The following is a 115,343-nucleotide window of genomic DNA, read 5'->3' on the forward strand; positions in this document are numbered from 1 at the left end:
GCGTCGTATCGGAACGCGGCGAGCGCGCCCTGTCCCGCCGCGTCCGCGTCAACCGGCGTTGTGACTTCGGCGCCAACGGCAAATGGTACGCGGCCTCGATCGAAGACGTTTCCGTCCATGGTGCCAGGCTTCACATCTTCAACAAACAGCTGGATGAGATGATCGTCGGCGCCCCCGGCGAAATCCGCTTCCGGCCCTACAGCGGCGCCGAACTGGAAACCCTGCCGCTTATCGTCCGCAACATCGAGCCGTCTGGCGATATCAGCAATGTCGGTTGCCAATACGTGCCGAAAAGTGCCCTCGACCATCGCCTGATCGCCGACCTGATGTTCGCCAATTCCGGCCAGTGGACCGAATTCCAGGCCTCGCGCCGCCGCAACCCCGGCCTGATCCGCGGCACCGTCTGGTTCGTCGGCATGGCGCTTTATCAGACCAGCCGCGGCCTCGTTTATCTTTTCCGCAGCATGCGGCCGGAGCGGGAGGCACAGCAGCAGGCGGCAAAGGTCAATGCCGGATGAAAAGCATCGTCGCCGCCTCGTTACTCCTGCTGAACGCTTCTGCCTTCGCCCAGGCGCAGACCGCACCCTTCGACATGTCCGGCGAACGCCCGCCCGGCGCATCCGTTGCCCCGAGACCGACGCCGCCCGCTCCGCCCCCGTCGACAGCACCGGTGCCCGTCGCGCCTCGTGTGTCCGTAACACCCGCACCGGCGACACCGGCAGCGCCTACGCCCGTTCCTGCGCCGATCACTGTCCAGCCGCAGCCGGCGCCCCAGCCCGGCGCCGCAGCAAAAACCGACTCGCAGCCAAGGCCCCGCGATTTCAGGCATTATCTGGTGCCCTTTTCGAAATTCAGCCTCGGCGGCGAATACGACCACCGCTCATGGTCCGTCTATCTCACCCCCGAGCAGGCGGCGGCCAAGGCGAGTTTCACCTTCGCCTATCAGAATTCGGTCGTCGTCGCGCCCGAGGCCTCGGCGCTGACCGTATATCTCAACAATCGCCCGATCGGCCAGCAGCGCGTCGGCTCGCCGGACGGCCCATCGGCCGTCACGTTCGAGGTTCCCTCCGGCCTGCTGCAGCCGGGCGCCAACCTCGTCACCTTCCAGGCCGACCAGCGCCACCGCACCGATTGCAGCATTCAATCCACTTATGAACTCTGGTCGAACATCGATCCGGCTGGAACCTATCTAAGCTTCGCCGGCAGGAATGCAGCGGAGCTCTCGAGCGCCGACTCAATCCGCGCCATCGGCGTCGACGGCACCGGACGGACGGAGTTCGATATCGTCGTCCCGGCGCTGGAGCAGCCCGGAACCACCCAGCCGCTGCTGCGGCTGGCGCAGGGCCTGTCGGTACTGAGCAGCATGCCGAACCAGAACTTTGCCTTCAACACCGCTTCGCTTCCGGCCGCCGGTCCAGGCAGGCTCGCCGTATTGGTCGGCACGGCCGCGGAGCTGCGGCCGCTTTTTCCCAACTTGCCGTCCGGTGCCGAGAGTGCGCCGCTCGCCGCTTTCTTGACCGACCCGCGCAGCGGCTCGCCGGTGCTTCTCATCAGCGGCCCTTCCTGGCAGGCGGTCTCCTCGGCGATCGATACGATCGTCTCGCCGGTGGACAGGCCCGCCGATGTCCGCCGCGACGTGCTGACCACCGAGCGCTGGAGCGCACCGAACGCGCCGCTGATCTTTTCCGATACCAGCATTCCTTTGTCCCAACTCGGCGTAAAAACCACCGAATTCTCCGGCCGCCGGTTCCGGACCAGCTTCAATGTCGCCGTGCCGGCGGATTTTTATGCCAATGCCTATGGCGAGGCGAAGGTGCTGCTCGACGCCGCCTATACCGATAAGGTTCTGCCGGGCAGCCACATCGATATCTACGTCAACGACAACATCGCCTCCACAGTGCCGCTCACCTCGACGACAGGCGGCATTCTGCGCCATCTGCCGATCCGGGTGACGATGCGCCACTTCAAGCCGGGTCTGAACACCGTGGCGATCGAGGCGATCCTGACCACCAAGGGCGATGCCGCCTGCGCACCGGGCAGCAGCGCCGATGCCAATGCGCGCTTCGCCCTATTCGATACCTCCGAATTGCACATCCCGGATTTTGCCCGCGTCGGTCAGCGTCCGAATCTGGCCGCAATGGCAGGCACGGCCTATCCCTATAGTCGGGCCACCGAGCCGACACCGCTCTTCATCGACCGCACCGACGCCGACACGCTCTCGGCCGCAGCTACCCTGCTCGGCCAGATGGCGATCATGGCAGGCCATCCGATCGCCGTCGAAAGCGTGGCTTCGCCGAATACGATCGGCGATCGCGACGCCATTTTCATCGGCTCGATCTCACAGATGCCGACGACTGTCTTGACGCAGGCCAACGTCTCCACGGCGAGCCAGGCCTCGTGGCGTCCAGTGGTCGATACGCAGCCCGGCGTCGTGGATACCGGTGCTGCATTTGAGGAATGGAATTCCAAGGTTAGCGGGGGCCTGTTGCGCGGACAGATCACCGCCTTCCGCGACTGGCTGGGGCGCAATTTCGACATTTCCCGCAGTTCGCTGCAGTTCATCCCCGGCGCGGAAGAAGTCTTCACGCCGCCAAATCTGGCCACGCTGCTGGTTGCCCAGGGCTCCAGCCCCGCGGGCACCGGCGCATGGACCGTTGTGACGGCGCCTTCGTCGAAGGATCTGCGCGAGGGACTGGAGGTTCTGACTGCGCAGATGAATTGGCCACAGATATCTGGCCACATCACCACCTATTCGAGCAAGACGGCGAAGATCGAGACTGTCCCCGTCACTCGCTTCGATTTCGTGCCGTCCACACCCTGGTCAATCTCCAACTATCGTCTGATCGCCGCCAACTGGCTGTCGACCAACATTCTCTCCTACGCCTTTCTTCTCGTCGCCTTCCTGCTGCTGATCGGCATCACGACATCGCGCATGCTGAAAAATCTGGGCCGGTCGCAATGATGTGGTGGCGCGCGCTCCTCATTGCGGCGACGGCCATGTTCGTCCCCGCAAGCCTGCCCGCCGCGGCGCAGCAGGCGATGGTCAATGCCGATGCGTGGTCCGCCTATAAGGCGAAGTTTCTCGATCCGAGCGGCCGCATCATCGATAACGGCAACGGCAATATCAGCCACAGCGAGGGGCAGGGCTATGGCATGCTGCTCGCCTATCTCTCGGCAAACCCCGCCGATTTCGAGCAGATCTGGTATTTTACCCGCACTGAACTCCTGTTGCGCGACGATGGCCTGGCCGTGTGGAAATGGGATCCGAACGTCAAGCCGCACGTGACCGACACCAACAACGCCACCGACGGCGATATGCTGATCGCCTATGCGCTGGCGCTTGCCGGCACGGCGTGGAACCGCAACGACTACATCCTGGCCGCCTCCCGCATGGCTGAGGCGCTGCTCGCCAAGGCAGTCGCGCTCTCGGCCGGCCAAATGCTGCTGCTGCCGGGGAGTGAAGGTTTTACCGCCGCCGACCGCAAGGACGGCCCCGTCGTCAACCCCTCCTACTGGATCTATGAGGCAATTCCCGTGATGGCCGCACTTGCCCCGTCGGATGCCTGGAAGCAGCTGTCGGATGATGGCGTTGCTTTGTTGAAGACGATGCAGTTCGGTCCGCGCAGGCTTCCTGCCGAATGGGTGAGCCTCAGTGGCCCGCCGCGGCCGGCGGAAGGTTTCGACGCCGAATTCGCCTATAACGCCCTTCGCATTCCGCTCTATCTCGCGCGTGGCGGCGTCGCAGACAAGGCGCTGTTGACCCGCCTGCGAAAGGGCATGTCGCAGGATGGCATCCCAGCCACCATCGATCTGACCACCGGCCGGCCGAAGACCTTGTTGTCCGACCCAGGTTATAGAATTGTTAACGATGTTGTGGCCTGTGTGGTCGACGGGACCAAGCTGCCGGTCTCGGCCCTGCAATTTGCACCCGCACTCTATTATCCGTCCACGCTTCAACTGCTGGGGCTGGCCTATATCGGGGAGAAGCATCCAGAGTGTCTGTGAAGTCTTCTCTCGTGGCGATTTCGGCGGCAGCCGTGGTGGCGACCCTCGTCACCGGGCTGAAGGATCGCGCCACTGTGCAGGAACGGTTCGGCATTCCCGCCGCCAAGCCGTCGCCGGAGCTGATGATGATGGGTCGCATCAAGCCGGTTCCAGCCGGCAATCCCGACTTCAATGTCGAGGCCGTCGCCGACAAGATCGAGGCAATCACCTCTCCGCAGCCGCCCGCAACGGACACGCCTGAGCCGAACGTCGCAAAGGAGCCGCCTGCAGCACCGCAAGCCGAGGGATCTCAGACCGCCGGTCAATCAGCGCCGGTTCCTCCCGCGATCGTCACCGAGCCGCCGGCGCGGCAACAGACGGCAGCGCCGCCACAGCCTGACGTCGATGAAAGCGCGCTTCGCTATTTTGCCAGCCGCGGCGACAAAGTGCGCCTGCAGGCTGAAATCTCCCGCCTGCAGGCGCTCTATCCGAACTGGGTTCCGCCGGCCGATCCGCTCGCTGTGCCGCAAAACGGTGACAAACAGCTAGAAACCATGTGGAAACTCTATTCCGATGGACGTTATGCGGAACTGCGCAAGGCGATCGCCGACCGGCAGGCGGCCGATGCCGGGTGGCGGCCGCCGACCGATCTGCTCGATCGGCTTGATGTCGCCGAGGCCCGCGCCCGTCTCGTCAACGCGTCCGATCTCAAGCAATATGGAACTGTGGTGGATATTGGCGCCGCGACGCCAAGCCTGCTGACCTGCAGCGAGGTCGATGTCCTCTGGCGCGTCGCCGAAGCCTTCGTTCGCACGCAGCGGTCGCAGCGCGGCCAGGATGCCTATGCCTATATACTGAAGAATTGTGGCGATCCGGCCGAACGGCGGGCGACGGTCGAAAAGGCCTCGACGCTGCTTGACTATCAGCCCATGCAGGCGCTGCTGGCGCTGGAGAAGCCCGCAGCCGACGGCGGCAGGGAGTTTGACGCGATCCGCGACAACCTCGCCCGACGCTTCGTGGCCGAGAGCAATGAGGATCCGAAGCTTGCCATCGCGCCGAGTTACGTCGCGCGCCTCGAAAAACTGGCCGAAAGCGAAGGTCTTGCCTCCGATGCGTTGCTGCTCGGCTGGTACCAGCTTCGCCGCAACAACCCTGCCGATGCCGAGAAGTGGTTCCGCGCGGCCCGAGTCAAGGAGGAAACGGCAGTCGCTTCGCAAGGCCTGGCACTGGCGTTGATCGCTCGCAAGTCGCCTCAGGAGGCCGAGGATGTGATGTTCCGCTGGCGCGCCGATTCCGACGACGCGACATCGACCTATCTTGCCGCAACCGCCAATCTGATGGCGCTGCAGCCGCCCGCCGATCTCACCGAAGAGGTGTTGCACCGCATCGCCACCGAGGTCATCGCCCGCAAATATGTGCCGACGGCGCAGCAGTTCGGCTGGTACGCACGCTCTCTCAACCAGTTCCAGACCGCAGCGCGCTGGTTCGAAACCGCGCTTGCCTGGAAACCGGACGACGAACCGTCCGCCTATGGCCTTGCCGTCACCCGAGCGCAACTGAACGACCGCAAGGGCGTGCTCGACCTTCAGCGGGCCTGGGCCGGCCGGTCTGCGCGCATCGCCAATCTCGAAGGCACGCTGGTGTCGAATGACGGCGCGCCGCCGGCAAAGCCGCCGATGGCCCCGCGGCAGCCGGTTCAGCCGGCACAGCCGCCGCGGCCTCCGGCCGCTTCAACGCAGCCGGAGCCGGAAGACTCCGTTCGTGCCGGAAGGCCGGCGATGGAGACAGTGGCGGTCGAGCGCGGTCCGCGCCGGGCGCGGGGATGCTCGACGACAATCGACGCCGGCCAACTCGCACCGTCCGAGGCGCTGTCGCGCGGCTGGTGCCTGATGGAGATCAACCGGCCGATGGAGGCGATCCCTGCCTTTGAGACGGCGTTGCACAGCCCGGTCCGCAAGATCCGCGAAGACGCCGCCTATGGCCAGAGCCTTGCATATCTGCGCGCCGGTCTTTCCAGCAATGCCGCCGTCGCGGCCACCAGGGCGCCGCAAAGCCGCCAGCGCGCTGCCGAACTGCAGGTGGCGATCCTCGCCGATCGTGCATTGGAGGCCTTCGACGCCGGCCGTTATCGCGAAACCCTCATCTATCTCGATCAGCGCGCCCAGCTGCAGCAGGAGCGCATCGATCTGATGGTGCTGCGCGGCTACAGCTATTTCAATCTGAAGATGTACGATGATGCGACGCGCATCTTCGAAGCCGCCGCTGCGACCGGCAATCGCGACGCCGCACGCGGCCTGGCCGATGTTCGCAACGTCACCCATCCCGACGTCAACGACTGACATTGACGCTGCCGCTGCTCTCGGCTACTCGCCTGCCTACTGCCTACTGCCTACTGCCTACTGCCTACTGCCTACTGCCTACCGCCTACTGTCTCGCGCTCGCAAGGAAACACCCGTGTCCGCTCTCCACGACGTCCTCGACAGGTCTTATGATGCCTTCCTCTTCGATATGGACGGAACGCTGCTGAATTCCATTGCCGTCGTCGAGCGTGTCTGGAGCGAATGGGCAAGACGCCATGGCTTCGAGCCGGAGGTCTTCCTGAAGACGATCCACGGTATCCGTGCGTCCGACGTGATCCGCGGGCTCGGCCTGCCGGGGGTCGATCCGGCCCACGAGGCGGATCTGCTGCTTGCCGAGGAGATGGAAGATATCTCCGGTATCGTCGAGATCCCCGATTCCGTCCGCTTCCTGAACGCCATCCCCGACGGCCGATGGGCGATCGTCACGTCGGCGCCGATCGAACTCGCCAGGCGCCGCATGGCCGCCGCCGGTATCCCGATGCCGAAGGTCATTGTCAGCGGTGGAGAGGTCAAATCGGGCAAGCCCAGCCCGGAGGGCTATCTGCTTGGCGCAAGCCGTCTCGGCGTCGATCCGGCGAGATGTCTCGTTTTCGAAGACGCCGTTGCCGGCATCCTGGCCGGTGAGGCGGCTGGCGCTGATGTCACCGTCATCACCGAAACTCACGCCACGCCGTTCGAAACGCCTCATTTCTCGATCACCAACTATCAGGCGTGGCAGCCCCGAGAGACCGCCGAAGGCCGGCTGAAGATCGCCGCGATCTGATTGTCGCTAGCCGAACTGCTTCCTTTTTGTGGGAGGCCGGCTTTTTCCGCTTGCATTGGACGCGCTGAAAAACTAAACGAAGCAAGCCGTTTCGGCAGGTCGGGGCGTAGCGCAGCCCGGTAGCGCACTTGACTGGGGGTCAAGGGGTCGCTGGTTCGAGTCCAGTCGCCCCGACCATTTATCCCCTTGAAATCCCAGTCAGAAATAGCAGATTTGGTTGTGAGCGCCGCGGGTGTGCCGCAAAGGCGAACGGGGGCCGTCAGTGCGGTTTCTGCGCGATTGCGATCATTGATTTCGCCAGGAGCGGAATCCTTCCGACATATTCGAAATCGACGTTTTCGAAACCGGTGTCATTCAGCAGCGTACTGAGCGTTTCCGGCGACCAGAATTTGATATGACCGTGGTCCTTCAGCGGCATGAAATGGTCATCCATCTTTCCGCTCACGGCCAGCGCCAGATTTTTCCAGTAACCGTGAAACGGCGTCGAGACGACGGCGATGCCGCCCGGCTTTACCAGATCGTACATGGTGGCCGTGAAAGCCTTGGGATCGTATACATGCTCCACCACCTCCAGGCTGATCACCGCATCGAAGGTTCCGTAACGGCTGGTAAGATCTTCATATCCGGAGCCGATTTCCAGCGGGAGATCGGGATGGACCGCTCTCGCTTTCGCGATGCCATCTTCCGACGGATCGACGCCGACGACATCGTAGCCTTTCGCCGCAAGGACGGAGGCGGCCCCGCCGGTGCCGCAACCGAGGTCGAAGACCGCTGTTTCGTTTGCTTGCTGGAAACTGTTTTCAAGAACATCGACGACAGTCGGCAAGATATAGGAATGAGCGGTCGCCGGCTTGGCGTGGACATAGGTCGTAGCGTCCAGTTCGATTGACATTTCACCTCCTGAAAAAAAGTTGGCCCGCAAAGACAATGGTACGGCGGAGTTTGACTGGAGTGTGGTGCCGTTGTGGTATTAAGGTGATTAACGCTCAGCCATTCGCGCCGGCGCCGGAGCTGCCCTTCCGACGAGGCGGTCAGCCGCCCTTGTTAACGGCCTCTTCATCACGACGTGATGGATGACGCGCCGGCCGGAGAGTTCCCGAAGCCGATTGACAGGGGGAGGGACGATGATGAAACGATGATATCCAATGTTTTGCATCGCGACAGAACAATATTCCAATTATCTGATCCGGAAATTAACTATTTAAAGTAAACAATCCAGAAAAATGCCTGTCTAAATGGCGATGTGCAAATAAGCATCCGGTTCATCTTAGGAATTCAATTGCGGAATGGTCGAAACCGTTTGGTTTTTGTTAAGGCTATACGAGATTTTGTGGTGAGAAATTTGTATTCGGCTTGAAAATATCTCAAAACGCTTCGCCTTCCCGCAAATAGGTGTAGATTGGAAATACCCTTGTTACCGATAGCCTGGTGCGAACGCATGCCGGACATGAATCAGAATCTGAGTTGCAAGCAGACTCTCGTCGGCGCTTTCCAGGCTCTGTTTGACGAGGCGGTTAAGGCTGGCTGGCCGGAGGGCGACGTCGCCCTTGCGCTTGCCGAATTGGCCGAGGAGCGGGTGGTCGAGCTTACCGCCAAGGTGATCATCGAAGGCTCCATGCACCCGCAGTTCATCGCCATGGGTGGCGGCGGCCGCCGCAGCTGAGATCTGCCATGCAAGGCTGGTTGCGTTCTTCTGCGGAAGGCTGTGTTCGCGTGCAAAGCCGTCACGCCTATGTGAGGAAACCCTGCCAGAGTTGATGGTAAACAGGTCTCGCTTGCGGGATTGCTGAACCTCGATTGCTCAGCGTGAGAACGGTGGCTATGAGCAAGGGACATCTGATCGGTGCGGCCATCCCGCGGATCGGCATGCTGCTCGCTGGAGACAGGTCATATCCGAGCTTCACCGCCTTCTGCGACGGCCTAGCCGCGCTTGCTCATATCGAGGGACAGACCTTCGAGATGGAAGCACGCTTTGCCGCTGGACAACTCGATCAACTGTCCAGCCTCGCAGAGGAACTTGTGGCGCTGCGGGTCGATATCATCGCCGTGATCGGCGCGGTGACGCTCCAAGCCGTGCGCCGCGTCACATCCGATATACCCATTGTCTTCACGGTCGTGCTCGATCCCGTCGTCGCCGGGCTGGTGAGGGATGCGGAGCGGCCGGGCGGAAACGCCACAGGCGTGACCAATTTCGACCCCGAGCAGGCAAGGACACAGATCAGTATCCTCAAGCAGACCGTTCCCAACCTCTCCCGGCTGGCAATAATGGGGGACGCAGGCGTGCCGGACACATTGCCGAACCTTTACACAGCGGAGGCCGAGGCCGCGGGACTGCGCCCCCAGATGGTATTGCTAAGGGGGGCAGAGGACATCGAGGCGGCCTTCGCGGCGTTCAGGAGCGACGGCGCAGAGGCCTTGCTGTCTTTGGAGGTGCCACGCACCAGCACTCATGGCGAGCAGATTGCCGAACGCGCAATGTCTGCCCGGATGCCAACGATGTTCGCACGGGATCTGGCCCACCACGGGCCGCTGCTGGCCTACGGCACAAGTCTCTCAAGGGCGTCGCGGCAGATGGCCGGAATGTGGATCGCATCCTCAAGGGAGCAAAGCCTGGCGACATGCCGATCGAGCGCGTCATGCAGCCTGAGCTGATCGTCAGTCTCAGGGGCGCCGAAAGGATCGGTATTCCCATCCCGCCGGAGGTGCTCGCGGCTGCGGACCGGGTCATTGCATAAGTTCTGCGGGAGAGCAAAACTCCTCCGCTCCGCCTCTTCATTCACACCGATGGTCTCTGACCGCTTTCACAAGAGTAAGCCTGCCGTCCTCGCCGCCGTGACGAAGGAAGCATGTGCGATGCTTGGGCTGCACAGCCCGTCGAGGGCATCCAGGCAATGCTGGAGCGCTACGCGATAGTCGCGCCCTCGGTTGCCGGGCCATCCCTTCAGATATTCGACGGCGTCCCAGGCGGTGGAAACGATGAGGCTACTGGTTGGAGAATGCACTCGGACAGGGGAGGGGAAGCGCCTTTCACTCAACGTTTGCACTCGCTCATTCCTTCTGCAAAACGCGCTCATAATCCGCGGGACAATATTTTGTTCCATAGGAATTTGCGCAGTTGCTAAAGTTCTGACCCTCGCGCATAATTGATTTATTGCCGGTTGCGGAGGGCGTCCGGCGATGCAAGCGTGAAGGCGTTTGCCCTCGGAGGGGAAGTGCGGCGCGATGTTAAGGTCATCAATTCATCCGCATGATTTACCGCTCTTTTCGGAAGATCTCGATCTGCTTTCGCAAGTGCTGGACAAGGTCTGTGTCGAACGCGGACTTGTCAGAACGGCGCCGGAGGCGGAGCGGATCGGTGCGGTCATCATTCAGCTTTACAGGCAGGGCGTGAGAGACGGCGGCAAACTCGCCGACCTCGCCAAGACCTATCTCTGACACTTGGGTTCCGGACAGGGCGACGGTTCTGTTCCGTCAATCGTCATTGGCGGCATTGAGATTTTCCGGCCGGATGCCGTCATCGCTTGACGTGCGTGCCCGCAGACGAATGCCGGGGCCGCCTTCATCTTGGTTGCCGCTCGAAAGGAAGATGATGCCGTGCGCCTCGAGCGTGCTGCGCACGTCGAACAGCGCATGCGGCTCGCCCGCAAAATCGCCTTTTTCCAACGCCGCCACCGTCTCGACCGGCAGGCCGCTTGCGGCAGCGAGCTCTTCGATGCTCATCCCAATCATGGCGCGCGCGCCGCGTATCTGCGTTGCTGTTATCATGGTGCAAAATCTAGCGCATTTGCAGCGCTTCTCAAGTGGCGGCGGTTGATTGCGGTTTGACTTGCCGGGCGCCCCCGATCTTGCGGCCATGAGCCGGCCATCGCTTGTGCTTGGCGCGCCCGCACGGGCATCGTCGCGACTGAAGCTATTCGTTGCCTACTGCCACGGCAGTCTTCAAGCCTCTCGCAATTTTACCCCGAACAGGTCGTCATGCATGCGCTCGACCGCGATCCCCATGCCGCCCATCAGGGCGGCGCGGTTGCCGAAGCGGCTGATCTCGATGCGCGGCGGGTACGGTGTGCATCGCGGCAGGAAGCGCCGGATGGCGTCAACGAGCTCCGGCCTTGCGCCGATGCTGCCGCCGGTAATCACCAGTTCGGGATCGAGGGTTGCGCCGATTGCCGCAATGGCGATCGCCACCAGCCTTGCGGTCTCCTCGATTGCGGCGACAGCGCTCGCTTCGCCTGCGTTGAACGCGGCGAAGAGATCGGCCACGGTGGATGCATTGCGCCCGCCGAAGCCGATGTAGCGGCGAAGCATCGCCACGCTGCCGACGGCGCTTTCAAGAGTGCCAAGCGTAAACCCGCCCGGATCAAAGGCATCGCCACCGATCGGGAGATAGGCGATCTCGCCGGCAGCGCCCCGTGCCCCGCGCAGCAGCGCCCCGTTGGCGATGATGCCCATGCCGATGCCTGTTCCAAGCGCAACGAAAGCAAAATTGTCGATCTCGACGCCGTGTCCGCGCCAGCGCTCCCCTTGCGCGGCGAGATTGACGTCATTTTCGACGATGACCGGCAGACCCATCCTGCTGCTGAAGATCTGCCGCAGGTCCATAGCGTCGACGCCGGGGATGTTTGGCGCGACATTGATATGTCCGGTGGCCGGATCGAGCACACCGGGACTGCCGAGAACGACGAGACGAAGCTTGTCGGCGGTCGTCCCCGCCGCCGATGCGAGCTCAACGATAAGGTCGCTGAATTGATTGACGAGATGCATTCCACCGCGTCGGTCGGTAGCCACCTTGGTTTCGGCAACCACGTTCCCCAGCAGATCGCAGATCGCCGCAGCAATCTTGGTGCCGCCGAGATCGATTGCGACAGCCAGTCCAGCTCTGGCGTTGATTTCGTAGATGACCGCATTCCGACCTGGTCGGCCATCGGTTCGGCCGACGGGTCTCAGCCACCCCTCATCTTCAAGGTCGCGCACGACCTCGGAAATCGTCTGTTTCGACAAGCCGGTCAGTTTGGCGATGTCGGCGCGGGAGATCGAGCCGTTCGCCAACACGGTCCGGATGACGGCGTTGGTCGAAATTTTCCGTGCGATTGGAGTCTGTGCGGCAGGAGATGTCATGGCCATTCGGCTGCTCGTTTCAATTAGTTCGGAGCGCATACCTAATCAGAGGAGATATCGGCTCTCAACTATCACGAAAAACAGGGCCAGGCGCTCAACCCTATCAGCTGACCCGAATTTAGTACATGGAAGTTGGTGATTTGTCTATGTCCTTGACAAATGGGAGGTCGCCTGTAGGCTGGTATCAAACGGGCATTTCAATGCGCGATGAAAATAATCAGGGTCGAGGACAAGTATGGATCATGCATATTGTCTGGGCAGCAGCATGCGCGCCAGGATCGCCCGAAGAGGAACTGGTGCCTGCCGGTTCCGCGATTTTGCTATTTTGCTTTCTGACGGCGCCTCAACCGGACTGTTGGGGATTTTCGCATGTTAAAGCCCTTGGCCGATGGTCAGCTGTCTTGCGAAAAACCAGTTCTACTTCCTGTCATGGCGCCACGTCTTCAGGCCGATATCCGCCCGGATGGATATGCTGATCTTGCCCTGTGGGGCGCAGGCAACCTGGGGCGGGTCAGATTCTCTGCAATCAGGGGGCCCTACGCCTACGGCCCGAACCGGGTTGTCTCGCAACATGGTGGCGTCTTTGTCGCACAGTCGCTGCCGGTGATGTTGATCCGCGGCGTGGGGCTTCTGGGCCTATATCCGGCCCGTCGTTGCGCCTGGTGGCACGAGCCGGATCGGCAAAGCGCACGGGCGAGGGGCTCCAGGAACCATCATCGCCAGACTTTCGAAATGGGCTGGGGGGTGCTCATCGCGGAGGCCGTCGGTTCCGATCTGCGCATTGCCGTCGGCGCCTCAAGGCACGAAGCCGAAAACGCGCTCGACCTCACCAGCGAAGCCATCATCGCGGAAGCGGCTGAATATGTCGCGCGTTGCGATCTGGCACCCGACGCCGACCCGCTGATGCGCAGCATGGTCAGCCAGGGCATCCACGCCGCCCTTTCCAGCATCAGACGCGACGAAAACGGCGCCTTCGCCGGTCTTGCGGCCGGACAGGCCTATAGCGCTCCGGCGCGGACCTATTACCGCGACGGCTATTGGACGATGCAGCCCCTTTTGACGCTGGCGCCGGAGGCGGTGCGCGACGAGATCCGGCTGCTCGCCAAGGGTGTGCAGCCGGATGGCGAAGCCCCGAGCGGTGTGATCTTGACCGGGCCTGCGCAATCGAAGGCCTGGCAGCGCTTTGTCGCGGAAAGCAAGGCCAATCCCAAAATCCACAAAAGGGCAGTCCCGGAATATCACAACCGTCCGCAGGACTGGTGGAGCGACCACTTCGACAGCCCGCTCTTCTTCATTCTGTTCATCGACGACTATGTCGGCGCAACGAGCGACCTGGCCGAGGCGCAGTTGCACTGGCCGATCGTCCGAGCGATCACCGAGCGCTATCTCAGCCTGGCCGGCCCCGACAGCGTTCTGCCGATAAAGCCGCGTAACGACCGGGATTGGGCCGACAACGTCTATCGCGAGGGCCTTGTCTCGTATGATCTCGGACTTTTCGTCGGCGCCATGGATGCGGTGGCGAGGCTTGGCGAGGGGCACGATCCGGCCGTTGCCGAACGTGCGGGCCGGGCCGCAGATCTGGCCCGCCAGGAAATCGAGGCCAAACTCTTTGTCCCGGCAACGGGAGGCTATCTCGACTATGGAACACCGGGCGTATTCGTCGAGGACCATCTGGCTCTCGACAGCCTGACTCTGTCGCGGTTCGGTGCGATTTCGCGGCCGAAGGCTGTTCGCCTGCTGAGAGCGTTTGAAGCCAGACTGGAAACGCGCAACAATCAGGAACAGCCCTATGGCAGCTGGGGTGTCATGTGCGCCTATCCGCCCTTCAAGCGGCCAGGCGATCTGCGATCCAAGACCGCTTTTCCCTACCGCTATCATAATGGCTCGGACTGGCCCTATTGGGATGGCGTCTATGCCGAAGAACGCCTGCGCCACGGACTTGGGGGCGCGCGCTATGCGCTGACACGCTGGTGGGAAACCTGCCTCGACAAGGGCTGGATCGGCGCGGTCGAATATTTCTCGCCGCCCTATGGGCGCGGCTCCCTGCTTCAGGGCTGGAGCGCCATGCCGGCGGCGGTCGTTTTGAAGTATGGGCTTGACGCCGCAAATGCGGAGCCAATCTCATGAGTAGTCTGGCTCCGTCGGTTCTAGCGGGATCCCTCATCGATCCGCATTGCAAAGGCGACGGAGCCATCCCGCTCGAATTCGGAAAAGCCAAGATGGCGGTAGAAGCCTCTGGCGCGTTCGTTGTTTGGATCGACCCCGAGATGCACGGCCCTGACCCCATGATTGCGAAGCGCCTGGAGCTCGGTGTCGATCATCCGTCGTCCCCAGCCGCTTGCCTGAACTCCGGGAAGAATGTTGATGTGAAGATGCGCCGGGTACTGGTCCTGAAGCCAGGGCGTTCCGCTGCGCGGATTTTGGATTCGCTCCAGCACGTCGGCATCGCGCGGTCGGGTGGGCGCCAGTCCGGCGATCTCGTGGCGCACGGACGGCCACCAGTTTGTCGCGAGGTTCCGGTCGAACAGGCTGGTGTCGGGGACGCCTATGACATAGCCGACCGGCCGATCACCGTGAACGAGAACAAAGGCAAAGTCTTTGGCGAACTTGAGATAGGGTACCGACCAGATGTAACCGGGCAGACGCCGGTCGCTGTAAAGGGCGCTGGCATCGTGACCGCCATTGGCGGTCCTCAGGCAGATATCAAAGAAGGCTTCAGTATCCGCTTCAATCGCGGGACGGATGAAGCAACTGGTATCCATCACTTTGCCACCTCCTGCGTGGCGCTTTGTCGTTTGAGGTCACGAGAGGAGCTGATGCACTGACGATTACCTCAGATTCGCCAGCCAGGCAAAGCTCTGGGGGAAGAAAACGCTCGGCCGGTGCCTGGAGCAAGGCCTGAGCGGGGAGTTGAGAATAAACCAAGTGAGGTGGAGCAGATGGAAAGAACCGTGAAATCGATCAGCATACTGCCGGCATACCGATTGAAAGCAGCTGTCGCGCTTGCCGGCGCGGCGCTCCTGAGTTTTGGCCTTTCCGCCGCCCGCGCCGACGATCTGGCGGTGTGGGACGACCAGACCTATGAAGGTCAGAGTGCTGTCATCGAGCAGCTTAACAAGGAGTTCGAAGCGTCCCATTCCGGTGTCACGATCAAGCGTACCGCCCGCACTTTCGATGACATGAAGCTGACGCTGAAGCTTGCGGTCTCGGCCGGCGACGGCCCTGTCGTCACCAAGGTCAATCAGGGCGCCGGCGACATGGGCGCGATGGTCAAGGAAGGCTTGCTGCTGCCGGTCGACGACTACATCAGGAAATATGGTTGGGATAAGCGGCAATCGGATTCGGTGCTTGCCCGAGATCGCTGGGACGGGCCCAAATTCGGGGTCGGCAAGACCTACGGCATTTCGGGCCTCGCCGAGATCGTCGGCCTCTATTACAACAAGAAGATCCTCGACGAGGCTGGCATAGCGCTGCCGAAAACCTTCGAGGAATTTCTGGCCGATCTCGACAAGCTGAAGGAAAAGGGCGTTGCCCCCTTCATGATGGGCTCGGCGAAGCAGCATCTGGCCCTGCACATGATCGGCGCCATCGACCAGGCGCATATCGACGCGAGCAATCGCGCCGAACTCGACGATCTGATCTATGGCCGGGGCGGCACCTGGAACACCAAGGGGAATATCGAATCGGCCAAACTCGTGCAGAAATGGGCGCAGGGCGGTTATTTCTTCCCGGGATTCGAGGGCATCTCCGGTGACGACGCCGTCCAGCTCTTCATATCAGGGCAGGGAGCATTCCTGATCTCCGGCACCTGGTATTTCGGCGACATGCAACATAATCCGGATATCGGCTTCATGGCCATTCCCGCCCCGAAGGGGATTTCCAAGCCGCTCAGCGTCGGCGGCGTCGATCTTGCCTGGGCGATCACCAGCCTTGCCAAGGACAAGGCCAAGCAGGATCTCGCCGGCGACTATATCGACTATATGGTTTCGGAAAAGGCCGCTGAAACCTGGGCCAATGCCGGCTATCTCCCCGCAACGTCGCTGGCGGCCGACGCGAAGCCAAAGCTGACGCCCCTGCTGACGTCAGGCATCGAAATGTGGAAGACCCTTAATGCCAACGATGCGCTCGGCCATTACCCCGATTGGTCGAGCCCGACAATGCTGAAGACAATAGACGACAATACACCGCTTCTCTTGTCCGGCAACATCACGCCTGAGGCCTTCGTTGACGCAATGGACAAGGATTATCAGGCCTATTTGAAGGGTACGAAATAAGACGACGCGCCGGTCACGGCCGCCGCGTTGCGGTCGTGGCTTGCGTCCCGTTCATCACACAGGATCAGTGCAGCAGGCTCAGGCTTGCTGCGCGATGATCATAGCTTTGGCTTCACGGAGTACTGGATGAGACGCTCGAAACTCGACGGTTCCCAGCCTACCAATTTGCTTTATCTGTTGCCCGGATTGCTGCTCTACACGGCCTTTGTCTTTGGGCCGATCATTGCGGCTTTGGGTTTGAGCCTGACAAGCTGGGATGGTGTGAGCATGCCCCGATGGGTGGGCCTGGGCAATTATGTCGACCTCTTTGCAGACGGTCGTTTTTATATTGCCTTGCGCAACAATGCCGAGTTGATGATCTTCTATTGCGTCCTGCCGCTCGTGCTCGGCATCACGCTTGCTGCCTGCGTCTGGAACCTGAAGCAGCGCGAACAGCTCGCCCTCAGAACCTTCCTGTTCCTGCCTTACATCATGCCGACCGCCGTCTTGGGCATCATCTGGGCATGGCTCTACAATCCTGCATTCGGCCCGTTCAATCAGTTCCTCAGGGCGGTGGGATTGGGCATGTTCGCGCTCCCCTGGCTGGGGAATTTCAACTTTGCACTGCCCGCGGTCGGGATTGTCGCGACGTGGTATTTCTTCGGCTTTTGCATGGTCATCTTCCTGACCGGGATTCAACGCATCGACCCGTCCCTTTTCGACGCCGCCAAGGTCGACGGCGCTTCGGCGCGAAAGACGTTTTTCTGGGTAACGCTGCCGCTTCTGATGCCGGAGATCAGGGTCGTGCTGCTGCTGACCGTGATAGCGTCGATCAAAAGCTTCGACCTGATTTTCACCATGACCCGCGGCGGACCTGCGAATGCCACGCTCGTTCCGAATATCTACATGTATCAGTTGGGCTTCGAGCTCAACCGGTTCGGCGCGGCGGCGGCCATCGCCATTGTCGGCGCCTTGCTCACATTCGCGATCAATTATGCAATTCACCGGCTGGTCGGCTCAAGAAGTAAAGGATTGGCTTGATGAGCCGTTCGTCCAACATCCCTGCCGCCACGCTCTCGTTCCGCATTCTTCTCTGGTTTCTGGCTTTCATAACGATCACGCCGTTTCTGCTTCTGTTGCTGACGTCATTCAAGAGCAAGGCCGACGTCCTGCAGGGCGCATTCGCCCTCCCGGCCTACCCACATTTCGAAAATTACCTCGATGCCTGGAATGCCGGACATTTCAACATCTACTTCTGGAATTCGATCATCGTCGTCATACCGGTCGTGGCGGCAAGCGTCTTTCTCGGCCTGCTGACGGGTTTTGCCTTCGCCTTTCTGTCGTTTCCGCTCCGGCGCACGCTGTTCGCGATCCTGACGCTCGGGATGATGGTGCCGGCGGAGGCCTTCATCATCCCGCTCTATTATGAAATGCGCTATCTCGGGTTGATCAATACCTATGCAGCGGTGATCGTGCCGCAGATCGCCATGTCGATCCCGTTCTCGACGATCTTCCTTGCCAGCGCGATGCAGCAATTGCCGGAAGAGATTCTCGAAGCGGCGGTGCTCGACGGTGCCGGCCGCTTCTACATCCTGCGCAAGATCGTCGTTCCGCTGATGGTGCCGGCAATGTCGACACTGGCGCTGTTCCTGTTCATCTGGACCTGGAACGAGTTTTTGATTCCGTTCATTCTGGTCAATGACGACGCCTATCGGACGCTGCCGCTGGGCATGCTGTTCTTCCAGGGGCGTTATACCGTCAACACGCCGGTTCTGACAGCCGGCGCTGTGATTGTCATTTTCCCGCTCATCCTGACCTATCTCGTTTTCCAGCGGCGGTTTATTGCCGGTCTGACGGCAGGTGCGACGAAATAGGTTGCGCCGCTCCTTTTTGCCTGCGGCGGCGCCGGTGGCGCGCTTCCAGCGCCGCGCAGCCCCAGACCGTGCCAAGCAGCAGGTAGACGTGCCGCCAGTGGTCGATGTCGATGACATTGCCGATCGCCGCATGGCCGAGGACGGAGATCCAGGCGACCATCAGGAAGGGTTGCCACGGCCGGTCGAGCAGCAGGTTTCGGAAGCCGATCGCCAGCGTCCAGACGAGCATCCCGACATAGCTGACGAAGCCAATCCAGCCATAGGTGGTGAGCGACTTCAGCCAGATATTGTGCTCGTCTTCGGGAAACATCGTGCCGAACACCAGCGGGCCGATGCCGAGCGGGCGCTCCATCATCATGGTGAAGCCGATCCGGTGACGCTCGAAGCGACCGAGATGCTCGCCGTCATATTGCTGCACCAGCTGGGCACGTGCCGAAAACAGTTCGGCGACCTTTGGAATCTGCAGCGCCACAAGCAGCGACGCGACCAGCATGATGATTGCCGCCAGCGACAGCACCAGGACCCTCAAGCGAAAGGCGCCGCTGCGCTCCTTCAGCAGCATGATGAAGATCAGCAGCAGGACGCCGAGCGCGAAGAGGCCCCAGGCGGCACGGGAAAAGGAAAGGAAGATGCCGAGCGCCAGCACGAGCAGAGCGGCGGCCTTCAGCGGCGATTTCTTCAGGTCCCCGGCCAGGATGCCGTGGATGAGATGGAGCGACGGCGGCACCAGAAAGGGGCCGAAGACGTTCGGATCCTGAAAGGCGCCCTTGGCGCGGTCATAGAGAGTGAAGATTTCCGCGCCGGGAAAGGCGTGGAAATAGCCGAGCACGCCGAGTGCAGACGTGGCAACGGCCGCGAAGGTCCAGGCGTTGAAGATCAGCGGCAGCCGTTTGTGGCTGTCCTCGATGATTGCCGCATAGAAGACCGCGGTCAGCGCCAGGAAGGTCGACACGGCGATATACATCGGCGCCGTCGCCAGATCCTTCATCTGCGTCAGCGACAGTATGCCGCCGATATTGAAGGTGAGCAGCAGGGCAAGCAGCGGGGCGACGCCGCGCGAAATCCTCAGCCCCAGAATGAACCAGAGGCCGATCAGCCCCGCCATCCAGAGTTCGTAGGGTGCCGGCTCGTCGATGACGAAGCCGGAGAGGAAGACGCCGAAGGCGACGAAGGCCGAGCCGATCAGCCGCAGCGCCATCCGCTGCGGCTGGGCGACACGCGGATATGTCGCCTCGACCGCGCTCAATAGGCGTTTTCCGTGTTGAGCAGCCGGATCGGCGTCAGGAACAGGATCTTCAGATCGAACCAGAGCGACCAGTTCTCGATGTAATAGAGGTCGTAGGCCGTGCGGAATTTGATCTTCTCGTCATTGTCGACCTCGCCGCGCCAGCCGTTGATCTGCGCCCAGCCGGTGACCCCGGGCTTGACGCGGTGGCGGGCGAAATAGCCCTCGACGACATCGCCGAAGGCGCGGTCGCGGGCCTGGGCGAGCACCGCGTGCGGACGTGGGCCGACCAGTGACAGCTCGCCTCTCAGCACGTTGAAAAGCTGGGGCAACTCGTCGATCGAAGTCTTGCGGATGATGCGGCCGACACGGGTGACGCGCGGATCGCCCTTGGTCACCGCGGCCTTGCCCGTGGGGTCGGACATGCTGGTGTACATCGAGCGGAACTTGAAGACGTTGATGATTTCGTTGTTGAAGCCATGACGCTTCTGCATGAAGAAGACAGGGCCCTCGGTCGTCGCCTTGATGGCGATCGCTGTCACGAGCATCAGCGGCCACAGCAGGGCAAGCGCGACGAGGGTGAAGAAGATGTCGAAGCCGCGCTTGGCGACGGAATCCCAGTCGCGGATCGGCTTTTTGAAAATGTCGAGCATCGGCACCGAGCCGACATGCGAATAGGCGCGCGGCCGGAAGCGCAGCCGGTTGGCATGCGCCGCGAGACGGATATCGACCGGCAGAATCCAGAGCTTCTTCAGAAGGTCGAAGATGCGAGCCTCGGCCGACAGCGGCAGGGCGATGATCAGCATGTCGATGCGGGTCAGCCGCACGAATTCGACGAGCTCGGCCACGGTGCCGAGCTTCGGATAACCGGCGACCATGATCGGCGAGCGTTTCTCGCCGCGGTCGTCGAAGATACCGCAGATGCGAATGTCGTTGTCTGCCTGTTGTTCGAGAATGCGGATCAGCTCCTTGGCGGGCTCGCCGCCGCCGACGATGACGGCGCGCCGCTCCATGATGCCATTGCGTGCCCAGTTGCGAATGCCGTAAGCAACGAGGAAACGTTCGCCGGCAAGGAAAAGCGCGCCGGCAGCAAACCAAGGAAGATAGGCTTCAGCCATCGTCCATGTGGTGCCGCGCACGAGCGCGAACAGGCCGGTGGTGAGGAGGAGGGCGATCGCCCATGCGGCGAGGATGCGCGGCATCAGCCGCAGCTTCGCCCGAAGTGCCGGGATTGTGTAGGTGTCGGCGAGCTGAAGGCAGACCACGGTCAGGGCGGAGGCGATTGCCGCCATGCCTGCCCGCACTAGCAGGGTTTCGCTGCCGTCGCCGGGTGCGACGAGGTGAACGATCAGGGCAATCGAAAAAAGGGCCAGGAATTCCAGCAACCGCAATTGCCCGATAATGATGGCCGGCGAACGGGTTCCGTCGCGGAACTGTTCGGCGATCTGCCGTGCATAGGCATTGATTTCGGTCGGTTCGGAGGCATGCTCCCGACCTGCATTGCGTCGCGCCTCGATGTCGGAGACCTGCTTGCGCAACGCTTCCACGTCGAAAGGATCGCTTTTTTCCAGCTTGTTCATGGGGTTTTGTCGCTCGTTGTCAGCAAGCGAAGTACCAGAAAGCCCCTAAGAAATATTTACAAGGCTGCCGACATTGTTCGGCCGGCGGCGGGATCGACCAGCTCATGGTACAATTTCAGCACATCACGCGCCATGACGGCGGAGGAAAAGACCGCCTTTACCGCCTCTGGCTTCGGCATTGTTCTGGCGTGCCAGCCGGGCACGCTCAGCGTTTCCGCCATCACGCGCGCGAGATCGTCGGCATTGCCGGGCTCCACCAGCGCCGCGCTGTCGGCGCCGAGCACTTCGGGAATGCCGCCGACGCGGCTGGCGATGATCGTCTTGCCGGCGCCGAGGCCCTCGAGGACGATATAGGGCATGGCTTCGGCGCGCGAGGGAACGACAAGATTCTGCGCCATCGAAAATGCTTCGTGGACGCGCATTGCCGGCAGCATGCCGATGCGTTTGCCGAGGCCGCGTTCGACCATCATCTCGCGGTAACGGTCCCGGTCAGGTCCGTCACCGATCATCAGCGCCGACAGCGGCCGCCCGAGCAGCCGCTCGGTCTTGGCAAAGGCATCGACAAACAGATCGGGACCCTTGAGGTCCCGGAGCATTCCCACATAGATGAAATGGACGGCATCCGAGCGGGTGGGGATCGGTTCGAAATCACGCTCGCTGATGCCGTTGTAGATCAGTCTCGTCTTCGTCCGTGGCTTGCCCACCTTGTGCATGTAGGTGTCGCGCTCATATTCGCAGATGAAGACCAGCGCGTCGGTGAAGTATTCCTGCAGGCGCTCCATCCTGAGGACGAACTGTCCGCTGAGCGAGGAGCGCGAATAATGCAGGCTTCCGCCATGCGCGGTATAGAGGCGGGCTACGCGATACCTGTTCACCCGCAAGGCTGAGCCGGCAAGCCGCGCGAGCACGCCGCCCTTGGCGCCGTGTCCGTGCAGCACATCCGGCCGCAAACTTTTGATTTTCTTGTACGTATCCCACATCGTCGCAATGTCGGACGGGCTGACCGACCGTCGGATCGGCACCCGTGTCAGGCCGAGCGAGAGATAGGGTCGAATGTCGTCGAACAGGCTGTCCTCGTACTCGCCGCCGGTCGAACTGTCGCAGAGGATGCCGATGTCATGGCCGGCCTTGGCGTGTTCCTCGACCAGGTCGCGGACATGGCGGAAGATTCCGCCGACCGGCGACCTGAAGCAGTGGAGGATGCGGAGCGGCTTCTGTTTTCCCATTGCTCAGAAGAGCCGTTCGCGGACGTAGATCGTGTCGCCGGCGATGATCGGCCCCGAAATGTTGATGCGGCCGGTCAGCACCTGTCCGTTGATCTTGCGGGTGACGTCGACCATGCTCTGGTTGGCGCGGCTGCTGAAGCCGCCGGCAACGGCGATGGCATTCTGCACGGTCATGCCGGGAACATAGGCATACTGGCCGGGCTGGCCGACTTCGCCCATGATGAAGATCGAACGGTAGCGGTCGACGTCGATGGTGACGTCGGGATCGCGAAGATAGCCCTGCTGCAGCTTCTGGGCGATCTGCCCTGAGAGTTGCTGCAGGGTTCGGCCGCGGGCAGGGACCTGGCCGATGAGCGGGAAGGCAATATAGCCGGCCTGATCAACCGTATAGGTATTGGTCAGGCTCTGCTGGTCGAAGACGGTAATGCGCAGCCGGTCGCCGCTATCAAGCGCATAGGGCTGAATGGTCGCTTCGTTGAAGGCTTTCGGCGCCGGCTTGTACGTCGTGCAGCTGCCCAATGCAGCCGTCATGGCTGCAAGGCTCAGGGCCAAAAGGAATTTGGGCGGGGCGACAGACATCCGCTGGTGCTCACAGAAAATGAACTTGGTGAGATGGTTATCGATCCGTTAGGGTTAATGCCCGGTAAAAGACGGCCTACAATTTCCGGCGTTCTTTGCTGATCCCCGCTCATTTCTTCGCAAGTTACCATTAACCGTTGAGTTACCACGGTCGTTTACGCTTGAGGCACCTTTGTTGTGGAGTAAGAGCATGTCCGGCGTAGCGCGTGATCAGGATGTGGACATCGACCTCGGTCAGCTGGCTCGTGCCGTCTGGGCGCGCCGGCTCAGGATTTTGACGATCACGCTCGTGGGGGCGGGCCTCGCCTTTGCCGGCGCCAAGATCATCTCGCCGCAATATCGCAGCGAAACGCGCATCCTCATAGAACCTCGCGCGCCGGCCTTCGCAAGCACCCAGCAGGTAAACGACGCAGGCGCCGGTCCGCTGATGGACGAGCTGAACATCGCCAGCCAGGTGCAGCTGTTGCAATCCGCCGATCTCTTGAAAAAAGTGATCAACGACCTGAAACTCTACAATCTGCCGGAATTCGACGATGCCGCCAATGGCTCGGCAATGAGCAGCATCCTGGTGAAGCTGCATCTGAAGAAGAACCCGATGGAGAACCCGCCGGAAGAGCGGGTGATCGACGCTTTCGTCGAGCGGCTGCAGGTCTATCAGGTGCCGGGCTCCCGTGTCATCGGCATCAGCTTCACCTCGAAGGACCCCAAACTCGCCGCCGCCATTCCGAACGCCATGGCGAATGTCTATCTTTCTACCCAGAGCGGCGCCAAGCTCGATTCCAACTCCGAAGCGACGCGTTGGCTGGAGCCGGAAATCGAAAGCCTGCGCCTTAAGGTCAGCGAGGCCGAGAAGAAGGTCGCCGAATACCGCACCAGCCACGGGCTCTTGCAGACGAACGGCACGACCACTTTTCCCGCACAGCAGCTGAACGATATCTCCGCCGAGCTCACCCGGGTGCGCGGCGATAAGGCCAATGCCGAGGCGAGGGCACAGGCGGTGCGCAATGCGCTGTCGTCAGGCGAAGCGTCCGACACGCTGCCTGACATCATGGCCTCGCAGGCGATTCAGCGGTTGAAGGGAACGGAATCGGGCCTGCAGTCGCAAATATCCGATCTGCAGACCAGCCTTCTCAACAGCCATCCCAGGCTGAAGAGCCTGCGAGCCCAGCTTGCCGATATCCGCGCCCAGATCCGCCAGGAGACGCAGAGGATCCTGACGAGCATCGAAAACGAGGCCAAGGTCGCCGATCTCCGGGCAAGCGAGCTCGAGCGGCAGAAGGACACGGTGCAGGCCAACAGCGCCCGCGCCGGCGAGGACGAAGTCGGCCTCAATGCGCTCGAGCGCGAGGCGACCGCCCAGCGCCAGCTGCTCGAAACCTATCTGGTGCGCTACCGCGAGGCCGCCTCGCGCGCCGACAGCAACTCGAGCCCGGCCGACGCCCGTATCGTTTCCAAGGCCATCGAGCCGGTCGACCCCTATTTTCCCAAGGTCGTGCCGATCGTCGTCGTCGCCGCCGCCGCCACTTTGATCCTCAGCGCCATCGTCACCATGTTGGCAGAACTCTTCAGCGGCAGGGCGCTTCGCCCGATCGATGCGTCGCCTGAGACAATCGAGACGGAAACGGCCGCCGAAGAGAAGATTGCCCCGCAGGCAGCTCCCGTCGCAGTCAGAAGGCCCGCCCAGCCGAGCATGCTCGCCGTGGTCGCCGACGAAGACGATGCGATCGACGAGGAGGTGGAGACTGCCGCGGCGGTGCCGCAGGAGGACAATGAATTCTCCGTCGGCTCGGTTGCCGATTACCTCACCGGCAGCCGGGCGCCGTTGGCAATTGCGATATCTCCGACCGGTGACGACGGCTCGGCGGCGACGGTTTTGTTGACCCGAATTCTCGCCGATGCCGGCCGCCGCGTCATCCTGATTGATATGACCGGTTCCGGCCATCCCACGGAACTGATGGCGGAAGACCAGGCCGCCCCCGGTGTCACCGACCTGCTATGCGGCGAGGCCGCCTTCGGCGATACGATCCACAGCGATCGGCTTTCCGATGCCCATCTGATCCCACAGGGCCGCAGCGACGTGCGCCGCGCCATGCGCGGTGTCGATCGGCTGTCGCCGCTGCTCGATGCGCTGACCGCTGCCTACGACCTCGTGGTCGTCGAATGCGGCGCAGCCGATGTCGCCGGCGTTTCGCGCTTGACGCACAGCCGGGATGTCGAGATCATCCTCTCCCTGCCGCAGCTCGAGGAGACTGTTTTCGTCACGCTGATGACAGAGTTCCAGGCTGCGGGCTACGAGCGCGTCGTCCTGATGTCGGACGGCGAAGCGGCAGAGCAGAGGTTCGGCCAGGCGGCCTGACGCATGGCCGCATGCTGCTTTTGCGGCGACCGCATGCGTCGGACAAAGACCGCTCAGCCGATTGTTGCCCGGATCCGCTGGGCGAACCTATAGAGCTTCGGGCGCGCCTTGATATGTGCCTTGCCGCGCGTGACGATTCGATGCGCCGCGCCGGCGGCGACGCCGATCGGCGACACCGGCAGCACCACGTCGTAATGCGCGGTCTCGACCGGCGCCCAGGATCGTTTGTAGGTCTGATCGCCGAGGCCGAAATCGAACAGCGCGACCCCTTTGCCGTGCAGTCCCGAGATGGTCTGCCAATAGAGGAATTCGCCGGGGCTCGTATCCGGCACGAGGTCTTCGTCGATCGCCCCGAATTGGCAGATGACGTGATCGCCCTTGCGCGAGATGCCCGAGATCGCAGCGATCCGATCCTCATTTCCGCCCTTCAGCCGCAGGACATGCATCTGCAGGCCGAAGGACTGCCTTGTATCATGCTGCTTGTCGATGAGGCCGTGCAGGAAGGCCTGTGTTTCCCGATCGGCAAAGACGTCGGGCAAGCCAAGGCTGGCGAAGCGGATGCTCTTCAGACGGAAGAAGGTATCGAGCAGGCGATGCTGCTCTTCCGGTGTTTCGGGGATGACGTATTCGACGCCGCCGGCGGCCTCGAAGCGTCGCGATTGAACGCGGAATTTCTTACGCCGGCTCTTGGCGTTGATCTGTTTCAGCGTCTCCTCGAAAACGGCAAGGAGCGGCAGTTGATAGGCGTGGTTCTGGTTCTGCACCATGGGCAGCCCGGTGAGGGGGGTCTGCCGTCCGCGCCATTCCAACGGAATGTTTTGCAGCAGCAGCAGATCGGCCCGCCCCATCAACGCATGCTGAAGCTGACGAGCGAATTTTTCGGCGTCAATGCTGCCGGCGCTTTCGGCGAAATTCCCGGAGAATAGACCGGTATTGATATTGCTGTGATCGGCAGCGATGAATTTCGCAATGGCAAGACCACGCGACTTGACGATCTCGACCGGCAGAATGAAGGCCGTCTCGCCGGCATAGGTGCCTTTGAGGATCGCCAGCGGCCGTTGAAAGGCGTTGACCCAGGCGCTGCACCAATCGTAGCTCTGATGGAGCGACTGGAGATTGTCGACCTCCAGAGACCGCCAGTCATCTTCCAGCGGCTGCATCGCATCGAAAACGGCGATGTCGATTTTGGCCATGGCAAGTTTCATGCTCATTTGGCGTAGGCGTGAAATCGCCGTGTCGGCCAGCGCCGCGTCGTCTGACGGCTGTTCGTGGACATCGAGCTTTTGGGTCTGCACGGGAACTCTCCGGTCAAAATGCTGAACGGGAAAGTAGGTATGCAGGACGCATATTTGGTTTAACTGCCATTCATCAGCGAGGTTTTCCGCCGATCACGGTTATTCGGCCGTTAATGGCTTACTGCTGCCGCGGTCCGGCCATCCATTTGATGATCACCATCGCCGGCAAGATCCAAAGCAGGCCGGTGAGCAGGAAGTAGAGCAGGTGCCCCCACCAGGGCGCGTTGCCGAGCGTCGCCACCGCGATCGTGTTCGCCACCAGCGCATAGACGAGCACGAGCACGATGATGAGGATCGTGCCGATGAATTTGCGGAGGCGGACGGGCATCGCTTATCTCTTCTATGGGTGGCGCGGACGGCGCGACGGCATGCCGCAAAGGTTCGGGGCTTGTTTTGCATGAGCCGGTGGGGCAAATCAACTGCCGGATAGAAGGAGACATCATGGCCGTCGCGAACCTCACCACGGAACAGGCGATCCTGAGCGAAGTGCGCAAGCAGAACCGCAATCGCCGCGCCTTGCGGCTGTGGCTCGGCTTCGTGCTTCTGGCGCTCTTCTGTCTCGTGCTCGTCGGGGGCGCCACGCGGCTGACCAATTCCGGCCTGTCGATCACCGAATGGAAGCCGATCCATGGCGTTATTCCGCCGCTGTCGGCTGCCGAATGGGACGAGGAATTCCGCCTCTATCAGCGCATTCCCGAATATCAGCAGTTGAACAGCTCCATGACTGTCGACGAGTTCAAGGGCATTTTCTGGTGGGAATGGGCCCACCGGCTGATTGCCCGCGGCATCGGCGTGATCTTCGCGCTGCCGCTCATCTTTTTCTGGCTGACCGGGCGGATCGAAAAGCGCCTGCGCTGGCCGCTCGTCGGCATCCTGGCGCTCGGCGGCCTGCAGGGTTTTATCGGCTGGTGGATGGTGTCCTCGGGTCTTTCCGTCCGCACCGACGTCAGCCAGTACCGGCTTGCGACACATCTCGTCATGGCCTGTCTGATCTTTGCCGGCTGCATGTGGATCATGCGCGGTCTCTCGCCACATTCCAACGATCCGGCGCCGGCGCCCAGTTCGCGCGGCTTTGCCGCCGTCATCGCCGTTTTCGCGCTGTTCCAGATCTATCTCGGTGCGCTGGTGGCCGGGCTCGACGCCGGCTTTTCCTATAATACCTGGCCGCTTATGGACGGCGCCGTCATTCCTTCGGATCTCTTGATCCAGCAGCCCTTCTGGATCAATGCCTTCGAGAACCCGAAGACGGTGCAGTTCATCCACCGCGTCGGCGCCTATACGCTCCTCGCGCTGACACTGATCAACATGGTGATTGCCCTTCGCGCAGCACCCTGGACCACGCATGCCCGCCGCGCCGTCGTGCTTTTCTCGCTGGTGACGCTGCAGGCGGCGATCGGCATTGCCACGCTGCTGATGCAGGTACCGCTTCACTGGGGCCTGTTGCATCAGGCCGGCGCAATGGTGGTCTTCGGCTTCGCCGTCGCCAACTGGCGCGGTTTTTACGGCGAATATCCGCACGCCACGGCAATCGCGGAGCGCGATTGAAGCGCAAGACGGTCAACGCAGCACGCTGTCAAGCAGCGGCATGCCGATGATCGCCGCGGTGGCGATCAGCACATAACAGGCGATGCGGAAGGTCCGTTCCTCGGCAAGGCCGAACAGCTTCGAGCCGCCGTAGAGCCCAACTGCATAACTCGGCAAAATGACGGCGGTCAGGGCAAAGACGGCGGGCACGAACAGTCCGCCGATAGTATAGCTGATGGCGCTGAAGACGGATGAGATCGAGAAATAGAGCACGACATTGGCCCTGACTCGCGTGAAGTCGCTCTTGCCGCCGAGCCAGTAGGCAACGACTGGCGGTCCGCCGAGCTGGGCGGCGCCGCTGAAGAGGCCGGCAATCATGCCGACGCCGCTGCTGAGCGGTGCCGAAGGCGCGCCGTGATAACGCCATCCCGAGACGAGAAGCGCGAGCAGTGAGATGGCGATGATCGTGATGCTCCAGCGCAGGAGCGTCGGGTCCAGCAGTGCCAGCATCGCCGTGCCGGCCGGGACGCCGAGTGCCGCACCCGCGGCCATGACGAAGACCTCGGGCCGGTTGGCGCTACGCCAGGCAGGTGGGATCATCCCGAGCGTGGCAATGCCGTCGATGAAGAGCAGGATCGGCGATACCAGCTTCGGCCCGATGATGGCGCCACCGAGCGGAATGAAGATCAGCGCTGCCCCGAAACCGGAAAAGCCGCGGGCGAGCCCGGCGATGAAGGCAAAGGCCATCAGGGCATAGATGCCATGATCGGGCAGGGCGGAGGCAAACCAAGCCTGCCCGTCGGTGATGAGCGCATCCAGCATCATGACGTCAGGAGGCGAGCATAAGGTCCATGTTCTGCACGGCGGCACCTGATGCGCCCTTGCCGAGATTGTCGAGCAGCGCCACCAGATTGACCTGGGAACCGCCCGGCGTACCGAAGACGAAGAGCTTCATCGTGTCCTTGCCTTCGAGTTCGACGGCGTTGACGCGGGCAAGCGCCTTGCTGTCGGAAAGCGGCACGACGGTGACGATGTCCTGGCCGGCATAATGGGCGGCGAGCGCCGCATGAATGCTTTCCATCGTCGTGCCCTCGGCGAGATCGTCGAGATGCAGCGGCACCTGCACGATCATGCCCTGCGCGAATTTACCGACCGATGGCGAGAAGACCGGGGCGCGGTCGAGCAGGCCGTGCACGGTCATTTCCGGCACGTGCTTGTGGGTGAGGGGAAGACCGTAGAGGAAGTGCGGCGCGGTGATCGCATCCGGATGATCCGGATTTTCCATCTGGGCAATCATCTGCTTGCCGCCACCCGTATAGCCGGAAACCGCATTGACCGTGACCGGGTAGCCATCCGGCAGAATGCCGGCGGCACGCAGCGGCCGGATCAGGCCGATTGCGCCGGTCGGATAGCAGCCGGGGTTGGCGACGAAACGCGCGGCCTTGATCTTGTCGGCCTGCGCGCCGTCCATTTCGGCAAAGCCGTAAGCCCAGCCGGGATTGACACGGAAGGCGGTCGACGTGTCGATGATGCGCACATTGTTGTTGGCCGAGACCATCTGAACCGCTTCCTTCGATGCATCGTCGGGCAGGCAGAGAATGGCAATATCAGCGCTGTTCAGCATGTCCTCGCGCATGGCGGCGTTGCGCCGCTCGGCCTCGGGAATGGACAGAAGCTCGACATCGCGGCGGCCGGCCATGCGCGTGCGGATCTGCAGACCCGTTGTGCCGTGTTCGCCGTCGATGAAGATTTTCGGTGCCATGTTAACCTGCGCTTTCAATGGGTTCAGAAGGTTTCCGGATTCATTTTGGGATAATAGGTCAGCCTTGTGACACCGCGATGGCGCGTCGCTCCGCATGAAGCCCCAGCATATACATCGCCACCGTTGCCCCGGCAATGGCGGTGATATCGGCGTGGTCGTAAGGCGGCGAAACCTCGACGACATCGGCGCCGCGGATATCAAGCTGATGCAGGCGCTGCAGCACCGAAAGTATTTTGGCGCTCGACGGTCCGCCGGCGACCGGCGTGCCGGTTCCGGGCGCAAAGGCCGGATCGAGGCAATCGATATCAAAGGTGAGATAGGCCGGCGCGCCGCGCGTGTGGGAGATGATTGCCGAAGCGATGTCGCCGGCACTCATATCCTCGACCTGATGGCCATAGAGAATATTGATGCCGCAATCCTCCGGCGCATGGGTGCGGATGCCGATCTGGATCGACCGATCGGGGTCGATGATACCTTCCCGGGTGGCCCGCGCGACGAAGGAACCATGGTCGATGCGCCGCTCTTCGTCGAACCAGGTGTCCTGATGCGCGTCGAATTGGACGAGCGCCAGCGGCCCGTGTTTTGTCGCATGGGCTTTCAGCAGAGGCCAGGTGACGTAATGATCGCCGCCGAGCGTCAGCAGAAAAGCGCCGCTGTCGAGGATCACATTCGCCTGGCGCTCGATGGCGCCAGGCGTAGCTTGGTGATTGCCGTAATCGAGCAGGCAATCGCCGTAGTCGATCACCGCCATGTCCGCGAACAATTCGCGGTTGAAGGGATATTGCGCATCATTGTCGAAGATCGCCGAGGCGCGACGGATCGCTTGCGGGCCGAAGCGCGTGCCCGGCCGGTTCGACGTCGCTGCGTCGAAGGGAATGCCCCAGACGGCGACATCGACGCCGGAAAGTTCCTTGGTGAAGCGGCGACGCATGAAAGACAGCGCGCCTGCAAAGGTCGGATCGCTGGCGGCAGAGGTGAGGCTGGTCGCCGTGAACGCGTGATCGATGGTCTTGTTCGCCAAGTCGTGCTCCTCTTTTCGGTCGCAGAACCATAGTCGCGTCGAATACGGACGCTGCATTGCGGGATGTTCGACGCCAGGGCGTCGGGGTGGGCCGCGCGAAGGAATTGGCCGATCCTTTCGCGCAGAAAGGGGTAGGCGAGGTGCCGACAGATTTCAAGCAATCGTTCGGATGACAGCGTCGCCGAGACCCGGCAACAAGGCGCTGTCCTTTTTCTGCACCAAGGATTTTTACAAATCTGTGGTTTATTAGAATCTTTTCTAAAATTCGTACTTGCAGAAAAATTCACATTTCACTACGCAATGCCGGGTTGTTAATTCAGTGATCACAGTCGGTAAAAATACGATATTTTGGGAATAGTTAAGTGATTTACCGACGAGAGATTGACGGCCTGCGGGCGGCCGCGGTGATGCCCGTTATTCTGTTTCATGCGGGCTTCAGTCTCTTCAGCGGCGGCTTCATCGGCGTTGACGTATTCTTCGTGATCAGCGGATTTCTCATCACCTCGATCATCCTTGAGGAAATGCGAAACCGCACCTTTTCGCTGGCAGCATTTTTCGAGCGCCGCGCCCGCCGAATCCTGCCGGCCTTGTTTCTCGTCGTCCTGTGCTGTTTGCCCTTTGCCTGGCTTTGGGTCATGCCGGAGGAGTTTCGCGCCTTCTCCGACAGTCTGATTGCCACCAGCCTCTCCGGCGCCAATTTCCTGTTCTGGTTCAAGAGCGGCTATTTTGCGCCGGAGGCCGGAGAAGTGCCGCTGCTCCACATCTGGAGCTTGGCCGTCGAAGAACAATATTACATGTTCTTTCCGCTGCTCGTCATATTCATGTGGAAGCGCAAGCCGAGCTGGCTCTTTGCGGTCCTGGTTACGATCGCGCTTGCAAGCCTCGCCTACAGCGAGTGGGCATCGCGCGTCTTTCCTTCGGCCAATTTCTATTTCCTGCCCTCGCGGGCCTGGGAGTTTCTGGCCGGGTCGATCGGCAGCGCAATGCAGTTGAAGGGGCAAAAGCGCGGCAGCGATCCGTTGTCGCTGCTTGGATTCGGCATGATCGCCTTCTCCGTCTTCTATTTCGACGAAACCTCGCCAATTCCCTCGACGCTCGCCCTGCTTCCCGTGGTCGGCGCGGTGCTCGTGCTCCTCTATGCCCGACCGGGAACCTGGGTGGCGGCACTGCTTTCGACCCGCGCCCTCACCATGATCGGGCAGATCAGCTACAGCGCCTATCTCTGGCACCAACCGCTTTTCGCCTTTGCGCGGATCCGCAGCATCGATCCGCCTCCTTTGAGTGTGATGGGCGTCCTTACCTGCGTCTCGCTTGTGATTGCCTATGTCTCGTGGCGTTTCGTCGAGCAGCCGTTCCGAAGGCACGAGCGCCGATTGCTGCCGTCCACCCGCAGCCTGGTCGCATCGGTATCCCTGGTGCTTGCGGCCTTTATCGCCTTCGGAATTTACGGCCACGATACGCGCGGCGTTCCATGGCGGCTGCCGGCGCCGATCAAGGAATTCATGGCGAGCAATGATTGGAGCAAGACCTGCCTTCTCGAGGGGGCGTCGGGCTGGGATGCGATGCCGATCAAGGGCTGCGTATTCAACGGCAACCACCCACAGACATACGCCATTTTCGGAGATTCCCTGGCGTCGTCGCTGACCCCTGCGCTGGCCGAGCGTCTGGACAGCATGAATATCGGTCTGCAGCAGATCACGCACAGCTTCTGCGCGCCGGTCGCCGACGTATCGATGGTCTCCCACCAGGCGCGCGACTGCGGCGCCTTCAACGCTGCGGCGATCGACTACCTCATCAGGAGCAGGGTGAAAACGGTCTTTCTCGCGGCCTCCTGGAAGATCTTTTTCGAGCAGTCTCGCTATATGTTCAAGGGCGAAGAAGTCGCGACCTCAGACGTCGGACAGAGGTTGAGGGACGCCTTCGACAGAACCGTCGGCGAGTCGACATCAGCCGGCATCCGCGTCGTCATCATCTATCCTCATCCGCGCGGTGACACGGAGATCGCCGCCAAGGTCGCGAAGCTGATGCACAAGGGCACGCCGGCGCCGACGATCACGATCGCCCAGGATGAGTTTCTCAAGCAATCGGCGCCGTCCTATACCTATCTCGACGACCCCGAAGACACGCATGTCCTGCGCGTCGATCCCGCCAAGATTTTCTGCGGGATGGAGACGGGCCGATGCGATCTGGCGCGGGAGGGCAAGACCTTCATTTTCGACAAGGTGCATTTCACCCCGGCAGGCGCGGAAGCCGTTGCCGACGAAATCATGGTCACTCTCGGGCGAGACCACATGGCGGATACGAATGGTATGGCAGCGCTCTCTTCCGAGTAATGCAACGCATGTCGCCAGCAAGTGTATAGCGGTTCTGGCATGACGACATCCATCAAAACAAAGATGCATATCGCCCGGAAGGCAGTAGCGGTATCCGGGATAGGGACCGTCATTCAACCGAGGACTGAAGCGCGTCGGGATCTTTAGGACGCGGTCCTTCTGCTTTTACTTACGCTGCCGGTGCCGCAACGAGCGTCCCGTGGTTTTGCGCAGCATGCTTTGTGTCCTGAAGCGCACGCAGCGCTGTAGCGGTTCCGACCTTCCATCAAGGGCCAACTGCACAACAAAAAAGGCCGGGTTTCCCCGGCCTTGGTAAATTCCGTCTGTCCGATGCGACTAGCGCTTGGAGAACTGGAAGGAGCGGCGGGCCTTTGCCTTGCCGTACTTCTTGCGTTCGACGACGCGGCTGTCGCGGGTCAGGAAACCGCCCTTCTTCAGCACCGAGCGCAGGCCCGGTTCGAAGTAGGTGAGCGCCTTGGACAGGCCGTGGCGAACGGCACCGGCCTGGCCGGAGAGGCCGCCGCCGGCAACGGTTGCGACGATGTCGAACTGGCCGTCACGGGCAGCCGCGACGATCGGCTGGCGCAGGATCATCTGCAGCACCGGACGGGCGAAATATTCCGCGAATTCCTTGCCGTTTACGATGATCTTGCCGGAGCCCGGCTTGACCCAGACGCGGGCGACGGCGTTCTTGCGCTTGCCGGTCGCGTAGGAGCGGCCGAGCGAATCGACCTTGCGGACGTGGGCCGGAGCAGCAGCTTCGGAAGCCGTGCCGAGATCCTTCAGGGAGGAGAGGTCAGCCATGATCAGGCGCTCCTTACGTTCTTTTTGTTGAGCGCGGCAACGTCGAGGGCGACCGGCTGCTGGGCTTCATGGGGATGGTTGGCGCCGGCGTAGACGCGCAGGTTCTTCATCTGGCGACGGCCGAGCGGGCCGCGCGGAACCATACGCTCGACGGCCTTTTCGAGGACGCGCTCCGGGAAGCGGCCTTCGATGATCTGGCGTGCGGTGCGCTCCTTGATGCCGCCGGCGTAACCGGTGTGCCAGTAGTAAACCTTGTCGGAATACTTCTTGCCGGTGAAAACGACCTTGTCGGCATTGATGACGATGACGTTGTCGCCGTCGTCAACGTGGGGGGTGAATGTTGCCTTGTGCTTGCCGCGCAGGCGCATAGCGATGATGGAAGCGAGACGGCCAACGACCAGCCCTTCGGCGTCGATGATCACCCACTTCTTCTCCACCTCTGCAGGCTTCTGGGAGAAGGTAGCCATAGTGAATACTCTCTTTTGGGACCCTTGCCCGAAGGCTGGAAGGGCGTTTCTTGTTGCTTGGATTGGCAGGCGAAAGACATGCCAAAAAGAAGGCAGCCCGGAAGGCTGCGTTCTGGCGCGGTGTATAAAGGGAATGTGACATCGGGTCAATATCGGCATTCTCGACCACTCGAAAAAAACTGCAATAAAAACAGCAGCTTATTTGCGCGGTATTATTATACCACAAATTTGGCCGGATCGCAGGACGGCATGGTTTGCCTTTTTACCGCTGCAGTGAGTTGGATTTGACTCGACAGGCCAGGATCGCAAGCGTTCCTAATCCTTGAACTCCCGCAAGCATTTCATCATTTCCCGAAGGCCGCGTGTCAGATGTTTGTCCCGGCGCAGAACCATGCCGAGGTGGCGCGTGAGCTTTGGTTTCAGCGAAGATGTCGTCACGAGGCCGGCACGGTCGTGCCTTAGCGCCAGCCCCGGCAGGATCGACCAGCCGAGCCCCACCGCCACCAGTTCCTTGATCGCCTCGACGCTGCCGAACTCCATCGCGGGACGGGTCCTGATTTCGGGGGCGGCCAGCCAAGCGTCGATCGCCCGCCTTGTATTGCCTCCCTCATAGAGCAGCAGCGTCCTGTCACGCATAAAGGCAGCATCCGGCCCGCCTTCGGGCACGAGGCTACCGACGGGAGCGACCGCCAACAACTCTTCCTCGTAGAACGGTTCGATCTCGAAGTTTCGTCCCGATGCCGGCAGAGCGACGACGGCGATGTCGAGACTGTTGGCCTCCAGATCGTGCAGAACATCGTCGGCATTGCCGATATGGAGCGTGATTTCGAGGCCTGGCATGGATTTCCTGGCGGCGGCGATGGCGCGCGGGAGCAGGTGGATCGAGGCGGTGCCGCCGCTGCCGATGCGCACGCGGCCCCTGGCGCCATCCTTGTGCGGCAGCATCGCTTCTTCTGCCGCTGCCGCTTGCTGAAGCAGACGCCTCGCGTGCGAAAGCAGGTCGAGGCCCGCCGCCGTCGGTTGCGCCCGCCGTCCGACACGCTCGATCAGCCGGACACCGAGCCGCCGTTCGAGGCCCTTGACCTGCAGGCTCACGGCCGGTTGCGTCACGCCCTCCTTGTCGGCGGCGGCCGTAAAGCTTCCGAGATCGGCGACATTGACGAAGGTCGCGAGCTGATCGAGATTGAGCGGCATATAAAAGAATTCCTTATGCATATGATAATATCCATAAGCTTCTTTCGCAGCATCTTCCAGGGCATCTCTTTTCCGTTGAGAAAGGACGAACAGATGACCCTGGAATTCGGCGAGATATTAGAGACACCGCGCAAGGCCCTTCGCCTGAAACTTCGCGAGACGGCGCGCCGGGGCCGGCGGCTGCTGGCGGCGATCGGGTATCGGCTTGAAAAGCGACGCAGCCGCCGCAGGCTTTCGGAACTCACAGATGCCGAGCTTCGTGATATCGGTCTCACCCGCGCGCAAGCGGCGGCCGAGACATCGAAATCGTGGTTCTGGTTCTGACCACGCCGCAGCAGCGAGGCCGGATCCTGCTCGAAATTGCCTGTGCCTTGTGGCAGAACAGCGGTGTGGAAATCCTAGCGCAAGGAGCAGCATCATGGCCGAAATCGTATCCTTCCGAAAGGAGGCAGACAGGGCAGAAGGGTTGTTGCTCCGCTCGCTGCGCGACGGCGTGCTGCGGCTTGTGCTTAACGACCCGCCGGCCAACGCACTTTCGATCGCGCTTTTGCAGGCGCTGATGGCCGAACTCGAAAAGGCCGGATCGGACGCGGACGTGCGCGTCGTCGTTATCGCCTCGACCGGCTCTGTCTTTTCCGCCGGCCATGACCTCAAGGAGCTCACCGCCCATCGCGTCGATGAAGACCGGGGCGCTGCGTTCTTCGAGAAGAGTTTCCGGCTCTGCGCCGATCTGATGCTGAAGATCACCCATCTGCCGAAACCCGTCATCGCCGAGATCGACGGGCTTGCAACGGCCGCAGGCTGCCAGCTCGTTGCTTCCTGCGATCTGGCGATCTGCACCGACACGTCGACATTCTGCACTCCGGGCGTCAATATCGGCCTGTTCTGCTCGACGCCGATGGTGGCGGTGACCCGTGCCGCCCATCGTAAGCAGGCGATGGAGATGCTTCTGACCGGCGAAACGATCGACGCTTCGACCGCCAAGGATTTCGGTCTCGTCAACCGCATCGTGCCGAAGCAGTATCTGGCGCAAGTCGTTGCCAAATATGCGGCCGTGATTGCCGGCAAATCGCCATTGACCCTGAAGATCGGCAAGGAGGCCTTCTATCGACAGCTCGAACTGCCGGTGGAAGGGGCCTATGACTATGCTGCCAGGGTGATGGTGGAGAACATGCTGACGCAGGATGCGCAGGAGGGGATCGGCGCCTTTCTCGGCAAACGCAAGCCGGTGTGGAAGGGCGACTGATCACGCCAGCCTCAGAACCAGCACGCCGGCGGCGATGACCACGCCGGCGACGTAACGCCAGGCTCCGGCTTTTTCCTTGAACACGGCGACCGAGATCACCAACGCGAAAACGATCGCGGTTTCCCGCAACGCGGCAATGGTCGCGACGGGAGCCTTAGTCATTGCCCAGAGTGCCAGTCCGTAAGATGCTATCGAACCCGCGCCGCCGATAAGGCCGCGCCACCAGTTGCGGCGAACGTGGCGCAGCACTGCCTGGCTGCCGCGCCGGGACGCCGCCCAGCCAAACAACAGTACGGGCGGCAGCAGCGACATCCACAACGTGTAGGAAACCGCGTTGCCTGAAAGGCGCGCGCCGATGCCGTCGACATACGTGTAGCAGGCGATGACAAAGGCATTGGCAATGGACAGCACAACGGCACGGCCGCTGCCGCGACGCGCCTCCAGAGCGAGCGTCAGGACGCCGGCTGAGATCGTCATGACGCCGGCGAGCGCGGCGCCGGACAGGTTCTCCCTGAGAACGACACCGCTTGTCGCGGCGATCAGCAATGGCGCGCACCCACGCATCAGCGGATAGACCAGGCCGATATCGCCGGCCCGGTAGGCGGCGGCAACCAGCTGGAAATAGACGAACTGGAGGATGGCCGAAGCACCGATAAACGGCCAAGCCGCGTTTTGCGGCAATGGCAGAAATGCCAGAAACGGCAACGCCGATACCGCGCCGCCGGCCGAAATCAACGCTGCATCAAGGGATTTATCGCTTCCCGCTTTGACGATCGCGTTCCATGTCGCATGCAGCAATGCACCGAACAGAACGAGCAGGATGACGTCGAGTGGCAAGGACAGATCCGGGACAGCGGGGAGGACAAGCGCGTCGCCCCGATGGGGCAAAGTTCTGGAAAGACAACTGCGATTTGTACGAAAATGCATTGCCGCGGTCGCGGTGCCTTCCTGTCTGCAATATCACGCTTTCAATATCCAAACAATGGCGGGTATATTCGACAATTTGTACGTGCGCTCGATATGCGTTCAATCCACGCGATCTTCTCAACTATGAGGTGCTTCTAATGGACGCCAGAACGTAGAGTGATCTTGCGGTGAACGAAAGGAGAAAACACTTGAAGGGATTCCGGAGGGGATTATTCTATGTTGCTGAAATACAGATATTATTCTACAACTTTGAAATAGTCTAAAATAAAACTGTTGATTGCATAATTACCGAAAAATCGCAGCGCGGGATTGAGCCGGCCAACATTCGCAAACGCAAAGAGCGCGGGGCGTCTGCCGCAGTCCCGGCGGCAAGAACCTCAGAGCTGGTAATGCGGAATGAACAGCATCCCGTCAAGGTTGTCTATGTTCTGACAGTTCAGAACGGGGCAGCGGGGATCGTCTTTCGAGGGGATGTGCGTCCACTCCGCATAGTCGGTCGCGTCGCAATAGTGGCTGTTGCGGACGTAACGATCATAGAGGGGCAGACCGCGGGGGGACCGATAGCGGAAGATAACGGCGCCCTGATTGTGGATGGCGGCGCGCACGCTGGCACAGCTCATGGTGAGTGGATTGTAGCGCGAGATCGCCAGTGCCGGCGAAGCGGCGAGCAGGAGCATGAGGGCAAGAGCGATTTTTTTCATCGAATCATCCTCAGAAAATATCCAACTGATATATACGGGAAAGGCGCGCAACTGGTTTCACGCCAAAGCAAAAAATCACGCGCGCCGTGGCGAAAGACTTTCACAAGTGGAGAAGCGGACATGAATCACGACAGCTACACGGATGATTTCCTCGCCGGCATTCTGCATTCGGTGAAGACCATCGCCCTGACCGGCGCTTCGCCCAATCCGGCGCGGCCTAGCAACGGCGTCATGGGCTATCTGCTGTCGCGCGGCTATGAGGTCATTCCGGTTAACCCGGGGCAGGCGGGCAAACAGATCCATGGCCGCACCGTCTATGCCCGGCTCGCCGACATTCCCGTGCCGATCGACATGGTCGACGTCTTTCGCGCTGCCGAATATCTCGACGGTGTCGTCGAGGAGGCGCTGGCGCTGAGGCCGTTGCCGAAGATCATCTGGGCGCAGCTCGGCGTCCGCGACGACGCGGCGGCAGCAAAGGCGGAGGCCGCCGGCATCAAGGTGGTGATGAACCGCTGCCCGGCGATCGAATATCCCCGGCTCATTGCCTGATCTCATTGCCCGATCTCGTTGCTTGAGGGGCGGTCTGCAGAGACGGATTTTCCACCGAACGCCCGCGGGTTGAAACTGATCGCGATTAACTTTCGACCTGGAGAGGTTATGATCCCCTCCGTCAGCAACAACTGGAGGACGACATGGCCAAGAATGATCCGGGATTCAACACGTTGGCGATCCATGCCGGCGCCCAGCCCGACCCGACGACCGGCGCGCGGGTAACGCCGATCTACCAGACGACCGCCTACGTCTTCAACGATTCCGATCACGCCGCCGCGCTCTTCGGCCTGCAGGCCTTCGGCAATATCTACACCCGCATCATGAACCCGACGCAGGCCGTGCTCGAGGAGCGGGTGGCGGCGCTCGAGGGTGGCACGGCGGCCCTTGCCGTCGCTTCCGGTCATGCCGCACAGATGATCGTCTTCCACACCATCATGCGGCCCGGCGAGAATTTCATTGCTGCACGCAGGCTCTACGGCGGCTCGATCAACCAGTTCGGCCATGCCTTCGAGAATTTCGGCTGGCAGGTGCGCTGGGCTGATTCCGCCGATCCGGCAAGCTTCGAAAGCCAGATCGACGAGAAGACGCGCGGCATATTCATCGAGAGCCTCGCCAATCCCGGCGGCACCTTCGTCGATATCGCGGCGATCGCCGAGGTCGCGCATCGCCACGGCCTGCCGCTCATCGTCGACAACACGATGGCGACCCCCTATCTCATCCGCCCGATCGAATATGGCGCCGACATCGTCGTGCATTCGCTGACGAAATTCCTCGGCGGCCACGGCAATTCCATGGGCGGCCTCATCGTCGACGGCGGCACATTCGACTGGTCGAAATCCGGCAATTATCCGATGCTGTCGAGCCCGCGGCCGGAATATAACGGCTTGGTCCTGCACGCGACCTTCGGCAATTTCGCCTTTGCCATTGCCGCCCGCGTACTCGGCCTGCGCGACCTCGGACCGGCGATCGCGCCCTTTAACGCCTTCCTGATCCTGACGGGCATCGAAACGCTGCCGCTCAGAATGCAACGCCATTGCGACAATGCGATCGCCGTGGCGAGGTGGCTGAACGCGCACAGCAAGATCGCCTGGGTGAATTATGCCGGCCTCGAAGACGACCCGAACCACGCCCTGCAGCAGCGCTACTCGCCCAAAGGCGCGGGCTCCGTCTTCACCTTCGGCGTCAAGGGCGGTTACGAGGCAGGCAAGACGCTGGTCGAAGGCCTTGAGCTCTTCTCGCATCTTGCCAATATCGGCGACACCCGCTCGCTCGTCATCCACCCTGCCTCGACGACGCACCGGCAGTTGAGCGACGAACAGAAGATTGCCGCCGGCGCTGGCCCCGACGTTGTGCGCCTTTCAATCGGCATCGAGGACGTCAAGGATATCATCGCCGATCTTGAGCAGGCGCTTTCGAAAATCTGAAAACGGAGAGGTCCGCGATGGCGGTGGCGAAGTTCATTACTTTCCAGATCGACGGCATCGCCCCCGAGCTCGGGGCGCCGGAGCCTGGGCGCGTCATCTCCGGAGATCCGCAATTTCGCACCTGGAATCTGGAGGCGGCCGAAGGCGGCCTCTATTCCGGTATCTGGGAGGCTACACCCGGCAAGTGGCGGATCGAATACGAGGAGTGGGAATATTTCGGCATGCTGTCGGGTCATTCGATCGTTACGGAGGACGGTTGTGAGCCGGTTCACCTAAAGGCGGGCGACCGGATGATCTTGAGGCCCGGCTTCAAGGGAACCTGGGAAGTGGTTGAAACGACTCGCAAGGACTATGTGATCAGGGTTTGAGCAGCGACTGCAGATCGGCCGCCCCGATACGGGCCTGTCCCGGTTTGCGGCGATTATGCTGCGTTTCTCCCGAAAGATCCGCTTCTCTATCGCTGACAGAAGGCATTTGATCTTTTCCATTAACGAGACCGAAATCGTCAAGTGCTAGACCTTATCTGCAGCGCGTTGCGGACATGATGTCTCCTGCCGTCACCTTTAGACATGGCCTCGCAATTCATCTTTTCAGGATTGGCATGTCGTCGAATCTTGCGGGTAGGCACGTCCGGACCCAAACGTCTTCCATCGTTGCGACAACCGTTTTCTTCCTTGTCGTTGCGCTCGTCCTGACCGGCTTGATGGCGCATGTCGTCGCCGCCATGACCCGGTCCGCAAACGACATCGATGATGCCAGGGCCCGACGCGCCGCCCAGGCAGCGATTGCCGCCTTTGTGTCTCGCCTCGGCGCCACGACGACCGATAACGCCATTTGGGACGATGCCTACAAGGCCGCCTCGTCCCCCGCCGCTGCGGATTGGGCCTACGAGAATTGGGGGAAGACCAGCGAGGATTATGCGCTCTATGACGGTGCGATCGTGATCGGCCCGGATCGCACTTCGATCGTTTCCGCCTACGCTAAAGGCAAACCATTCGAACCGGGATTATTCTTCGGCGATGGCTTTTATCGGCAAGTCAAGGTGGCCACCGATCCGACGCGCGCGCCTCTGGTGAATTTCATCAAAACCAAAAACGGTATCGCACTGCTCGCATCGCAGGCCATTCAACCTTTCGACAACGTAGCCGAGAATCCGCAGTTCAGTACGCTGAGCTTTTACAAGGAATTTTCCCAGCAGGTCCTGGATACCCTTTCGAACGAACATGATCTCGAAGGCCTGCGCCTTGAGGCTAGGCCCGAGCCGGATCTCCTGAACGCACCGATCACCGATATGAAGGGAGCCGTCATCGGCTATCTCGTCTGGCCCAGCAAGGCGCCGGGAAGCATCGTCTTTCGTCAGGTGACCCCCTATGTCGCAGCCGCTATTGTCATCCTTGCGCTGTTTCTGATCGGCGTCCTGATGGTGGGTGCGTCGGAGACGCGGCGCCTGCGTCAGTTGGCGCAAGCGGCGCTTTACCAGGCCGGCCATGATAGTTTGAGCGGCCTCTGGAACAGACAAGGGCTTCTCAGCCTGCTCGAAGAGCTCGCTGATACCGCCTCTCCGCCGGCTCGACTGTATCTGGTCGATCTTGATGGCTTCAAGGCCGTCAATGATGCCTGGGGCCATGCCGTAGGGGACGAGTTGATCCGGCTGGTTTCGAACGCTCTGATCGCCTGCCATCCCGAGGTCGTCGCTGCGGCTCGGTTGGGCGGCGATGAATTTGCCCTGGTTCATGTGGGCTCTGCCACATTCGAGGATATGGAAAGAGCTATTTTGGCGCTGTTTGCCGAGCCTTTCAAAATCGAGGGACGGACAGTCGAAGTCGGAGCAAGCATCGGCGCTGCCGCGCGCGACGGAGCCATGGATCCCTTGGAGCTGCTGCGCAGAGCGGATATGGCGCTTTATCGCGCCAAGGCAAACGGCAGGGGCCAGGCGATCGAATATGATCCCGAGCTGGACCACGAGCGCCAGCGGGTCGCCGAACTGGAGGCCCTGCTGAAGAGTGCCATCGGCGCCGGTGCGATCGAAGCCGTCTTCCAACCTCTCGTCTCTGCCTCGACCGGCGCGGTCACGGGTCTTGAGGCCCTGGCGCGCTGGCGAACGGCCGCGGGCAATGTCAGTCCGGAGATCTTCATTCCCCTTGCCGAAAGGTGCGGTCTCATTGATGCGCTCGGCGTTCACATGCTGAGAACATCGATCGCGCATGCCAAGACTTGGCCCGATCTGGCATTGTCGGTGAATGTCTCGCCGGTGCAACTGTGCAATCCGGAATTTGCGGCCGAAGTGATCTCGATCCTGCAGGAACTCGATTTCAGCCCGGAGCGCCTGACATTGGAGATCACTGAAGGCGTGCTGATGACGAATCCCGATCAGGCCCGGCGCTCGATCGACCAGCTCAAACGCGTCGGCATCAAGTTCGCGCTCGACGATTTTGGCTGTGGTTACGCCAGCATCGGCGCATTGCGGCAATTCGGCTTCGATCGCATGAAGATCGACCGCTCGCTCGTCTCCGCGCTCGACGACACAAAGGGCGCCGATGTTCTTCGGGCAACCATCTCGCTGGCGACCGCCCTGCAGATCCCGGTTACCGCTGAAGGGATCGAGAATTCCCGCCAGGCGGCGATTCTGCGAGACGCCGGATGCGATCAGCTTCAAGGCTATCTGATGGGAAAACCCATGTCGGCCCGCGACATCGCCGGCAAATTGCAGGAAGAGGCCGCCGCTTAGTAGCGCCGATCACCCGGCTGAAGATGGATGGCGCTGTCGATTGTGAGGCGATGGATTGAGCCGGCACGCGGCACAGATCCTCCAGTCGACGAAGCTTAAGCCTCGATTCACCACTGCAGATCCAGCCGCTCCAGTCCGTGGAAATGGTAGACGTCCTTGACCACGGGCATCTTCGCGAGTCTCAGACCGGCAAGCCGCGCGAACAGGATCGGCAGCACGACGTTGAGCTCCAGCCGCGCCAGCGGCGCGCCGATGCAGAAATGGATGCCGGCGCCGAAGGAGAGGTTGGGTGCCTCGTTGCGGTCGGGACGGAAGGCGAGGGGATCGGTGAATTTCGCCGGATCGAGATTGGCGGCGGCGAGGATGAGGCTGACCTTGTCGCCGCGCTTGAAGGAGACTCCGTCGATTTCGGCCGGTTCCAGCGCCCAACGCTGAAAAATGTGGACGGGCGCGCAGATGCGAAGCGTCTCCTCGACCGCGCGTTCCGTCGTAGCCTCGTCGCGGAAGAGCGTCGCCGGATCAGCGCCGCTGTCGAGGATGGTGCGCACGGAATTGCCGATCTGGTGCACGGTCGCCTCATGGCCAGCGTTGAGCAGCACGATCGTCGTCGAGATCAGCTCTTCCTCGGTGAGATACTGACCCTTGTGCTCGGTATGGATCATGTGGGTGAGCAGGTCGTCGCGCGGCTCGGCGCGGCGCTGGGCGATAACGGTCCTGACGTAATCGGAAAATTCCTTTGCCGCCCGTTCGGCCTCATCCTCCTGCGCGCGCGTGCGGCCGAACATGTACATGCGGACATAGGCATGCGACCAGGCGAGCAACTGCGGCCCCATCTCTTCGGAGATGCCGATCATGCGGGCGATCATCGTCACTGGGATGATATCGGCAAAGGCCGAGAGCAGCTCGACCTCGCGCTTGTCGATGAAGCCGTCGATCAGCCGGTTGGCGATCTCTGCAAGTTCCGGCTTCATCTTCTCGACGTGGCGGGAGACGAAGGCGCGGTTGACGAGCGTGCGCAGCCGCGTGTGCTCCGGCGGTTCGATCTCCAGCAGGGAATAGCGTTCCGAGAGGTCGAAGCTGGCAAGATGTGCCATCGGCTCGGGCAGGCCCAGTTCCTCACGGCTGGCGATATGCAGGATCTGCCGGCCGAAGCGGCGGTCGCGCAGCAGCGCGTTCACATGGTCGTAGCCGGTGAAGAACCACTGCTTCTGCTCGGTCCAGTAGAAGGTCGGGCAATGGGCGTGGAGCGCCGCATAGACGGCATTTGGATTGCCATAGAAATCAGGATTGCGGGCGTCCAGCGACACGTGGCGCCTGGCGCGGTCGACCGAAAGAAAGGGCGGTATCGTCATGCCCGAGGCTTAGCGGATTTGCTGAGCCGCGAAAAGATGCAGATGCGGAGAGCCGGCCCGAAACAAGGCAAACCCGGCCGGGGCGGCGACTTTAAGATCTATGTCTAAGCGCGGGGATTGATTCTATTTTTATGCTGCGGCCAGGACAGGATGATTTTAGCCCGATCGGCCTAAAATCTGATGTCGTCCGAAAACCGCTCACACTTTTCGGCATCATGCTCTAGCCGGCACGCGACAGCGTGCCCATGCGCCGCAGCGCCTCGACCTGATCATCGAGCGTCGGCACGAGTTCGCCGGCAGTGGAACTCGGCGTGGCCGGTGCCGGGGCCGCCGCTTCTGCTTCGCCGAAGGTGACCGTGCAGTTGCGGCCGGCGGCCTTGGCGGCATAGAGCGCCCGGTCGGCGGCCGAAATCAGCTTGTCGACATTGGCGTCGATCGAGGAGGCGAGCGCAATGCCGATGCTGACCGTGACCGGAACGATCGCTTCGCCGGTGGCGACGGGAAGGCGGCAGAATTCGGTGCGGATGGCCTCGGCGATCGCCTCGGCTTCCATCTGGTCCGTGACGGCGGCAAAGGCGGCGAATTCCTCGCCGCCCATGCGGCCGAAGATGTTGCCGGGAATATACTGCCGGGCCATGCGCGCAAACGCGGTGAGCACCGCATCGCCGGCCTGGTGGCCGAAGCGGTCGTTGACGCGCTTGAAATGGTCGAGGTCGAAAAGGATCACCGCGACCTGCCGCTGTTCGCTGTGGGCTCTTTCCTGGATAGGCTCGAAATAGCCAAGCAGGCCGCGGCGGTTGAGCACGCCGGTCAGGGAATCGGTCAGCGTCATTGTACGCAGATGCCGTTCCGAGCGCTCCATGACCAGCCGGCAGGTGAGCGCGAAGGCGATGGTGAGAAGAAAAGCGCTTGCCAAGGCAGACACGCCGCCGAGATTGGTCGCATCGATATCGCTTGGCAGCGTCACCGCCATCGTCAGCGCCGAGCCGAAACACAGGCAGCCCTGCATGACGAACACGCCCATCAGCCTGATGCGGGTGCGCTCACGCCGCATGTCGCCGGCGGCGACCGCCATCGCCAGTGCCGTGGCGCCCGTCGCCGAAGCGAGATTGTAGAGCACGACGCGGTTTGAATAATCGGTGTTGACCCACGGCAGAAACACCCCGGCCAGCCAGATTGCCGGCGGCAGCAGCGCCCACCATTCGATTTTCTTGCGGTCGAGCGCGAGAAAACCCGCTACCCAGGCGCTCTGGCCGAGCAGCGCGATAGCATTGCCGATCTCGACGGACACCAGGCTGGGGACCTGGCCGCGCAGCGCGATCATCGCAAAGCCGATGCCGGTCAGAAGAAAGCCGAGGCCCCAATAGAGGTAGGCTTCGTTCCTGACGTTGTGGCGCCAGGCGACGAACAACACCAGAGCGAGCGTCATGGCCTCCGAACACCAGATGGCGAGACCTGTAGCGATATTGAACACGGCAGCAACCCCTTGCCCGTCGACCTTGTCTGTTGGGCCGCATACTTGCTGAGGAAGCTCGCCACTTCCTTAATGCTGTTGCTTTGCGGCATGATTTCCAGCCGGTATCTGACGGTAGGCTTTCCGTTGGGTAAACGTATGTAAGCGCTGCCGGATGGAGTAAGCTTTCCTTCATCCTGTCATGGAGAAAAGCCGGGGGGATGCCGCCCAGGGCTCGCGGTCATCAGGCATTTACGAGAAACAGGCTGCCGTCGCCGAAGCTCGGCCGCCTTGCCCCGCCTTCTTAACGTTATCCTCATGCGTGTCTTGAAGAGAAGGGCAGGGACACTCTATGTAGGGATATGGCATTTTCTTTGATTCCCGGCGGCCGCCGGCATGACGTTGACAAAGGACGCACATGAGAAACCCAGTTGATACCGCAATGGCCCTCGTGCCGATGGTCGTGGAACAGACCAACCGCGGTGAACGCTCCTACGACATCTATTCCCGCCTGTTGAAGGAACGCATCATCTTCCTGACCGGCGCCGTCGAGGATCACATGGCGACGCTCGTCTGCGCCCAGCTGCTCTTCCTCGAGGCCGAAAACCCGAAGAAGGAAATCGCCCTCTACATCAATTCGCCCGGTGGCGTCGTCACCGCCGGCATGGCGATTTACGATACGATGCAGTTCATCAAGCCGGCGGTTTCGACGCTCTGCATCGGCCAGGCCGCCTCCATGGGCTCGCTCCTGTTGGCCGCCGGCCACAAGGACATGCGCTTCGCCACGCCGAACTCCCGCATCATGGTGCACCAGCCCTCGGGCGGCTTCCAGGGCCAAGCCTCGGATATCGAGCGCCACGCCCGCGACATCCTGAAGATGAAGCGCCGCCTGAACGAAGTCTACGTCAAGCACACCGGCCGCAGCTACGAGGAAGTTGAAAAGACCCTCGATCGTGACCATTTCATGGATGCGGACGAGGCCCAGGGGTGGGGCGTGATCGACAAGGTTCTGACGTCGCGCCTCGAGATGGAAGGCGAGCAGGCCTAGTAATTAATTGGGATGGTGTTTTTGCCGCCACAGTTCTATCTCATTTGTGATCGAACAAGGCTTTCATCTGGCGGCGAAGACGCTAATAGTAACTATTAATGCTATGTTGAATTTTTATGACATAGCATTTGGCATTCGAAGGGGATTCGTTGCCGCCGGAACCTGGACATGGTTGATTGGGACCGGTTCGTAGCCCCTGAAGCCCTTCTCGGCAAAGGCTCCGGAAACGGAGTGCCGCCAGGAGCTGATAGAGTGGACCGCGATTTCGCCTTGAAATGCGGCGTGCTGGAAGGAAAATGATATGAGCAAGGTCAGCGGCAGCAACGGCGGCGACTCCAAGAACACCCTCTATTGTTCGTTCTGCGGAAAGAGCCAGCACGAAGTCCGGAAACTGATTGCCGGACCGACCGTCTTCATCTGCGATGAATGCGTTGAGTTGTGCATGGACATCATCCGCGAGGAAAACAAGTCCTCGATGGTCAAGTCCCGCGACGGCGTTCCGACGCCCCAGGACATCATCAAGGTCCTCGACGAATATGTCATCGGCCAGCGCCAGGCGAAGAAGATCCTGTCGGTCGCCGTTCACAACCATTACAAGCGCCTGGCGCACGCCTCCAAGAACGGCGAAGTCGAGCTGGCGAAGTCGAACATCATGCTGGTCGGACCGACCGGCTGCGGCAAGACCTATCTTGCCCAGACGCTGGCCCGCATCATCGACGTTCCCTTCACCATGGCCGATGCGACGACGCTGACGGAAGCCGGCTATGTCGGCGAGGACGTCGAAAACATCATCCTGAAGCTCCTGCAGGCGGCTGACTACAATGTCGAACGCGCCCAGCGCGGCATCGTCTACATCGACGAAGTCGACAAGATTTCGCGCAAGTCCGACAATCCGTCGATCACCCGCGACGTATCGGGCGAGGGCGTCCAGCAGGCGCTTCTGAAGATCATGGAAGGCACGGTCGCTTCCGTCCCGCCGCAGGGGGGCCGCAAGCACCCGCAGCAGGAATTCCTGCAGGTCGACACGACGAACATCCTGTTCATCTGCGGCGGCGCTTTCGCCGGTCTCGACAAGATCATCTCCGCCCGTGGCGAGAAGACCTCGATCGGCTTCGGCGCGACCGTCAAGGCCCAGGATGACCGCCGCGTCGGCGAAGTCCTGCGCGAACTGGAGCCGGAAGACCTGGTCAAGTTCGGCCTCATTCCGGAATTCATCGGCCGTCTGCCGGTTCTGGCGACGCTCGAGGATCTCGACGAGGATGCGCTGATCCAGATCCTGTCCGAGCCGAAGAACGCGCTGATCAAGCAGTATCAGCGCCTGTTCGAGATGGAAGACGTCGAACTGACCTTCCACGAGGACGCGTTGCGCGAAATCGCCCGGAAGGCGATCGTGCGCAAGACCGGTGCCCGAGGCCTTCGCTCGATCATGGAGAAGATCCTGCTCGACACGATGTTCGAACTGCCGACGCTGGAAGGCGTGCGCGAGGTCGTCATCTCCGAGGAAGTGGTGCGCGGTTCGGCCCGTCCGCTTTACATCTATGCCGATCGCCAGGAAGAAAAAGCCAACGCGTCGGCGTGACCTTGGACTTTCGCACGATTCTTTTGGGGGCTTGCCATTGGCGGGCCCCTTTCTATTTGAAAAACCATGCGAGGCGCTGTTAGTATTTGCCGTGGGGACCGGATATGCCTTTGCCGATGTTGTGCAAGGGTGATGCTTGGCAATGATGCGATGATCTCGTAAGCCTGTTGCCGGCGTTGTATTTTAGCCTGGTCGGAAGTGGTAAGCGCCGGTCCAGCCACGCGCTTCATAGTGTTTGCGTTCCGTTGTAATAAAGCTGTCACATCCGGGGAACGCGGGCGTTAGCGTGGCTTGAAAAGCGTAGTCAGAACCTCCACTTGTAGAGCCAAGTGAGAGCCGGCCGGTCCCAAGCGGCCGTGCAGAGAGCCCGGTAACGGGACGATGGAAAGGACAAAAAAATGACGAAGAAAACGTCTGTAGCGAGCAGCACTGCCTACCCTGTTTTACCTTTGCGCGACATCGTGGTGTTCCCGCATATGATCGTGCCGCTGTTCGTCGGACGGGAAAAATCGATCCGTGCGCTCGAAGAGGTCATGGGCTCGGACAAGCAGATCATGCTGGTGACGCAGATCAACGCCAGCGACGATGATCCGGACCCTTCGGCGATTCACAATGTCGGCACGGTGGCCAACGTGCTGCAGCTCCTGAAGCTGCCCGACGGCACCGTCAAGGTTCTCGTCGAAGGCCGCGCTCGCGCCGAGATCGACACCTACACCAGCCGCGAGGATTTCTACGAGGCACTCGGCCATGTGCTCGAGGAGCCCCATGACGATCCGGTCGAGCTGGAAGCTTTGTCGCGCTCGGTCGTTTCCGAATTCGAGAGCTATGTGAAACTCAACAAGAAGATTTCGCCCGAAGTGGTCGGCGCTGCCAGCCAGATCGACGACTATTCCAAGCTCGCCGATACGGTCGCCTCGCATCTGTCGATCAAGATCACCGAGAAGCAGGAGATGCTGGAAACCACCAGCGTCAAGCAGCGCCTCGAAAAGGCCCTCGGCTTCATGGAAGGCGAGATTTCGGTCCTGCAGGTCGAAAAGCGCATCCGCTCGCGCGTCAAACGTCAGATGGAGAAGACCCAGCGCGAGTACTACCTCAATGAGCAGATGAAGGCGATCCAGAAGGAGCTCGGCGACGGCGAGGAAGGCCGCGACGAGATGAGCGAACTGGAAGAGCGCATCGCCAAGACCAAGCTCTCCAAGGAGGCCCGTGAAAAGGCCGATGCGGAGCTGAAGAAGCTGCGTCAGATGAGCCCGATGTCGGCCGAAGCCACCGTCGTGCGCAATTATCTGGACTGGCTGCTCGGCATTCCCTGGGGCAAGAAGTCGAAGATCAAGGCCGATCTCAACAATGCCGAAAATATCCTCGAAGCCGATCACTTCGGTCTCGACAAGGTCAAGGAGCGCATCGTCGAATATCTGGCCGTGCAGGCCCGTGCCACCAAGATCAAAGGCCCGATCCTCTGCCTCGTCGGCCCTCCGGGCGTCGGCAAGACCTCGCTGGCCCAGTCGATCGCCAAGGCGACCGGCCGTGAGTATGTCCGCATGGCGCTCGGCGGCGTTCGCGACGAAGCCGAAATCCGCGGTCACCGCCGCACCTATATCGGCTCGATGCCCGGCAAGGTCATCCAGTCGATGAAGAAGGCGAAGAAGTCCAACCCGCTCTTCCTGCTCGACGAGATCGACAAGATGGGCATGGACTTCCGCGGCGATCCGTCCTCGGCCCTGCTCGAAGTGCTCGATCCGGCGCAGAACTCGACCTTCATGGACCATTACCTGGAAGTCGAATACGACCTGTCCGACGTGATGTTCATCACGACCGCGAATACGCTGAACATTCCGGCGCCGCTGATGGATCGCATGGAAATCATCCGTATCGCCGGCTACACCGAGGATGAAAAGCGCGAGATCGCCAAGCGGCACCTGCTGCCGAAGGCCATCAAGGAACACGCGTTGCAGCCGGAAGAATTTTCGGTCAGCGACGATGCCCTGATGGCGATCAGCCAGCAGTATACCCGCGAAGCCGGTGTCCGCAGCTTCGAACGCGAATTGATGAAGCTCGCCCGCAAGGCGGTCACCGAGATCATCAAGGGTAAGACGAAGTCCGTTCACGTGACGGCCGCCAACATCGCCGATTACCTGGGCGTCCCGCGCTTCCGCCACGGCGAAGCCGAGGGCGAGGATCAGGTCGGCGTCGTCACCGGTCTGGCCTGGACGGAAGTCGGCGGCGAGCTGCTGACCATCGAAGGCGTGATGATGCCGGGCAAGGGCCGCATGACGGTCACCGGCAATCTGAAGGACGTCATGAAGGAATCGATCTCGGCGGCGGCCTCCTATGTCCGCTCGCGCGCCGTCGATTTCGGCATCGAACCGCCGATGTTCGAAAAGAACGACATCCACGTGCACGTGCCGGAAGGCGCGACGCCGAAGGACGGCCCCTCGGCCGGTGTCGCCATGGCGACCGCCATCGTTTCGATCATGACCGGCATCCCGGTCAACAAACACGTGGCCATGACCGGTGAAATCACCCTTCGCGGCCGTGTGCTGCCGATCGGCGGTCTCAAGGAAAAGCTGCTTGCAGCGCTTCGCGGCGGCATCAAGAAGGTGCTGATTCCGGAAGAAAACGCCAAGGACCTGGCGGAGATTCCTGACAACGTGAAGAACAGCATGGAGATCATTCCGGTCTCCCGGATGGGCGAGGTCATCAAGCACGCGCTGATCCGCCGGCCCGAGCCGATCGAGTGGGATGGCACGGTGGAAACGCCTGTGATCACATCGGTCGAAGGCCTTGATGACACGGGCGCAACCATAGCGCATTGAGTGGCGCTTGCCACATTTATGCCCATTTAGCGCAAAAGACGCAAAAAGGCTGGCGGAAACGCCAGCCTTTTTTGTGAAAACGTCATGGAGACGCTTGCTTTTCCTTGATTTGCAGGGCTTTTGGGTTCCCGGCGGGCCTGATGAAACCTATTCTGCGCCTAGCTTACATTTGAGTCGTTTCATACCATTTAGAAAGGGGTGGAAACATGAACAAGAATGAACTCGTGTCCGCAGTGGCCGAAAAGGCAGGACTGACGAAGTCTGACGCGGCTTCCGCTGTCGACGCGGTTTTCGACGTTGTCCAGGCTGAACTCAAGAACAAGGGCGACATCCGCCTCGCAGGGTTCGGCAGCTTCACCGTTTCTCATCGCGCCGCATCGAAGGGCCGCAACCCGTCCACCGGCGCTGAAGTCGATATTCCGGCTCGCAACGTGCCGAAGTTCACGCCCGGCAAGGGCCTGAAGGACGCCGTCAACGGCTGATTTGAGATTATCCGCCAGCCGTAAACGAGACCGGCTGTGCAGGGTTTTTGAGAGGGGTTCGGCTTTGCCGGGCCCCTTTTCTTATCGCCCCTTGCCGCATACCGAACTTTGTTTTACGAACAGAGCCGTTCTCAGGGCGGGGTGAAACTCCCCACCGGCGGTAAGGGCTGCGGCCCGAGCCCGCGAGCGCCTTCCCAGGTCTTGGCTAGGGAGGGGTCAGCAGATCCGGTGCGATTCCGGAGCCGACGGTATAGTCCGGATGAAAGAGAATGAGCATGGCCGCGTGCGGGCAGGTGACTGCCAGCCTCAGCGTGTCGTCGCCTCATGCGTCCTGATTTATGTTGGTTCCTATTCTGGATAAAAGACATGAATCAGAACTCTCTTGCAGTCTCGCAATCCCGCGCCCTTGCCGGCGCAACCTTCATGGTGCTCGGAGGCGTGGCCTTTTCGCTCCTCAACGTCGTCACCCAGTGGCTGACCATGAAGCTCGCCTTTCCCCCGGCCTCGGCGGCCTTCTGGCAATATGCCTTCGCCTTTATTTTCTCCTTGCCCTTCCTGCGCAAGGCCGGCCTTTCGGCCATGAGCACCAGCTATCCCTGGAGGCATGTCGTGCGCGTGGTCTTTGCCGCCCTCGGCGTCGAGGCATGGGTTTCCGGCCTTGCCGCGGTGCCGATCTGGCAGGCGATTGCGCTGGTCATGACCTCGCCTTTCTTCATCATCCTCGGCGCCCGCCTGTTCCTCGGCGAGCGCGTCGGCACCGCCCGCTGGGCGGCAACCGCCGTCGGCTTTGCCGGAGCGATGATCATCCTGCAGCCATGGTCCGACAGCTTCACCTGGGCAGCCTTGCTGCCGGTACTCTCGGCGCTGCTCTGGGGCGCCTCTTCACTAATCACCAAGAGCTTGACCGGCATTGAGAAGCCGGAGACGATCACCGTCTGGCTGCTGGTGCTGCTGACGCCGATCAACGGCGGGCTGGCGCTTGCCGCTGGCTTTGCCGTGCCGATGGGGGCGACGCTTGCTCTCTTCCTTCTAGCAGGCCTCCTGACGGTTATGGCGCAATATCTGCTGACCCTTGCCTATGCCAGTGCCGACGCTGCCTATGTGCAGCCGTTCGACGATCTGAAGCTGCCGCTCAACGTGCTCGCCGGCTGGCTGTTCTTCGACTATGCGCCTGCGGGTTACCTCTGGCTGGGCGCGGCGCTCATTCTCTCCGCTTCGCTCTTCATCATGAGGAACGAGATGCGCAAGGAGCGGAAACCCGCCTGAAATTGTCTGGTACAAAATGCCGCTTCTGTCATGCCTCTGTCATGCCGGTCCCTCAGAAAATCCATTGTTTCGTATGTTCGACACGCTTGGGGGATTTCATGACAATTTCATCGCGCAAGGCAGTGCTTGCTGCCGTACTTCTCGCATCCGTTGCCTTTCCGGCCGCAGCCGAACAGGTTTTCAACCGAGTCGCTTCCTTTCCGGTCGCGCAGAATCTGCCTGACGACAAGGACAAGCTTTCTGCGACGTCCGCTGAAATCATCACTGCGACTGACGACGGCAAGACGCTGATCTACAGCGACAGCCCGCTCGGCGCGATCGGCTTCATCGATATCACCGAGGCCAAGGCGCCGAAGGCCGGCGGCGCGCTGATGATGGACGGTGAGCCGACGTCGGTCACCTCGAGTGCCGGCAAGGCACTCGTCGCCGTCAACACCTCCGAGAGCAAGGCGAAGCCCGCGGGCCGTCTGGCGATCGTCGACGTGGCGACGAAGAAGATCGAAAACACGTGCGACCTCGGCGGCCAGCCGGATTCGATCGCTCTCAACAAGGACAAGACGCTCGGTGCCATAGCGATCGAGAACGAGCGTGACGAAGAGGTCAATGACGGCAAGATCCCGCAGATGCCGGCCGGTGACCTCGTCGTCTTCCGGGTCAAAAACGGCACGGTCGATTGCGGCACCATCAAGCACGTGGCGCTGACCGGCCTCGCCGGCGTTGCCCCTGAGGATCCGGAGCCGGAATTCGTCGCCTTCAACAGTCAGAACGATATCGCCCTGACGCTGCAGGAGAACAACGAGATCGTCATCATCGACGCCAATACGGCTCAGGTGAAAACGCATTTCTCCGCCGGCAGCGTCGATCTCACCGGCATCGACACCAAGCGGGACGGCGCCCTGAAATTCAGCGGCGAATCCAAGGGCGTGCTGCGCGAGCCCGACGCCGTGAAGTGGCTGGACGACAACCGCCTTATCATCGCCAATGAAGGCGATTACCAGGGCGGCTCGCGCGGCTTCACCATCTTCGACAAGACAGGCAAGCTTCTCTACGAATCCGGCGCATCCTTCGAACGCGCCGTCGCCCATATCGGCCACTATCCGGAAAGCCGTTCGGGATCGAAGGGCGTCGAGCCGGAAGGGCTCGAAGCCGCCAAGTTCGGCGACGACCAGTATTTCTTCCTGCTCGCCGAGCGCGCCTCGGTCGTCGGCGTCTATAAGGATACCGGCGCCGATCCCGAACTCGTGCAGCTGTTGCCGTCCGGCATTTCGCCGGAAGGCGGGATTGCCATCCCTGCGCGCAATCTCTTTGCCACCGCCAACGAACTCGACCTCGGCAAGGACGGCGGCACACGCTCGCATGTGATGATCTACGAGCGTTCGGAAGGCGAGAAAGCCTATCCGAAGATCGTCTCCGCCGACAAGGACGGCAATCCGATCGGCTTCGCAGCCCTTTCCGGTCTCGCTGCCGTTCCCGGGAAACCGGGAATGCTCTACGCCGTCAGCGACAGCTTTCTCGGCTCGCAGCCGACGATCTATACGATCGATGCCAGCAAGAAGCCGGCCGTCATCACCGATGCACTCGTGGTCAAGCGTGACGGCGCCCCGGCCCAGAAACTCGACATCGAAGGCATTGCGGTTGCCGCCGACGGCTCCTTCTGGCTGGCCTCGGAAGGCTACAGCGAGCGTCTCGTCCCGCACGCCCTCTACAACGTCAATGCCAAGGGCGACATCAAGGCTGAGATCGCCCTGCCGAAGGAGCTCGCCGCCAATGAAATCCGCTTCGGTTTCGAAGGTGTCACCATTGTCGGCACCGGTGACGATGCCACGCTCTGGATGGCGGTCCAGCGTGAATGGAACGACGACGAGAAGGGCTTCGTCAAGCTCGTCTCCTACAACCCGAAGAAGAAGGAATGGGGCGCCGTGCGCTACCCGCTCGACAAGACGGAAAGCGGCTGGGTTGGCCTGTCGGAAATCTCGGCTCAGGGCGACAGCGTCTACATCATCGAGCGCGACAACCTCGTCGGCGACGCCGCCAAGCTGAAGAAGCTCTACAAGGTGGCGATCTCGGAATTGAAGCCCGCCAAGCTCGGCGGCGAACTGCCGGTCGTCAAGAAGATCGAAGCCCACGACTTCCTCGGCGAACTCAAGAGCGCGACCAACGGCTATGTGCTCGACAAGCTCGAAGGCTTCACCTTCGACGCCTCCGGCAAGCCCTACGCCGTCACCGACAATGACGGCGTCAGCGATTCCTCCGGCGAGACGCTCTTCTTCCCGGTGGATCTCAGCGCGACGAACTGAGGTGTCATAGAGGGATAGACGGAAGAGGCCGGGCGAAAGCCCGGCCTCTCTTTTTCCGAGGAACCATGGGGTGTCCGCATTCGCGGGAAGGCGAGGGCATCCGACTGAAGAACATTTGGAAAGCAGAGGGCTTCGGCGTGGATGTTCGGGTCAAGCCCTGGGTCAAGCCCGAGTATGACAGAGGGTGGGAGACGCGATTGACAGGAGGCGAGATGCTGGAGCAATTCCAACAGCTTGCGGGTGCAAGTTGGAGTTTGGCATGGACGATACCCCACACTCCGTCATCCTCGGCCGTGAGCTGCCGTGAGCAGAGGATCCATGCTGCGGCCTCTCACGCGTGCGGGGTGCATGCTCGGCTCAAGGCCGCGCATGGAGGAGGAGAGGCCTGAGGCCTTCAGCAAGGGGCGATTCATTGATGCTTGCCGCAGCCTCCACAAAGAAGCAGCTCCAGCCCTACCAGCGCTGATGTACATGCGGCGCGATCAGCCGCGCATAAATCTCGCGCGTTGCCGCCATGACGTCGGCTGCTAGCGGCGCCAGATCGGCCGCCGCCGCGTTGGCTCGCGCCTGTTCGCCATTGCGGGCGCCGGGGATGACGACGGTGACGGCGTCGCTCATCAGAATCCAGCGCAGTGCGAAGGCGGCCATCGCCACGCCCGCGGGCACCAGCCTGCGCACCTCTTCGACCGCCTGCAGGCCGACGTCGAAAGGCACGCCGGCAAAGGTCTCGCCGACATCGAAGGCTTGGCCGTGGCGATTGAAGTTGCGATGGTCGTCGCTGGCAAAATGCGTCTCGCGGGTGATCTTGCCGGAGAGCAGACCGCTGGCCAGCGGCACGCGGGCGATGATCGCCACATTCCTGCGGCGTGCCTCGGCAAAGAACAGGTGGTCGGGGCGCTGGCGGAAGATGTTGTAGATGATCTGGATGCTGACGACGCCGGGATATTCGATCGCCTTCAGCCCGTCTTCGACCTTTTCGACGCTGACGCCGTAACCCTTGATCTTGCCCGCTTTCTGCAGTGCCTCGAGGCTGTCGAAGACCTCGGGCTGATAGAACACCTCGCGCGGCGGGCAGTGCAGCTGCACGAGGTCGAGGCTGTCGACGGAAAGGTTCTTGAGGCTGCGGTCGATAAATCCTTCGAGGTTCGCCTTGGTATAACCTTCGGCGACATGGGGATTGAGTCGCCGGCCTGCCTTGGTGGCGACCATCGGGCGCTCGCCGCCACGCGTCGTCAGCACGTCGGCAATGATTCTTTCCGAGCGGCCGTCGCCATAGACGTCGGCCGTATCGATGAAGGTCATGCCGGCATCGAGCGCGGCATTCAGCGCCGCGCGCCCGTCCGCTTCGCTGATATCGCCCCAGGAGCCGCCGATCTGCCAGGCGCCGAAGCCGACATTGGTGACGGTGAAGGGCATGCGACCGAAAGCATGGTGTTTCATGACGAAATCCTCCAGGTGATGAAAGATATTGGCCTATCAGCCGGGCGGCTATGCGGCAATTGCCGATCCGACCTTGATCGGTCGCCTCGATGAAATATCGTCAGGTTACAAGGCTTCAACGCAATGGATGGAAAGGAAAGATCATGGAGATCACACCCGCCGGCTCTCGCCCATCGATGAAACCGCCGGCCGATTATTTCACCGGCGCCGTCCGCCAGGACCCGCTGATCGAGCCGCCGGCGCCCGCCCGGGTGCGGGCAACCTCCGTCACCTTCGAACCGGGCGCCCGCACGGCCTGGCATACGCATCCGCTCGGCCAGACGCTGCTCGTCACCTCGGGTAAGGGGCTTGCACAGAGCTGGGGTGAGGAAATCCGCGAAATCCGCGCGGGCGACACCGTTTGGTTCGCCCCCGGAGAGAAACATTGGCACGGTGCTTCCCCGGACACGGCGATGACCCATATCGCCATTCATGAAGCATTCGACGGCAAGCATGTCGACTGGATGGAGCATGTCAGTGACGAGCAATATACCGGCAAGGCATGAGCTGATCAGAGCCGCTTCAGGCAATAGGAAAAATGCGCGTGTGATTCGACCGTCAGGAATTCGAATTGCCAGCCGTAATCCTTGCAGAATTTGGTAACCGCCTCGACGACCCCGTAGACGATCGGCTTGACCGTGTTGCCGGTGCAGAAATCATGACCGGCAATACGCCCCGTCCGCTTCACCTTCTTGTCGCAGAGCAGGAGCTCCTGCCAGGTGAGCTCGAAGGAATGGTCGGTATCGATATAGGCCCAGTCGAGAAAATCGTCCGCGAACTCGGCCAGCTTTTCGAGCGACGTGCCCTGCATCAGATGCAGCCGCCCGGCCGCGATCTCGGCCGCGAACTGCGTGTGGATCGAATCGAGGCCGGAGCTGTAGCGGTCCATCGACCAGGGATCGATCAGATAGAGCTGCGCCGGGCGGTTCTTTTCCAGAATCTCCGCCGTATATTCGCCGAAGGCCGCTCCCACTTCGACGCCGATTCCGCCGTTCGGGATCCGGTAGAGCAGCTCGCCGCGATCCGGCAGCAGCCGGGCGTTTTCCATGTGGTGGGCGCTGAGCGGGGTGCGCGGCATGCTGGCCCTGAGCGCCTGCCTTTCTTCACGTGTCTTCATCTCTGATCTCGGGATTGGGGCGGCTAGCGGCCCTGATGCGGTTGAAGGGAAGGTAGGAGCAGCCGGTGTGGATGACAACGGCGTGACAAGAATTTGCTTCTTTCCGACAAAGCGTTAAGTTTCGACTGTGGACTGACGAAAGAGCCCTGGGAGGAGCGATTTCATGAGACGGATGTGGCCTGAAGAGTTCAATGCCATCATTGCTGATGCCGAAGAGGTGATGCTGGAATCGTCCGCCGCGCCCGGCGCCGGCGAAGCGCCGCTGCACAGGAAGGCGCTGAAAGCGCGCATCGCCACGGAAGATTACGAGCGAATCTGGCCGCTGGCCGAGATGCGCTTCCGGCTGGGCGAGGGACAATTCGCCGGCAAGGCCATCACGCTCATCACCACCAACCCGCACTACCATCCCTGGCATCCGAAGGATGGCGGCAGCATCGAATCGGTCTCGGACAGCGGCCGCCACTACAAGACGGATTATCTCGTCGTCCATTTCCTGCTCGATGACGTAAGGGAAACCTCGCCCGCCTGACCGGCTGCCCCCGGTGTTACCAAAGGGGCGACACCGGGGAACGCTGACGCCGAGTTGATCGCGCGACTGATGACAATGGCAGCGAGATCGCTAAGCTCGCCGCAATTATCCTTATGAAATTGGAGGTTCCCGTGACGGGCAATGTGCTGGATATCCCGGTCAAGACTGCGGATGGTCGTGAAACCGCACTCAACGAATACAAGCGCAGGGTGCTCTTGATCGTCAACGTCGCCTCGAAATGCGGGCTCACGCCGCAATATGAGGGACTTGAAAAACTCTACAGCGAAAAGCGCGGACGCGGCTTCGTCGTTGCCGCTTTCCCCGCCAACGACTTCAAGGGCCAGGAGCCCGGCACCGACGCCGAGATCCTCGATTTCTGCACCAGCACCTATGATGTCACCTTCCCGATCTTCTCGAAGATCTCGGTCAAGGGCGAGGCCCAGCACCCGCTTTACCGGCAGCTGACCAAATCCGGCGTGAAGACGACCGGCGACGGCCCGATGCGCGAGCGCCTGAAATCCCATGGCATATCAGCCGGTGACGAGGACGATATTCTCTGGAACTTCGAGAAATTCCTGATCGGCCGCGACGGCAAGGTGGCGGCCCGATTCGCGCCTGACGTGACGCCGGATGATTCGCGGCTGGTTTCGGCGGTGGACAAGGAACTGGCAAGGGGATGAATACCCTCGGGCTGCCAGGCGCATCCGGGCGCTGAACGTCTTCAGATCCCAAGCACGGTCACAAGCGGCGGCGTAAAGTCCTTGAAGCCCAATCTCGGCCAGTCGCACCTCGCGTCAAATTGCGTCTTTGGTTTGTGGCGCTGGCAGTTCGGTTTCGTCCTGAATGCATAGCCAGGCAGGTTGACATAGGTGGGACTTGGCGCGCCAACGGCAATCGCGATGCACAGTGTCAATACGGAGCAGAGAGTTCTCATGACACCCCTCCAGGCGTGAGAAACCGTCAAGCGCGGAGACTTTCCGGGCGGCGAATATTCCCACTTTTGCCGCCCCGCATCCATTCGCCCAATCGGAGGCGGGGCTGCGGCCGGAGTAGTCCATTTTGGTAGAGGTCTCAGAGGCAAGCGCATCAGGATCGGCCGGACGTTGCGCCTTGTTGCACCGAAATTTCTTCCGAATCCGCCTCGAACATGGGCACGAAGGAGCGCCGGGCGTCGGTCTGCGAGCCCGCGATATCACTTAGTTATTGACTTAACGGGAGAAGAAATGGTGGGCGATGAGAGACTCGAACTCCCGACATCCTCGGTGTAAACGAGGCGCTCTACCAACTGAGCTAATCGCCCATCGCTTGCGAAGCCGGATCGGCCTGCCGCGGTGGTGGCCGTGATCTATGCGGATCGCGGCAAAATCGCAAGAGTGTTTGTGAAGATTTTTTGATTTTTTTGGCGGTAGTCCCTCTCTTCGCGGCGCCGATCGGGAGTGGCGGGGGTGTGGATAAAGGGGAATGGAAGGCGGCGGACATGTCGGCTTCGACCGTGTCGTCGGCATCGATCGGGCGTCCGTGCCGCAGCGGCAAACTGAATTGCCGGCTTTTCATTCATGTTGCAGGGTCTTTGCCGCAACAATTCAACGACTGTCATGGTTTTGTCTCCAAACCTGCTTGACACTAAAAGGCGAACCCCGTAGTTAGCCGCTCATCGAAACGGGCAGCCGTTTTGGTGAGGGTGCGAAGGCATCCGGATAGCTTGAAATGAAGTGCGGGTGTAGCTCAGTCGGTTAGAGTGCCGGCCTGTCACGCCGGAGGTCGCGGGTTCGAGCCCCGTCACTCGCGCCATTTCAAAAAGAGGCGTTAAGTCGCCGCTGTCCGGTTCTTCCGTCCATGATGCGCGGGTGTAGCTCAGTCGGTTAGAGTGCCGGCCTGTCACGCCGGAGGTCGCGGGTTCGAGCCCCGTCACTCGCGCCATTTCCTTCCGAAAGCCATGCAGTTTCCAGAGGTCAGGCATGCAGCTTGAATCAGCGTCTGCGGATTTGTCGCGACATCGTTGCATCTGCTTGATAATGTCCGCGCGCGGCGCGTCGAATTGCCTCTGTAAAAGTCTTGCGCCGGGGCTTCGGCTGCGCTAACCACGGCTTGTTGCAACGCACGTTCGCTTGCCGGGCAATTGCCCAAAAGCGCCGCCTGGCGCCTCCGGCAAGCAAGGATGAACATGATGACTGAACTGCTCAGTTCCTATATTCCGATCGCTATCTTCATTGGTATCGCGCTTGTCATCGGCCTGGCGCTGCTCATTGCGCCGTTCGCCGTGGCTTTTAAAGCGCCCGATTCGGAAAAGCTCTCGGCTTACGAATGCGGCTTCAACGCTTTCGACGATGCCCGCATGAAGTTCGACATCCGCTTCTACCTCGTGTCGATCCTCTTCATCATCTTCGACCTCGAAGTCGCCTTCCTCTTCCCCTGGGCCGTTTCCTTCGGCGCCATCGGCTGGTTCGGCTTCTGGTCCATGATGGTCTTCCTCTTGGTGCTGACCATCGGCTTTATCTATGAATGGAAAAAGGGAGCCCTGGAATGGGAGTGACCCCTGTGAGCAATCAGCCGCTCGTCGCCCAGCAGCCGAAGGGGATCATCGATCCGTCGACCGGCAAGCCGATCGGCAGCAATGACGCCTTCTTCGGCGAGATCAACAACGAGCTCGCCGACAAGGGTTTCCTCGTCACCTCGACCGACGAGCTGATCAACTGGGCGCGTACCGGCTCACTTATGTGGATGACCTTCGGCCTTGCCTGCTGCGCCGTCGAAATGATGCAGCTGTCGATGCCGCGTTATGACGTCGAGCGCTTCGGCTTCGCGCCGCGCGCCTCGCCGCGCCAGTCCGACGTGATGATCGTCGCCGGCACGCTGACCAACAAGATGGCGCCCGCTCTGCGCAAGGTCTACGACCAGATGCCCGAGCCGCGCTACGTCATCTCGATGGGGTCCTGCGCCAATGGCGGCGGCTACTATCACTATTCCTATTCCGTGGTGCGCGGCTGCGACCGCGTCGTGCCGATCGATATCTACGTGCCGGGCTGTCCCCCCACGGCGGAAGCGCTGCTCTACGGCGTGCTTCTGCTGCAGAAGAAGATCCGACGCACCGGCACGATCGAACGCTAAGGGTTAAGGACAAGGCATATGAGTGAAGCCCTGACTGAGCTTGCGTCCTACCTTGGCGAAGCGCGCGGCAATCTGATTGCCGCATCGCAGCTGAAGTATGGCGAACTGACGCTGACGGCGACGGGTGAAAACCTGATCCCGCTTCTGACCTTCCTGCGCGACGACGCCAAATGCGGTTTCGTCAACCTGATCGATATTTGCGGTGTCGACTGGCCGCAGCGCGAATTGCGCTTCGATGTCGTCTATCATCTGCTGTCGCCGAAGCAGAACTTGCGTATCCGCGTCAAGGTTGCGACCGATGAGGATGCGCCCATTCCTTCGGCCTGCGCCGTCTATCCGGGCGCCGACTGGTTCGAACGCGAAACTTGGGACATGTACGGCGTGCTCTTCACCGGTCATCCGGACCTGCGCCGCATCCTGACTGATTACGGCTTCGAAGGCCATCCGCTGCGCAAGGACTTCCCGACGACAGGTTTCGTCGAGGTCCGTTACGACGACGCGGCAAAACGTGTCGTGTACGAACCGGTGGAACTCAAGCAGGAATTCCGCAACTTCGATTTCATGTCGCCCTGGGAAGGAACTGAGTATGTTCTGCCGGGTGATGAGAAGGCGAAGCAGTAAGGCGAATAGTGAGTAGCGAATAGCGAATAGTGGAAGGGCGACAGACGATAAAATCCTACAAAGATCTAAAGGTCTGGCAGATGGCAATCGATCTTGCGGTGGATTGCTATCAACTGACCGGAAGATTTCCGAAGGAGGAGATTTATGGTCTTACAGCTCAGATACGCAGGGCGGCAGGTTCGATTGCTGCCAACATCGCTGAAGGACACGGACGTGAGGTCACGGGAAGTTTCATTCAGTTTCTGCGCATCTCCCAGGGTTCGTTGAAAGAATTGGAAACGCATATGCTCATCTCTCATCGCATTGGTCTGATCGATGAGGCTGGGTTCAGGCAGATGACCGAAAAGTGCGACGAAATCGGACGGATGATTCGAGCGCTGATACGGAGTCTCCAGGAGAAATGATGAGACCGAACGAAACTACTCGCTATTCGCCATTCGCTATTCGCTTAATCGACAGCGCGTTTGGCATGGAGCACGCAGCATGACCGAACATAACGTCCGCAACTTCAACATCAATTTCGGACCGCAGCATCCGGCGGCGCACGGCGTTCTTCGTCTTGTCCTGGAGCTTGACGGCGAAATTGTGGAGCGGGTCGATCCGCATATCGGACTGCTGCACCGCGGCACCGAGAAGCTGATCGAGACCAAAACCTATCTTCAGGCCGTGCCCTATTTTGATCGCCTCGATTACGTCGCGCCGATGAACCAGGAGCACGCCTATGCACTGGCCGTCGAAAGGCTCCTCGGCATCGAGATCCCGATCCGCGGCCAGCTGATCCGCGTGCTTTATTCGGAAATCGGCCGAATCCTATCGCATCTCCTGAACGTCACGACGCAGGCCATGGATGTCGGCGCGCTGACGCCGCCGCTCTGGGGCTTTGAAGAGCGCGAAAAGCTGATGGTGTTCTATGAGCGCGCCAGCGGTTCGCGCATGCATGCGGCTTATTTCCGTCCTGGTGGCGTCCATCAGGATCTGCCGGAAAAGCTCGTGCAGGATATCGGCGACTGGTGCGACCCGTTCCTCAAGGCGCTCGACGACATCGACAGCCTGTTGACCGGCAACCGCATCTTCAAGCAACGCAACGTCGATATCGGCGTCGTCTCGCTGGAAGATTGCTGGGCCTGGGGTTTCTCCGGCGTCATGGTGCGCGGTTCGGGCGCTGCCTGGGATCTGCGTCGCGCCCAGCCTTACGAATGTTATTCCGATCTCGAATTCGACATTCCGATCGGCAAGAACGGCGACAACTACGACCGTTACCTCATCCGCATGATCGAGATGCGCCAATCGGTGCGCATCATGAAGCAGTGCGTTAACCGCCTGCTGTCGGATGCCAAGACCGGTCCTTTCTCGTCGATCGACGGCAAGGTCGTGCCGCCGAAGCGCGGCGAGATGAAGCGCTCGATGGAAGCGCTGATCCACCACTTCAAGCTTTATACCGAAGGCTATCACGTACCGGCCGGCGAAGTTTACGCCGCCGTCGAAGCGCCGAAGGGCGAATTCGGCGTCTATCTCGTCTCCGACGGCTCCAACAAGCCATATCGCTGCAAGATCCGCGCGCCCGGTTACGCGCATCTGCAGGCGATGGACTTCATGTGCCGCGGCCACCAGCTTGCCGACATCGCAGCCGTGCTCGGCTCGCTCGACATCGTCTTCGGCGAGGTAGACCGCTGATGCAGCGTCTGCCGCTTGCCGTCGCTCTCCTTCTTGCGGCATCCGGGGTTTCGGCTCAGGAGGCCGACACCCTCGGCATGCCGTTGGGCCACAAGGAAGTGACGCCGCCGGCGGCGCAAGCGTCCATGGGCGAGCTTTTGTCCAAGGGCTATCAGATCAAGGCTGCCGTTCCGAATGGCAGCAAATTCGTGATATTTATGCAGAAAGACCAGTCGGCCTATGCCTGCGAAATGCAGTCTTTGACCGCTTCGCGGTGTGGAACCCTAAACTGACAAGGCGTGAGGAAGAATGTCCGTTCGTCGATTAGCCGAAGATCAATTTCAGCCTGCCGCATTCGCTTTCAGCGATGAAAATGCGGTCTGGGCGGACAAGACGATCCAGAAATACCCCGCCGGCCGCCAGCAGTCGGCGGTCATTCCGCTGTTGATGCGGGCGCAGGAGCAGGACGGCTGGGTCACGCGCGCGGCGATCGAAAAGATCGCCGACATGCTCGACATGGCCTATATCAGAGTGCTCGAGGTCGCGACCTTCTATACGCAGTTCCAGCTGCATCCCGTCGGCACCCGCGCCCACGTGCAGGTCTGCGGCACGACGCCCTGCATGCTGCGCGGCTCGGAAGCGCTGATGTCGATCTGCAAGAGCAAGATCCATGCCCATCCCTTCGAGCGCAATGCCGAAGGCACGCTGTCGTGGGAAGAGGTCGAATGTCTTGGCGCCTGCGTCAACGCCCCGATGGTGATGATCGGCAAGGACACCTATGAAGATCTGACGCCCGAGCGCCTCGAAGAGATCATCGATACCTTCGCCGCCGGCAATGGCGCGAGCATCAAGCCGGGCACGCAGATCGACCGCATATTCTCGGCGCCGGAAGGCGGCCCGACCTCGCTGACGACGGAAGAGCCGAAGGCAAGAACACGCGCCAAGAAGGCCGATGCCGAAAGCGTATCGGCTCCTGTCGACGCCGCTCCGGTTCCTCCCTCCGAGGCCGGCCGCCCGAAGAGCACCGATGCCGAAACCAATGCGGCGCTGAAGACGCCGGCAACGGCGCCGAAGGCGGCTGCGAAAAATGCCAAGGCAGCCGAAGAACAGCCGGTTTCCGGCACCGCAACTGCCGAGCCGGCCCCGGCCGTCAAGGCCGAGGCCGCGACGGCGAAGCCCAGCCTGACCGACAAGAACCGTCCGTCAGGCATCGAAAAGCCTGCCGCCCCGGATGATCTGAAGATGATTTCCGGCGTCGGTCCGAAGATCGAGGCGACGCTGAACGAAATCGGCATCTTCACTTTCGCGCAAGTCGCAAGCTGGAAGAAGGCCGAACGCGAATGGGTCGACGGCTACCTGAACTTCCGCGGTCGGATCGAGCGCGACGACTGGGTCAAGCAGGCCAAGGCGCTCGCCAAGGGCGGCGAAGCGGAATATATCAGGGTCTTCGGCAAGAAGCCGCGGTAAGAGGTGAAGCATGTTACAAGATAAAGACCGCATCTTTACCAACATCTACGGCCTCAAGGACAAGTCCCTGAAGGGCGCGATGAGCCGCGGCCACTGGGACGGCACCAAGCAGATCCTCGAAAAGGGCCGCGACTGGATCATCAACGAGATGAAGGCCTCGGGCCTGCGCGGCCGCGGCGGCGCTGGCTTCCCCACCGGTCTCAAGTGGTCCTTCATGCCGAAGGAAAGCGACGGCCGCCCGCATTACCTCGTCGTCAATGCCGACGAATCGGAGCCCGGCACCTGCAAGGACCGCGACATCATGCGCCACGATCCGCATACGCTGATCGAAGGCTGCGTCGTCGCCAGTTTCGCCATGGGCGCCAATGCCGCCTACATCTATGTGCGCGGCGAATATATCCGCGAGCGCGAAGCGCTGCAGGCGGCGATCGACGAGTGCTATGACTATGGCCTGCTCGGCAAGAACAACAAGCTCGGCTGGGACATGGATATCTTCGTCCATCACGGCGCCGGCGCCTATATCTGCGGCGAGGAGACCGCGCTCCTCGAAAGCCTCGAAGGCAAGAAGGGCCAGCCGCGCCTGAAGCCGCCGTTCCCGGCCAATATGGGCCTGTATGGCTGCCCGACGACGGTCAATAACGTCGAATCGATTGCCGTTGCCCCGACCATCCTGCGCCGCGGCGCCGGCTGGTTCTCGTCGATCGGGCGCCCGAACAATGTCGGCACCAAGCTGTTCATGCTCTCCGGCCACGTCAACAAGCCGTGCACGGTCGAAGAGGAAATGGGCATCACCTTCCGCGAACTGGTCGACCGCCATGCCGGCGGCATCCGCGGCGGCTGGGACAACCTGCTCGCCGTCATTCCGGGCGGCGCATCCTGCCCGATCGTTCCGGCCAAGGACATCATCGACTGCCCTATGGATTTCGACGGCCTGCGCGGCGTCGGCTCCTCCTTCGGCACGGCCGCCGCGATCGTCATGGACAAGTCCACCGACGTCATCAAGGCGATCGCGCGCATCTCCGCCTTCTTCAAGCACGAGAGCTGCGGCCAGTGCACGCCGTGCCGCGAAGGCACCGGCTGGATGTGGCGGGTGATGGAACGCATGGCCAAGGGCAATGCCCAGAAGCGCGAGATCGACATGCTGTTCCAGGTGACCAAGCAGATCGAAGGCCACACCATCTGCGCGCTCGGCGACGCCGCCGCATGGCCGGTGCAGGGTCTGATCCGTAACTTCCGGCCCGAGATCGAAAAGCGCATCGACCAGTATACGGCCAGCGCGCTCGATCACGGCGCGGTTCTGGAGGCGGCTGAATAATCATGACGGACAAGGCATTCAAGAGTGGGAAGAAGGAAGAGACTGCCGATTTCGCGGCCGGCTTTGGCCGTCTTGCCGCCGAGATGCTGGAAAACGCACAGGCGATGCCGGTGCATCCGTTGATGGCCCATCCCGCCGCAGCCTTTGCCGCAGCCACGGCGATCGGCTTCGGATTGTCGACGCAGATGGCAGGCGCCTTTTTCGGAGCCTTCCAGAGCGCTCTGGAAACGACCGGCAAGCTTGCTGCCGCTCTCGACGACACGCCGCCGGAGGAACCGGCGCCGGAAGTCGATATCCGGCCGGAAAATATCCGCCCGGCCGTCGAGGCTTTCACCAAGCCCGGCGCGGAGAAGCCTGCTGCCGAGAAGAAGACCGGTCCGAGACTGACGGTGGTCAAGCCCACAAGCGCGCCGATCCAGGCAGGCGAGCCGGCATCGGCAAGCCGGCCAAAGCCGGTCGTGAAGGCAAAACCGGCGGCGCGAGCTGCAAAGGCCGATGATCTCAAGCTGATCGCCGGCATCGGTCCGAAGCTGGAGCAGGTTCTGAACGCCAAGGGCGTTCGCAGCTTTGCCGAAATTGCCGCCTGGAGCCACGAGGATATCGCCCGGCTTGACGCCGAGCTCGGTTTCAACGGCCGCATCGGCCGTGACGACTGGACCGGCCAGGCCAAAATTCTGGCAGGGCGGGGCCGCAGAAGGAAATGAAATGTCCGGCCGGATCAATCGGCCGGAAAGAAGGGCAGATCGGCGCAGGGGCGGGGCCCCACGTTGCAGATGCCGGTGCGGGTTCCGGACCTGGAATGCGCAATAAAGAATTTGGGCGACATTAGCTGCCAGCAGGAGGAAAGATCCGGCTTGGCAATGAGACTGTTGCAAAAATAGGTTTGTTTGCCGTCTTCAGGCAAACGGGAAACAGGACTGAGCGACGATGGCAAAACTGAAGATTGACGGTAACGAGATCGAAGTTCCGGATCATTTCACGCTGTTGCAGGCGTGCGAAGACGCCGGCGCCGAAGTTCCGCGCTTCTGCTTCCATGAGCGCCTGTCGGTTGCCGGCAATTGCCGCATGTGCCTTGTCGAAGTGAAGGGCGGCCCGCCGAAGCCGCAGGCTTCCTGCGCCATGAGCGTTCGCGACATTCGCGGCGGCCCGAACGGCGAATTGCCCGAGGTCTTCACCAACACGCCGATGGTCAAGAAGGCCCGCGAAGGCGTGATGGAATTCCTGCTGATCAACCATCCGCTCGATTGCCCGATCTGCGACCAGGGCGGCGAATGCGACCTGCAGGACCAGGCGATGGCCTTCGGCATCGATACCTCGCGCTACCAGGAAGACAAGCGCGCCGTCGAGGACAAGTATATCGGACCGCTGGTCAAGACGGTGATGAACCGCTGCATCCATTGCACGCGCTGCGTCCGTTTCACCACCGAGGTCGCCGGCATTTCTGAACTCGGCCTTATCGGCCGCGGCGAGGATGCCGAGATCACCACCTACCTCGAGCAGGCGATGACCTCCGAACTGCAGGGCAACGTTGTCGACCTTTGCCCGGTCGGCGCGCTGACCTCCAAGCCCTTCGCCTTTACCGCACGCCCCTGGGAACTGAACAAGACCGAATCGATCGACGTCATGGATGCCGTCGGTTCGGCGATCCGCGTCGATACCCGCGGCCGCGAAGTCATGCGCATCCTGCCGCGCGTCAACGAGGCGATCAACGAGGAGTGGATTTCCGACAAGAGCCGTTTCGTCTGGGACGGCCTGAAGACTCAGCGCCTCGACCGGCCCTATGTCCGCCGCGACGGCCGCCTGCAGCCGGCGACCTGGGCAGAAGCCTTCGGCGCCATCAAGGCTGCCGTCGGCGCCACCTCGGGCGACAAGATCGGCGCAATCGCCGGCGATCTTGCTTCCGTCGAGGAAATGTATGCGCTGTCCGAACTGGTGAAGTCGCTCGGATCGGAAAACCTCGACTGTCGCCAGGATGGGACGGCACTCGATCCGTCGCTCGGCCGCGCGAGCTACCTCTTCAACCCGACCATCGCAGGCATCGACCAGGCCGACGCGCTGCTGATCATCGGCGCCAATCCGCGCTTCGAGGCGGCGATCCTCAACGCCCGCATCCGCAAGCGCTGGCGCCGCGGCAAGTTCCCGATCGGCGTTATCGGCGAGGCCGGCGAACTGCGCTACAGCTACGACTATCTCGGCGCCGGTCCCGACACGCTGAAGGACCTGGTCGACGGCACCCACGCCTTCGCCGAGGTGCTGAAGAACGCTGCCAAGCCGATGATGATCATCGGTCAGGGCGCGCTCTCGCGCAGCGATGGCGCCGGCGTCCTTGCCAGCGCCGCCAAGCTTGCCGGTTCGGTCGGCGCGGTTGTCGAAGGCTGGAATGGCTTTGCCGTCCTTCATACCGCAGCCTCGCGCGTCGGCGGCCTCGACCTCGGCTTCGTGCCGGGTTCCAAGGGCGTCAATGCCGCTGCAATGCTGACGTCGATGGACGTGCTTTTCCTGCTCGGCGCAGACGAACTCGACTTCGCCGCCAAGAAGGCGGGGCTGACTGTCTATATCGGTTCGCATGGTGATAACGGCGCCCATCATGCCGACGTTATCCTGCCGGCCGCAGCCTATACCGAAAAGTCCGGTACCTGGGTCAACACCGAAGGCCGCGTCCAGATGGGCAGCCGCGCCGGTTTTGCGCCGGGCGATGCCCGTGAGGACTGGGCAATTATCCGTGCCCTTTCCGACGTGCTCGGCAACAAGCTTCCCTTCGATTCGCTGAGTGAACTGCGTGGCCGGCTCTATGCCGCTTTCCCGCATTTCGCGGCCATCGACGAGATCGCCGAAACCGATAGCGCCCAAATTGCCGCAGTTGCGAAAAAAGCCGGCAAGATGAACAAGTCAGGGTTTGCGTCGCCGGTCAAAGACTTCTATTTGACGAACCCGATCGCACGCGCCTCGGCTGTCATGGCCGAGTGCTCGGCATTGGCCCGCAACAACTTCAAAGTCGCGGCAGAGTAAGGGCAGGGGACTATGGATTCTTTCTTTTCAACCTATCTCTGGCCGGCGATCATCATGATCGGTCAGTCGCTGCTGCTTCTCGTCTGTCTGCTGGTCTTCATCGCCTATGTTCTGCTCGCCGACCGCAAGATCTGGGCGGCCGTGCAGCTGCGTCGCGGCCCGAACGTCGTCGGTCCCTTCGGCCTGTTCCAGTCCTTCGCCGACCTTTTGAAGTTCGTCTTCAAGGAGCCGATCATTCCGGCCGGCGCCAACAAGGCGGTGTTCCTGCTCGCTCCGCTGGTGACGGTGCTTCTGGCGCTGTCCACCTGGGCGGTGGTGCCGCTCGCCGACGGATGGGTGATCGCCAACATCAATGTCGGCATCCTCTACATCTTCGCGATCTCCTCGCTCGAGGTCTACGGCATCATCATGGGCGGCTGGGCTTCGAACTCGAAATATCCGTTCCTCGGCGCGTTGCGCTCGGCGGCGCAGATGGTGTCCTATGAAGTCTCGATCGGCTTCGTCATCGTCACCGTGCTGCTCTGCGTGGGTTCGCTGAACCTGACCGATATCGTCAATGCACAGCACACGGGCCTCGGCACGATGCTCGGCCTGCCGGCCTCGTTCCTCGACTGGCACTGGTTGTCGCTTTTCCCGATGTTCATCATCTTCTTCATTTCGGCGCTCGCCGAGACCAACCGCCCGCCTTTCGACCTGCCGGAGGCCGAATCGGAACTGGTCGCCGGCTTCATGGTCGAATACGGCTCCTCGCCATACATGATGTTCATGCTCGGCGAATATGCGGCCGTCTGCCTGATGTGCTCTCTGACGACCATCCTTTTCCTCGGCGGCTGGCTGCCCCCGGTCGACATCTGGATCCTCAACTGGGTGCCGGGCATCATCTGGTTCATGCTGAAGGCCTGCTTCGTCTTCTTCATGTTCGCGATGGTCAAGGCCTTCGTCCCGCGCTACCGCTACGACCAGCTCATGCGTCTCGGCTGGAAGGTTTTCCTGCCGCTGTCGCTCGCCATGGTCATCATCGTTGCATTCGTGCTGAAACTGATGGGGTGGGCTTGATGACGCCCGCTCTCGTTTCCGGCAAAATTGGAGGTTGAAGATGGCAAGCTTGTCCAGCTCCATCAACTCGCTGTTCCTCAAGGAATTCTTTGGCGCGTTCTTTCTTTCTATGCGCTATTTCTTCCGTCAGAAGGCCACCATCAACTACCCCTTCGAAAAAGGCCCGGTTTCTCCGCGTTTCCGCGGCGAGCACGCGCTGCGCCGTTATCCGAACGGCGAGGAACGCTGCATCGCCTGCAAGCTCTGCGAGGCGATCTGTCCTGCCCAGGCCATCACCATCGAGGCCGGTCCGCGACGCAACGACGGCACGCGCCGCACCGTGCGCTACGACATCGACATGGTGAAGTGCATCTATTGCGGCTTCTGCCAGGAAGCTTGCCCTGTTGACGCGATCGTCGAGGGTCCGAATTTCGAATTTGCGACCGAAACCCGCGAAGAGCTCTATTTCGACAAGGCGCGCCTTCTCGATAACGGCGACCGGTGGGAGCGCGAAATCGCCCGCAACATCGCAATCGACTCGCCGTACCGGTGATTGGGTTTTGAAATGCCGCGATGGGGCTCTGCTGCTCCTGTCGCGGTCAATATGCACAGGAGCTTGCCGGTCAGCGCCGGAGAAAGCTCTATCGGGCAGAAAAACTCCCGGCTGCCCGGGGGAAGATGAAAAAGGCACCAACATGGGTCTGCAGGCTCTATTTTTCTATCTTTTCGCCTTTGTCGCGGTGGCGTCGGCGTTCATGGTCATCTGGGCGAAGAACCCGGTTCACTCGGTTCTGTTTCTGATCCTGGTGTTCTTCAACGCGGCCGGCCTCTTCCTGCTGCTCGGCGCCGAATTCCTGGCGATGATCCTGCTGGTCGTCTATGTCGGCGCCGTCGCCGTCCTCTTCCTCTTCGTGGTGATGATGCTCGATATCGACTTCACCGAGCTGAGGGCAGGGGTTCTCGAATATGCGCCGATCGGCGGGCTGATCGGGATCATTCTCGCCGCCGAGCTGATCGTCGTCATCGGCGGCAGCGTCATCTCGCCCGAGATCGCCAAGACCGTCGCCATGCCGATCCCGGCGCTGACAGAGCGCACCAATACGGCCGCCCTCGGCGACGTGCTCTACACCAATTACGTCTACTTCTTCCAGATCGCCGGTCTGGTTCTGCTGGTCGCCATGATTGGCGCCATCGTGCTGACGCTCCGGCACCGCACCAACATCAAGCGGCAGAATATCTCCAGCCAGGTTGCCCGCACGCCCGCAACCGCCGTCGAGGTGGTTTCGGTCAAGCCGGGGCAGGGCGTCTAAAGGCAGGTCAAGGAACAAAGAACATGGTCATCGGTCTTTCCCACTACCTGACGGTCAGCGCCATCCTCTTCACGCTCGGCGTCTTCGGCATCTTCCTGAACCGGAAGAACGTCATCGTCATTCTGATGTCGGTCGAACTGATCCTGCTTGCCGTCAACATCAACATGGTCGCCTTCTCCTCCTTCCTGAACGACATCGTCGGACAGGTCTTTGCGCTGTTCATCCTGACGGTGGCGGCTGCCGAGGCGGCGATCGGTCTTGCAATTCTCGTTGTCTTCTACCGCAACCGCGGCTCGATCGCGGTCGAAGACGTCAATATGATGAAGGGCTGAGTGGCTCATGTTCCTCTATAAGGCTATCGTCTTTCTTCCCTTGATCGGTGCGATCATCGCCGGCCTGTTCGGCCGCGCCATCGGCGCCAAGGCTTCGGAATATGTCACCAGCGGCCTGATGATCATCGCCGCCATCCTCTCCTGGTACGTCTTCTTCACCGTCGGCATGGGCCACGTCGAAGGCGGCCCGATCAAGGTCGAAGTGCTGCGCTGGATTCAGTCCGGCGGCATCGATGTCTCCTGGTCGCTGCGGGTGGATACGCTGACCTCGGTCATGCTGATCGTCGTCAACACGGTCTCGATGCTGGTTCACGTCTATTCGATCGGTTACATGCATACCGATCCGCATCGCCCGCGCTTCTTCGCCTATCTCTCGCTCTTCACCTTCGCCATGCTGATGCTGGTGACGGCCGACAACTTGGCGCAGATGTTCTTCGGCTGGGAAGGCGTCGGTCTTGCCTCCTATCTGCTGATCGGCTTCTGGTTCAAGAAGCCGTCGGCGACGGCGGCGGCGATGAAGGCCTTCATCGTCAATCGCGTCGGTGACTTCGGCTTCGTGCTCGGCATTGCCGGTGTCTTCGTGCTGTTCGGCGCGATCAATCTCGACACGATCTTCGCCAATGCCTCGAATTTCGCTCCGCATGAAGGCGGCGGCGAGGCGGGTGAAGTGATCCTCAACCTCTTCGGCATGCAGCTCGATAAGGCGCATGCGCTGACCGGCGTCTGCCTGCTGCTCTTCATGGGAGCCATGGGCAAGTCGGCGCAGTTCCTGCTGCACACCTGGCTGCCGGATGCCATGGAAGGCCCGACCCCGGTCTCGGCCCTCATCCATGCCGCCACCATGGTCACCGCCGGCGTCTTCCTCGTCGCCCGCATGTCGCCGCTGTTCGAACTGTCGCCGGATGCGCTGACCGTCGTCACCGTGATCGGCGCGATCACCGCCTTCTTCGCGGCTACCGTCGGCCTGGTGCAAAACGACATCAAGCGCGTCATTGCCTATTCCACCTGCTCGCAGCTCGGCTACATGTTCGTGGCGCTCGGGGTAGGGGCCTATGGCGCGGCGATCTTCCATCTCTTCACGCATGCCTTCTTCAAGGCGTTGCTCTTCCTCTGCGCCGGCTCGGTCATCCACGCCGTCGATGGCGAGCAGGACATGCGCCACATGGGTGGCCTGCGGCCGCACATCAAGGTGACGTTCTGGATGATGATCATCGGTACGCTGGCGATCACCGGCGTCGGCATTCCCTTCACGCCGATCGGCTTTGCCGGGTTCTTCTCCAAGGACGTGATCATCGAGGCGACCTATGCTTCGCATTCGCCGGTGGCGGGCTTTGCCTTCTCGCTTCTGGTCATCGCCGCGCTCTTCACCAGCTTCTACTCCTGGCGTCTGATCTTCATGACCTTCTTCGGCAAGCCGCGCGCTTCGCACGAGGTCATGCACCACGTCCACGAGTCGCCGCAAGTCATGCTGGTGCCGCTTTATCTCCTGGCGATCGGTGCGGTGCTGGCGGGCGTGATTTTTGAAGGCCGCTTCTACGGTGAGGAATATGCCGAGTTCTGGAAGGGCGCGCTCTTTACCGGCGCCGAGAACGAGCTCGTCGAAGAATTCCACCATGTTCCGGCGCTGGTGGGCCTGAGCCCCTTCATCGCCATGCTGATCGGCTTCGTCATCGCCTGGTACATGTATATCCGCTCGCCGCAGACGCCGCGCGTCCTCGCCAAGCAGCACCGGGTGCTCTACCATTTCCTGCTCAACAAGTGGTATTTCGACGAACTCTACGACTTCCTGTTCGTCCGCACGGCAAGGGCCCTCGGCCGCTTCCTGTGGAAGAAGGGTGATGTCGGCGTCATCGACACCTACGGCCCGAATGGAGTCGCCGCCCGCGTCGTCGCTGTCACCGACCGCGTCGTCCGCCTGCAGACCGGTTACCTCTATCACTATGCCTTCGCCATGCTGATCGGCATTGCGGCGCTCGTTACCTGGATGATGCTCGGGAGTTCCTTCTGATGACCGATTGGCCTATTCTTTCAACGGTCACCTTCCTGCCGCTGGTCGGCGTGGTGCTCCTGCTCTTGATGAACGGCGAGAGCGAAACTGGCCGCAAGAACGTGCTGTGGATCTCGCTGATCACCACCGTCTTCACCTTCATCGTCTCGCTCTTCATCTGGCTCGGCTTCGACAATGCCAATCCGGGCTTCCAGATGATCCAGAAGTTTGACTGGCTCGGCACCGGCATCGGCTACCACGTCGGCGTCGACGGCATCTCGATGCTGTTCGTCATCCTGACGACCTTCCTCATGCCCTTCTGCGTGCTGGCGAGCTGGCTCTCGATCGAGAAGCGCCTGAAGGAGTACATGATCGCCTTCCTCATCCTGGAAACGATGATGATCGGCGTCTTCGTCTCGCTCGATATCGTGCTCTTCTACGTCTTCTTCGAGGCGGGCCTCATTCCGATGTTCCTGATCATCGGCGTCTGGGGCGGCAAGGACCGCGTCTATGCGAGCTACAAGTTCTTCCTCTACACGCTGCTCGGCTCGGTGCTGATGCTGCTCGCCATCATGGCGATGTACTGGCAGGCCGGCACGACTGACATTCCTGCGTTGCTCGCCTACAAGTTCCCGCCGGCGCTGCAGACCTGGCTCTGGCTTGCCTTCTTCGCCTCTTTCGCGGTGAAGATGCCGATGTGGCCGGTCCATACCTGGCTTCCGGATGCGCACGTTCAGGCGCCGACCGCAGGCTCGGTGATCCTGGCCGGCGTCCTGCTGAAGCTCGGCGGCTACGGTCTCATCCGCTTCTCGCTCGGCATGTTCCCTGTGGCGTCCGATTATTTCGCGCCGTTGGTCTTCGCGCTGTCCGTCATCGCCATCATCTACACCTCGCTGGTGGCGATGATGCAGGACGATATCAAGAAGCTGATCGCCTATTCCTCGGTGGCGCACATGGGCTATGTGACCATGGGCATCTTCGCCGCCAACATGCAGGGCGTTCAGGGGTCGATCTTCCAGATGCTGTCGCACGGCATCGTCTCGGGCGCGCTCTTCCTCTGTGTCGGCGTCGTCTACGACCGCACCCATACCCGCGAGATCAACGCCTATGGCGGCCTCGTCAACAACATGCCGAAATATGCCGTCGCCATGATGGTCTTCACCATGGCCAATGTCGGGCTTCCCGGCACGTCGGGCTTTATCGGCGAGTTCCTGACGCTGATCGGCGTCTTCCGGGTCAACACCTGGGTCGCGCTCTTCGCCGCCACCGGCGTCATTCTGTCGGCCGCCTATGCGCTCTGGCTCTATCGCCGAGTGATCTTCGGCGCGCTGGAGAAGGAAAAGCTGAAGGCGCTGCTCGATCTTTCCAGACGCGAACAGCTGATTCTCTACCCGCTGATCGCACTGACCATCTTCTTCGGCGTTTACCCGGCTCCGGTCTTCGATGCCACGGCCGCCTCGGTGGATCTGCTGGTCAACAACTACACGGCCGCCGTGCACGCAGCGCAGAATGTTGCGCTGTCTATGAATTGATGACGGGACTTATCGGACATGACCGCTGAAACAATCCTCCTCAGTCTGCATCTTTCCGCGCCGGAGCTGATCCTCGCGGTCGGCGCCCTGGTCCTGTTGATGGTCGGCGTCTTCTCAGGCGAGCGGTCGGGCCTCGTCGTCACCGGCCTCGCCATCGTGCTGCTGCTGGCCTCCGGCCTGTGGCTGCTCTTCGTGCCGGCCGAAGGCCTTGCCTATGGCGGCGTCTACATGGCCGACGGCTTCTCGCGCTTCATGAAGCTGGTGGCGCTCATCGGCTCGCTGGTCGCCCTGTTCATGACGATGGGCCACGCCCGCGAAAACCAGCTCGACAAGTTCGAGTTCCCGGTTCTCCTGGTGCTCGCGACCCTCGGCATCCTGCTGATGATCTCGGCCAACGACCTGATTTCGCTCTATCTGGCGCTGGAGCTGCAGTCGCTGGCGCTCTATGTCGTCGCCGCGATCAACCGTGACAGCCTGAAGTCGACCGAAGCCGGCCTGAAATATTTCGTCCTCGGTGCGCTTTCCTCCGGCATGCTGCTCTACGGCATGTCGCTGGTCTATGGCTTCACCGGCCATACCCATTTCGCGGAGATCGCCCAGGCGCTGTCCGTCGAGGGCGCACGGTCGCTCGGCCTCATCTTCGGCCTGGTCTTCATCCTCGCCGGCATTGCCTTCAAGATTTCGGCCGTTCCCTTCCACATGTGGACGCCCGACGTCTATGAAGGCGCGCCGACACCGGTCACCGCCTTCCTGGCCGCAGCCCCCAAGGTCGCCGCCATGGCGATGATGACCCGCATCGTCATCACCGCCTTCCAGCCGGTTCTCGCCGACTGGCAGCAGGTCGTCGTCTTCATTTCGATCGCTTCCATGCTGCTCGGCTCGTTTGCGGCGATCGGCCAGAAGAACATCAAGCGGCTGATGGCCTATTCCTCGATCGGCCACATGGGTTACGCGCTAGTAGGCCTGGCCGCCGGCAACCAGACCGGCGTTTCCGGCGTCATGCTTTACATGGTCATCTACATGGTCATGACCCTCGGCAGCTTTGCGATCATCATGTCGATGCGCCGCAAGGACGGCACCGTCGTCGAAGACGTCTACGATCTCGCCGGCCTTTCCACCACGAACCCGTTCATGGCCGTGGTGCTGACGGCACTGATGTTCTCGCTTGCCGGCATTCCGCCGCTCGCCGGCTTCTTCGCCAAGTATTTCGTCTTCGTTGCGGCGATCGAAGCCAAGCTCTATGCGCTTGCCATCATCGGCGTTCTGGCCTCGGTCGTCGGCGCTTATTATTACCTGCGCGTCATCAAGCTGATGTGGTTCGATGAGGCGACCGGCGAATTCGCCCGGGTCTCCGGCGCCCTGCGCCTGGTCTTCGGTCTCTCCGGTCTCTTCGTCACCGCCTATGTGCTGATCGGCGGGCCGATCGGCGGTGCGGCAGAGCTTGCCGCCGCGACGCTCTTTTAATGGTTTCCGACAGACGGCGCCGGATATCGCTCGGCGATTTCAGGCACGAGGCGCTGTCGGAAACATCGTCGACCAACAGCGAATGCCTCGTCCGGGCGCGGGCGGGCGATCCCGGAAATCTCTGGGTAACGGCCGAGAGGCAGACTGGCGGCCGCGGCCGCCGCGGCCGCCTCTGGGTTTCCGAACGCGGCAATCTCTACGCTTCTCTTCTGTTGATCGACCCGGCGCCGATGGAGCGCCTTGGCTCGCTGCCGCTTGCCATTGCCGTCGCCGTGCATCAGGCGATCCGCCAGGTGCTGCCGCCGGGCGCCGAACCGCTCGAGGTCAAATGGCCGAATGATATCCTCATCGGTCGAAGGAAGACCTGCGGCATCCTCGTCGAGGGCGAGCGGTTGACGGACGGCCGTTACGCGCTGGTCGTCGGCATCGGCATCAATGTCTCGGTCATGCCGGACAATCCGCTCTATCCCGTCACCTGCCTGCGTCAGCATGCAAGCGCGGCTTCGCCGGAAGAGCTCTTCGCCCATCTCTTCGCGGCGATGGCGGATGTGCTCGATCAATGGGACCAGGGCCGCGGCATTGCCGAGATCACGGCGCGCTGGCGCACTATTGCCTGTGGCATCGGCGAAAAGATCACGGTGAATTTACCGGACCGATCGATTTCCGGACAATTCGCCGGAATTGATGATAATGGCTTGTTGATGCTCGATACCGGCGCTGGCAGGATCATGCCCATTGCCGCCGGTGATGTGTTTTTTGGATAGCGGAAAAAACGAAAATTATGGCGAAACAGGACGAATTGGTATTCCTGCCTCTGGGCGGCGTTGGCGAGATCGGCATGAATCTCGCTCTCTACGGCTACGGCCCGCCCGAGCATCGCCAGTGGATCATGGTCGATTGCGGCGTCACCTTTCCCGGCCCGGATCTGCCGGGCGTCGACCTCGTCCTGCCCGACATCCGCTTCCTCGCCAGCGAACGCAAGAACCTCAGGGCGATCATCATCACGCATGCCCATGAAGACCATTATGGCGCGCTCGCCGATCTCTGGCCCGGTCTCAATGTGCCCGTCTATGCTTCCGGCTTTACCGCTGGCCTGCTCGAAGCCAAACGCAATTTCGAGAAGGCAACGATCGGCGAAGTGCCGGTGACGCCGTTCAAGGCGGGCGATAAGATCAATGTCGGCCCGTTCAGCATCGAAGGTATTGCCGTCAATCACTCAATTCCCGAACCGATGTCGCTGATGATCCGCACGCCGGCTGGCAATGTCATCCATACCGGCGACTGGAAGATCGATCACGAGCCCTCGCTCGGGCCGCTGACCGATGAGACGCGCTTTCGCCAGTTGGGCGACGAGGGCGTGCTGGCGCTGATGTGCGATTCCACCAATGCGCTCCGCGACGGTGTTTCGCCTTCCGAGAAGGATGTCTCCGAAAGCCTCCGCAAGATCATCGAGGATGCCGAAGGCCGGGTGGCGATCACCACCTTCTCATCGAATGTCGGGCGGATTCGCACCGTTGCCGAAGCTGCCGAGGCGGCTGGCCGCGAAGTGCTGCTGCTCGGCAGTTCGCTCAAGCGCGTCGTCGACGTCGCCCGCGACATCGGCCTGATGGAGGGTGTCAAGCCCTTCATCTCCGAGGAAGAATACGGCTATATCCCGCGCGACAAGGTGGTCGTCATCCTGACCGGCAGCCAGGGTGAAGCGCGGGCAGCGCTTGCAAAGCTCTCCCGCGACGAGATGCGCAATGTGGCCTTTGCGGCAGGCGATATCGTCGTTTTTTCCTCGCGCGCCATTCCCGGTAACGAGAAGGCGATCCAGGACATCAAGAACGGCCTCGTCGAGCAGGGTGTGCACATCATCACCGATACCGAGGCGCTCGTCCATGTTTCCGGCCATCCCCGTCGCAATGAGCTGCAGCGGATGTACGAGTGGACGCGGCCGAAGATCGTCGTGCCGGTGCATGGCGAGGCGACGCATCTGGCGGCGCACAAGGAGCTTGCCGAACAGTCCGGCATCGCGGTCGTCCCGCGAGTGCGCAACGGCGATATCCTGCGGCTGGCGCCAGGTCCGGTCGAGGTGATCGGCGAAGCGCCGCACGGCCGTATCTACAAGGACGGCATGCTGATCGGCGATTTCGACGAGATGGGGATCGGCGAGCGCAAGAAACTCTCCTTTGTCGGTCACGTCGCGGTCAATGTCGTGCTCGACGCGCGCTATGATATCGTCGGCGATCCCGATCTCGTCTCGATCGGCCTGCCTGTTTATGACGACGAGGGGGACGAGATGGAGGATACGCTCTTCGACGCGGCGATCAGCGCCATCGAAAGCATTCCGCGCGCTCGCCGCAAGGATCTGGACATGCTGCAGGAGGCCGTTCGCCGCGCCATCCGCGCCGCTGCCAATCAGAGTTGGGGCAAGAAGCCCGTCGTGACCGCCTTCGTCACCAAGGTCTGATCATGCTCGGCCGGATAAACCATATCGCCATCGCCGTCCCCGACCTGACAGCGGCCGCGGCCGCCTATCGCGACACGCTGGGCGCCGCCGTGTCGCAGCCGCAGGCGCTGCCGGAACATGGCGTCACCGTCGTCTTTGTCGAATTGCCGAACACCAAGGTCGAATTGCTTGAACCGCTTGGGGAAGCTTCGCCGATTGCAGCCTTCCTTGACAAGAACCCGTCCGGCGGCATGCATCATATCTGCTACGAGGTGGACGATATCGTCGGCGCCCGTGACCGGCTGACCGAGGCGGGGGCGCGGGTGCTGGGCGACGGTCAGCCGAAGACCGGCGCGCATGGCAAGCCGGTGCTCTTTCTGCACCCAAAGGATTTCTTCGGCACACTGATCGAACTCGAACAGGCCTGAGTTCAGCGTCAATCGACGGGTATTGCTGCGGCAGAGTGACCCGAAGACGGCAAAATGTGTCGTTGGCTTTGAGTTGGCCGCCATTCCGCCGTATAAGAGCGCCTATTCGAAACGACAGAGCGGTCGCGTTCTGTCGGCAGGATGTGACCGGGAACGATAATGCTTCAGACCTTCCTTCAGGGATTCGCCGTTTACTTCATCATCTGGTGGATGACGCTTTTTGCTGTTCTGCCGATCGGCCTGCGCACCCAGGCGGAAGACGACGATATTGTGCTCGGCACCGTTCCAAGTGCGCCCACCCGCTTTCGCGCCGGCTTCGTCTTTTCGCTGACGACGCTGATCTCGGCTCTGATTTACGGCCTCTGGTATGCCTGCGACAACTATTTCGGCTGGGGTTTCGACGCCCTTCCACAACTCGGGCCTAGCTTCTATTGAGGGTGACTTTTGCTCAAACTTTGAGCAGATGTAAGTTGAAGGGGAATTCCGCTTCGTCATCCCGGCGTCATGCTGTTACGGCAAAGAGTTTGCCTAACGGAAGGGGAGACTTCCGTTAGGCAAGCCGGACGGATGGTGAATAGGATGAGAAGGCGAAAAGTCAAAAAAAAACAAGGCTAAAAGCCTTGTTTTAAGTATCGCGTGATCTGTAACCGTTGCCGGGGCTGCGACGAGCGCGCCTAAGATCTGATCCTCCCAAGACTTGACCGCGAATTCGGCAAGAATTTAGCTTCCTGCCTGTTTTGTGAGCTAAAGCTAGCTCAAACATTGGGCTTTGTCATTAGCTTTTTTTGCATTTTTGCTACACTCTAGCAAAATATTTCTGTTGACAAGATTTTCGTTCAAGTCCTTATAAACACGCGCTTTTTGCCGCCCTTTCATTTTGCGGCCGTGAACATGCGTATCCGGGAGGTCGGCGACAGCAGTTGCGGGTTTCCTTCCCGCCGCGAAGCGGCTATGAACGCTCCCACATTAACAATGTACCTTCGATTCCGTTTCTCTGCGGGATCTCAACTGCTCCGGAATCCGCCATGCGTCTGTCCCGCTATTTCATGCCCATCCTCAAGGAAAACCCCAAGGAGGCGGAAATCGTCTCCCATCGCTTGATGCTGCGCGCCGGCATGATCCGCCAGCAGTCGCAGGGCATCTATTCCTGGCTGCCGCTCGGCAAGCGCGTGCTCGACAAGGTCAACGCCATTATCCGCGAGGAGCAGAACCGTGCCGGCGCCATCGAGCTTTCGATGCCGACCCTGCAGTCGGCCGAACTCTGGCAGGAAAGCGGCCGTTACGACGCCTACGGCAAGGAGATGCTGCGCATCAAGGACCGTCAGGAGCGGCCGATGCTCTATGGCCCCACCAATGAGGAGATGGTGACGGATATCTTCCGTTCCTCGGTCAAGTCCTACAAGGATCTGCCTCTCAATCTCTATCACATCCAGTTGAAGTTCCGCGACGAGATCCGTCCGCGCTTCGGCACCATGCGCTCGCGCGAGTTCATGATGAAGGATGCCTATTCCTTCGATCTGACGCGCGAAGGGGCGGAGCATTCCTATAACAAGATGTTCGCCGCCTATCTCAGAACCTTCGATCGGCTCGGCCTGCGCGCCATTCCGATGCGCGCCGACACCGGCCCGATCGGCGGCAATCTCAGCCATGAATTCATCATCCTCGCCGATACCGGCGAATCCGAGGTCTTCTGCCACAAGGATTTTGTCGGCTTCGATATTCCCGGTGAGAACACCGATTTCGACAGCGTCGAGGATCTGCAGGCGATCTTCGACAAGTGGACCTCGCTCTATGCGGCGACCTCGGAAATGCACGACGAGGCGGCTTTCAATGCCGTTCCGGAGGGCGAGCGTCTTTCGGCGCGCGGCATCGAGGTCGGCCACATCTTCTATTTCGGCACGAAATATTCCGAGCCGATGGGCGCGAAAGTGCAGGGGCCTGACGGCAAGGAACACTTCGTCCACATGGGTTCCTACGGTATCGGCCCGACACGCCTTGTTCCCGCCATCATCGAAGCATCGCATGATGAGAACGGAATCATCTGGCCGGCCTCGGTCGCGCCCTTCGATGTCGTGGTGATCAACATGAAGGCGGGCGATCAGGCCTGCGACGATACCTGCGAGCTGATCTATGCCGCGCTGAGCAAGGCCGGCAAGGATGTGCTCTATGACGATACCGACGATCGGGCCGGCACGAAATTCGCGACCGCCGACCTGATTGGTGTACCCGTCCAGATCATCGCCGGCCCGCGTGCGGTCGCAAACGGCGAAGTCGAGGTGAAGGACCGCAAGACCGGCGCGCGCGAAACGATGACCATCGAAGCGGCGATCAACAGGTTCGTGGCTTAAGGAAACGGAGGCGAAATGGCAGAGGCAGCAGTGGACCGGAGTTCAACATCCGGCTTGGGTCCGGCTGGCAAGCCATTTTCCACCTTCGAACGCCTCGTCGCCTGGCGCTATCTGCGCGCCCGGCGCAAGGAGGCCTTCATCTCGGTCATCGCCGGCTTCTCCTTCGTCGGCATCATGCTCGGCGTGGCGACGCTGATCATCGTCATGGCCGTCATGAACGGCTTCCGCACCGAGCTCGTCTCGCGCATCCTCGGCATCAACGGCCACATGATCGTCCAGCCGTCCGATGGTCCTTTCACCGATTATTCCGACCTCGCCAGCAAGCTGGCTGCCGTGCCGGGCGTCAAAATGGCTCTGCCGCTTGTGGAAGGCCAGGTTCTCGCCTCCACCCAGGCCGGCGGTAGCACCGGCGCGCTGGTGCGCGGCGCCCGCGCCGAGGACCTGACCAAGCTCAAGGCGATCTCCGGGAATATCAAATCCGGTGACATGGTCGGTTTTGCCTCCGGCGACGGCGTGCTGATCGGTACCGGCATGGCCAACCAGCTCGGCCTGAGTGTCGGCGACCTCATCACCCTGACGTCGCCGGATGGTGACATTACGCCGATGGGCGTCAGCCCGCGCGTCAAGTCCTACAAGATTTCCGGCCTCTTCGAGATCGGCATGTCGGAATACGATTCCTCGATCATCTTCATGCCGCTTGAGGAAGCGCAGCTTTATTTCAATGCCGAGGGACTGGTGCAGTCGATCGAGCTCTTCGTCGATCACCCCGACGATATCGACGCGCTGAGACCCAAGGTCGAGGAGGCGGCAGGTCGCCAGATCAACCTTACCGACTGGCGCCAGCGCAACCAGACCTTCTTTTCGGCGCTGCAGGTCGAGCGTAACGTCATGTTCATGATCCTGACGCTGATCGTGCTGGTGGCGGCGTTGAACATCATCTCCGGCCTCATCATGCTGGTGAAGGACAAGGGCAGCGATATCGCCATCCTGCGCACCATGGGTGCCAGCGCCGGCGCGATCATGCGCATCTTCTTCATGACCGGCGCGGCGATCGGTATCGTTGGCACCATCGCCGGCGTGTTGCTCGGCGTTCTCGTATGCGTCAATATCGAATCCATCCGCCAGTTCTTCTCCTGGATATCAGGGACGGTGATCTTCAATCCGCAGGTCTATTTCCTCAGCCAGCTGCCGGCGGAGATGGATCTAAGCGAAACGATCTCGATCGTCGTCATGGCACTGACGCTCTCCTTCATCGCCACCATCTTCCCGGCTTGGCGCGCCTCCAGGCTCGATCCGGTGCAGGCCCTGCGCTACGAATAAGGAATGCCGCCTTCATGAAACGCAACGTCGTTCTCAAGCTTACCGGCGTCGAGCGCCATTACGGGCAGGGCGATACGCTGCTCTCGATCCTGAAAGGCGCGGATTTCTCGCTGTCGAAAGGCGAAATCGTGGCCCTTGTCGCCCCTTCCGGCACCGGCAAATCGACGCTGCTGCATGTCGCGGGTCTGCTTGAGCATCCCGATGGCGGTGAAGTCACGATCAACGGCCATGCCTGCGACGGTCTTCCCGACGGCAAGCGGACCGCGATCCGTCGCCGCGAAATCGGCTTCGTCTACCAGTTCCACCATCTGCTGCCGGAATTTTCCGCTCTTGAGAATATCATGATGCCGCAGCTGATCGCCGGCCTGTCCTGGAAGGAGGCCCAGGAGCGAGCCGGCCAGCTTCTCGATTACATGCGCATCGGCCATCGCGGCTCGCATCGCCCGGCCGAACTATCCGGCGGCGAGCAGCAGCGCGTTGCGATCGCCCGCGCCGTCGCCAATGCGCCGACCCTGCTTCTGGCCGACGAGCCGACCGGCAATCTCGATCCGGAAACCGCAAGCTACGTCTTCGACGCGCTGGAGGCGTTGGTGCGTCAGTCCGGCCTTGCCGCGCTTATCGCCACGCACAACCACGAACTCGCTGGCCGCATGGATCGGCGCGTGACGATTTCGGAGGGCAAGGTCGTCGATTTCTGATGCGTGTCGTCCGAACGTGAGCAGCGGTTGCGGGATAAAGACGAAGAGGTGACCCATCTGTCGGCGGATTGGAAGCGACCCGCTTCCGGCTCCGTCAGGGAATGATCAGTCCGCCGCGATAGTCGAGCGCGTAAGCCTTCCGCCCGCCAATCATGATGCATTCATGACCGCTGAACCGTTCGCAGTCGCCTTCGCTGCGATCGATATAGCGCCCGAACGGATGGTCGAATTCCATTCCGCCGAGAAACCGGCCCTGCCGGTACATGGCAGAAAGCGCCGTCTTGATCACTGTGCCTGCTGCGCTGGCATCGATGAGATCGGGCGCAATGACCCAGCCGAAATAATTCATCGCCCAGATCGGCTCGTCGGCAAACCACACCACCTCCTGTCCGGCAAAGTCGGTGCCGCCGAAATAACTGTCGAGGTAGCGCCAGTCGCCGCGCTCGTAGCCGACATCGTGAGAGCCCGGCCGGCAGGGCGGGCGCGGCAGGCCGCCGCCGACATAGCTGGCGGCTTTGGATTCGACGACGAATTCGTTCAGCATCGCAGTCTCGGGCATAGGGTCCTCCTCCGACTCGTCGGTAGGATATAGCAGGATGGACGGAACATAAACAGAACAAATGCGGGCAGCCTCTGCCGTCGGTTGGATATGTCCACGTCGGCGCGGTTGCGAGGCCGCGGCTCGGCATCTCAATCCCGCCGCGGAAGCACCGAATCGTTGGATCGGTGGCGTGTTTTTCAAAGGCAAGCAGGAAGGAAAAGATTCCTGTTGACATCGGAACATAGATGGAACAAATTGAAAACATAACGAGTAAAGGAGAGCCAAATGACTGACATGATCCGTGATATCGCAGCATTCACCTCCATCGCAATGTTCGTTGCCAGCTTCTCACTTATCGTCATCGCGATCTAAAGTTTTCAGGGGACTGCATGGTCATCATGTGGTTCGGACGCGGGACTTCTTCTGGACATCATCGCCCTCCATGCCGACAATGGGTCCGATTCATTCGGTGATTGGGAAGGCATGTCATGGCGGATACGGTAAAGGCTTCGACGGGTGAGGCGATCGGCGGCACGCCGGGCTTCATCCACCTGAGGGTCCATTCCGCCTATTCGCTTCTCGAAGGGGCGCTGCCGCTGAAGAAGATTCTCTACAAGGCGGCCGGCGACAATCAGCCGGCCATCGCGATTACCGACACCAACAATCTGTTCGTCGCCCTCGAATTCTCGCAGAAGGCAATGGACGACGGGCTGCAGCCGATCATTGGCTGCCAGGTTTCGATCGACATGGAAGACGGGCTGGAGACCGAAAAACGCGGCGGCCAGCAAGCGTTGATCAAGCTGCCGTCGATCGTCCTTCTCGCCGCGACGGAGGCCGGTTACGAAAGGCTGGTTGACCTGGTCAGCCGCGCCTATCTCGGCGGCGACGGCAATCAGGCCGTTCATATCAGAGCATCCTGGCTGGAGGAGGCGGGCACGGACGGGCTGATCGCCTTGACCGGCGCGCTGACCGGGCCGGTCGATGCGGCGATCAGGGAGGGCCATGCCGCCCAGGCTGAAGCGCGGCTGCTGACGCTGAAGCGTCTCTTCGGCGACAGGCTCTATGTCGAACTGCAGCGTCATGGCACCTACGACAAGCGGCATGAGCAGAAGATCGTCGGGCTCGCTTATGCCCACGACCTGCCGCTGGTTGCCACCAACGAGCCCTTTTTTCCGACGCGCGACGATTACGACGCCCATGATGCGCTCATGGCGGTTGCTCATAATGCCATCGTCTCCGACGACAGCCGCTTTCGCCTCACCCCGGATCATTATCTGAAGAGCCGCGCCGAGATGGCCAAGCTCTTTGCCGACCTGCCGGAAGCGCTGGATAACACGATCGAGATCGCCAGGCGCTGCTCCTTTGTGCTGAAGACGCGGAAACCGATCCTGCCACGCTTCACGGGTGCGACCGACGACCCCGAGGAGGCCGAACGCGCCGAGGCGGGTGAATTGCGCCGCCAGGCGGTCGAAGGACTGGACATGCGGCTTTCGACCCTCGGCATGTCGCCGGGTTATGAGGAAAAGGATTATCGCGAGCGGCTGGAATTCGAGCTCAGCGTCATCGAACGCATGCGCTTTCCCGGCTACTTCCTGATCGTTGCCGACTTCATCAAATGGGCCAAGCAGCACGACATTCCGGTTGGTCCCGGCCGCGGTTCGGGCGCCGGTTCGCTGGTCGCCTACGCGCTGACGATCACCGACGTCGATCCCTTGCGGTTTTCGCTGCTGTTCGAACGCTTCCTCAATCCGGAACGCGTCTCGATGCCGGACTTCGACATCGACTTCTGCCAGGACCGCCGCGAAGAGGTGATCCGTTACGTCCAGGCCAAGTACGGCCGCGAACAGGTGGCCCAGATCATCACCTTCGGTTCGCTGCAGGCGCGCGCAGCACTCCGCGACGTCGGTCGAGTGCTGGAGATGCCCTACGGCCAGGTCGACAAGATCTGCAAACTGGTGCCGAACAATCCGGCCAATCCGACGCCGCTCTCCAAGGCGATCGAGGAAGAGCCGAAGCTGCAGGAGGAGGCGGCGAAGGAGCCGGTGGTCGCGCGCCTACTCGATATCGCTCAGAAGATCGAGGGGCTTTATCGCCATGCCTCGACCCATGCCGCCGGTATCGTCATCGGTGACCGCCCGCTGTCCAAACTGGTGCCGATGTATCGCGATCCGCGTTCCGACATGCCGGTCACTCAGTTCAACATGAAATGGGTGGAGCAGGCGGGCCTCGTCAAATTCGACTTCCTTGGCCTGAAGACGCTGACCGTCCTGAAGGTCGCCGTCGATTTCGTCGCCAAGCGCGGCATCAGCGTCGACCTTGCGGCAATTCCGCTGGACGACAAGAAGACCTACGAGATGCTGTCACGCGGCGAGACGGTCGGCGTGTTCCAGGTGGAAAGTGCCGGCATGCGCAAGGCGCTGATCGGCATGAAGCCGGACTGCATCGAGGACATCATCGCGCTGGTGGCGCTCTATCGTCCGGGCCCGATGGAGAACATCCCGACCTACAACGCCCGCAAGCACGGTGACGAAGAGCTGGAATCGATCCATCCGATGATCGATCACCTGCTCAAGGAGACCCAGGGGGTCATCGTCTATCAGGAACAGGTGATGCAGATCGCCCAGGTCCTGTCCGGTTATTCGCTCGGAGAAGCCGATCTTTTGCGCCGCGCGATGGGTAAGAAGATCAAGGCTGAGATGGACCAGCAGCGCGAGCGCTTCGTCGATGGCGCCGTCAAGAACGGCGTATCGAAGCCGCAAGCCGACAATATCTTCGAACTGCTGGCGAAGTTCGCCAATTACGGCTTCAACAAGTCGCACGCCGCCGCCTATGCCATCGTCTCCTACCAGACCGCCTATATGAAGGCGCATTATCCGGTCGAATTCCTCGCCGCCTCGATGACGCTCGACATGTCCAACACGGAAAAGGTCAACGATTTCCGCCAGGACGCCAAGCGCCTCGGCATCGAGGTGATCGCCCCGTCGGTGCAGACTTCCTTCCGCCAGTTCGAAACCGGCGACAACCGCATCTATTATGCGCTCGCCGCTCTCAAGGGCGTCGGCGAATCCGCCGTCGACCATATCGTCGAGGTGCGCGGCGACAAGCCGTTCGCCGGCATCGAGGATTTCTGCTTGCGCATCGATCCGCGCCAAGTGAACAGGCGTGTGCTGGAAAGCCTTATCTATGCCGGCGCCTTTGACTGCTTCGGCACCGACCGCGCCCAACTCTCAGCCGGGCTCGACCGCATCCTCGGCTATGCCCAGCGGGCGCAGGAAAACAAGTTGAGCGGGCAGTCGGATATTTTCGGCAGCACCCTGACCTCCGGGCCGGAGAAGATCGCCCTGCCGCCGTTTTCGCCCTGGCTTGCCTCGGAGCGGCTGCTCAAGGAATTCCAGGTGCTGGGCTTCTATCTCACCGCCCATCCGCTCGATTCCTATAACAACATCCTGCAGAAGATGCGGGTGCAGACCTTTGCCGAGTTTTCCGCAGCGATCAAACAGGGCGCCTCCAATGCGCGCCTTGCCGGCACCGTCATCTCCAAGCAGGAGCGCAAGACCCGCACCGGCAACAAGATGGGCATCATCGTCTTTTCGGATTCGTCGGGTCAGTTCGAGGCCGTGCTGTTTTCGGAAATGCTGAACCAGTACCGCGACATGCTAGAGTCCGGAAAATCCTTCCTGCTGACCGCCACCGGCGAGGAGCGGCCGGAGGGGATCGGTCTGCGCATCCAGACGATCCAGTCGCTCGAGGAAAAGTCGCTGCAAATGCAGAAGGCGCTGCGCGTCTATGTCCGCGATTCCGGGCCGCTGAAAATGGTCGCCGGCCATCTGAACGCCAAGGGCGACGGTCTGGTTTCCTTCATCGTCATCAAGGAAGAGGGCAAGCGTGAGGTCGAAGTGGCGCTGCCGGAGAAATACCGCATCACCCCCGAGATCGCCGCCGCTCTTCGCGCTGCCCCCGGCGTCGTCGACGTCGAGCTTGTATGATGGCGAAGCGGATCGTCCGGATCGATGCAGATCGCCCAAGGGTAATGAACTCACCGCGGGTGATGGGCCCAACCCAAGGTGGTGCACGACACCTTGGCTGATGGCCGTCAGCCGCGGGTGATGGTAATGAAATCCGTGCCTTCGCCGGTCTCCCGGCCGAGGCCGGTATCGGAGATCGTCAGCGTCGAGCCGGGCGCGATCAGCGCGTCGATCTTGCGGCGGGTCTCGTCGGGGATGGAAATCCGGCTCAGCGAACGGGCGATCGGCCTGCCGGTGACGATCGAGCTTTCCTGATTGCTGATCCCGAGCCGCTTCATCGTCTCGCGGGAGAGATTGTTTTCGAGCGTAATGCCCAGCCAGTCCGCCGTGCCGGCCTTTTCGTCAACCGCATGCAGAGTGAAGAAATGCGTGCCGAGCGCCAGCCCCGAATCGGCGATCGTCACCGGCGCCTCGAACACCGGCTTGAATGCCTTTCTCACCATGATGACGCCGTTCGGCGGTTCGCCTTTGCCGGCTGCGGCATAGAGCGCTTTGAGCAATGTATCGGAGACCAGGCTCTTGTCGCCGGCAAATTCCGCCGGCCGCAGTGTCCTGAACGCCCTGATCGCCTCAACGGTCGACGGACCGAGCAATCCGTCCGGATCTCCGGCGGAAAAGCCAAGTGCGTTGAGCAGGGTCTGGATGTCGATCACCGTCTCGCGCAGCGTGCGGCGCGTGATGAGCATGCTGATCGGCTCTGACGGCGGCTCAGCTTCATGCGTTGCAAGCGGCTGCACCATCGGCATGGGCATTGCGGCGCTATCGTTCATCGCCACCTGCACCGGCTTTTGCGGGCTGTCGGGCATGGAGGGCCGCAATTCGGCATCCGAAAGCAGCGGCATAGCCGCCGGTGCATCCGGGTGGAAAAGGGTCGGATGGTCGATCGGCTGCGGCACCAGTTCGCCGTCGCTGATAATGACGGGGATGCCGGGCTCGGTCATCCCATAGAGCATTTTCGCAAAGGCGCCGGGCATGCGCACGCAGCCGTGCGAGGCCGGATAACGCGGCACGGAACTCGATTCATGCAATGCGATGCCAGACCAGGTCAGCCTTTGCATGAAGGGCATCGGGGCTGCCGAATAGAGATTGGATTCGTGGTATTTCTGCTTTTCGAGCACCGAGAAGATGCCGCTCGGCGTCGTGTGGCCGTCCTTGCCGGTCGAGACCTTTGAGGTCGCCACGACCTCGGTGCCGTCATAGACCGCAAGCGACTGCTTGTTCTTCGAAACGAAGATCTGCAGCGTGCGTGCATCCGCGGCAAGAGCAGGGTGCACGAGTGCGGTGGCCGACAGCAAGCCGAGGCCGAATACGAGACGCGAGAGCATGATACCCAACCATACGCAATACTGGTCCGGCACATTATGGGACGAAGTTTAAGGAAGATTTTATAGGCTGAGGCGCGGTTGGCCGCCTCACGCGTTAGTGATCGCGCTTGTTGCTGCCGAAGGTGTAGCCGGTCTCGACCGTGTTCTTGCCGAACTTGTCGCGCAGCTTGTCCATCGCCGCCTCGGCGGCCGCCCGCCGGCCCGATTGCCGGTCGACCAGATCGGGCGGATCGGCGCGAGCGGCGTCGCCGAGATCGGTGACGCCGATGCCGATCAGGCGGAATTTAGTGCCGTCGGTCTCCTTTTCGAGCAGCTCGAGCCCGATGCGGAAGATCCTGTCGGCCAGCTGGGTGGGGTCCTCGAGCTTACGGTTGCGGGTGCGTGTCTTGAAGTCGGCGCTCTTCATCTTCAGCACGACGGTGTAGCCGGCGATGTCGCCTTTCTTCAGGCGCCAGGAGACCTTTTCGGAAAGATTGCGCAGGATCGGCACCAGATCGTCGTAGCGCGAAATGTCGTCGAAGAAGGTCGTCTCGGCCGAGACGCTCTTGGCGGCATCGTTGAGATGCACCTCGCGGTCGTCGATGCCGCGCGACAGGCGGGCGAGCCGCTGGCCGATGCTGCCATAGCGCCGCATCAGGTCGTTCTCCTCCATCTGCTGCAACTGGCTGATGGTGCGGATGCCATCCGCCTCCAGCGTCGCTGCAAGGGCCTTGCCGACCCCCCAGATCGTGGTGACGGGACGCGGCGCCAGGAATTCGACTGCTTCTTCGCGGCCGATGACGGAAAAGCCGCGCGGCTTCTGCAGATCGGAGGCGACCTTGGCGAGGAATTTGCAGTAGGAAAGCCCGACCGAGACGGTGATGCCGATCTCCCTTTCGACGCGGCGGGCGAATTTGGCGAGGGTGCGCGCCGGCGGGTCGTGATGCAGCCGTTCGGTGCCGCCAAGTTCCAGAAAGGCCTCGTCGATCGACAGCGGCTGCACCAGCGGCGTCAGATCCTGCATCAGCGCCCGTACCTGGCGCCCGACCCGGACATATTTCTCCATATCAGGCCGGATGACGACGGCCTGAGGGCATGCCTCCAGCGCCTTGAACATCGGCATCGCCGAGCGCACCCCGTGAATGCGGGCGATGTAGCAGGCAGTGGAGACGACGCCGCGTTTGCCGCCACCGATGATCACGGGCTTGTCCGCAAGCTCGGGATTGTCGCGCTTCTCGACAGCTGCATAGAAGGCGTCGCAATCGATATGCGCAAGCGTCAGCGCATAGAGCTCGCGATGGCGCACCAGACGCGGACTGCCGCAGGATACACAACGGCGCGCCTCGCCCTTCTGCTCGGCAAGGCAGTCGCGACAGAAGCCGGGTGTCTTGTCAGGCGCGGGCGTCATGATGAGAACAAAGGTTGAACGTCGCGACACTACGCCTTAAGCTGGCGAGTCTCAAGAGAGGCTGGGAGCTTTGTCTTTGGATAACGATCTTCGTTTCGAGCCGGTGACGGCGGAACGCTGGGGCGACTTCGAAACCCTGTTCGGACCGCAGGGGGCTTTCTATAATTGCTGGTGTGTGGCGCTGCGTCTGCCGCATGCGGTGAGGACGAAAATGGCGGCCGACGAGCGCAAGGCGCATATGCAGGAGCGGATCGAGGCAGGGCCGCCGCCGGGCATCCTCTGCTATGCCCACAGCGAGCCGGTCGCCTGGGTGCAGGTCGGGCCGCGCCACGACGTGCCGCAGTTCAATTCGCCGCGCACCGTTTCGCGGCCGCTGGAAGAGGGCGACGCGCATGATCCGTCGATCTGGGCCGTCAGCTGCTTCTTCCTGCTGCCCAGGCTGAGCGGCAAGGGAATGAGCCATCGGCTGCTCGCCGGCGCGATCGATCACGCCAGGCGCCAGGGTGCACGTCTCATCGAAGCCTGTCCGATCGATCACGTGAAGCAGTCGAAATCCGTGACGCTCTGTATCGGCTCGACGGCGGTCTTCGATGCGGCCGGGTTCGAGACTGTGGCAAGGCGCAAAGACGGGCGGCCGCTCATGCGGCTGGAATTGCGCGACTGAACGTGCCGGCAAGGAAATGTGCCTCGATCAGCACAGCCGCATGCGCCCAGTCGATGGCGCGGGTGATGTCGTCGGCCGCTGCCGGCGCGAAACGATGGACCGGGGAGTCCGGCATCAGATGAATGAGCAGGCAATCGGCCACGTGGTCCCTGACCGAATGCAGATTGTGCGCCATATCATCTATGAAGGCGACGGGAAAGGAGCGGCTGGCATGCAGCGCGTGGACGATCGGCCCCTTGGGATGTGCGCTGGCAAGCAGAGGAAAGAGCAGCCCGGCGCTGTCCAGCAGCCGGCGGCGCTGATCCTGGAACCGTGGCGGCATCGCCGTCAGGAAAAGGATATCGGCCTCCTGCGAAAGCCGCTCGAGCGTTTCGACGACGTGGTCGACCGGCGTCTGCCACAGTTCCTGCGCTTCGAAAAAATCTTCGATCAGACGGCTGACCTGTTGGCTTTCGATCTCCGCACCGTCCGCTGTCGAGACGATGTTGCCGTGCAGACGGAACGATCGTGGCAGGAACTCATGACCCAGGCTTTTAAGAAAAAGCTGGAAGGGGTCGATGAACCGCAGCACGACATCGTCGACGTCGCAGACGATCAGCGGCCGCTCGCCGAGGCGGATATGCGAAATATCGAGCTCGGACACGCTCAGTATTCCCCGGAATCAAGACCCGGCGAGGAGAAATGTCGCCAAGCGGCGGTCACCGTCTCCGGGCTAAGGCCGCTCGCCGCGCAGAAGGCCATCGCCGTCGGCTCGTGGTTCATCAGGAAATCCATCATTCCGGCGAGGAAGCCCGGATCATTGACGGCGTTGCGCACCTGGCCTGGCGCCACGCCGGTGAGTGCGAGGAAGCGGCCGAACATTTCGGGATCGTCGGCAAGCCAGCCGAGTACGGCGATCGCTGTCTCGTGCGGGTCGGCCGCCAGTTGTTTCGAAGTCTTGAAGTTGCTTTGCATTTCGAGGGGTAAGTTACCTTTTCTTCAACCAAATACCGCTAGCGTGCGCTATCGGTTTCACGGAGCTCTTCATCCGCATGTGCCTTTCTCATGGGACGAACCGCTGCGGGAACGGACGTAGGGACAGCTTGTCATGCCCAAACAGGTGATGATTGTAGAAGATAACGAGCTTAACATGAAGCTCTTTCGCGACCTCATTGAGGCGTCCGGCTATACCACGATTCAGACGAGAAACGGCATGGAGGCGCTCGATCTGGCGCGCAAGCATCGCCCCGACCTCATCCTCATGGATATCCAGCTTCCCGAAGTCTCCGGCCTGGAAGTCACCAAATGGCTGAAGGAAGACGACGAGCTGCACGTGATTCCCGTCATCGCCGTCACGGCTTTCGCGATGAAGGGCGACGAGGAGCGGATCCGTCAGGGCGGCTGCGAGGCCTATGTTTCTAAGCCGATCTCGGTTCCGAAATTCATCGAGACGATCAAGACCTATCTGGGCGATGCCTGACGCATCGGAAAGACGCTTATGACTGCGCGAATACTGGTGGTTGACGATATCCCGGCAAACGTGAAGCTGCTTGAAGCGCGGCTGCTCGCGGAGTATTTCGAGGTGATGACCGCCGCCGACGGCCATGAGGCGCTGGCAATCTGCGAGCGCAACCAGGTCGATCTGATCCTGCTCGATATCATGATGCCAGGTATCGATGGTTTCGAGGTCTGCGAGCGGCTGAAGGCAAGCCAGAAGACCGCCCATATCCCCGTCGTCATGGTTACGGCGCTCGATCAGCCGGCCGACCGCGTGCGCGGCCTGAAGGCCGGCGCCGACGATTTCCTCACCAAACCGGTCAATGATCTGCAGCTGATCTCGCGGGTAAAGAGCCTGCTGCGGCTGAAAACCTTGAGCGATGAGCTGCGCATCCGCGCCGACACTGCCCATACGATGGGCATGGGCGATCTCATGCGGGCAGGCGAGGGCCGCGCCGACGATGCCGGCCAGGTGCTGCTGGTCGATGGGCGCGCCAATTCGCAGGAACGCATCGTCAGGGCGCTGAAGCCCGTCGCCGATGTGCTTGCCCTCTCCGATCCGAAGGCGGCCCTCTTCGATGCAGCCGAACATGCCTTCGACCTTGTGATCGTCAACGCCAATTTCGACGACTACGATCCGCTTCGCCTCTGCTCGCAATTGCGATCGCTGGAGCGCACACGCTTCCTGCCGATCCTGATCATTACCGAGCAGGGGGCTGACGAGATGGTCGTGCGCGCCCTTGATCTCGGCGTCAACGATTATATCATCCGCCCGGTCGACCCGAACGAGCTGGTTGCTCGCAGCCTGACGCAGATTCGTCGCAAGCGCTACAACGACCGTCTGCGCGCCAGCGTCAAGCAGACGATCGAGCTTGCCGTGACTGACCCGCTGACCGGACTTTACAACAGGCGTTATCTCGACAATCATCTGAACGTGCTCTTCAACCGCTCGATGGCGCGGGGCCGTCCGCTTTCGGTACTGATCACCGATATAGACCGTTTCAAGCAGGTGAACGACACATACGGCCACGACGGCGGCGACGAAGTGCTGCGCGAATTCGCAAACCGCGTCCGTTCAACTATCCGCGGCGCCGATCTCGCCTGCCGCTATGGCGGGGAGGAGTTCGTCGTCGCCATGCCGGACACGTCGCCGGAAGTGGCCGCCGTTGTCGCCGAGCGCTTGCGCGCTGCGGTCGAGAGCGCACCCTTCTTGCTGAAGCACTCCGGAGAAGCGCTGAATGTCACCGCTTCCTTCGGCATCGCCTCGCGGATTGGCGCGGTGCTGACCCCGGACCAGCTGATGAAGCAGGCCGATCTTGCTCTTTACGAGGCCAAGAATACCGGCCGCAATCGTGTGGTCGCCGCAGCCGCCTGACGAATCACTCCACGCGCTTCGCGGCCATTTGCAGGTTTTCCACTGCTGTAAGCGAATTATTACCGATTGTTAACCTTCGCCCATGCGACGTAGGCCGAAATTATTGCACCCTGATACCTCAAAAATGGACTCCAGGCATTGCTGTGGATAATGGTGGCGTGCGACGGTTTCTGGAATGTCGGGCGGCGCTTTGGATGAAATCGGGACTATAAAAGAATGTCTGCTGACAAGAGGGTCAAATAGAGTACGACGACGTCACCTCACGTAAGGGGAGGGGTGGCCTAAGTTATTAAGTTATATTATCGAATTTCTTCCGGGCTTTCGGCGCTAGGCTTTGGAGGCAAGCAGAGGCGTCAAATCTTTGTGTGTGTCAAAACTGGACTTTTAACCATAGAATCAAGCTCAGAAAATTCATCATTAAGAATTTGTTGATTTTCTTCCATTTCTGCGCAAATTATCGGCGCATAACAGAAACGCTCCGGTAGAGGAGCTGTCCGATACCCCATGATGCTCAGGTCCGCCGCATCTCCTGGGTCGTGGGGTCGGTCGGCTAGTAGGCAAGTCATAACGGTTCCTCGTGCCGTTTTGCATGCTGGCCGACCCCCTTTCAGGAAAACGCCGTCACTTCCCGAAGATGGAAGGGCGGCGTTTCTTGTTTGCGCTATCATTTCTCCGACGCGATCGTTCCGGACAATAAAAAACGCGCGACCCGAGGGCGCGCGCTTTTTTTAAATCCGCCAGGCCAAGTGATTACTTGATCTTGGTTTCCTTGAACTCGACATGCTTCTTAGCAATCGGGTCATATTTCGTCTTCGTCATCTTGTCCGTCATCGTACGGCTGTTCTTCGTCGTGACGTAGAAGAAACCGGTGTCGGCTGTCGACAGCAGCTTGATCTTGATTGTTGTAGCCTTGGCCATGGTCGTCCTGCCTTTAAGAAAATGAAAGCCGTGGAAGCCGGATGGGGCTCCACGGCAAATTCTGGCGCGAAACTACGAATCCCGCCCGAAAAGTCAAGTCCGTTTTCGAATGAACATCAATCTGATGCTGGAAAGTAGGGCGTAAAAGCCGAAGAAGGCGGCAATCGCCCAGGCAAAGCCGTTATTTCCGGCGACATCGATCGCTGCCCCGATCGCCTGCGGCCCGGCCACGGTTCCCATCGCATAACAGAAGACGAAGGCGGCATTTGCCGCCGCAAGATCCGAACCGGTGAGGCGCGAACCGAGATGGCTGAGGCCCACCGTATAGAGGCCGGAGACGCAGCCGCCCCAGAAAAGCAGGAGCCCGGCCATCAGCAGCCAGTTGTCGACCAGCACCGGCAGCATCATCGAGCCGACGAAGCCCATCAGCGCCATGCCGGCCAGAAGTGGCCGCTTGTCAGGGATGCGGTCGGAAAGCAGGCCGAGCGGGATCTGGAAGATGACGTTGCCGACGCCCATCATGGTGAGCAGAAGTGCGGCCTGCGATTCGGTAAAATGGGCGCGCACGGCAAAGATCGGGAAAAGCGACAGCCCGCCGGCTTCCACGGCGCCGAAGATGAAAACGGCCGCCGTCGCCGTCGGAACCAGGAAAACGTAGCGCATGAAATGCAGCTCCGGCTTTTCCTCGAGGATCGGGCTTTCGTAGCGGGCGATGAAGATCGGAATGGCGGCAAGCAGGATGGCGCCGGCGCCGACCAGGAAGGGGAAGATGCCGTCGCTGCCGAGCAACGAAAAGAGCAGTGGCCCGGCAGCAAAGCCCAGCGAAAGCACGGTCGCATAAATGCCGAGAACGAAGCCGCGCTTGGACGGTGGCGAGGCGGCATTGATCCAGAATTCGGAGAGGATGAACAGCGTCGTCGTTGCGCCGTGGAAGGCGAAACGCAGCGGGAACCACATCCAGAAATCCTGGGCATAGTAGAAGCCGAGCGCGCTGAGCGCAGAAATTAGCACAGCCCAGAGCATTGTCGGCGCAACACCGTATGCATGGGCGAGCTTGGTGGTAACAGGCGCGGCGGCCATCGCCGCAATGCCTGCCATCGCGGTGTTGAGCCCGATCAGAGTGGATGAGATGCCGCGTTTTTCAAGGATGATGCTGAGCAGCGGAAGTCCGAGGCCGATTGCAATGCCTACGGCTGATATCGACGAGATGGCTGCCACCAGAGAAGGCCAATGGATTTCTTCGACATCGCCCGGTGTGCCGTTTCTCGGCTGAGACATTTATCCATCCTTAGAAAGCTTCGCGAGCGAATCGGCCGATCGCTCCGCATAGAAAGACACGGACGTGCCAAATCCCGGTGACGAGCAGCGTTTCGCAGTATTTCCGATGTGAGTGACCGCCTGCGGAATGTAAAGCCTGTTCAGACAAGAAAAGCTTACCATGTCAAGTCGTTGAGGATCGACGACGCCCGCGTGTCGGTGGTGGTCGGTGGAGGGCAGCCACTACACGTTAATTATGTCTGGAAGGTGAAGGCGTTCAATCCGGCCGCCGGGGAAGGTCGTATTCATCGGGGCCGTCGCTCTCCCCGCCGAAACCGTGCATGCGCAACGCCCATTGCAGGCCGATGACGCCGCCTTTGATCGGCTGGATCGAGGCAAGCGCGGTGACGACAGTGATCGGCGCCCAGATGGCGATGTGAGCCCATACCGGCAGAACGAAGGTCATATCGGTCAGCATGTAGCCGCCGACGAGGACGTGGCCGAGGACAAGGATGACGATATAGGGCGGCAGATCGTCCGCGCGGTGATGGTGTATCGCCTCGCCGCAGGCGGCACAATGATCGACCGGTTTCAGGAAAGCGCGAAAGAGCTTGCCGTCGCCGCAAGCCGGACAGCGGTTCATCAGCCCGCGCAGGATCGAGCGCCGGAGCGGACGCTCGGGCTCGGGCGCGTCCCCATAGCGGACCGTGGAATTGGTCTGTGTGCCCATCGTATGTTCCTTTTCAGCCCGAAGCGCAGGACTCCTGATCCAGCTCGATGATGTCAGGTACATCAACGCCGCCCGCGCGGCGGCCTCGTGCCGGGTTTCTTGCGGACCTGGCCTCTGTCGCGGCGGCCGGCCTTATGGAAAGAGCGCACCGCGGTCGGCATCTCGCGCCCCTCGCTCAGCATTTCGAAACGCAACGCGCCGGCAAGCGGGATCGCTTCGGCAAGCTTCACGGTGACGCTGTCGCCGAGCCGATAGCCAAGCCCCGTCCGTTCACCTGAGAGCGCCTGATGCGCCTCGTCATAGATGAAATAGTCGCTGCCGAGCGTCGATATAGGGACGAACCCGTCTGCGCCATAGTCCGGCAGAGTGATAAAAAGCCCGGATTTCGTCACCCCAGAGACGCGCCCGGCAAATTCCTCGCCGACCCGGGTGCTCAAGTGGTGAGCGATTAGCCGGTCGATGGTCTCGCGCTCGGCCGCCATCGCCCGGCGCTCGAAGGTTGAGATTTCGGCGGCGATATCGTCGAGAGCGGCTTCTTCGTCCGGCGTGATGCCGCCTTCGCCGAAGCCGAGCGAGCCGACGAGCGCGCGGTGCACGATGAGATCGGCGTAGCGGCGAATCGGCGAGGTGAAGTGGGCGTACTTCATCAGGTTGAGGCCGAAATGGCCGATATTCTCAGGGCTGTAGATCGCCTGGCTCTGCGAGCGCAGCACCATTTCGTTGACCATGGTCTGGTGCGCCGTGCCTTCCGCCTTGGCCAGAATGCCGTTGAAGCTGTTGGCGCGCACATTGCCGCCTTTGGCGAGCGAAATGCCGAGGGTCGCCAGGAACTCGCGCAGCACTTCCTGCTTGGCAAGCGTTGGGCCGTCATGGATGCGGTAGACCAAGGCCTGGCGTTTCTTTTCCAGCGTCTCGGCGGCGGCGACGTTCGCCTGGATCATCATCTCCTCGATCAGCTTGTGCGCGTCGAGCCGTGGCGGCACGAAGACACGATCGACGGTGCCGTCGGGCTTCAGCAGGATCTTACGCTCCGGCATGTCGAGTTCCAGCGGCTGACGCCGGTCGCGCCCGCGTTTCATCACCTCATAGGCGTGCCACAGCGGCTTCAGGATCGGCTCGAGTATCGGACCGGTCTTGTCGTCTGGATTGCCGTCGATCGCTGCCTGTGCCTGCTGATAGGAAAGCTTGGCGGCGCTCTTCATCATGATGCGATGAAATGTATGGCCGATCTTGCGGCCTTCGCCGGAGAAGCTCATGCGCACGGCCAGCGCCGGGCGGTCGACACCTTCCTTCAGCGAACAGAGATCATTGGAGATGCGTTCCGGCAGCATCGGCACGACCCGATCCGGAAAATACACGGAATTGCCGCGTTTCAGCGCCTCGCGGTCGAGCTGCGAGTTTGGCCGGACATACCAGGAGACGTCGGCGATCGCGACGGTGACGATGACGCCGCCGGGATTGTCGGGGGAGGGGTCGAGCTCGGCATAGACGGCGTCGTCATGATCCTTGGCGTCGGCCGGATCGATGGTGATCAGCGGCACGTCGCGCCAGTCCTCACGATGCGACATTGTCGCCGGTTTTGCCGCTTCCGCCTCGGCCATGACGGCTGGCGGAAAGACATGCGGGATGCCGTGGGCATGGATGGCGATCATCGAGATCGCCTTTTCCGAGCCGACGGAGCCGACGACGGACAGAACCTTGGCGCGCGGCAGGCCGAAGCGGCCGAGCCGGGCGATTTCGATTTCGACCAGGTCGCCATCCCTCGCGCCGCCGGTGAAGTCGGGATCGATGACCATCTCCTCGCCGCGCCGCTCGATCGGCAGCAACCTGCCGCCGCCTCCGGGCGCGGTGCGGAAAACCCCCATCGAGGCGCCCCGGCGCCTGTCGATCACCTTGATGATCCGCGCCGTGTAGGCCGGCCCGCCGCGATCGACGGCCGGGAAGATCTTTGCGAGGATACGGTCGCCGAGGCCGGCAACCGGTGCCTTGCCCTTGCCCTGGCGGCCTGCCGGCGATTGCTGGCGGATTGCGACGGCAGGGGCCACGCCCTGATCTTCCGGCCATTCCGCCGGCCGGCCGATCAGATCGCCATCCTTGTCACGGGTGGTGATATCGAGAACGGTGACGGGCGGAAGGGCGCCGGGACGAATGAGCGACCTGCGGTTCTTCTGCAGCATGCCTTCCTGTTCGAGCTCCTGCAGCAGGTGCTTGAGCTCGACGCGGCTGTCGCCCTTCAGTCCGAAAGCCTTGGCGAGCTCTCGCTTCGAGGCCTTCTGTGGATGATCGGCGATGAAGCGCAGGATCACCTCGCGCGAAGGCAGCGCGCCGTGGACGATATTCAGCGGCTCGACGGCGGGAGCATCCTTGCCGGCGCGGCCGATCTTGCCCGGGCGTTTGCCCGTGAGGTTCGTTCTCTCGCGCGGTGTCCTGCTCACTTCAGCCCTTTTTCGATTTCGCCGGCGCTTTCGCCTTCGTTGCCTTCGGCTTGGCGGCCGTCTTGGTGGTTTTGGCTTCAGCCGCAGCCGCCTTCGGCTTGGCTTTCGCCTTGGCCGGCTTTCCGGCGGGCGCCTTGCCGGCTTTTTCAGTGATCAGGGCCAGCGCTTCCTCGACGGTGATCGCCTGCGGATCCTTGCCCTTCGGCAGGGTCGCGTTGACCTTGCCCCAATTGACATAGGGACCGTATTTTCCGTCACGAACGGTGATGGCGCCGCCGTCGGGATGATCGCCGAGCGTCTTCAGCGCCGCCGGTGTGCCGCGCGCACCGCGGCCCGGCGCCTTGTTCGCCTTTTCGGCGATGACGGTCACGGCGCGGTTGAGGCCGACCGAGAACACGTCCTCGACGGTTTCCAGATTGGCATAGGAACCGTCATGCAGGAGGAATGGCCCGTAGCGGCCGATGCCCGATGAAATCATCTTGCCGGTTTCGGGATGTTTGCCGATATCGCGCGGCAGCGAAATCAGCGCCATCGCCTTTTCATAATCGATCTCCTCCGGCTTCCAGCCTTTCGGCAACGACGCGCGTTTGGCCTCCTTGCCGTCGCCGCGCTGGATATAGGGGCCGAAGCGGCCCGAACGCAGCGTCAACTCTTCACCGGTCGTCGGATCGGTGCCGAGGTTCTTCGGCTCGTTGATGGCGACCCCTTCCGCTTCTCCGCCGTTTTCGGAGGAAAGCTGACGGGTGTAGTTGCATTCCGGATAATTCGAGCAGCCGACGAAGGCGCCGTATTTGCCGAGCTTCAGCGACAGGTTGCCTGTGCCGCAGACCTGGCAGATCCTGGGGTCGCTGCCATCTTCGCGCTTCGGGAAGACCAGCGGTGCCAGCGCCTCGTTCAGCGAATCGAGCACATTGGTGACGCGCAATTCCTTGGTATCTTCGATCTGCGCGAAGAAATCCTTCCAGAAATCGCGCAGCACCTGCTTCCAGTTCAACTCGCCGGCTGAAATCCGGTCGAGCTTTTCCTCGAGGTCGGCCGTGAAGTCGTATTCGACATATTTGGTGAAGAAGCTCTCGAGGAAGGCGGTCACCAGCCGGCCCTTGGCCTGCGGGATCAGCTTGCGCTTGTCGATCGCCACATAGTCGCGGTCGCGCAGCGTCGCGAGCGTTGCCGCGTAGGTGGAGGGCCGGCCGATGCCGAGTTCTTCCATCTTCTTGATCAGCGAGGCTTCCGAATAACGCGGCGGCGGTTCGGTGAAATGCTGCGTCGAATTGATCTTCTGCTTGGCGAGCGTCTCGCGCGCTTTGATCTCCGGCAGGCGGCCGTCCTCGTCGCCATCGTCGCTCTGCTCGCCGTCCTCCTTCTGGTCGGTATAGGCGGCGATGAAGCCATCGAAGCGGATGACCGAGCCGACGGCGCGCAGGCCGGCCTTCTCACCCTTGTTGTCGGCGGTGATTTCAGCCGTCGTGCGTTCGATCTCGGCGGACGCCATCTGGCTGGCGATGCCGCGCTTCCAGATCAGCTCGTAGAGCCGGATCTGATCGGCGTCCAGGAATTTGCGCAGACGATCGGGCGAGCGGTAGAAATCGGTCGGACGGATCGCTTCGTGCGCCTCCTGGGCGTTCTTCGCTTTGGTCGAATAGAAGCGCGCCTTTTCAGGCAGATAGCGTTCGCCGAACTGGTCGAGGATGGCGCGCCGGGCCGCGTCGATCGCCTCGGGCGCCATCTGCACGCCGTCGGTTCGCATATAGGTGATGAGACCGACGGTCTCGCCGCCAATATCGACGCCTTCATAGAGCTTCTGGGCGATCTGCATGGTGCGCGAGGCCGAGAAGCCGAGATTGGAGGAGGCGGCCTGCTGCAAGGTCGAGGTGGTAAAGGGCGGTCCCGGATTGCGCTTGACCGGCTTCGCCTCGACCGAGTCGACGATATAGCTTGCGCCTTCGAGCAATGCTTTCAGGCGGCCGGCATCCTCGCCATTGCCGATGGCGCGCGGCGGCAGCCGTTTGCCGTTTGCCGAAACCAGCCTTGCTTCGAACTCGTCGCCGCGCGGCGTCTTCAGAAGCGCCGAGAGGTTCCAGTATTCTTCCGAGATGAAGCGTTCGATCTCGGATTCACGGTCGCAGACCAGACGAAGCGCCACCGACTGGACACGTCCGGCCGAACGCGCGCCGGGCAGCTTGCGCCACAGGACCGGCGAAAGATTGAAGCCGACGAGGTAGTCGAGCGCGCGGCGCGCCAGATAGGCGTCGACCAGCGGCACGTCGATGTCGCGCGGATCGGCCATCGCGTCGAGCACCGCCTTCTTGGTGATCGCGTTGAAGACGACGCGCTTGACGGATTTGCCGTTCAGCACCCGCTTCTTGTTCAGCATATCGAGGACGTGCCAGGAAATCGCTTCGCCTTCGCGATCGGGGTCGGTTGCCAGAAACAGGCTGTCGGAGGATTTCACCGCGTCGGCAATGTCCTTCATCCGCTTGGCCGAGGCCCCGTCGACCTCCCAGAGCATTTCGAAATCCTGATCCGGGAGGACCGAGCCATCCTTGGCAGGCAGATCGCGCACATGGCCGAAGGAGGCGAGCACTTTGTATCCCGAACCCAGATACTTATTGATCGTCTTGGCCTTGGCAGGCGATTCCACCACTACAACATTCATGATGATTCTCTAAAAAAGACACAGCGCCGGCGTGGAAGCCAGCGCGACACGCAGCGCAACTTGGTTACTGGCCCTCCGACATGGACAGGGAAATCGCTGCGGTCAAGGGGTTTGCTACAATTTTACTTCTTGCGTACGGTGCAATCGAGGGGAGATCGTGCGTCGAATGCAATTTAAAATGGCGCGCCTGTTGAATTCGACACGTGGCTCCTACAGTTCCCGAGGCAGCTCTCTTATATCGCGCAAAGCTCAGTCGGAAAGCGAAACCAGGCCGCCCTGATGCCGGTGCAGCCTGCCTGATATGTCGAGTTCCAGAAGAATAAGATAGACGGCCGATGCCGAAAGGCCGGTGTGGCGGATGACGTCGTCGATCTCGACCGGCGTCGGCCCGAGCGCATCGATGATGCGCATTCGGTCTGAATCGCCGGGCGGCATCGCTATCAGCTTGCTCTCGCCGGCCGGTTCCTCCGCCCTCGGCGAGGGGAAGAGTTCGAGCTGCGCCAGCGGCGCCAGCGCCTCTATAACATCGGCAGGTTCGGTTACGATCGAAGCGCCATCCTTCAGCAAACCGTTGGTGCCATGACAGCGCGGATCGAGCGGCGAGCCGGGTACGGCAAACACCAGGCGGCCGAACTCGCCGGCAAGGCGTGCGGTGATCAGTGAGCCTGAGCGCGTCGCTGCTTCGACGACCACGAGCCCGAGCGCGATGCCGGCTATCAGCCGGTTCCGGCGCGGAAAATCGCGGGCGCGGGGCTCCCAGCCGAAAGGCATTTCGCTCACCGCCAGGCCGTTGCCGCCGGCGATCTCGTCGATGAGACCGACATTCTCCGGCGGGTAGGGTCTGTCGAGGCCGCCGGCAAGAGCCGCGATCGTACCAGTCTCGAGGCTGGCCCGGTGCGCTGCCGTGTCGATGCCGCGCGCCAGGCCGGAAACCACCGTGTAACCCGCCCGGCCGCAGTCGCGCGCCACCATTGCTGCGAATTTGGCGCCGGCGATCGAGGCGTTGCGCGAACCGACGATGCCGATGGCTGGCCGCTTGGCGGCGGCAAGTGCACCCTTGACGGCAAGAAGCGGCGGCGCGCCGTCGATCTGTTTGAGCGCTTGCGGATAGTCCGGCTCGCCGATGCCGACGAAGCGGGCGCCGAAACGATGCGCCGCCTCCAGCTCCCGGTGCGCTTCGGCCTCGCTGGCGATGCGGATCGCCCGCGTCGCGCCGCCGCGCGCCGAAAGCTCCGGCAGCGCCGCAAGCGCCGCCTCGGCCGAACCGAAATGATTGATGAGATCGCGAAAGGTCGCAGGGCCGACATTGTCGGAACGGATCAGGCGCAGCCATGCAATCCTTTGCCGCTCGCTCAGCACCGTGCCTTTTGGTCCCGCGCGCAGCGCGTCCATCATCCCTTCGCCCCGATCTTGGTTTCCGTTCCGCCCATCAGCCGAGAGATATTGGCCTTGTGCTTCCAGTAGGAGATGACCGTCATGATCGCCATGACGGCTGCAACCTTTTCATTGCCAAGGATCAGCAGGGCGATCGGAATGACCAGCATGGCGACGAGCGCCGACAGCGAGGAATAGCGGGTGGTGAAGGCGACCGCCAGCCAGAGGGCGGCGAAGAGCACGACCATGATCGGTGCGACGCCGAGAAGGGTGCCGATATAGGTGGCGACGCCCTTGCCGCCCTTGAAGCCGATCCAGACCGGGAAGAGATGGCCGATGAAGGCGAAGAACCCGGCGATGATCGCGGCCTCTTCTCCGAGGAAATAACCGACGATCCAGGCCGCAGCCGATGCCTTCAGCGCATCGAGCAGCAGCGTCGCTGCCGCAAGCTTCCGGTTTCCGGTTCTGAGCACATTGGTGGCACCGATATTGCCGGAGCCGATGCTGCGCACATCGCCGAGGCCGGCGGCGCGGGTAAGAACGAGGCCGAAAGGAATGGAGCCGAAGAGATAGCCGATGACGGCGGCGGCAAATGCGATCGGCAGGGTGATCTGCCATGACATGAGATTGGATAACATATGCCCCCTCGGCCCTCCGATGGCCTGTCCTCGATCGCGCCGGTCCCTAAAGTGCGTGGACAAGCTTTCCCGAGACGTATGTCGCGACCGCCCGTCCGCTGAAGCGCGCATCCTCGAACGGCGTGTTCTTCGAGCGGGAGAGAAGCATGTCTTTGGCGACAAGCCAAGGCTCGTCGAGATCGATCAGCGTGATATCGGCCTGAGCACCCGGCTTCAGGGTGCCGGCATCAAGGCCAAAAATCTCAGCCGGACGAGTGGACATGGCGTCGATCAGGCGCATCAGGCTGACCTGGCCGCCATGGTGAAGCCTGAGCGCCGCCGCCAGCATGGTTTCAAGGCCGACTGCGCCATCCGCCGCCTCGCCGAAGGGCAGGCGCTTCGTATCGACGTCCTGCGGGTCATGCGAGGAGACGATGATGTCGATGGCGCCGCGCGCGAGCGCGTCGACCATGGCCACCCGGTCGTCCTCCGGGCGCAGCGGCGGATAGAGCTTGAAGAAGGTGCGATATTCGCCGATATCGTTCTCGTTGAGTGCCAGATTGTTGATCGAGATGCCCGAGGTCACCTTGGCGCCGCGGCTGCGGGCAAGCTCGATCGCCTCAATCGATTGCGGCACGGAAATCATCGCGGCGTGATAACGCCCCCGCGTAAGTTCTGCGATCCTGAGATCGCGTTCGAGCGGGATGAGTTCGGCTTCTCTCGGGATGCCGGAGAGCCCGAGCCAGCTGGCGAAAAGCCCCTCATGCATCACGCCGTTGGCGCTGAGATATTTGTCGCGCGTTTCGCAGTTGACGACGGCGCCGAATTCACGCGCATAGGTCATGATCCGGCGCAGCACCTGGGTATCGTGGACGCTGGAATGGGCATCGGTGAAAGCGACGGCGCCCGCCTGCATCAACAGGCCGATCTCCGTCATCTCCTCGCCGGCGAGACCCTTGGTGATGGCGGCGGCCGGATAAACGTTGACGATGGCCGTATCGCGGGCCGTCTTCTTGACAAATTCGACGAGCGCGATGTCGTCGATGACGGGATCGGTGTCCGGCATCATGATGATCGAGGTGACGCCGCCGGCCGCGGCCGCCCGGCTTGCCGAGGCGATCGTCTCGCGGTGTTCGCCGCCGGGTTCGCCGATATGGACGCGCGCGTCGACGAGGCCGGGCGTCGCGACGAGGCCGGTGCAGTCGCGCACGACGGCGCCGTCCGGCGCGCCCTGGTTCTGCGCTGCGCTGCCGGCGGCAAGGATGGCGCCGTTTTTGGCGATGATCGTGCCCACCTCGTCGAGATTGCGCGAGGGATCGACGATGCGGACGTTCTTGAGGACGATTGGGTTGCTCATGCCTTCATTCCGTCGGTTCGGGGGCCTTGGTTTTGCGAGACGAGCAGCGTCTCCATGACGGCCATGCGCACTGCGACCCCCATTTCCACCTGTTCGGCGATCACGCTCTGCGGGCCGTCTGCGACCTCGGAGGCGATCTCGACGCCGCGGTTCATCGGGCCTGGATGCATGACGAGCGCATCCTCCTTCGCCGCCTTCAGCGTTTCGGCGTCGAGTCCGTAGAAGTGATAATATTCGCGCACCGACGGCACGAAGGCGCCCGACATGCGCTCGCGCTGCAGCCGCAGCATCATCACCACGTCGGCGTCCTTCAACCCTTCCTTCATCGAATGAAAGACCTCGACGCCCATTTCGGCGATGCCGGAGGGCAAGAGGGTGGCGGGCGCGACGACGCGCACCCGCGCGCCCATCGCATTGAGCAACAGGATGTTGGAGCGCGCCACGCGCGAATGCAGCACGTCGCCGCAGATCGCCACGATGATGCGCGAGAGCTTCCCCTTCGCACGGCGGATCGTCAGCGCGTCGAGCAGCGCCTGGGTCGGATGTTCGTGCTGGCCGTCGCCGGCATTGACGACCGAGCAGGAGACCTTCTGCGCGAGCAGGGCGGCCGCTCCGGCGCTCGAATGGCGGATCACCAGCACATCAGGGCGCATCGCATTCAGCGTCACCGCTGTGTCGATCAGCGTCTCGCCTTTCTTCACCGAGGAATTGCCGACCGACATATTCATGACGTCGGCGCCGAGTCGCTTGCCGGCAAGCTCGAAGGAGGCCTGCGTGCGGGTCGATGCCTCGAAGAAGAGGTTGATCTGCGTCAGCCCGCGCAGCGTCGACGTCTTCTTTTCTCGCTGGCGGCTGATCTTGACGGCCTCGTCGGCCTTGTCGAGAAGATAGGTGATATCCTGCTCGGTGAGGCCCTTGATGCCGATGAGGTGGCGGTGGGGGAAAAAGACCATGACCCTGCCTCTTGCTGTCTCTGGCGGGTCTATAAAGAGTGCGGCCCGCCGGGGCAAGCATGGGCTGTGGGCAAAGGCTTATGTCCCCATGCATTTTCGCCGAAATTCCGATAGAGCAGAGGGAAGCGAATCATAACTTCCGGTTTCCCTTGCCGGGTTCTTGAACTAGAAGCGAACAATGACCTCCGCCAACCGGACTGACGACAAACTCGCAGAACTCAACCAGCCGAGCCTGTGGTCCGGCATCAATGCCTATCGATCCGACCCGCTGATCGTCGATCTGACGGCGGCCCTGCCGCGCGGCATCCGCGAGGATCTGGAGAACATGGGCCGCTACGTCACCTCGCCGGAGGCGCAGGAATTGGCGCGCATGGCCAATCAGGGCGCGCCGCAGCTGCGCACCCACGGCCCGCGGGGCGAGCGCCTTGACGTCGTCGAATTTCATCCCGCCTGGCACGCGCTGATGCGCCGCTCCATGTCGGTCGGACTGCATTCGTCCGTCTGGGATCCACAGGCCGATACCGAGGCCAAGGATGCGGGCCACAAGGTCCGCGCTGCGCGGTTTTACCTTACGGCGCAGCTGGAATCCGGCCATCTCTGCCCGCTGACGATGACCAGCGCCTCCGTTGCCGCGCTCTCGGCCTCGCCCGCGGTGCAGAAGGACTGGGCGCCGAAGATTCTCTCGCGCAAATATGATTCGTCCAACCGCCCCGCCATGCAGAAGTCCGCGGTCACCATCGGCATGGGCATGACGGAAAAGCAGGGCGGCACGGACGTCAGGGCCAATCGAAGCGCTGCCGAAAAGGTCAGCGAAGGCATCTACCGGCTCTCCGGCCACAAATGGTTTATGTCCGCGCCGATGAGCGACGCCTTCATCATGCTGGCGCAGACCAAGGAGGGCATGGGCTGCTTCCTCGTGCCGCGCCTTCTGGAGGACGGTTCGGCCAACGGCCTGCAGTTCCAGCGGCTGAAGGACAAGGTCGGCAATCGCTCCAATGCCTCCTGCGAGGTCGAATTCTCAGACACGTTCGGATTCCTGCTCGGCGGCTCCGATGCCGGCATCCGCACCATCCTCGACATGGTGACGCTGACCCGTCTCGATTGCGCGCTGTCCTCGTCGGGAATCATGCGTGCGTCGCTCGCCGAGGCCGTGCACCACACGCGGGGTCGGAGCGTTTTCGGCAAGATGCTCGTCAACCAGCCGATCATGACGCGCGTGCTTGCCGACATGGCGCTCGACGTTGCCGCCGCCACCGCACTGTCATTCCGTCTTGCCGATGCCTTCGACAAGGCGCGCGGCAATGCCGAGGAAGCGGCCTATGCCCGCGTCATGACGCCGGTCGCCAAATACTGGTGCTGCAAGATCGCGCCCGCCTTGATCTATGAAGCGATGGAATGCATCGGCGGCAATGGCTACATCGAGGAACGTCCGATCGCCCGCCACTATCGCGAGGCTCCCGTCAATGCGATCTGGGAAGGCTCCGGCAACGTCATGGCGCTCGACGTGCTGCGTGTGCTCAACCGCGGCAAGGATCTGTTCGAGACGGTCTTTGCCGGCCTGGCACGCGATCTCGGCCCGGCCGGCAAGAAGACGATCGACGTGCTGCGCGCCGCAATCGCGCTCTGCGAGCAGGACGAGGGCGCGGCGCGCCTGCTCGTCGAGCAGCTGGCGCTTGCGGCCGGCGCTGCCGAACTTTATCGGCTTGGGGCAGGGCGCATTGCCGATGCCTTCATCGAGACACGGCTTGCCGGCGGCTGGCGCTCCACTTACGGCATGCTCGATTCCCGCTTCGATGCCAGCTACATCGTCGATCTTCTCTATCCGCCGGCGGCCTGACCGCAGGCAGGGACAGCTCGATCTGGCGCACCATCCCTCATCGCCTGCCGGCACCTTCTGCCCGTCAGAACGTGGAGAGGGTTAGGGTGAGGGGCAGCCGTCGACGCATCGCATCGCTATCGCTTGGCTCGATTGGGGAGGGCGACCAGCTGCGTCGAGCAAGCCATCATCGATATCGATCGTCGATCGCATGACCATCCTGAGCCTGCCGATATCGTGAAGGCGCATGCCCAGACTCAGGGTTCAACTTTGCTAACTAAAGAAGCACCGCCATAAACAAAAATCCGGCCGCGTCGCCGCGGCCGGATTTGTCATTTACGTCCGAAAATCAGCGTTCAGAAGAAGCCACGGCGCTGCCACCAGCCGGCCTTCTTCGGCTTGCCGTCGTCGCTTTCGCCATTTTCGCTGCGAGTAGATTTCACCGTGGGCTCGGAGGAGGTGATGTTGGATTCGCGATTGGCGCGAACCGGCTTTGTCTCTTCCTGGGCGGGCGTTTGAAGGTCGGCGGAGGCTTCGGCCACCTCCGGCTCGACTTCGGCGGCGGGTGCTGCTTCTGCTTCTGCCGCAGGCTCCTCGACCGGCGATGGGGCGGGCTTGCGGCGGCCGCGGCCACGGGCGGGCTTCACGTCCTCGCTGACGACGGCAGCGCCTTCGACGGCAGCCGCTGCGGCCTGGTCTTCGCCGGCCTGTTCGGCAACCGTCTCGACAATTACAGCTTTGGCGGGAGCGACGTCATTCGAGCCATCATCCTCATCGCTGCCATTGCCTTCGCCGGCTTCACCAGCCGCCAACTCGGAGCCGTCCTCGGCGCGGTTGCGGCGACCGCCACGCTTGCCGCGACGACGGCGCTTGCGCCGCTGCGATTCCTCGCTCTCGGCACGGGCCTCGGGCGCAGCGGCGGTTGTTTCATCGCCTTCGGCGCCTTCGTCATCGCCGTCGTCGTCCTCGTCCTCGTCGCCGGCTTCGCCGGCAGCCGATACGGGCTGTTCGGCATTGCCGTTGCGGCCGCGGCGGCGCCTGCGGCGCTTGCGCTTGCGATTGCCGTCACCTTCACCTTCCGAGCGTGCCGTGGCGGAGCGTTCGGCCGCAGCCGGCTTTTCCTCGAGTTCCTCGTCTTCGTCCTCATCCGCCTCGATCACGATGTCGTCGTCTTCATCCTCGGGAATGGCCGCGAAGTTGAAGAGCGTTTCGATCTTGACGGGATTTTCGACGGCCTCGCCGCGATCGATGGCGAAATGCTGCGCGCCGACCGAACCGTCCGCGTCGATGACGATCGCCACGCCGAAGCGGCTCTCGTAATCGATGATCGTCTGGCGCTTGTGGTTGAGCAGGTAGAGCGCGATATCGGGGGTGGTCCGTACGGTAATGTTATGCGTTGTGTTCTTGAGCAGATACTCTTCGATCCCGCGCAGGACGTGCAGTGCGACCGAGGACTGCGAACGGACGTGGCCGGTGCCGGCGCAATGCGAGCAGACCTGCGTGGTCGATTCGAGAACCGAAGCGCGGATGCGCTGGCGCGACATTTCCAGCAGGCCGAAGTGCGAGATCCGGCCGACCTGGATGCGGGCACGGTCGTTCTTCAGGCATTCCTTCAGCTTCTTCTCGACGGCGCGGTTGTTGCGCTTCTCTTCCATGTCGATGAAGTCGATGACGATCAGGCCGGCGAGGTCGCGCAGGCGAAGCTGGCGGGCGATTTCTTCCGCCGCTTCGAGGTTCGTCTGCAGCGCCGTGTCCTCGATCGAGTGTTCGCGCGTCGAGCGGCCGGAGTTGACGTCGATCGAAACCAGCGCTTCCGTCTGGTTCATGATCAGATAGCCGCCGGAGCGCAGCGTCACCTGCGGCTGCAGCATGCGGTCGAGCTGGGCTTCGATGCCCGAACGCGAGAAGATCGGGTGGATGTCGCGATAGGGCTGGACAACCTTGGCATGGCTCGGCATCAGCATCTTCATGAAGTCTTTGGCTTCACGATAGCCGTCTTCGCCGGCAACGATGATCTCGCCGATGTCTTTGTTGTAGAGGTCGCGGATCGAGCGCTTGATCAGCGAGCCTTCCTCATAGACGAGGCAGGGCGCGGTGGAGGCGAGCGTCAGCGTGCGCACGTTCTCCCACAGGCGCATCAGATATTCGAAGTCGCGCTTGACCTCGACCTTGGTGCGGTTGGCGCCGGCGGTGCGCAGGATGACGCCCATGCCCTGCGGCACTTCGAGCATGCGCGCGATTTCCTTCAGGCGCTTGCGATCGGCAGGGTTGGTGATCTTGCGGGAAATGCCGCCGCCGCGCGCTGTATTCGGCATCAGCACGGAATAGCGGCCGGCGAGCGAGAGATAGGTGGTCAGCGCCGCGCCCTTGTTGCCGCGCTCTTCCTTGGCGACCTGCACCAGCAGGATCTGCCGGCGCTTGATGACTTCCTGGATGCGGTACTGCTTGCGCGGCTTGCGCTGCACGCGGTCCGGCACTTCTTCCATCGCGTCTTCGGCGCCGACGGATTCGATGACTTCTTCTTCGCCGTGATCGTCATCGTCATCGTCGTCATCGTGACGACGCTTGCTGGTGTCGACGTCCTCGGAGATCGAGTCGGTTTCCACCATCGCGGCCATCGCGCCGCCGGTCGAGCCATCATCCTCATTGTCGACGCTCGAAGCGCCTTCGGCTTCGACATCCGTGGGAACGGCGTCCTCGGTCGCGGTCGTTTCAACAGCCGCTTCGGTGACCTTCTTGCGGCTGCGGCGCGGCCGTGCCTTCTTGGCCGGCGCTTCCTCGGCGGTCTCGGGCGCTGCCTCAGCGGCGTCGGCAACCGCGGCGGGCGCAGTCTCGTCGGCTACGGCAACCGGTGCCCGTGCTTCCGTGGGCACGATGCCGACATCCGGCTGGTCCTGGGTCGAAAGGTCGACCATCGGCGCAGTTTCGACATGCTCGACATCTTCGTCGCGGCGATGCTCTTCGGCCTCGGCCCGAAGCAGCGCCTGCCGGTCGGCGAGCGGTATCTGGTAATAGTCGGGGTGGATTTCGGCGAAGGCCAGGAAGCCGTGCCGGTTGCCGCCGTAATCGACGAAGGCGGCCTGCAGCGAGGGTTCAACCCTCGTTACCTTTGCGAGATAGATGTTGCCGCGGATCTGCTTCTTGTGCTGCGACTCGAAGTCAAATTCTTCTATGCGGTTTCCGCGAACGACAACGACGCGCGTCTCTTCCTCGTGAGACGCATCGATAAGCATTTTGTCTGCCATGTAAGCTGTGCTCCTCGGCGTGGCCGCGAGAGCGCATTCCCGACTGCTGTAGAAACAGAAAGAATGCGGTCCACCGTGGCCGCGCCGGATAATGAAAGTCGCGCCTGGCGCGAAGAGGAGAGCAGCAGCCAGACCGCAGCCGGAACCGTTTCGGTCCGGGGCCTGTACACTTCAGATAAAACCTGCTGCGAAACCATCAACAACCAAGCGTGATCGACAAATACGAAGACCCTTCTCGGGTCCGATGAGGTTGCTCCCTGAGAGCGTGGTGGCTGATCCACCAATGAAGTTCCGACCAGAAGCCGGAAAATCAGGATCCAGTTCTCGGGTTGAAGCGCATGAGACGGCGGACGATGACCGATCTGGCGCCAGGTCCAGATCTGGCTGGCAGCCCTTGCGGCGACTCTATCCCGTCAACACTTCTACCCTAAAATGCGTTGTATGTTTTCTCTGTCACAATAGCAAGGGAAAAGCCAAATGTGCCATAATATTGATGGATTTCGAACCGCATAGAAGCTGGGGACAAGCGATTGCGATTCGGCAGGCAGCAAAGGCGTTCGCTCTCGGCGTCCGCATTGGCCATGTCGGGTCAATCGCGCGATAGATAGGATGTGGCGGTTTATTGTTTAAGAGGGCTCGGATCGCGGCGCAGTCCGCAACGCGGCGATCGACATTCGTAAAGCGGGTCATGGCGGCGGTGCTGGTGGCCGGTTTTATTCTGCCTGATGTCGCGGGTTCGGCCGAGACGAAGGATCCGCTGCTTGCCTATGGCGCGCGCATCATCGGTGATGACGCCCGAACACGTATTGTCATCGATTTCGACCGCGAGCCGCGGTTCGCCGTTCACTATATCTCCAATCCTGAGCGCATCGTCGTCGACCTGCCGGCGACCGCTTTTGGCTTTCCGGGCAAGGATCTGGCCGCCCGCGGGCTCTTCAAAGACATCCGCTACGGCAAGATGGATGAGGAGAGTGCCCGCATTGTGCTGACGGCGGCAAGGCCGGCGAAGCTTTCCCTCGCCAAGGTGCAGGCCGACGAGGCCGGCAAGGGGCATCGGCTGGTGCTTGAGGCCGAGATGATCGACAAGCAGGCCTTTGCCGAATTGGTCAAGACGCAATCATGGGGCGACCGGAGCTGGAACGATCGGGACGCCGCGGCCCAGACGACGAGCGCGGTTCCCGCAGCCGCGAAAACCGCCCCCGGAGATTTCGTCATCGCTGTGGACGCCGGCCATGGCGGCATCGATACCGGCGCGATCGGCGTCGATACCAAGACCGAAGAAAAGCAGGTGACGCTCGCCTTCGCCAAGGCTCTGGCCGACCGGCTGAACAAGGAGACGGGCATCAAGGCCTTCCTGACGCGCAACGATGATGAGTTCCTATCGCTTTCCCAGCGCGTGCTGATTGCCCGTCAGAACCATGCCGGCCTGTTTATTTCGCTGCATGCCGACACGCTGAAGCAGAAGGATATCCGCGGCGCGACCGTCTATACGATTTCGGATAAGGCCTCCGACAAGCTCGCCGCCGACCTTGCCGAACGCGAGAACCTCTCCGACCAGATCGCCGGCAAAGAGACGGTCGCCGAGCCTCCCGAAGTCGCCGACATCCTGCTCGACCTGACGCGGCGCGAGACGCAGGCCTTCTCGATTTCGTTGGCCGAGAGCGTGCTGAATTCCTTCAAGGATCAGGTCGGCACCATCAACAATCCGCACCGCCATGCCGGCTTCCGCGTGCTGCAGGCCCCCGACGTGCCGTCGATCCTGCTCGAGCTTGGATTTCTCTCTAATGCCGAGGATGAGAAACTACTGCTCGATGAGAGCTGGCGTGGCAAGATGGCCGATCTGCTAACCGACGCCGTGAAGCGGTATCGCAGCGGCGTCGTTGCAAATGGCGGTTGATGCGTTCAGCCGTTGAAAGTGTTACAGTGACCTTGCGTCTCTGAGCGACGCGCTACCCTGTCGGGCGCCGGCCGATTGATTGGGGTCGATAGCCATAAAAACAAAGAGTTGAGTGTGCCGCTTGAATCAATTTCGCAGGAATGCGCTGCGGATGGGCGGCGGGCAAGGGCGTTGCTTGGATGTGACAGTCCCGATGAAACGGCGCTGCAGCGGTGAATGCGGCGGGAGGGCCCTATTTTGCTCACATTCACGCCGTTACTCGGACTTATGTTTCCCAGCCTGAAGCGCGGAATCGGCTTGTGGCGGTAGCGCTCATGGAGTAAGCCGCGCGTAACGTGCAAATTGCCTTGATCTGTGCAATCGTTGCGTCTGCGCCGATTGACGATCGAAGAGACCGGTAGCTGAAAATATGGTTAGACTTCTTGGATATTTCTTCGGAATGGCCTGCGTCCTGTTTCTGGTCGCGGCGGCGGGTATTGCCATCTATCTCGCCAATGTCGCGAAAGATCTTCCGGACTATGCCGTT

At 61.5% G+C, this 115,343-nt stretch carries 99 protein-coding genes, 4 tRNA genes, 1 pseudogene and 1 riboswitch (2 of these 105 only partly in view); of the genes and pseudogenes, 64 read left to right on the forward strand and 40 right to left on the reverse strand.

Features of this window, described 5'->3' with window-relative positions; translation table 11 throughout:
• From bcsA to J2J99_RS07945, 6 genes are all read left to right on the forward strand, one after another.
• On the forward strand, positions 1-518 hold the 3' end of the coding sequence (gene bcsA, locus J2J99_RS07920; protein WP_168294612.1) for a UDP-forming cellulose synthase catalytic subunit. Its footprint begins 1,675 nt before the window's first position; 518 of the gene's 2,193 nt are visible here — the last part of the coding sequence; its start codon lies beyond the left edge, outside the window; it ends in the stop codon at positions 516-518.
• The gene (locus J2J99_RS07925; RefSeq protein ID WP_168294613.1) at positions 515-2,962 is read left to right on the forward strand and encodes a cellulose biosynthesis cyclic di-GMP-binding regulatory protein BcsB; all 2,448 of its coding nucleotides are present in this window, start codon (positions 515-517) and stop codon (positions 2,960-2,962) included. Before bcsA ends, J2J99_RS07925 begins: the two co-directional genes overlap by 4 nt.
• Positions 2,959-4,005: a family 8 glycosyl hydrolase gene (locus J2J99_RS07930; RefSeq protein WP_168294614.1), complete on the forward strand. Its 1,047-nt coding sequence runs from the start codon at positions 2,959-2,961 to the stop codon at positions 4,003-4,005. The genes J2J99_RS07925 and J2J99_RS07930 overlap by 4 nt, the downstream gene beginning before the upstream one ends.
• Complete coding sequence (locus tag J2J99_RS07935; RefSeq protein ID WP_168294708.1) at positions 4,002-6,323, forward strand: cellulose synthase; 2,322 nt, start codon at positions 4,002-4,004, stop codon at positions 6,321-6,323. Before J2J99_RS07930 ends, J2J99_RS07935 begins: the two co-directional genes overlap by 4 nt.
• Before the next feature lie 115 nt (positions 6,324-6,438).
• A complete protein-coding gene (locus J2J99_RS07940) occupies positions 6,439-7,107 on the forward strand; it encodes an HAD family hydrolase (protein WP_168294615.1) in 669 nt (222 codons plus the stop codon).
• Between the two features lie 100 nt (positions 7,108-7,207).
• Positions 7,208-7,284 (forward strand) — tRNA-Pro (locus tag J2J99_RS07945).
• Positions 7,285-7,366: 82 nt separating this feature from the next.
• On the opposite strand, the gene J2J99_RS07950 is transcribed toward J2J99_RS07945, so the two are convergent.
• A complete protein-coding gene (locus tag J2J99_RS07950; protein WP_168294616.1) occupies positions 7,367-7,999 on the reverse strand; it encodes a class I SAM-dependent methyltransferase in 633 nt (210 codons plus the stop codon).
• A gap of 546 nt (positions 8,000-8,545) precedes the next feature.
• Here J2J99_RS07950 and J2J99_RS07955 point away from each other — a divergent pair.
• Both J2J99_RS07955 and J2J99_RS07960 read left to right on the forward strand, forming a co-directional pair.
• Positions 8,546-8,770: a hypothetical protein gene (locus tag J2J99_RS07955; protein WP_168294617.1), complete on the forward strand. Its 225-nt coding sequence runs from the start codon at positions 8,546-8,548 to the stop codon at positions 8,768-8,770.
• 203 nt (positions 8,771-8,973) lie between these two features.
• A pseudogene (locus tag J2J99_RS07960) lies at positions 8,974-9,842 on the forward strand (ABC transporter substrate-binding protein).
• 66 nt (positions 9,843-9,908) lie between these two features.
• On the opposite strand, the gene J2J99_RS07965 reads toward J2J99_RS07960, so the two are convergent.
• Positions 9,909-10,181, reverse strand: coding sequence for a DUF982 domain-containing protein (locus J2J99_RS07965; protein ID WP_205918609.1), 273 nt, complete (start codon positions 10,179-10,181; stop codon positions 9,909-9,911).
• 148 nt (positions 10,182-10,329) lie between these two features.
• Here J2J99_RS07965 and J2J99_RS07970 point away from each other — a divergent pair, with 148 nt between their 5' ends.
• Positions 10,330-10,542 (forward strand): hypothetical protein, encoded by a 213-nt coding sequence (locus tag J2J99_RS07970; protein ID WP_009996470.1) that lies wholly within the window; start codon positions 10,330-10,332, stop codon positions 10,540-10,542.
• A gap of 36 nt (positions 10,543-10,578) precedes the next feature.
• Here J2J99_RS07970 and J2J99_RS07975 read toward each other — a convergent pair whose 3' ends face one another.
• Both J2J99_RS07975 and J2J99_RS07980 read right to left on the reverse strand, forming a co-directional pair.
• Positions 10,579-10,872 (reverse strand): helix-turn-helix domain-containing protein, encoded by a 294-nt coding sequence (locus tag J2J99_RS07975; protein ID WP_168294619.1) that lies wholly within the window; start codon positions 10,870-10,872, stop codon positions 10,579-10,581.
• A 174-nt stretch (positions 10,873-11,046) separates the two neighbouring features.
• The gene (locus tag J2J99_RS07980) at positions 11,047-12,228 is read right to left on the reverse strand and encodes an ROK family transcriptional regulator (RefSeq protein ID WP_168294620.1); all 1,182 of its coding nucleotides are present in this window, start codon (positions 12,226-12,228) and stop codon (positions 11,047-11,049) included.
• Positions 12,229-12,591: 363 nt separating this feature from the next.
• Here J2J99_RS07980 and J2J99_RS07985 point away from each other — a divergent pair, with 363 nt between their 5' ends.
• Entirely contained in the window at positions 12,592-14,349 is a 1,758-nt protein-coding gene (locus J2J99_RS07985; protein ID WP_168294621.1) for a glucosidase family protein, read from the forward strand.
• Positions 14,350-14,369: 20 nt separating this feature from the next.
• On the opposite strand, the gene J2J99_RS07990 is transcribed toward J2J99_RS07985, so the two are convergent.
• A complete protein-coding gene (locus J2J99_RS07990; RefSeq protein ID WP_168294710.1) occupies positions 14,370-14,984 on the reverse strand; it encodes a GNAT family N-acetyltransferase in 615 nt (204 codons plus the stop codon).
• A 177-nt stretch (positions 14,985-15,161) separates the two neighbouring features.
• Between J2J99_RS07990 and J2J99_RS07995 the strand changes: the two genes are divergently transcribed.
• From J2J99_RS07995 to J2J99_RS08005, 3 genes are all read left to right on the forward strand, one after another.
• Positions 15,162-16,496 (forward strand): extracellular solute-binding protein, encoded by a 1,335-nt coding sequence (locus J2J99_RS07995; RefSeq protein WP_168294622.1) that lies wholly within the window; start codon positions 15,162-15,164, stop codon positions 16,494-16,496.
• A 126-nt stretch (positions 16,497-16,622) separates the two neighbouring features.
• Entirely contained in the window at positions 16,623-17,516 is an 894-nt protein-coding gene (locus tag J2J99_RS08000) for a carbohydrate ABC transporter permease (protein ID WP_168294711.1), read from the forward strand.
• Positions 17,516-18,349, forward strand: coding sequence for a carbohydrate ABC transporter permease (locus J2J99_RS08005; protein ID WP_168294623.1), 834 nt, complete (start codon positions 17,516-17,518; stop codon positions 18,347-18,349). The genes J2J99_RS08000 and J2J99_RS08005 overlap by 1 nt, the downstream gene beginning before the upstream one ends.
• Here J2J99_RS08005 and J2J99_RS08010 read toward each other — a convergent pair.
• The 4 genes from J2J99_RS08010 to J2J99_RS08025 are packed head-to-tail and all read right to left on the reverse strand — an operon-like array spanning position 18,315 to position 22,959.
• The gene (locus J2J99_RS08010; RefSeq protein ID WP_168294624.1) at positions 18,315-19,595 is read right to left on the reverse strand and encodes an O-antigen ligase family protein; all 1,281 of its coding nucleotides are present in this window, start codon (positions 19,593-19,595) and stop codon (positions 18,315-18,317) included. The genes J2J99_RS08005 and J2J99_RS08010 overlap by 35 nt on opposite strands.
• Positions 19,592-21,154, reverse strand: a complete 1,563-nt coding sequence (locus J2J99_RS08015) for an undecaprenyl-phosphate glucose phosphotransferase (protein WP_168294625.1) — start codon at positions 21,152-21,154, stop codon at positions 19,592-19,594. The genes J2J99_RS08010 and J2J99_RS08015 overlap by 4 nt, the downstream gene beginning before the upstream one ends.
• A 56-nt stretch (positions 21,155-21,210) precedes the next feature.
• Positions 21,211-22,380, reverse strand: a complete 1,170-nt coding sequence (locus J2J99_RS08020; protein ID WP_168294626.1) for a glycosyltransferase family 4 protein — start codon at positions 22,378-22,380, stop codon at positions 21,211-21,213.
• Between the two features lie 3 nt (positions 22,381-22,383).
• The gene (locus J2J99_RS08025) at positions 22,384-22,959 is read right to left on the reverse strand and encodes a polysaccharide biosynthesis/export family protein (protein ID WP_168294627.1); all 576 of its coding nucleotides are present in this window, start codon (positions 22,957-22,959) and stop codon (positions 22,384-22,386) included.
• 190 nt (positions 22,960-23,149) lie between these two features.
• Between J2J99_RS08025 and J2J99_RS08030 the strand changes: the two genes are divergently transcribed.
• Complete coding sequence (locus tag J2J99_RS08030) at positions 23,150-25,315, forward strand: GumC family protein (RefSeq protein ID WP_168294628.1); 2,166 nt, start codon at positions 23,150-23,152, stop codon at positions 25,313-25,315.
• A 53-nt stretch (positions 25,316-25,368) separates the two neighbouring features.
• Here J2J99_RS08030 and J2J99_RS08035 read toward each other — a convergent pair whose 3' ends face one another.
• Positions 25,369-26,610: a GNAT family N-acetyltransferase gene (locus tag J2J99_RS08035; RefSeq protein WP_168294629.1), complete on the reverse strand. Its 1,242-nt coding sequence runs from the start codon at positions 26,608-26,610 to the stop codon at positions 25,369-25,371.
• A 118-nt stretch (positions 26,611-26,728) separates the two neighbouring features.
• Positions 26,729-26,938: a DUF2842 domain-containing protein gene (locus J2J99_RS08040; RefSeq protein WP_010016031.1), complete on the reverse strand. Its 210-nt coding sequence runs from the start codon at positions 26,936-26,938 to the stop codon at positions 26,729-26,731.
• Between the two features lie 113 nt (positions 26,939-27,051).
• On the opposite strand from J2J99_RS08040, the gene J2J99_RS08045 reads away from it, so the two are divergent.
• On the forward strand, positions 27,052-28,155 hold the full coding sequence (locus J2J99_RS08045) for a COX15/CtaA family protein (protein ID WP_168294630.1): 1,104 nt from the start codon (positions 27,052-27,054) through the stop codon (positions 28,153-28,155).
• A 12-nt stretch (positions 28,156-28,167) separates the two neighbouring features.
• On the opposite strand, the gene J2J99_RS08050 is transcribed toward J2J99_RS08045, so the two are convergent.
• From J2J99_RS08050 to speB, 3 genes are read right to left on the reverse strand one after another with little or no spacing between them, the layout of a single operon-like run.
• Entirely contained in the window at positions 28,168-28,959 is a 792-nt protein-coding gene (locus J2J99_RS08050; RefSeq protein WP_168294631.1) for a sulfite exporter TauE/SafE family protein, read from the reverse strand.
• 4 nt (positions 28,960-28,963) lie between these two features.
• On the reverse strand, positions 28,964-29,896 hold the full coding sequence (gene argC / locus J2J99_RS08055; protein ID WP_168294632.1) for an N-acetyl-gamma-glutamyl-phosphate reductase: 933 nt from the start codon (positions 29,894-29,896) through the stop codon (positions 28,964-28,966).
• Between the two features lie 58 nt (positions 29,897-29,954).
• Positions 29,955-30,917, reverse strand: a complete 963-nt coding sequence (speB, locus tag J2J99_RS08060) for an agmatinase (RefSeq protein ID WP_168294633.1) — start codon at positions 30,915-30,917, stop codon at positions 29,955-29,957.
• Positions 30,918-31,279: 362 nt separating this feature from the next.
• Here speB and J2J99_RS08065 point away from each other — a divergent pair, with 362 nt between their 5' ends.
• The gene (locus tag J2J99_RS08065; RefSeq protein ID WP_168294634.1) at positions 31,280-33,250 is read left to right on the forward strand and encodes an acyltransferase family protein; all 1,971 of its coding nucleotides are present in this window, start codon (positions 31,280-31,282) and stop codon (positions 33,248-33,250) included.
• A gap of 336 nt (positions 33,251-33,586) precedes the next feature.
• Here J2J99_RS08065 and rpsI read toward each other — a convergent pair whose 3' ends face one another.
• From rpsI to J2J99_RS08080, 3 genes are all read right to left on the reverse strand, one after another.
• Complete coding sequence (rpsI, locus tag J2J99_RS08070; RefSeq protein ID WP_009995734.1) at positions 33,587-34,054, reverse strand: 30S ribosomal protein S9; 468 nt, start codon at positions 34,052-34,054, stop codon at positions 33,587-33,589.
• Positions 34,055-34,056: 2 nt separating this feature from the next.
• A complete protein-coding gene (rplM, locus tag J2J99_RS08075) occupies positions 34,057-34,521 on the reverse strand; it encodes a 50S ribosomal protein L13 (RefSeq protein ID WP_008521951.1) in 465 nt (154 codons plus the stop codon).
• 315 nt (positions 34,522-34,836) lie between these two features.
• Positions 34,837-35,736, reverse strand: coding sequence for a LysR family transcriptional regulator (locus J2J99_RS08080; protein WP_205918593.1), 900 nt, complete (start codon positions 35,734-35,736; stop codon positions 34,837-34,839).
• A 72-nt stretch (positions 35,737-35,808) separates the two neighbouring features.
• On the opposite strand from J2J99_RS08080, the gene J2J99_RS08085 reads away from it, so the two are divergent.
• Both J2J99_RS08085 and J2J99_RS08090 read left to right on the forward strand, forming a co-directional pair.
• On the forward strand, positions 35,809-36,039 hold the full coding sequence (locus J2J99_RS08085) for a YjiS-like domain-containing protein (RefSeq protein ID WP_168294635.1): 231 nt from the start codon (positions 35,809-35,811) through the stop codon (positions 36,037-36,039).
• Positions 36,040-36,133: 94 nt separating this feature from the next.
• Positions 36,134-36,961, forward strand: coding sequence for an enoyl-CoA hydratase (locus tag J2J99_RS08090; RefSeq protein WP_168294636.1), 828 nt, complete (start codon positions 36,134-36,136; stop codon positions 36,959-36,961).
• Here the strand turns inward: J2J99_RS08090 and J2J99_RS08095 are convergent, their stop codons facing one another.
• Complete coding sequence (locus tag J2J99_RS08095; RefSeq protein WP_168294637.1) at positions 36,962-37,798, reverse strand: EamA family transporter; 837 nt, start codon at positions 37,796-37,798, stop codon at positions 36,962-36,964. It abuts the gene before it with no gap.
• A gap of 467 nt (positions 37,799-38,265) precedes the next feature.
• Positions 38,266-38,589, reverse strand: coding sequence for a hypothetical protein (locus tag J2J99_RS08100; protein ID WP_168294638.1), 324 nt, complete (start codon positions 38,587-38,589; stop codon positions 38,266-38,268).
• Positions 38,590-38,709: 120 nt separating this feature from the next.
• Here J2J99_RS08100 and J2J99_RS08105 point away from each other — a divergent pair, with 120 nt between their 5' ends.
• From J2J99_RS08105 to J2J99_RS08120, 4 genes are all read left to right on the forward strand, one after another.
• Positions 38,710-39,138, forward strand: coding sequence for a CoA-binding protein (locus J2J99_RS08105; RefSeq protein ID WP_168294639.1), 429 nt, complete (start codon positions 38,710-38,712; stop codon positions 39,136-39,138).
• A gap of 143 nt (positions 39,139-39,281) precedes the next feature.
• Positions 39,282-40,565: an O-acetylhomoserine aminocarboxypropyltransferase gene (locus tag J2J99_RS08110; protein ID WP_168294640.1), complete on the forward strand. Its 1,284-nt coding sequence runs from the start codon at positions 39,282-39,284 to the stop codon at positions 40,563-40,565.
• A gap of 17 nt (positions 40,566-40,582) precedes the next feature.
• Positions 40,583-40,933 (forward strand): cupin domain-containing protein, encoded by a 351-nt coding sequence (locus tag J2J99_RS08115; RefSeq protein ID WP_168294641.1) that lies wholly within the window; start codon positions 40,583-40,585, stop codon positions 40,931-40,933.
• A 233-nt stretch (positions 40,934-41,166) separates the two neighbouring features.
• Positions 41,167-43,293 (forward strand): bifunctional diguanylate cyclase/phosphodiesterase, encoded by a 2,127-nt coding sequence (locus J2J99_RS08120; RefSeq protein ID WP_168294642.1) that lies wholly within the window; start codon positions 41,167-41,169, stop codon positions 43,291-43,293.
• Positions 43,294-43,400: 107 nt separating this feature from the next.
• On the opposite strand, the gene J2J99_RS08125 is transcribed toward J2J99_RS08120, so the two are convergent.
• Together J2J99_RS08125 and J2J99_RS08130 are read right to left on the reverse strand one after the other, a co-directional pair.
• Positions 43,401-44,645: a cytochrome P450 gene (locus tag J2J99_RS08125; protein WP_168294643.1), complete on the reverse strand. Its 1,245-nt coding sequence runs from the start codon at positions 44,643-44,645 to the stop codon at positions 43,401-43,403.
• A gap of 220 nt (positions 44,646-44,865) precedes the next feature.
• Positions 44,866-46,119 (reverse strand): GGDEF domain-containing protein, encoded by a 1,254-nt coding sequence (locus tag J2J99_RS08130; RefSeq protein WP_168294644.1) that lies wholly within the window; start codon positions 46,117-46,119, stop codon positions 44,866-44,868.
• A 397-nt stretch (positions 46,120-46,516) separates the two neighbouring features.
• On the opposite strand from J2J99_RS08130, the gene clpP reads away from it, so the two are divergent.
• From clpP to J2J99_RS08160, 6 genes are all read left to right on the forward strand, one after another.
• The gene (gene clpP / locus J2J99_RS08135) at positions 46,517-47,146 is read left to right on the forward strand and encodes an ATP-dependent Clp endopeptidase proteolytic subunit ClpP (RefSeq protein ID WP_038688182.1); all 630 of its coding nucleotides are present in this window, start codon (positions 46,517-46,519) and stop codon (positions 47,144-47,146) included.
• Positions 47,147-47,447: 301 nt separating this feature from the next.
• Positions 47,448-48,725 carry an ATP-dependent Clp protease ATP-binding subunit ClpX gene (clpX, locus tag J2J99_RS08140; protein ID WP_004680013.1) on the forward strand — a complete coding sequence of 426 codons (1,278 nt, stop codon included), beginning with the start codon at positions 47,448-47,450 and terminating at the stop codon, positions 48,723-48,725.
• 398 nt (positions 48,726-49,123) lie between these two features.
• Complete coding sequence (lon, locus tag J2J99_RS08145) at positions 49,124-51,541, forward strand: endopeptidase La (protein WP_168294645.1); 2,418 nt, start codon at positions 49,124-49,126, stop codon at positions 51,539-51,541.
• 206 nt (positions 51,542-51,747) lie between these two features.
• Positions 51,748-52,023 carry a DNA-binding protein HupB gene (hupB, locus tag J2J99_RS08150; protein WP_003547346.1) on the forward strand — a complete coding sequence of 92 codons (276 nt, stop codon included), beginning with the start codon at positions 51,748-51,750 and terminating at the stop codon, positions 52,021-52,023.
• Between the two features lie 123 nt (positions 52,024-52,146).
• Positions 52,147-52,298, forward strand: a riboswitch (FMN riboswitch).
• 82 nt (positions 52,299-52,380) lie between these two features.
• A complete protein-coding gene (locus J2J99_RS08155) occupies positions 52,381-53,289 on the forward strand; it encodes a DMT family transporter (protein WP_425526061.1) in 909 nt (302 codons plus the stop codon).
• A gap of 98 nt (positions 53,290-53,387) precedes the next feature.
• A complete protein-coding gene (locus J2J99_RS08160; protein WP_168294647.1) occupies positions 53,388-55,586 on the forward strand; it encodes an esterase-like activity of phytase family protein in 2,199 nt (732 codons plus the stop codon).
• A gap of 453 nt (positions 55,587-56,039) precedes the next feature.
• Here the strand turns inward: J2J99_RS08160 and J2J99_RS08165 are convergent, their stop codons facing one another.
• Positions 56,040-57,026, reverse strand: coding sequence for an aldo/keto reductase (locus J2J99_RS08165; protein WP_168294648.1), 987 nt, complete (start codon positions 57,024-57,026; stop codon positions 56,040-56,042).
• Between the two features lie 143 nt (positions 57,027-57,169).
• On the opposite strand from J2J99_RS08165, the gene J2J99_RS08170 reads away from it, so the two are divergent.
• Positions 57,170-57,571 carry a (R)-mandelonitrile lyase gene (locus tag J2J99_RS08170; RefSeq protein ID WP_168294649.1) on the forward strand — a complete coding sequence of 134 codons (402 nt, stop codon included), beginning with the start codon at positions 57,170-57,172 and terminating at the stop codon, positions 57,569-57,571.
• 5 nt (positions 57,572-57,576) lie between these two features.
• On the opposite strand, the gene J2J99_RS08175 is transcribed toward J2J99_RS08170, so the two are convergent.
• Entirely contained in the window at positions 57,577-58,182 is a 606-nt protein-coding gene (locus tag J2J99_RS08175; RefSeq protein WP_168294650.1) for a class I SAM-dependent methyltransferase, read from the reverse strand.
• Positions 58,183-58,345: 163 nt separating this feature from the next.
• On the opposite strand from J2J99_RS08175, the gene J2J99_RS08180 reads away from it, so the two are divergent.
• Positions 58,346-58,711, forward strand: a complete 366-nt coding sequence (locus tag J2J99_RS08180; protein WP_168294651.1) for a hypothetical protein — start codon at positions 58,346-58,348, stop codon at positions 58,709-58,711.
• Positions 58,712-58,842: 131 nt separating this feature from the next.
• Positions 58,843-59,391, forward strand: coding sequence for a glutathione peroxidase (locus tag J2J99_RS08185; protein ID WP_168294652.1), 549 nt, complete (start codon positions 58,843-58,845; stop codon positions 59,389-59,391).
• A gap of 41 nt (positions 59,392-59,432) precedes the next feature.
• Here J2J99_RS08185 and J2J99_RS34565 read toward each other — a convergent pair whose 3' ends face one another.
• On the reverse strand, positions 59,433-59,645 hold the full coding sequence (locus J2J99_RS34565) for a hypothetical protein (protein ID WP_168294653.1): 213 nt from the start codon (positions 59,643-59,645) through the stop codon (positions 59,433-59,435).
• A gap of 290 nt (positions 59,646-59,935) precedes the next feature.
• Positions 59,936-60,011, reverse strand: a tRNA-Val gene (locus J2J99_RS08190).
• Between the two features lie 414 nt (positions 60,012-60,425).
• Here J2J99_RS08190 and J2J99_RS08195 point away from each other — a divergent pair.
• The 26 genes from J2J99_RS08195 (at position 60,426) to J2J99_RS08320 (ending at position 84,769) form a co-directional block, all read left to right on the forward strand.
• Positions 60,426-60,502: transfer RNA gene (locus J2J99_RS08195), tRNA-Asp, on the forward strand.
• 52 nt (positions 60,503-60,554) lie between these two features.
• A tRNA-Asp gene (locus J2J99_RS08200) sits at positions 60,555-60,631 on the forward strand.
• Between the two features lie 247 nt (positions 60,632-60,878).
• On the forward strand, positions 60,879-61,244 hold the full coding sequence (locus tag J2J99_RS08205; RefSeq protein WP_008521906.1) for an NADH-quinone oxidoreductase subunit A: 366 nt from the start codon (positions 60,879-60,881) through the stop codon (positions 61,242-61,244).
• Positions 61,235-61,819, forward strand: a complete 585-nt coding sequence (locus J2J99_RS08210) for a NuoB/complex I 20 kDa subunit family protein (protein WP_008521904.1) — start codon at positions 61,235-61,237, stop codon at positions 61,817-61,819. The genes J2J99_RS08205 and J2J99_RS08210 overlap by 10 nt, the downstream gene beginning before the upstream one ends.
• A gap of 18 nt (positions 61,820-61,837) precedes the next feature.
• Positions 61,838-62,440 carry an NADH-quinone oxidoreductase subunit C gene (locus tag J2J99_RS08215; protein ID WP_168294654.1) on the forward strand — a complete coding sequence of 201 codons (603 nt, stop codon included), beginning with the start codon at positions 61,838-61,840 and terminating at the stop codon, positions 62,438-62,440.
• Positions 62,441-62,520: 80 nt separating this feature from the next.
• The gene (locus J2J99_RS08220) at positions 62,521-62,844 is read left to right on the forward strand and encodes a four helix bundle protein (RefSeq protein ID WP_205918596.1); all 324 of its coding nucleotides are present in this window, start codon (positions 62,521-62,523) and stop codon (positions 62,842-62,844) included.
• A gap of 79 nt (positions 62,845-62,923) precedes the next feature.
• A complete protein-coding gene (locus J2J99_RS08225; RefSeq protein ID WP_168294655.1) occupies positions 62,924-64,114 on the forward strand; it encodes an NADH-quinone oxidoreductase subunit D in 1,191 nt (396 codons plus the stop codon).
• Positions 64,114-64,386, forward strand: coding sequence for a hypothetical protein (locus tag J2J99_RS08230; protein ID WP_168294656.1), 273 nt, complete (start codon positions 64,114-64,116; stop codon positions 64,384-64,386). The genes J2J99_RS08225 and J2J99_RS08230 overlap by 1 nt, the downstream gene beginning before the upstream one ends.
• Positions 64,387-64,402: 16 nt before the next feature.
• Positions 64,403-65,560, forward strand: a complete 1,158-nt coding sequence (locus J2J99_RS08235) for an NADH-quinone oxidoreductase subunit E (RefSeq protein WP_168294657.1) — start codon at positions 64,403-64,405, stop codon at positions 65,558-65,560.
• A 10-nt stretch (positions 65,561-65,570) separates the two neighbouring features.
• The gene (gene nuoF / locus J2J99_RS08240; RefSeq protein WP_097581597.1) at positions 65,571-66,875 is read left to right on the forward strand and encodes an NADH-quinone oxidoreductase subunit NuoF; all 1,305 of its coding nucleotides are present in this window, start codon (positions 65,571-65,573) and stop codon (positions 66,873-66,875) included.
• Positions 66,876-66,877: 2 nt separating this feature from the next.
• Positions 66,878-67,579 (forward strand): 5' DNA nuclease, encoded by a 702-nt coding sequence (locus tag J2J99_RS08245; RefSeq protein WP_168294658.1) that lies wholly within the window; start codon positions 66,878-66,880, stop codon positions 67,577-67,579.
• A 223-nt stretch (positions 67,580-67,802) separates the two neighbouring features.
• A complete protein-coding gene (gene nuoG / locus J2J99_RS08250) occupies positions 67,803-69,884 on the forward strand; it encodes an NADH-quinone oxidoreductase subunit NuoG (protein WP_168294659.1) in 2,082 nt (693 codons plus the stop codon).
• A gap of 12 nt (positions 69,885-69,896) precedes the next feature.
• Entirely contained in the window at positions 69,897-70,940 is a 1,044-nt protein-coding gene (nuoH, locus tag J2J99_RS08255; protein WP_168294660.1) for an NADH-quinone oxidoreductase subunit NuoH, read from the forward strand.
• Positions 70,941-70,980: 40 nt separating this feature from the next.
• The gene (gene nuoI / locus J2J99_RS08260) at positions 70,981-71,472 is read left to right on the forward strand and encodes an NADH-quinone oxidoreductase subunit NuoI (RefSeq protein ID WP_004680064.1); all 492 of its coding nucleotides are present in this window, start codon (positions 70,981-70,983) and stop codon (positions 71,470-71,472) included.
• Positions 71,473-71,614: 142 nt separating this feature from the next.
• The gene (locus J2J99_RS08265) at positions 71,615-72,229 is read left to right on the forward strand and encodes an NADH-quinone oxidoreductase subunit J (RefSeq protein ID WP_168294661.1); all 615 of its coding nucleotides are present in this window, start codon (positions 71,615-71,617) and stop codon (positions 72,227-72,229) included.
• 23 nt (positions 72,230-72,252) lie between these two features.
• Positions 72,253-72,561, forward strand: coding sequence for an NADH-quinone oxidoreductase subunit NuoK (nuoK, locus tag J2J99_RS08270; protein WP_003587269.1), 309 nt, complete (start codon positions 72,253-72,255; stop codon positions 72,559-72,561).
• A 7-nt stretch (positions 72,562-72,568) separates the two neighbouring features.
• Positions 72,569-74,569: an NADH-quinone oxidoreductase subunit L gene (nuoL, locus tag J2J99_RS08275; RefSeq protein WP_168294662.1), complete on the forward strand. Its 2,001-nt coding sequence runs from the start codon at positions 72,569-72,571 to the stop codon at positions 74,567-74,569.
• On the forward strand, positions 74,569-76,080 hold the full coding sequence (locus J2J99_RS08280) for an NADH-quinone oxidoreductase subunit M (protein WP_168294663.1): 1,512 nt from the start codon (positions 74,569-74,571) through the stop codon (positions 76,078-76,080). The genes nuoL and J2J99_RS08280 overlap by 1 nt, the downstream gene beginning before the upstream one ends.
• Positions 76,081-76,098: 18 nt before the next feature.
• The gene (gene nuoN / locus J2J99_RS08285; RefSeq protein WP_168294664.1) at positions 76,099-77,544 is read left to right on the forward strand and encodes an NADH-quinone oxidoreductase subunit NuoN; all 1,446 of its coding nucleotides are present in this window, start codon (positions 76,099-76,101) and stop codon (positions 77,542-77,544) included.
• A complete protein-coding gene (locus J2J99_RS08290; RefSeq protein WP_168294665.1) occupies positions 77,544-78,308 on the forward strand; it encodes a biotin--[acetyl-CoA-carboxylase] ligase in 765 nt (254 codons plus the stop codon). Before nuoN ends, J2J99_RS08290 begins: the two co-directional genes overlap by 1 nt.
• Positions 78,309-78,325: 17 nt before the next feature.
• Positions 78,326-79,996 (forward strand): ribonuclease J, encoded by a 1,671-nt coding sequence (locus J2J99_RS08295; protein ID WP_168294666.1) that lies wholly within the window; start codon positions 78,326-78,328, stop codon positions 79,994-79,996.
• A gap of 2 nt (positions 79,997-79,998) precedes the next feature.
• Positions 79,999-80,403, forward strand: coding sequence for a methylmalonyl-CoA epimerase (mce, locus tag J2J99_RS08300; protein ID WP_168294667.1), 405 nt, complete (start codon positions 79,999-80,001; stop codon positions 80,401-80,403).
• A 159-nt stretch (positions 80,404-80,562) separates the two neighbouring features.
• Entirely contained in the window at positions 80,563-80,838 is a 276-nt protein-coding gene (locus J2J99_RS08305) for a DUF1467 family protein (RefSeq protein WP_168294668.1), read from the forward strand.
• Positions 80,839-81,428: 590 nt separating this feature from the next.
• Positions 81,429-82,751, forward strand: a complete 1,323-nt coding sequence (gene proS, locus J2J99_RS08310) for a proline--tRNA ligase (RefSeq protein ID WP_168294669.1) — start codon at positions 81,429-81,431, stop codon at positions 82,749-82,751.
• A gap of 15 nt (positions 82,752-82,766) precedes the next feature.
• Positions 82,767-84,071, forward strand: coding sequence for a lipoprotein-releasing ABC transporter permease subunit (locus J2J99_RS08315; protein WP_168294670.1), 1,305 nt, complete (start codon positions 82,767-82,769; stop codon positions 84,069-84,071).
• Positions 84,072-84,085: 14 nt separating this feature from the next.
• Positions 84,086-84,769, forward strand: coding sequence for an ABC transporter ATP-binding protein (locus J2J99_RS08320; protein WP_168294671.1), 684 nt, complete (start codon positions 84,086-84,088; stop codon positions 84,767-84,769).
• Positions 84,770-84,863: 94 nt separating this feature from the next.
• On the opposite strand, the gene J2J99_RS08325 is transcribed toward J2J99_RS08320, so the two are convergent.
• On the reverse strand, positions 84,864-85,328 hold the full coding sequence (locus tag J2J99_RS08325) for a DUF5680 domain-containing protein (protein ID WP_168294672.1): 465 nt from the start codon (positions 85,326-85,328) through the stop codon (positions 84,864-84,866).
• Between the two features lie 470 nt (positions 85,329-85,798).
• On the opposite strand from J2J99_RS08325, the gene dnaE reads away from it, so the two are divergent.
• Positions 85,799-89,296: a DNA polymerase III subunit alpha gene (gene dnaE / locus J2J99_RS08330; protein WP_168294673.1), complete on the forward strand. Its 3,498-nt coding sequence runs from the start codon at positions 85,799-85,801 to the stop codon at positions 89,294-89,296.
• Between the two features lie 107 nt (positions 89,297-89,403).
• Here the strand turns inward: dnaE and J2J99_RS08335 are convergent, their stop codons facing one another.
• Together J2J99_RS08335 and J2J99_RS08340 are read right to left on the reverse strand one after the other, a co-directional pair.
• Positions 89,404-90,660, reverse strand: coding sequence for a L,D-transpeptidase family protein (locus J2J99_RS08335; RefSeq protein WP_168294674.1), 1,257 nt, complete (start codon positions 90,658-90,660; stop codon positions 89,404-89,406).
• A gap of 94 nt (positions 90,661-90,754) precedes the next feature.
• On the reverse strand, positions 90,755-92,047 hold the full coding sequence (locus J2J99_RS08340; RefSeq protein WP_168294675.1) for a DNA polymerase IV: 1,293 nt from the start codon (positions 92,045-92,047) through the stop codon (positions 90,755-90,757).
• A 76-nt stretch (positions 92,048-92,123) separates the two neighbouring features.
• Between J2J99_RS08340 and J2J99_RS08345 the strand changes: the two genes are divergently transcribed.
• On the forward strand, positions 92,124-92,711 hold the full coding sequence (locus tag J2J99_RS08345; protein WP_168294676.1) for an N-acetyltransferase: 588 nt from the start codon (positions 92,124-92,126) through the stop codon (positions 92,709-92,711).
• Here J2J99_RS08345 and J2J99_RS08350 read toward each other — a convergent pair.
• Together J2J99_RS08350 and J2J99_RS08355 are read right to left on the reverse strand one after the other, a co-directional pair.
• Positions 92,686-93,360: a hypothetical protein gene (locus tag J2J99_RS08350; protein WP_168294714.1), complete on the reverse strand. Its 675-nt coding sequence runs from the start codon at positions 93,358-93,360 to the stop codon at positions 92,686-92,688. The two genes, J2J99_RS08345 and J2J99_RS08350, sit on opposite strands and share 26 nt — an antisense overlap.
• Positions 93,357-93,665, reverse strand: a complete 309-nt coding sequence (locus J2J99_RS08355; protein WP_009990435.1) for a DUF3572 domain-containing protein — start codon at positions 93,663-93,665, stop codon at positions 93,357-93,359. Before J2J99_RS08355 ends, J2J99_RS08350 begins: the two co-directional genes overlap by 4 nt.
• Before the next feature lie 133 nt (positions 93,666-93,798).
• Here J2J99_RS08355 and J2J99_RS08360 point away from each other — a divergent pair, with 133 nt between their 5' ends.
• Together J2J99_RS08360 and J2J99_RS08365 are read left to right on the forward strand one after the other, a co-directional pair.
• Entirely contained in the window at positions 93,799-94,170 is a 372-nt protein-coding gene (locus tag J2J99_RS08360) for a response regulator (protein WP_003547430.1), read from the forward strand.
• Positions 94,171-94,188: 18 nt separating this feature from the next.
• On the forward strand, positions 94,189-95,562 hold the full coding sequence (locus tag J2J99_RS08365) for a PleD family two-component system response regulator (protein WP_168294677.1): 1,374 nt from the start codon (positions 94,189-94,191) through the stop codon (positions 95,560-95,562).
• A 750-nt stretch (positions 95,563-96,312) separates the two neighbouring features.
• On the opposite strand, the gene rpmG is transcribed toward J2J99_RS08365, so the two are convergent.
• From rpmG to J2J99_RS08410, 9 genes are all read right to left on the reverse strand, one after another.
• On the reverse strand, positions 96,313-96,480 hold the full coding sequence (rpmG, locus tag J2J99_RS08370) for a 50S ribosomal protein L33 (RefSeq protein ID WP_003587245.1): 168 nt from the start codon (positions 96,478-96,480) through the stop codon (positions 96,313-96,315).
• A 93-nt stretch (positions 96,481-96,573) separates the two neighbouring features.
• On the reverse strand, positions 96,574-97,758 hold the full coding sequence (locus tag J2J99_RS08375; protein ID WP_168294678.1) for an MFS transporter: 1,185 nt from the start codon (positions 97,756-97,758) through the stop codon (positions 96,574-96,576).
• Between the two features lie 256 nt (positions 97,759-98,014).
• Positions 98,015-98,467 (reverse strand): DUF983 domain-containing protein, encoded by a 453-nt coding sequence (locus J2J99_RS08380; RefSeq protein WP_168294679.1) that lies wholly within the window; start codon positions 98,465-98,467, stop codon positions 98,015-98,017.
• Between the two features lie 62 nt (positions 98,468-98,529).
• Positions 98,530-100,902, reverse strand: coding sequence for a ribonuclease R (rnr, locus tag J2J99_RS08385; RefSeq protein WP_168294680.1), 2,373 nt, complete (start codon positions 100,900-100,902; stop codon positions 98,530-98,532).
• A 1-nt stretch (position 100,903) separates the two neighbouring features.
• A complete protein-coding gene (gene topA, locus J2J99_RS08390) occupies positions 100,904-103,558 on the reverse strand; it encodes a type I DNA topoisomerase (protein WP_168294681.1) in 2,655 nt (884 codons plus the stop codon).
• A gap of 249 nt (positions 103,559-103,807) precedes the next feature.
• Positions 103,808-104,950: a DNA-processing protein DprA gene (gene dprA / locus J2J99_RS08395; RefSeq protein WP_168294715.1), complete on the reverse strand. Its 1,143-nt coding sequence runs from the start codon at positions 104,948-104,950 to the stop codon at positions 103,808-103,810.
• Complete coding sequence (gene plsY / locus J2J99_RS08400; protein ID WP_168294682.1) at positions 104,950-105,570, reverse strand: glycerol-3-phosphate 1-O-acyltransferase PlsY; 621 nt, start codon at positions 105,568-105,570, stop codon at positions 104,950-104,952. The genes dprA and plsY overlap by 1 nt, the downstream gene beginning before the upstream one ends.
• Before the next feature lie 46 nt (positions 105,571-105,616).
• Positions 105,617-106,906, reverse strand: coding sequence for a dihydroorotase (locus J2J99_RS08405; RefSeq protein WP_168294683.1), 1,290 nt, complete (start codon positions 106,904-106,906; stop codon positions 105,617-105,619).
• Positions 106,903-107,859, reverse strand: a complete 957-nt coding sequence (locus J2J99_RS08410) for an aspartate carbamoyltransferase catalytic subunit (RefSeq protein WP_168294684.1) — start codon at positions 107,857-107,859, stop codon at positions 106,903-106,905. The genes J2J99_RS08405 and J2J99_RS08410 overlap by 4 nt, the downstream gene beginning before the upstream one ends.
• 178 nt (positions 107,860-108,037) lie before the next feature.
• On the opposite strand from J2J99_RS08410, the gene J2J99_RS08415 reads away from it, so the two are divergent.
• Complete coding sequence (locus tag J2J99_RS08415; RefSeq protein ID WP_168294685.1) at positions 108,038-109,696, forward strand: acyl-CoA dehydrogenase family protein; 1,659 nt, start codon at positions 108,038-108,040, stop codon at positions 109,694-109,696.
• 335 nt (positions 109,697-110,031) lie between these two features.
• Here J2J99_RS08415 and J2J99_RS08420 read toward each other — a convergent pair whose 3' ends face one another.
• Positions 110,032-112,920 carry an Rne/Rng family ribonuclease gene (locus J2J99_RS08420; RefSeq protein ID WP_168294686.1) on the reverse strand — a complete coding sequence of 963 codons (2,889 nt, stop codon included), beginning with the start codon at positions 112,918-112,920 and terminating at the stop codon, positions 110,032-110,034.
• A gap of 622 nt (positions 112,921-113,542) precedes the next feature.
• Between J2J99_RS08420 and J2J99_RS08425 the strand changes: the two genes are divergently transcribed.
• Both J2J99_RS08425 and J2J99_RS08430 read left to right on the forward strand, forming a co-directional pair.
• Positions 113,543-114,817 (forward strand): N-acetylmuramoyl-L-alanine amidase, encoded by a 1,275-nt coding sequence (locus J2J99_RS08425; RefSeq protein WP_168294687.1) that lies wholly within the window; start codon positions 113,543-113,545, stop codon positions 114,815-114,817.
• Positions 114,818-115,226: 409 nt separating this feature from the next.
• Positions 115,227-115,343: the start of a penicillin-binding protein 1A gene (locus J2J99_RS08430; protein WP_168294688.1), read on the forward strand. The gene runs 2,343 nt beyond the window's last position; the window shows 117 of its 2,460 coding nt (coding positions 1-117); its start codon is at positions 115,227-115,229; its stop codon lies off the right edge, out of view.

The sequence above is a fragment of the Rhizobium binae genome (assembly GCF_017357225.1).
Classification (GTDB): domain Bacteria; phylum Pseudomonadota; class Alphaproteobacteria; order Rhizobiales; family Rhizobiaceae; genus Rhizobium; species Rhizobium binae.

Bases quoted from the DNA above. Each gene is read 5' to 3' on its own strand.
- J2J99_RS07925 (WP_168294613.1), top strand. From the start codon at position 515: ATGAAAAGCATCGTCGCCGCCTCGTTACTCCTGCTGAACGCTTCTGCC.
- J2J99_RS07930 (WP_168294614.1), top strand. From the start codon at position 2,959: ATGATGTGGTGGCGCGCGCTCCTCATTGCGGCGACGGCCATGTTCGTC.
- J2J99_RS07950 (WP_168294616.1), bottom strand. From the start codon at position 7,999: ATGTCAATCGAACTGGACGCTACGACCTATGTCCACGCCAAGCCGGCG.
- J2J99_RS07955 (WP_168294617.1), top strand. From the start codon at position 8,546: ATGCCGGACATGAATCAGAATCTGAGTTGCAAGCAGACTCTCGTCGGC.
- J2J99_RS07965 (WP_205918609.1), bottom strand. From the start codon at position 10,181: ATGAGCGCGTTTTGCAGAAGGAATGAGCGAGTGCAAACGTTGAGTGAA.
- J2J99_RS07970 (WP_009996470.1), top strand. From the start codon at position 10,330: ATGTTAAGGTCATCAATTCATCCGCATGATTTACCGCTCTTTTCGGAA.
- J2J99_RS07975 (WP_168294619.1), bottom strand. From the start codon at position 10,872: ATGATAACAGCAACGCAGATACGCGGCGCGCGCGCCATGATTGGGATG.
- J2J99_RS07980 (WP_168294620.1), bottom strand. From the start codon at position 12,228: ATGGCCATGACATCTCCTGCCGCACAGACTCCAATCGCACGGAAAATT.
- J2J99_RS07985 (WP_168294621.1), top strand. From the start codon at position 12,592: ATGTTAAAGCCCTTGGCCGATGGTCAGCTGTCTTGCGAAAAACCAGTT.
- J2J99_RS07990 (WP_168294710.1), bottom strand. From the start codon at position 14,984: ATGGATACCAGTTGCTTCATCCGTCCCGCGATTGAAGCGGATACTGAA.
- J2J99_RS07995 (WP_168294622.1), top strand. From the start codon at position 15,162: ATGGAAAGAACCGTGAAATCGATCAGCATACTGCCGGCATACCGATTG.
- J2J99_RS08000 (WP_168294711.1), top strand. From the start codon at position 16,623: ATGAGACGCTCGAAACTCGACGGTTCCCAGCCTACCAATTTGCTTTAT.
- J2J99_RS08005 (WP_168294623.1), top strand. From the start codon at position 17,516: ATGAGCCGTTCGTCCAACATCCCTGCCGCCACGCTCTCGTTCCGCATT.
- J2J99_RS08015 (WP_168294625.1), bottom strand. From the start codon at position 21,154: ATGAACAAGCTGGAAAAAAGCGATCCTTTCGACGTGGAAGCGTTGCGC.
- J2J99_RS08020 (WP_168294626.1), bottom strand. From the start codon at position 22,380: ATGGGAAAACAGAAGCCGCTCCGCATCCTCCACTGCTTCAGGTCGCCG.
- J2J99_RS08025 (WP_168294627.1), bottom strand. From the start codon at position 22,959: ATGTCTGTCGCCCCGCCCAAATTCCTTTTGGCCCTGAGCCTTGCAGCC.
- J2J99_RS08030 (WP_168294628.1), top strand. From the start codon at position 23,150: ATGTCCGGCGTAGCGCGTGATCAGGATGTGGACATCGACCTCGGTCAG.
- J2J99_RS08040 (WP_010016031.1), bottom strand. From the start codon at position 26,938: ATGCCCGTCCGCCTCCGCAAATTCATCGGCACGATCCTCATCATCGTG.
- J2J99_RS08045 (WP_168294630.1), top strand. From the start codon at position 27,052: ATGGCCGTCGCGAACCTCACCACGGAACAGGCGATCCTGAGCGAAGTG.
- J2J99_RS08050 (WP_168294631.1), bottom strand. From the start codon at position 28,959: ATGATGCTGGATGCGCTCATCACCGACGGGCAGGCTTGGTTTGCCTCC.
- argC (WP_168294632.1), bottom strand. From the start codon at position 29,896: ATGGCACCGAAAATCTTCATCGACGGCGAACACGGCACAACGGGTCTG.
- rpsI (WP_009995734.1), bottom strand. From the start codon at position 34,054: ATGGCTGACCTCTCCTCCCTGAAGGATCTCGGCACGGCTTCCGAAGCT.
- rplM (WP_008521951.1), bottom strand. From the start codon at position 34,521: ATGGCTACCTTCTCCCAGAAGCCTGCAGAGGTGGAGAAGAAGTGGGTG.
- J2J99_RS08080 (WP_205918593.1), bottom strand. From the start codon at position 35,736: ATGCATAAGGAATTCTTTTATATGCCGCTCAATCTCGATCAGCTCGCG.
- J2J99_RS08085 (WP_168294635.1), top strand. From the start codon at position 35,809: ATGACCCTGGAATTCGGCGAGATATTAGAGACACCGCGCAAGGCCCTT.
- J2J99_RS08090 (WP_168294636.1), top strand. From the start codon at position 36,134: ATGGCCGAAATCGTATCCTTCCGAAAGGAGGCAGACAGGGCAGAAGGG.
- J2J99_RS08100 (WP_168294638.1), bottom strand. From the start codon at position 38,589: ATGAAAAAAATCGCTCTTGCCCTCATGCTCCTGCTCGCCGCTTCGCCG.
- J2J99_RS08105 (WP_168294639.1), top strand. From the start codon at position 38,710: ATGAATCACGACAGCTACACGGATGATTTCCTCGCCGGCATTCTGCAT.
- J2J99_RS08110 (WP_168294640.1), top strand. From the start codon at position 39,282: ATGGCCAAGAATGATCCGGGATTCAACACGTTGGCGATCCATGCCGGC.
- J2J99_RS08115 (WP_168294641.1), top strand. From the start codon at position 40,583: ATGGCGGTGGCGAAGTTCATTACTTTCCAGATCGACGGCATCGCCCCC.
- J2J99_RS08120 (WP_168294642.1), top strand. From the start codon at position 41,167: ATGTCGTCGAATCTTGCGGGTAGGCACGTCCGGACCCAAACGTCTTCC.
- J2J99_RS08125 (WP_168294643.1), bottom strand. From the start codon at position 44,645: ATGACGATACCGCCCTTTCTTTCGGTCGACCGCGCCAGGCGCCACGTG.
- clpP (WP_038688182.1), top strand. From the start codon at position 46,517: ATGAGAAACCCAGTTGATACCGCAATGGCCCTCGTGCCGATGGTCGTG.
- clpX (WP_004680013.1), top strand. From the start codon at position 47,448: ATGAGCAAGGTCAGCGGCAGCAACGGCGGCGACTCCAAGAACACCCTC.
- lon (WP_168294645.1), top strand. From the start codon at position 49,124: ATGACGAAGAAAACGTCTGTAGCGAGCAGCACTGCCTACCCTGTTTTA.
- hupB (WP_003547346.1), top strand. From the start codon at position 51,748: ATGAACAAGAATGAACTCGTGTCCGCAGTGGCCGAAAAGGCAGGACTG.
- J2J99_RS08160 (WP_168294647.1), top strand. From the start codon at position 53,388: ATGACAATTTCATCGCGCAAGGCAGTGCTTGCTGCCGTACTTCTCGCA.
- J2J99_RS08165 (WP_168294648.1), bottom strand. From the start codon at position 57,026: ATGAAACACCATGCTTTCGGTCGCATGCCCTTCACCGTCACCAATGTC.
- J2J99_RS08170 (WP_168294649.1), top strand. From the start codon at position 57,170: ATGGAGATCACACCCGCCGGCTCTCGCCCATCGATGAAACCGCCGGCC.
- J2J99_RS08175 (WP_168294650.1), bottom strand. From the start codon at position 58,182: ATGAAGACACGTGAAGAAAGGCAGGCGCTCAGGGCCAGCATGCCGCGC.
- J2J99_RS08180 (WP_168294651.1), top strand. From the start codon at position 58,346: ATGAGACGGATGTGGCCTGAAGAGTTCAATGCCATCATTGCTGATGCC.
- J2J99_RS34565 (WP_168294653.1), bottom strand. From the start codon at position 59,645: ATGAGAACTCTCTGCTCCGTATTGACACTGTGCATCGCGATTGCCGTT.
- J2J99_RS08205 (WP_008521906.1), top strand. From the start codon at position 60,879: ATGACTGAACTGCTCAGTTCCTATATTCCGATCGCTATCTTCATTGGT.
- J2J99_RS08210 (WP_008521904.1), top strand. From the start codon at position 61,235: ATGGGAGTGACCCCTGTGAGCAATCAGCCGCTCGTCGCCCAGCAGCCG.
- J2J99_RS08215 (WP_168294654.1), top strand. From the start codon at position 61,838: ATGAGTGAAGCCCTGACTGAGCTTGCGTCCTACCTTGGCGAAGCGCGC.
- J2J99_RS08220 (WP_205918596.1), top strand. From the start codon at position 62,521: ATGGCAATCGATCTTGCGGTGGATTGCTATCAACTGACCGGAAGATTT.
- J2J99_RS08225 (WP_168294655.1), top strand. From the start codon at position 62,924: ATGACCGAACATAACGTCCGCAACTTCAACATCAATTTCGGACCGCAG.
- J2J99_RS08230 (WP_168294656.1), top strand. From the start codon at position 64,114: ATGCAGCGTCTGCCGCTTGCCGTCGCTCTCCTTCTTGCGGCATCCGGG.
- J2J99_RS08235 (WP_168294657.1), top strand. From the start codon at position 64,403: ATGTCCGTTCGTCGATTAGCCGAAGATCAATTTCAGCCTGCCGCATTC.
- nuoF (WP_097581597.1), top strand. From the start codon at position 65,571: ATGTTACAAGATAAAGACCGCATCTTTACCAACATCTACGGCCTCAAG.
- J2J99_RS08245 (WP_168294658.1), top strand. From the start codon at position 66,878: ATGACGGACAAGGCATTCAAGAGTGGGAAGAAGGAAGAGACTGCCGAT.
- nuoG (WP_168294659.1), top strand. From the start codon at position 67,803: ATGGCAAAACTGAAGATTGACGGTAACGAGATCGAAGTTCCGGATCAT.
- nuoH (WP_168294660.1), top strand. From the start codon at position 69,897: ATGGATTCTTTCTTTTCAACCTATCTCTGGCCGGCGATCATCATGATC.
- nuoI (WP_004680064.1), top strand. From the start codon at position 70,981: ATGGCAAGCTTGTCCAGCTCCATCAACTCGCTGTTCCTCAAGGAATTC.
- J2J99_RS08265 (WP_168294661.1), top strand. From the start codon at position 71,615: ATGGGTCTGCAGGCTCTATTTTTCTATCTTTTCGCCTTTGTCGCGGTG.
- nuoK (WP_003587269.1), top strand. From the start codon at position 72,253: ATGGTCATCGGTCTTTCCCACTACCTGACGGTCAGCGCCATCCTCTTC.
- nuoL (WP_168294662.1), top strand. From the start codon at position 72,569: ATGTTCCTCTATAAGGCTATCGTCTTTCTTCCCTTGATCGGTGCGATC.
- J2J99_RS08280 (WP_168294663.1), top strand. From the start codon at position 74,569: ATGACCGATTGGCCTATTCTTTCAACGGTCACCTTCCTGCCGCTGGTC.
- nuoN (WP_168294664.1), top strand. From the start codon at position 76,099: ATGACCGCTGAAACAATCCTCCTCAGTCTGCATCTTTCCGCGCCGGAG.
- J2J99_RS08290 (WP_168294665.1), top strand. From the start codon at position 77,544: ATGGTTTCCGACAGACGGCGCCGGATATCGCTCGGCGATTTCAGGCAC.
- J2J99_RS08295 (WP_168294666.1), top strand. From the start codon at position 78,326: ATGGCGAAACAGGACGAATTGGTATTCCTGCCTCTGGGCGGCGTTGGC.
- mce (WP_168294667.1), top strand. From the start codon at position 79,999: ATGCTCGGCCGGATAAACCATATCGCCATCGCCGTCCCCGACCTGACA.
- J2J99_RS08305 (WP_168294668.1), top strand. From the start codon at position 80,563: ATGCTTCAGACCTTCCTTCAGGGATTCGCCGTTTACTTCATCATCTGG.
- proS (WP_168294669.1), top strand. From the start codon at position 81,429: ATGCGTCTGTCCCGCTATTTCATGCCCATCCTCAAGGAAAACCCCAAG.
- J2J99_RS08315 (WP_168294670.1), top strand. From the start codon at position 82,767: ATGGCAGAGGCAGCAGTGGACCGGAGTTCAACATCCGGCTTGGGTCCG.
- J2J99_RS08320 (WP_168294671.1), top strand. From the start codon at position 84,086: ATGAAACGCAACGTCGTTCTCAAGCTTACCGGCGTCGAGCGCCATTAC.
- J2J99_RS08325 (WP_168294672.1), bottom strand. From the start codon at position 85,328: ATGCCCGAGACTGCGATGCTGAACGAATTCGTCGTCGAATCCAAAGCC.
- dnaE (WP_168294673.1), top strand. From the start codon at position 85,799: ATGGCGGATACGGTAAAGGCTTCGACGGGTGAGGCGATCGGCGGCACG.
- J2J99_RS08335 (WP_168294674.1), bottom strand. From the start codon at position 90,660: ATGCTCTCGCGTCTCGTATTCGGCCTCGGCTTGCTGTCGGCCACCGCA.
- J2J99_RS08340 (WP_168294675.1), bottom strand. From the start codon at position 92,047: ATGACGCCCGCGCCTGACAAGACACCCGGCTTCTGTCGCGACTGCCTT.
- J2J99_RS08355 (WP_009990435.1), bottom strand. From the start codon at position 93,665: ATGCAAAGCAACTTCAAGACTTCGAAACAACTGGCGGCCGACCCGCAC.
- J2J99_RS08360 (WP_003547430.1), top strand. From the start codon at position 93,799: ATGCCCAAACAGGTGATGATTGTAGAAGATAACGAGCTTAACATGAAG.
- J2J99_RS08365 (WP_168294677.1), top strand. From the start codon at position 94,189: ATGACTGCGCGAATACTGGTGGTTGACGATATCCCGGCAAACGTGAAG.
- rpmG (WP_003587245.1), bottom strand. From the start codon at position 96,480: ATGGCCAAGGCTACAACAATCAAGATCAAGCTGCTGTCGACAGCCGAC.
- J2J99_RS08375 (WP_168294678.1), bottom strand. From the start codon at position 97,758: ATGTCTCAGCCGAGAAACGGCACACCGGGCGATGTCGAAGAAATCCAT.
- J2J99_RS08380 (WP_168294679.1), bottom strand. From the start codon at position 98,467: ATGGGCACACAGACCAATTCCACGGTCCGCTATGGGGACGCGCCCGAG.
- topA (WP_168294681.1), bottom strand. From the start codon at position 103,558: ATGAATGTTGTAGTGGTGGAATCGCCTGCCAAGGCCAAGACGATCAAT.
- dprA (WP_168294715.1), bottom strand. From the start codon at position 104,950: ATGGACGCGCTGCGCGCGGGACCAAAAGGCACGGTGCTGAGCGAGCGG.
- plsY (WP_168294682.1), bottom strand. From the start codon at position 105,570: ATGTTATCCAATCTCATGTCATGGCAGATCACCCTGCCGATCGCATTT.
- J2J99_RS08405 (WP_168294683.1), bottom strand. From the start codon at position 106,906: ATGAGCAACCCAATCGTCCTCAAGAACGTCCGCATCGTCGATCCCTCG.
- J2J99_RS08410 (WP_168294684.1), bottom strand. From the start codon at position 107,859: ATGGTCTTTTTCCCCCACCGCCACCTCATCGGCATCAAGGGCCTCACC.
- J2J99_RS08415 (WP_168294685.1), top strand. From the start codon at position 108,038: ATGACCTCCGCCAACCGGACTGACGACAAACTCGCAGAACTCAACCAG.
- J2J99_RS08420 (WP_168294686.1), bottom strand. From the start codon at position 112,920: ATGGCAGACAAAATGCTTATCGATGCGTCTCACGAGGAAGAGACGCGC.